The following is a 91,397-nucleotide window of genomic DNA, read 5'->3' as shown; positions in this document are numbered from 1 at the left end:
GCAAACGCTTCGACTTCAAATGCCCGATCGAGGTGATGGGCGAAGTGATGCAAGAAGCCGTGGTGATGCGGCATGATGCTCCCGCTTCAATTCAATAACCGTGTTGCACTCAGATCCTGCAACCGCCCGGATAAATAGGCGGGCGCCAGTATAAACGTGAAACACGGCGGTTCCCGCTCGGTGAAAACCAAGGCATGCGATAGTTACTGACAGAATTTTCTTTATTTACACGTCGCTATTCATCGCTTTCAAGTAAGCCTTGCAACTGTGCGGACAACTTCTCACACCGCAGCCTGAGCATTTCACGCAGCAAGTTCACTGGCTTACTTAACTGTGCGCGATGTGCGCACAACAAATTCAGCGGTGCACGCTCGCCCTGCAACTCGGGCAGCAGTACGCGCAAACGCCCGGCCTGCACGTCCGCGGCCACATCCAGCCAGGATTTGTACGCCACCCCGGCACCGGCCACCGCCCACCGGCGCACCACGTCGGCATCATCACTGAAGCGGTCGCCGCTGACTGTCAGACTCACCTCCCGTTTGCCATCGTGAAAATGCCAATGGTCGTGAACCCTGCTACCGAGCATGAACAACAGGCAATTGTGCTGCGCTAACTGTTCCAACTGACGAAGCTCGCCATGCCGCGCCAGGTAAGCGGGCGCGGCGCACAGCACGCGGCGGTTGTCGGCGGCGATGGGCAGGGCCACCAGGCTTGAGTCTTCCGGCGCGCCATAGCGCAAAGCCACATCCACCGGTTGGCGGAACAGGTCGGCAATGCGGTCGCCCAGCAGCAGGCGCACGGTGAGTAGTGGGTGTTCACGCTGGAACTCATCGAGCCAGGGCACCAGCAGGTTGCGGCCAAAATCCGACGGGGCGGACAACTGCAACACGCCGCTGACCTGATGCTGCCCACGCGCCAACAGGCGCCGTCCCTCCTCCAGGCTGCCCAGCGCCGCCCGGGCGTACGCCAAAAAGCCTTCGCCCTCGGCGGTCAGGCGCAGGCTGCGGGTGGAGCGGGCCAGTAGCCGCGCGCCCAGTTGCTGCTCGATGCGCTTGAGGGCGGCACTGGCCACCGCCGGCGACAGGTCCATGGCCCGCGCCGCCGCCGACAGGCTGCCAAGGTCGGCGGCACGTACAAACAACTGCAAATCATCAAATCGCAACATCGGCTCGCCCGCGCATTATCAACAAAACATTGAAAGAGACTGCTGTTGTAGCGGGTTTTATCTTCAATAGAAATAGCCAATCATTCGCCCCAGCCCTGCACTCACTTCCCCTTCTCTGGAGCCACCATGAAAGCCATCGCCTATTACCACTCGTTGCCCATCACTGACCCCAACGCCCTGCAAGACATCGAACTGCCCGCCCCCGTGGCCGGCCCGCGGGACCTGTTGGTGGAGGTCAAGGCCGTTTCCGTCAACCCGGTGGACACCAAGGTGCGCCAGAACGTCCAACCCGAGGGCGGCGCCGCCAAAGTGCTGGGCTGGGACGTCGCCGGGGTGGTCAGCGCCGTGGGCAGCGAAGTGACCCTGTTCAAGGCTGGCGACCGGGTGTATTACGCCGGCTCCATCGCCCGCGCCGGCGGCAACAGTGAATTGCACGTGGTGGACGAACGCATCGTCGGCCACATGCCTAAAAGCCTGGGTTTTGCCGAAGCCGCCGCCCTGCCCCTGACCGCCATCACCGCGTGGGAGCTGTTGTTCGAGCGCCTGCAAATTGCCGAGGGGCCCGCCGACCTGGGACAAAGCCTGCTGATCGTCGGCGCCGCCGGGGGCGTGGGTTCGATCCTGACCCAATTGGCCAGCCAACTGACCGGGCTAAAAGTCATCGGCACCGCCTCCCGCGTACAAACCCGCGAGTGGGTCACGGCCCTGGGCGCCGACCTGGTGATCGACCACAGCCTGCCGCTGAGCCAAGCCCTCAAAGACGCAGGCCAGGCCCAGGTGACCCACGTCGCCAGCCTGACCCAAACCGACCAGCACCTGGACCAATTGGTCGAGGCCCTCGCGCCCCAGGGCAAGCTGGCGCTGATCGACGACCCCAAGGCGCTGGACGTGACCAAGCTCAAGCGCAAAAGCCTGTCGCTGCATTGGGAGTTCATGTACACCCGCTCGCTGTTCGAGACCGCCGACATGCTCGAACAACACAAACTGCTCAACCGGGTGGCCCAACTGATCGACGCCGGCACCCTGAAAACCACGGTGGGCGAGCACTTCGGCACCATCAACGCGGGCAACCTGCGCCGCGCCCATGAGTTGCTGGAAAGCGGCACCGCCCGGGGCAAGATCGTGCTCGAAGGTTTCTAAAGCGCGAGGGTGGGAAACGTCCGCCGCTACCCTCGGAGGCGGACGACACCGTCAGTCAGAGACTTGACGTCGGTCATCTTCACGCCCGTATTCGGGTCTACACTCGAGGCCTTTGCAACGTTGTCTTTTAGTTGAGGAGGTCAGCCATGAAGATCCTGATAAAAGAACTGGCAAAAACCCGCACCCCGCAATGGCAAGTGCGCATCGACCAGCATGCGGTGACGTTTCGCAGCGAAGCCGAAGCCCGCGCCTTTGTCGCTACCCTGCAAGCGCGCCTGAGCGCCCCCCACCGCATCCCCGACCTTCAACAGCGCGCCGGCTAAGCGCAAACCGCTAGAGTGCTGCCTGGGCCAACGCCCGGGCGTTCTGCGCGCGGCGGGTCAGCAACGCGACACCGACCGCCAGCGCCCCGCACAGGCTGATGACCATGGCCATCGGCATGGCACTGCCGTCGTGCAACACACCCACCAGGTACGCCGCGCCGGCCGCCACACAAAACTGCAGGCAACCGAGCATCGCCGAAGCGCTGCCCGCCCGTGCGCCCTGCCCGGCCATGGCGCAGGCCGAGGCATTGGGAATGATGCAGCCCAGGCTGGCGATACAAATGAACAGCGGCACCAGCAACGGCCACAACGCCTGGGTATGCAGGCTGGCGATACCCATTAGGGTCAGGCCGGAGGCCAGGTACACCCACACCGCCCGCATGAGCAAAAACGCCGGCCCGCGCTGGGACAACAGCCGCGCATTGACCTGCGCCACCAGGATGAACCCCGCCGCATTGCTGCCGAACAGCCAGCCGTAATGCTCGGCGGGCACGCCGTAGAGCTTGATGAAGACGAACGGCGAACCGGCGATGTAGGCAAACATCCCGGCAATCGAGATACCGCCCGTCAGGGCGTGGCCGAGGAACACCCGGTCCGACAACAACCGCCCGTACTGGCGCAACGCCCCGGACAACGGTTGGCGCGGCATGCCCGCCGGCAGGCTTTCCGGCAGGCCCACGGCCACCGCCACGGCGCACAGGGCACTGAACAGGGTCAACACAAGGAAAATCGACTGCCAGCCATGCAGGTTCACCAGCAGCCCGCCAAGCATCGGCGCGAGGATCGGCGCCAACCCCATCACCAGCATCAACTGCGAGAAGACCTTGGCCGAGGCCACGGCGTCGCATTTATCGCTGACCACCGCCCGGGCAATCACCATCCCCGCGCAACCGCCCAGGGCCTGGACGAAACGCGCGGCAATCAGCCATTCCAGGCTCGGCGCAAAGGCGCACGCCAGGGAGGCCAGAGTAAACAGGCTCACGCCCACCAGCAGCGGCACCCGCCGCCCAAAGCGGTCGGCCACCGGCCCGTAGGCCAATTGGCCGATGGACAGGCCCAGAAAGTACACGGCCAACGTCAGTTGGATGTGTTTTTCGTCGGTGCCCAGCGCCAGGGCCATGGCCGGGAACGCGGGCAGATAGAAATCGATGGCCAAAGGGCCGAAAGCGCTCAGGGCGCCGAGGATCAGAATGGTGCGCAGATTCATCAGACATCCAGGTTGAGCAGAGTCGGCAGCCCGACAGTCTAGCCGCGCCCGGATGTCTTGAACATTCCGATAGGTCGCTAACTAATAAATAGCCTCAAGAAGCGAGTTTGGCCGGGTAGCCTTCGGCACTGATGAGGCTGATGACTTCATCGGCGGACAAGCGGCTCTCTACACCCACCTCCTTGGCCGCCAAATTGACATTGACGCTGGCCGCCGGGTCTTTAGCCTGGATCGCCTGGGTCACCGACTTGACGCAGTGACCGCACGACATACCTTGAACGTTGAATACTTGCATGACGCTTCTCCATTGCTTGAGGGTTGCCGGCAGTCTTGACCTTGCCACCATGGCAAGGTCAAGTTCTGCGATTCACTGCCGGGCTGGCAATCGTCGCGCCGCAGGGGCAAGCTGCCATCTGAATGACACCACGCAGGAGATTTCCCCATGGGCTGGCCCGCCGTAAGCCTACTCAGCATCCTTAGCCTGGTGGCCGCCGTCCCGGCCGCCACCGCCGCGCCACCGGACTACGGCGTGCTGATAATTTCCCGCGAGCGTCTGGAAGTGGCCACCTCGTGCGAGATCGGCATCTACCTCCAAGACCAACTCGCCGCCCGGCTCTTCCAGGAACAGAGCACCTCGTTCAACCTGCCGCCGGGCAACGTCTCCCTGCGCCTGAAACTGCTCCCTGGCCAAGCCCCGGGCTGCAATGCCGGGCTGCTCGCGCCGGGTTCGCAAGACATCCGCCTCAAGGCCGGCGACGTGGTGAAGTACCGCATCGCCATGAGCGAAAGCGGCATGTACCTCAAACCGGCAGAGCTGGGCTACTGAGTTTCATCGGGGGGGAGTGGGCTGGCCCGCGGTGGCGGTATGTCAGGCCACACGGCAGTTGAATGGGCCGGCCTCATCGCGAGTAGGCTCGCTCCCACCTTTTTATCTGCCACTTATAGATGCCAGATCCCTCCCACATTTATTGCCCCTTGACCTTCCCCGCATGGCAAGGTTGATCCTGTAGGCCATTTCTACAGGGAGTAGCACCCATGTCCGAATCTATTACCTTCGATCTGCCGATTGCCGGCATGACCTGCGCCAGTTGCGCGGGGCGTGTCGAGCGGGCGTTGAGCAAGGTGCCCGGCGCCAGTGCCGTGAGTGTCAACCTGGCCACCGAACAAGCCCGCGTCCAAGCGCCGGGCGACAGCCTGCCGGCCCTGCTCGAAGCCGTGCAGCAGGCCGGCTACAGCGTGCCCAGCCAAAGCGTGGAACTGAACATCGGCGGCATGACCTGCGCCTCCTGCGCCGGCCGTGTCGAGCGGGCGCTGGGCAAGGTCGCGGGGGTGAGCAGCGTCAGCGTCAACCTGGCCAACGAGCGTGCCCATGTGCAATTGCTCGGCCACGTCGAGCCTGGCGTGCTGATCGACGCCGTGACCCGCGCCGGTTACACCGCCAGCCTCTGGCAGGCCGACCAACCACCCGCCAACGACCAGGAACAACGCCTGCGCCGCGAGCGCTGGGCGGTGATTATCGCCGTGCTCCTGGCGCTGCCGCTGGTGCTGCCGATGGTGGTGCAACCCTTCGGCCTGCACTGGATGCTCCCGGCGTGGGCGCAATTCGCCCTGGCCACCCCGGTGCAATTCATCCTCGGCGCGCGTTTTTACGTCGCCGCGTTCAAAGCCGTGCGCGCCGGTGCCGGCAACATGGACCTGCTAGTGGCCCTGGGCACCAGCGCCGGGTATGGCCTGAGTATTTACGAATGGGCCGTGGCCCCCGCCGGGCACATGCCGCACCTGTACTTTGAAGCCTCCGCCGTGGTGATCGCCCTGATCCTGGTGGGCAAATACCTGGAAAGCCGCGCCAAACGCCAGACCGCCAGCGCCATCCGCGCCCTCGAAGCCTTGCGCCCGGAGCGGGCGATCCAGGTGATCGACGGCCGCGAGCAGGACGTGGCCATCAGCGCCCTGCGCCTGGATGACCTGGTGCTGGTCAAGCCCGGCGAGCGCTTCCCCGTGGACGGTGAAGTGGTCGAAGGCCAAAGCCACGCCGACGAAGCCCTTATCAGCGGCGAAAGCCTGCCCGTGCCCAAGCAACCGGGCGACAAAGTCACCGGCGGCGCCATCAATGGCGAAGGCCGCTTGCTGGTGCGCACCCAGGCCCTGGGCGCCGAAACCGTGCTGGCACGGATCATTCGCCTGGTCGAAGACGCCCAGGCCGGCAAGGCACCCATCCAGAAACTGGTGGATAAAGTCAGCCAGGTGTTCGTCCCCGTGGTGCTGCTGATCGCCCTCGCCACCCTGATTGGCTGGTGGTGGTACGGCGCGCCGCTGGAAGTGGCAGTGATTAACGCCGTCGCCGTGTTGGTGATCGCCTGCCCGTGTGCCCTGGGCCTGGCCACGCCCACCGCGATCATGGCCGGTACCGGCGTGGCCGCGCACCACGGCATCCTGATTAAAGACGCCGAAGCCCTGGAGCGGGCCCACGAAGTCAGCGCCGTGGTCTTCGACAAAACCGGCACCCTGACCTCCGGCAAACCGCAGATCGCCCACCTGCAAGCCCTGGACGGTGATGAAAACACCCTGCTGCAACTGGCCGGCGCCCTGCAACGCGGCAGCGAACACCCCTTGGCCAAAGCCGTGCTCGACGCCTGTGACGAACGTCAATTGCCGGTGGCCGATGTCAGCGCCAGCCAATCCCTGACCGGGCGCGGCATCGCCGGCACCCTCGATGGCCGCCAATTGGCCCTGGGCAACCGCCGCATGCTGGTGGAAAGCGGCCTGGACCAAGGCGCGCTCAACGCCCTGGCGCAAGACTGGGAAACCGAAGGCCGCACCCTGTCCTGGCTGATCGAACAGAGCCCGCAACCCCGTGTACTGGGCCTGTTCGCCTTTGGCGACACCCTCAAGCCCGGCGCCCTGCTGGCCGTGCGCGAACTGACCGCACAAGGCATCAGCAGTCATTTGCTTACCGGTGACAACAGTGGCAGCGCCAAAGTGGTGGCCGAGGCCCTGGGCATCCGCGACGTGCACGCTGAAGTGCTGCCCGCCGACAAAGCCGCCACCGTGGCGCACCTGAAGAAAACCGGCGTCGTGGCGATGGTCGGCGACGGTATCAACGACGCCCCGGCGCTGGCGGCGGCCGATATCGGCATCGCCATGGGCGGCGGCACGGACGTGGCCATGCAAGCGGCCGGCATCACCCTGATGCGCGGCGACCCACGCCTGGTGCCCGCGGCCCTGGAAATCAGCCGCAAGACCTACGCGAAAATCCGCCAGAACCTGTTCTGGGCCTTCATCTATAACCTGGTGGGCATTCCGCTGGCCGCGTTTGGCCTGCTCAACCCGGTACTGGCCGGCGCGGCGATGGCGCTGTCGAGCGTCAGCGTCGTGAGCAACGCCCTGCTGCTCAAAACCTGGAAACCCAAAGACCTGGAGAAAGCAGAATGAACATCGGCCAAGCAGCCCGCCAAAGCGGTCTGAGCGCCAAAATGATTCGCTACTACGAGTCCATCGGCCTGCTCAAACCCGCACAGCGCAGCGACAGCGGCTATCGCCTGTACAGCAGCGACGACCTGCACTCGTTGGCGTTTATCAAGCGCTCGCGGGATCTGGGGTTTTCCCTGGAAGAAGTCGGCAAGTTGCTGACCCTATGGCAGGACCGGCAACGGGCCAGCGCCGACGTGAAGGCGCTGGCGCGCCAGCATATTCTGGAGCTGGAGCTGAAAATCCGCGAACTGGGGCAATTGCGCGACACCTTGCAGGACCTGGTGGAGCACTGCCAGGGCGACGACCGCCCCGACTGCCCGATCCTCAAGGAACTGGCCAGCGGCCCCTGCTGCGCCTGACTGGCAGACCAAAATCACCCTGTAGAGGCCGGTCTGTGGGAGCGGGCTTGCCCGCGATAACGGTGCATCAGGCAGCCCGCCAGCGCGGGCAAGCCCCTTGCGGCAGGCTCGCCCAACGCCGCCATCAGAACTGCGGCGTGTACTTGACGCTGAACATCAGGTTGCGCGGGTCGCCGAAGTTGTTGTTGCCGTCCAGTTGGCTGTACCCGGAGATGATGTAGCGCTTGTCGAACAGGTTGTTGGCGTTGACCGCCAGGCCGATTTGCGGGGTGGCCTGGTAGGCCAGGCGCGCATTCCACACCGTGTAGCCGGGGATTTTGTAGGTGCGCTCATCGCCCAGGGTGTGGCTCTGGCTGGTAAAGCCCAGGCCCGCACTGACGCGGCTCAAGTCACCCGGCAACTGGTAGTCGCTCCACACCCGCAGCATATGCTTGGGCGTCCAGGGGCTGAATACCTGGCCTTTCTTGTCGGGATCTTCGAGGAACTTGGTGGTATTGAAGGTATAACCGGCAAACAGTTGCAGGCCGCTGAACACTTCGCCGCTGATTTCCGCGTCCACACCCTGGCTGCGCACTTTCCCGGACGCCGCCGAGCAATACCAACCGTCGCATTCACGCCCGCCGGCCATGTCGGTCACGGCGCGGTTCTTGTGGTCGTAGCGGAACACCGCCAGCGAGGTGTTGACCCGCCCGTCCAGCAACTCGCCCTTGAGGCCCAACTCATAGTTGCTGCCGATGATCGGCTTGAGCACCGCGCCATCGGTGGAGCGCACGCTCTGCGGCTCGAACACGTCGGTGTAGCTGGCGTACACCGCCCACTCGCGGCTCAGGTCATAAACCAGGCCCAGGTACGGCGTGACTTCGCCGGTTTCGGTCATGGCGCTGGCCTGCGCCGCACTGCCGGGGAAGGTGGCGCGGTACACGGTGTCTTTGTAGCTGTAGTCGTACTCGCTCACGCGGGCACCGACCACGGCGGTCAGCGGTTCGGCCAACTTGACCCGCCAACTGCCATACATGCCTTTCTGGCGGATGTCGTATTCGCTGAAGCTGCTGCGCCCGCCGTTCTTGCTCATGATCTCGTCGTAGCTGGGCTCGGGGCGGTTGTGGTCGATGTCGAAAATCGTGCCACGGTCCTCGAACTGGCGTGCCCACATGTCATCGGAGGTGAGCTTGGAGTAGTTGCCGCCCAAGGTGATTTCCTGGGCCAGGGAAAACGCCTCGAACCGGCCGTTGACGAACAGGTCCAGGCCCAACTTGGTGGAGTCGAAATCGGTGATCCAGTCGGCGTACTCCACGCCGCTGCCATCGGGCTCAAGGCCATTGCCGGCGCTCTGGATACGTTGCTGCTTGGACGAATTGGTTTCCTTCATGCCCACCGCCGCGACCTTGAGTTTCCAGTCGTCGTTGAAGCGGTGCTCCAGGTCGGCGTAGACCGTGCTCTGCTCGATATCGGCCTGGTTCCAGCGCGCGCCGGTGTAGGTCGAGCGCGGCACCTTGAGCGGCGAGCCGTTGGCGTAACGGGGCAAGCCGCGAATCATCGGCCGCGAGTCGTCGTCGGTGTAGCTCATGCCCACGCCCAGGGTGGTGTCGGGAGTAAGGTCGAAATCCAGGGCGCCATACAGCGAGTGGGTTTTGCTGTGTTCGTAGTCGATGAACGATTGGCTCTGGTCTTCGTCGGCGACAAACCGCCCGCGCACCGTGCCCTCGGCGTTGAGCGGCCCGCCCGCGTCCAGCTGCAGGCCGTAGTGGTCCCAACTGCCGGCCTTGGCGGTCAGCGCCACGGTGGGCGCAGCCTGGCCGCGCTTGCGCACCAGGTTCACCGCGCCACCCGGGCTGCCGGTGCCCTGGAGCAGGCCGGCGGCGCCGCGCAGGATTTCCATGCGGTCGAAGAAAATCAGGTCCTGGATACCCCAGTTGCCCAGGGCGTAGGTGTTGCGCGGGATGGCCACGCCATCGTATTGCCATAGATCGATCTGAAAACCCCGCGCCGACAGCACCATGCCTTTGCCCACGCCTTGCACACCGACTACGCCAGTGGTCTGGTTGGCCGCATCGCGCAGGTCCACCAGGCCTTGGTCGTCCATTTGTTTGCGGGTCATCACCGTGACCGACTGGGGGATCTCCTTGAGGGTCTGGGTGCCTTTGCCAATGGTCACGGCGCGGGCCGCGTAAGACTGGGTGCCCTCGCTGGTGGCGCTCAAGGCCTGGGCGTTGACGGTGGTGGCCCCCAGCTCCAGGGCGCTACCGCCTTGGGCCTGGGGCTGTACGCTGAAGTTGCCGCTGTCGGTGATGCGCAACTCCAGGCCCGTGCCGGCCAAGGCCTGTTGCAGGGCCTGCACGACAGTCATGTCGCCGCGCAGGGCGGCGGCCCGTTTGTCGGCCACCAGGGCCGAGGGCAGGGAAATCACCTGGCCGCTCTGGCTGGCGATGGCGTTGAGGGTGCGCGCCAGGCTCGCGGCCGGCAGGTCGAAATGCAGCACCTGCTGCGCCGCCTCAGGGGCGGCGATAGCCATCAGCGACGGGTTGGCGGCAGCCAGGGCAATAGCCACAGCGAGGGCACGGGGCCAGGGTGTGTACACGGCGTTCTCCTGAATTTAAGTGGGCGATATCAGGAGATAGGTGGGCCGAGAAATGAAAACCGGACACGAATGAGAAGAATTCACAAAAATAGTTTCAACGCCGCGGGCCGAGCAAGGTCAGCCACGGGCCGTAGTGCTCGACCGTAATCGGCAGGGTTTCGGCCAACGCGGTCAGCGCCCGGTCCGGCTCGTCGAGGGGGAACACACCCTGCACCCGCAACTGGCGGATCTGGGGGGCCACGCGAATGATGCCGCGCCGGTACGGGCGCAACGCATCGACCACCGCCAGCAGCGGCTCGTCGAGCACACTCAGGCGCCCTTGCAGCCAATCGCCGCGGTGGCTTTCGTCGCTACTCAACGCCTCGATCCGCGCGGCGTGGAGCAACGCAGCCTGGCCTTGCTGCACATCCCGCGAGGTGCCGTCCGCGAGGCTGGCGCGCACCGCGTGTTCCAGCACCACCACGCGGGTGGCCTCGGCCTCTTGGCGCACCAGGAAACGGGTGCCCAGGGCGCGGATTTCGCCTTGGGCAGTGCGCACGCGAAACGGGCGGTTGGGGTCCGGGGCCACTTGCACGATCAACTCGCCGGCGCGCAGGTACAGCAAGCGCTGGCCGGCCTCGAAACGCACATCCACGGCGCTGTTGGCGTTGAGGCTTAACTGGCTGCCATCGGCCAGGCTGAACTGGCGGCGCTCGCCGGTGCCGGTGCGTTTGTCCGCCAGTAACATCTGCCCGGGTGTGCTCTGCGCCCCCAGCCACAGGCCCCCCGCCAGCACGCCGAACCCGGCGAGGCCGCGCAGCACCTGGCGCCGCGATGTGCCCGGTTGCAGCAGCACTTCCCGCGCCTGGCCGGGGGCGCGTGGCTCCAGGCTGCGCAAGGTGTCGTAGGCGCCGCCCAGGCGCAGCTGCAAATGCTCCCAGGCCTGGGCATTGGCCGGGTCGCGGGCCAACCACGCGGCCAAACCGGCCTGCAATTGCGGGTCGGCCTGGCCGCTGCGCAGGCGCACCATCCAATCGATGGCCTGCTCGCCCGCCCGGTCCAGGGCGGCGCGGCTCACGGCGCCACCTCGGCCAGGTACACCTGGCGCAGGGCCTGCTTCATATAACGGCTGACCGTGCGCTCGGACACGCCCAAACGCCGGGCGATCGCCACGTAGCTCAAACCGTCGAGTTGGCTGTAGAGGAAGGCGCTTTTCACAATCGCGGGCAACCCCGCCAGAGCACGGTCAATGGCACTCAAGGCTTCGATCAGCAAGGCCTGTTCTTGCGGCGAGGGCGACAATTGCTCGGGCAACGCGGCGAGGCGTTCCAGGTAGGCGATTTCCAATTGGCGGCGCCGGTGGCGGTCGAAAATCAGGCGCCGGGCGATGGTCGACAGGTACGCCCGCGGCTGCAGGATCTGCTCCGGGTCGATGCGCGAGGCCAGCACCTGGCAGAAGGTTTCCGCCGCCGTGTCCTCGGCATCGGCGTGGTTGCGCAGGTGCCGTTGCACATGCTGCAAGAGCCAGCGGTGATGGTCACTGAAGAAGAAACCGAGCTTGTTGGAAGGGGCGGACACGGGCACAGATCCCACGGCATAAATATGAATAGTTCTCATTCTATAGAGATGGGCAGCGTTACAGCAATTCGCCATCAGCCTGGCGGCCGCCAATCCAATGAAAAAGGCCCCGGCAGAAACTGCCGGGGCCTTCAGTGGCCATATCCCTATGGCCTTGCGCGTGAACCACTCGGGAGCGATGACGTAATACTGGATCGCCGATCGCTCCCCTTCTCCCGGTCCAAGCGAGAAGCTTGCGTGTTACTCGGATTTCAGGCCGTCAGCCGATACCGCTTTAACGCCTTTGATTTTCTTGGTGATGGCTACTGCGATGTCCTTCTGAGCGTCGGTTACCGCCACTTCGGAAGACAGGGAAACCACGCCTTTGTTGGTTTCGACTTTGATATCGGTGCCTGGAATGCCTTTTTCGGTCAGCAGGTCAGCCTTGACCTTGGTGGTGATCCAAGTGTCGGTAGTGGTTTCTTTCGCCTTGGTCACTTCACCGGCCGCCAGGGTCATTGGTGCCTGGGAGGTTTGGGCGAAAGCCACGTTGGCCATGGTCAGGGTCAGTGCGGTAGCAGTTGCGGCAGCGATAGCGAACTTCTTCATACGAGTAACTCCTGTTTTTCTAGAAGGTCTGCGCCGTAGAGCTGTGTGGCGTCAGGGTTAACAGGGTTATTGCAGGGGCTGTGCCAACTTTTGCACAGCAAATAATCCCTTATTAATCAACACGTTATAAAAAACACAAAAAACCACGGTCATGCAATTTGCATGACCGCGAGGTTTCTTGCGTGCAAGTTGCGGCTTCTGCCATCAGGTACTGCTGGCGCCGCAACCTTTGGGCGCGTAATCGGCTGGCACACTGGTGGCGCAGCTCCAGCCTTCGGCCTGGGTACGGCTCAGGGTGACGGTTTCGCCCAGAGCCGGCGCCGGGGCATTGGCCAGGGTACAGGTGATGGCCCCCGCCCCGGTGGCTGCGGAGCCGGAAGCGTCCAGGGTGCAGTTGGCGGTGCTGGGGCGGCCGCCAATCAGCGCCAGCGTGGGGTCGGTGCCTTGGTTTATCAGGTCTTCAAAGGCCACTTTCAGCGCCGCGACCTCGGCCAGGGCAGCGGTAACCGTGGCCCTGGCCTGGTATTTGGAATACAGCGGCAAGGCCACGGTGGTCAGAATGCCGATGATCGCGACCACGATCAGCAGTTCGAGCAGGGAGAATCCTTTCTGGCGAGGCATGGGCCAACTCCTGGTTTTGCGTAAGGTCATGTGACCGGGAAGCCCACGGTGCATAGCTTGTGCCAAGGCTACAGCCCCACCGCTACGGGGCGTTCGGCCCAGGCTGGCGTTTTGCCCCCTGGCAAATCCGCGCCCAACCTGCCCTTTTCCGTCACCGCCCTGCCATGTGCCGGGCCCATGCTGGCGGCTAGGCTTAGGCACTTCGTCAGGGCGACCCAAGGACTCAAGGATGAGCACGAAAACCTCCGTATTCACCTGGGAAGGCATCGACCGCCAGGGCCTGCGTAAAACCGGCAAACTCAGCGCCGCCGACCTGCCGCTGGTCAAGGCCCGCTTGCGCCAGCAGGGCATTACGGCGCACCGGGTGCGCAAAAAAACCGCGCCGCTGTTCGCCCCGCGCCACCGGATCAACGCCATGGACATGGCCCGCTTCACCCGCCAACTGGCCACCCTGGCCAAGGCCGGCGTGCCGCTATTGCAGGCGCTGGAGCTGATGGCCCAGGGCGGTGCCGAGGCGCAGTTGGGCCCACTGGCGCGCCAGCTCAAACAGGACATCGCCGCCGGCAGCAGCCTGGCCACGGCGCTGCGCAACCAGCCGCGGTACTTCGACACGCTCTACTGCAACCTGATCGACGCCGGGGAGCAGGCCGGCGCCCTCGATACCCTGCTCGACCGCGTCGCCACCTATCAGGAAAAAAGCGAGCGGCTCAAGGCCAGGGTGAAAAAAGCCCTGGTCTATCCGCTGGCAGTGGTGGTGGTCGCGGTGATCGTCAGCGCGATTCTGCTTATCAAGGTGGTGCCGCAATTCCAGAGCCTGTTCAGCAGTTTTGGTGCGCAGCTGCCGGCATTCACCTTGCTGGTGATTGCTTTGGCCGAGTTTCTCCAGGCCTGGTGGGCAGTGTTGTTCACCGTAGCCGTGGCGGCCGCTGCCGCACTGCGCCAGGGCCTGCGGCGCTCGGCGTGGTGCCGCGATGCCCTGGACCGCTGCCTGCTGCGCCTGCCGCTGGTGGGCACTTTGCTCTATAAGTCCGCCCTGGCACGTTACGCCCGCACGCTGGCCACCACCTTCGCCGCCGGGGTGCCGCTGGTGCAGGCGCTGAACTCGGTGGCCGGGGCCATGGGCAGCCGCCGCTTCAGCGACGCCGTGCGCGAGGTGAGCGCAGCGGTGGCCAGCGGCACCCAATTGCATGTCGCCATGGGCCACTGCGGGTTATTCACGCCGATGGCGATCCAGATGACGGCCATTGGCGAAGAATCCGGCACCCTGGAGCTGATGCTGGAAAAAATCGCGACCTTCTACGAGGATGAAGTCGATCACTGGGTCGATAACCTGACCAGCCTGCTGGAACCGTTCATCATGGCGGTTCTGGGGGTGATCGTCGGCGGCCTGGTGGTTGCCATGTACCTTCCCGTTTTCCAACTCGGCACAGCGATCTGAACATGCCCTTGAGTGATTTCCTCGCCGCCCACCCCGTAGCGTTCGCCACCCTGGCCCTGGTGCTGGGGCTGGTGGTCGGCAGTTTCCTGAATGTGCTGGCCTGGCGCCTGCCCACGATGCTCGAGCGCGACTGGCGCGCCCAGGCCCTTGAAGCACTGGCACTGCCCGCCGAACCACCCGGCCCCACCTTCAACCTGCTGCTGCCCCACTCCCATTGCCCCCATTGCGCCCGACCGGTGCGGCCGTGGCACAACATTCCGCTGCTCGGCTACCTGCTGCTGCGCGGCCGCTGCGCCGACTGCCAACACCCCATCAGCCCCCGCTACCCGCTGGTGGAACTGGCCTGCGGCGTGCTCTCGGCTTTTGTCGCCTGGCACCTGGGCCCGGGCTGGGCCTGCGCCGCGTTGCTGGTGCTGTCCTGGGGCTTGCTGGCCTTGAGCCTGATCGACGCCGAGCACCAATTGCTGCCGGACGTGCTGGTGCTGCCGCTGCTGTGGCTGGGGTTGATCGTCAACAGCTTCGGCCTGTTCGTGCCCCTGGGCGACGCGCTGTGGGGTGCGGTGGCCGGTTACCTGAGCCTGTGGTCGGTGTATTGGCTGTTCAAATTACTGACCGGCAAGGACGGCATCGGCCAGGGTGATTTCAAACTGCTGGCCCTGCTCGGCGCCTGGGGCGGCTGGCAGGTGCTGCCTTTAACGATCCTGCTGTCGTCCCTGGTGGGCGCCGTGCTTGGGCTGATCTGGCTGCGCCTGCGGCGTGCGCAAAGCACCACGCCCATTCCGTTTGGCCCGTATCTGGCGATTGCCGGCTGGATTGCCTTGCTCTGGGGTGGTCAAATGGCCGACTTCTATTGGCAGTTTGTCGGTTACTGATGAATACCTCTGTAAACACACCCTGGGTCCTGGGCCTGACTGGCGGCATCGGCAGCGGTAAAAGCGCGGCGGCCCAGCGGTTTATCGAATTGGGCGTGCACGTGGTGGACGCCGATCACGCCTCGCGCTGGGTGGTGGAACCGGGGCGCCCGGCCCTGGCGCAGATCGCCGAGCATTTCGGCCCCGGCGTGCTCCAGGCCGACGGCCAACTCGACCGCGGCGCGTTGCGTGCGCTGATCTTTCAGGAGCCCCACGAGCGGCGTTGGCTGGAGGCATTGCTACACCCGCTGATCGCCCGGGAAATCGCCGACAACCTGGCCAGCGCCACATCGCCCTACGCCATTTTGGTGTCGCCGCTGTTGATCGAGGCCGGGCAGCGGGCGATAACCCAGCGGGTGTTGGTGGTGGATGCGCCGCAGCCCCTGCAAATTGCGCGTACCCTGCTGCGCGACCAAACCAGCGAAGAACAGGTGCAGGCGATTCTCAAGGCCCAGGCCAGCCGCGAAGAACGCCTGCGTCATGCCGATGACGTGCTGGTCAACGACCGCGACCTCGCCTGGCTGCACAGTGAAGTCGAGCGGTTGCATCACTTTTACCTAACCTTGCGTGGAGGCCAGTCATGAGCCAACCCCTGACCGTCGAATGCCCAACCTGCGGCGCACCCGTGGAATGGAACGCCAGCAATGCCAACCGGCCCTTTTGTTCAGACCGCTGCAAACTGATCGACCTCGGCGCCTGGGCGGCCGAAGAACACAAGATCCCGGTCGCCCCGGACGCCGAAGACGACCTGTTCAGCGACGACCTGCCGCCGCGCGCGCACTAAGGCTGCGGCCCCTGTGGGAGCGGGCCCGCCGGCTCCCACCGGCTCAGGGGTGCCAGCCCTAAGGCCGCATAAAACCGTAATCCTGGCCGTCGTCCAGGTTTTCGGCCAAGAACTGCAGTTCATCGGCCAAGTCTTCCAGGCTGCGCACGCCCTTGCTCTGTTGCACCACCGCACTGAGTAAGGCGCGTAGGCTCAGGCCCGGGTCAAAACCCACCTCTTGTGCGCAATCGAGACTTTGCCGCAGTTCCTGCCGTGCCCATTCGTAAACGCTCATGACGCTGCTCCTGAGAAATTTCCCAGAGCATGCGACGCGGCCCCCGGGCCGTCCTTGACGTGGATCAACCTCGCGGGCGCCGTTGGTCGTCGTCGTTCCAGGGCGCCGAGAGGTAGCGTGTGCGGTTGAAGGTTTCCAGCCATTCGGGGCAAAACACCACCAGGGCGCTGACCAACATGCCGTTGATAAAGGCCTCGGGGAAAATAATCAGCCACAGGTAGCCGACAAAATCCTCCAGCCACTCAGGCATGGCGAACACGCCGTCAACCCACAGCAGCCCCAGCGTGGCCAGCAGGCACAACAAGGCGGCCAGCGCCGCCGCGAAGAAACCTGAACAAAAAATGTACACGAAGGGGTTGCGCGGCTGCGCCCGTTCCACCAGCAAGGCGCAGCATTCGGTGACCAGCACCGGCAACAGGATCAACAGGCTGCCGTTGACCCCCAGTGCCACCCAGTCCTGGCGCCCCAGCAGGGCCAGGCCGATTTGCGCCACCAGGCCGCCGACTATGGCCAACGGCCAGTCCAGCAGCAGGGTGACCACAGTCATGCCGATAAAGTGGTAGGACACGCCGGTGTCGAAGTCGCGGCGCATCAGCCACAGCAAAAACAGTGCGAACACCGTGCCGAACAGCAGGTGCTGGCGGCGGGTGTCGCTGAACAACTCGACCCACGGCGAACGCAGCAGGGCCCAGGCCAGTACCGGCAGGTAAATCAGCCAACCGACCAGCAGGCTGGTGCCCGACAGCAGTTCGGCGCCGATCATGGCAGCGGCTTCTCCAGCGCCTCGCGCAGGCTGGCGGCGTTATCGAATTCGCGCACCTGCTGCACCTGGCCGTGGTCCAGTTGCAGCCACAGCACTTTGTCCGCCGCGCCCGGGTATGCCGCCACTACCTGGCCATCACGGTCGAGCATGACCCGATACGGGTAATCGCGCATGGCGGGGATGGCGAACATCCGCGCGATCAACTTGGGCATCGGTTCGATATTGGCGACGAACACCGCGTCGCGGGCTTCGAGGTAGCCCTTGGGCTGGTCCAGCAGCACGGCTTTGACCAGTTTGGCGCCGTCCATGGTGCGCGCCACCAGCAGGGTGCGGGTCTGGTCGTTGAGGCTGTAGCTCTGGTCGAACTGGTCGAGCAGGGTCCAGGGCGCCAGTTTCTCGCCCACTTCCAACGCCTGCGCCCACAGGGGCATGAGGCTCAAGATCACCACCGGGAAAAATTTCACTGCCGACTCCTTGCCTGGATAAACGAGCCGCCAGTCTACACCCGCCCCGCCGCGCGAGCGTCAAGCCCAGTGTCGCGGGTCGTTCATCACCGCTTCGTGCGCGGCGAAGACTTGGGGCAGCTCAGCCTGGAGAAAGTCCACCCAGGTGCGCACCTTGGCGTCGAGAAAGCGCCGCGACGGGTACAGCGCGTAGACGTTGCGCTCGCGCAGGCGATAGGCGGGCAGCAAGCGCAGCAAGCGGCCTTCACTGAGCGGGCGGGTGGCGGCGTAGAACGGCACCAGGCTCACGCCCATGCCCGCCTCCGAGGCGTTGACCATGGATTCAGCGACGTTGCTTTGGAAGGTCGGCCCCGGCAGGACGCCCTGCTCGCCCGCCGCATCGTGAAACTGCCATTGGTCGCTGTACATCGGGTCGAGCAGGCGCAAGCAGCAGTGCTCGTTCAGCGCCGCCGGGCTGGCCGGCACACCGTGGCGCTGCAGGTACGCGGGCGAGGCGAACGGCGCGCTGTAGATCTGCCCGATGACCTGGGCGACGAACTGGGAATCGGCCAGTTCCTGGGCGATGGAAATCACCACGTCGTGGCCTTCTTCCAACGGGTCGGGGTTGCGCTGGGACAGGCTCAGTTCGAACACCACGTCCGGGTACAGCTCGCAGTAGCGGGCGATCAGCGGGGTTATCAGCATGCCGAGGCCGTGCAGGGTATGCACGCGCAAGCGCCCGCTGGGCTTGAGGTGGGCGCCACGGGCTTCGGCGGTGGCCACTTGCATTTCTTCGAGGATCTGCCGCCCGCGCAGCAAAAAGCGCTCGCCGGCGTCAGTCAGGCCCAGGCGCCGGGTGGTGCGTTGCAGCAGGCGCGCCTGCACGTGCTGCTCCAGGTCCGCCACCAGGCGCGAGACCTGCGCGGTCGAAAGATCCAGGGCCTGTGCCGCAGCCGTAAAGCTGCCGCTATCGACCACCTGCACGAACACCCGCAGGCTATTGAGTACATCCATAAAGCCTCCGGGGCCTGTGACTGTTGCGTTTGATGTAAGGCTGCATCAGGCGAACGCGGCTTTTTCCTACAGCAGCGAGGGCTAAACTGTACACATCAGCTCACATATACAAGAGGCCACCATGAAAACCCTGCTCAGTTTGTTCCTCGCCCTTGTCGCCACCAGCGCCCTGGCCGGCGAACCCACCCTGGACGTCGCCAAAGTCGTGTCTATCAGCGATATCCCCAACGTCTGCGACGTGGTGCCGGCCACCATGGTCTATATCGACCACCAAGGGCAAACCCATAGCGTCACTTACATGGTGATGGGCGATTGCGGCGGCCCGGCCTAAGCCCGCCGCAACCGATTGGCGCCGCGCCAGGCCAACGCCAGGTTGGCCGCCCCGGCGCCGGTCACAGCAGGGTCCAGGTGTAGCTGAGGATCAGGCGGTTTTCGTCGATATCGCTGCGGTAGTTGGAACGCGCCATCACGTTGCGCACGCGCATGCCCAGGCCTTTGAGGGTGCCGCTCTGGATCACGTAGCCCAGGTCCAGGTCGCGCTCGCGGTCCTTGCCCTCGAACCCCTTGCCGGTGTCGACGTTGTTACCGGAAATGTAACGCACGGTGCTGGTCAGGCCGGGCACGCCCAGGGCGGCGAAATCGTAGTCGTGGCGCACCTGCCAGGAGCGTTCGTCGGTGTAGGCAAATTCATAGGTGGGCACTTCGTTGCCCAGGGGCGTGACGTTGGCGAACACCCGCGGGAACGCGCTGTCGCCGAACATCCCCTGGTAGCCGACGTAAAAGGTGTGACCGCCGCGCTTGGCCGACAGCAGGGAGAAAAACGCCTGGTTGTCGATGTTGCCCAGTAGTTTTTTGCCGTCTTCGCGCGAATCGTAAAAGCCTAGGTTGGCTCCCAGGGTCCAGTCGCCCAACGGTTCGCTGTGCTTGAGGCCCAAAAAGCGCTGGTGGTAGATGTCTTCCAACTGGCCGAACCAAGCGCTGGCCGAGGTGCGTTTGTCGTTGAACACATAGTCGGCCCCGGCAAAGTTGAAGCCGTCGCTGCTGACCTGGCGTTGCGGCACGTGGCCGAGCATGGCTTGCAGCTTGTCGTCGCCCGCCTCGTTGCGCAGGCTGGTGGATTTCAAATGGCCACCCTGCAAGGTCAAGCCGTTGATTTCGCCGGACGTGACGCTGGCCCCCTGATAACTCGGGGGAAGCAGGCGGATATCACTGAAGGCCAGCACCGGCAGGTTGGGCTGCAATTCGCCGATGCGCAGTTCGGTCTTGGAGACGCGCACTTTCAACGCCCCGGCGAGGCGGCTGTAGTCATCCGCCGCACGGCCGTCGTCCTGCACCGGCAACAACCCGGTGTTGACCCGGTCGGGGCTGCTGTCGAGCTTAAGCCCCAGCAAGCCGATCACGTCCAGGCCAAAACCGACGGTGCCCTGGGTGTAGCCCGATTTAACGTTGAGGATAAAACCCTGGGCCCACTCCTCTGCCTTGGACTGTTGATTGGCGCCGACGATGTCGGAAAAGTCGCGGCTGAAGTAGTAGTTACGCGCCTGCAAGGTCGCCGTGGTGTCCTCGATAAAGCCGCTGTCGGCGGCCAGCACGGAGGTGGAACAGCCCAGGCCGATAGCCAGGGACAGGACGCAAGGGGTGCTCTGGAAGGTCTGTTTCATCGTTTGGCTCTTATTGTTATTGATCGACAGGTGGCACACGAACGCGGCAGCGCCCGGGCGGCCGAGGGCATGGAAACGGGGTGGAAAATCAGGCGTGGATCAGGGGCGGCGCGCCACCTCGCCGGGGGCGGCCACGACCGGCGCGGGCCGCCGGGCGTTGAGCAGGACATGGGCGGCAATGCCGAAGATCAGGCCCCAGAATGCGGCGGACAAACCGAACAGCGACATACCCGAGGCCGTGGTGAGGAAGGTCACCAGCGCCGCTTCGCGGTCGTTGGGCACCGCCATGGCGCCGGCCAGGGCGCCGCCGATGGCGGCGAACAACGCCAGCCCCGCCAGCGCTGCGATCAGCTCCTTGGGAAAGGCCGAAAACAGCGAAACCAAGGTGGCGCCAAAAATCCCCAGCACCAGGTAGAACAGCCCGCCCACCACCCCGGCAACGTAGCGCTTGCTTGGGTCTTCGTGGGCCTCACGGCCAGTGCAGATGGCCGCGGTGATGGCGGCCAGGTTCAGCCCGTGGCAACCAAACGGCGCCAGCAACGCGGTGCCCAGGGCACTGCTGGCGATGATCGGGCTGGCCGGGGTGTTGTAGCCGCTGGCGCGCAGCACCGCCATGCCGGGCACAAACTGCCCGGTCAGCGCCACCATCACCAGGGGCAAGGCGATATTAAGGGTCGCGCTGAGGCTAAATTGCGGGGTGACCCACACCGGCGTCGCCAGGCCAATGACCAGGGCTTCACGGTGCAAATCGCCGGCGGCAAACGTGATAGCGCAACCCACCAACAACACCATCAGCACCGCATAGCGCGGCATCATGCGCTTGCACACCAGGTAGGTGACGAACATCGCCAGCACCAGCAACGGCTTGCCCTGCAAGGACACGAACAGGCCGGTGCCGAAGCTGAACAGAATCCCCGCCAGCATCGCCGCCGCAATGGCGCTGGGCAGTTTGCTGATGATCCGGTCAAAGGCCCCGCAAATGCCCACTGCGAAAATAATCAGGCTACTGACCAGGTAGGCGCCCACGGCCTCTTCCATGGAAATCCCCGGCAGCAACGCCACCAGCAGCGCCGAACCCGGCGCCGACCAGGCAATAATCACCGGCACCCGGTAGCGCAGGCTCAGGCCGATGCCCAACACGGCGCTGCCGATGGAAATCGCCCAAACCCAGGACGACAGCAGCTCCCGGGACATCTGCGCGCTTTCGGCAGCCTGGAAAATAATCACCAGGGGCCCGGCATAGGAAATCACCGTGGCAATAAACCCGGCCACTGCCGCAGACAGGGAAAAGTCATGGAAAAACGCTTTCATGGCACCTCACCGCAAGACTCATCTGGCAACCCGTGGCACAGGGCCTGGGTGCTCTTGTTCTATCGAACGTGGGCGACACGGCACGGCGCCGTGTCGCACCGGCTCAGGCGCGGGTGGGCGTCAGGGCCGCAGTGGCGCGGGTGGAACGTTGGCTGCTGATGGCAAACAAGGTCATCGCCACCGCCGCAATCGCGCCCGGTACGGCAAAGGCCATGAAATTCAGTTGCAGCGGCAGGCTGATGCCCAACAACGCCCCGCCCAGTAGTGGCCCGACGATAGCGCCGTTGCGGCCAATCCCGGAAGCCCAGCCAAGCCCCGTGGAACGAATGGCCATGGAGTAGAACTGCGCGGCGCAGGCGTACAGCAGAATCTGCGAACCGATGGTGGTGGCCCCGGCAATGGCGATCAGCAGGTACAGCACCGGCGTCGGGCTCTTGAAGCCCAGCAAGGTGATGGAGATGGCGGCCACGGCGAAGAACACCGCCAGCACCCGCGGCAGGTTGAGCTTGTCGCCCAGCACGCCACCGCCCACCGCGCCGAAGATCGCGCCGAAGTTGAGCACCAACAGGAACGACAGGCTCGAACCCAGGCTGTAGCCGGCGTTGGCCATCAGTTTCGGCAGCCAGGAACTCAAGGCGTAAACCATCAGCAGGCAGCAGAAAAACGCCACCCACAGCATCAGCGTGCGCACGGCGCGGCCTTCGCGGAACAACTGCAACACCGGGGTGCCGGTGCCTTTGACTTCGCTCATGTGCAGTTGGTCGCTGCTTTGCGCGACGTAGCCCGGGTCGACCCGCTCCAGCACCTTGCGCGCTTCTTCGTTGCGGCCCTGGCGCAGCATGAAACCCACCGATTCCGGCAGGAAATACATAATCAGCGGCAGCATCAGCAGCGGCAGCACCGCCACGTAGAACACCGACTGCCAGCCGAAACTGGGGATCAGCACAATGCCCAGGCCCGCCGACAACATGCCGCCCACTGAATAGCCACTGAACATGATGGCCACCAGGGTGCTGCGGATTTTCTTCGGCGCGTACTCGTTCATCAGCGCCACCACGTTGGGCATCACCCCGCCAATGCCGAGCCCGGCAATGAAGCGGCAGATGCCGAATTCCGTGGGGTTGCGGGCAAAACCGTTGAGCACGGTGAAGCCGCTAAAAAGGATGACGCAAATGGTGATGGCTTTCTTACGCCCGATCTTGTCGGACAACGGCCCAAAAAACAGCGCCCCGAACATCATGCCAAACAACGCATAACTGCCCAGCGCCCCAGCCTCCAGGGGGGTGAGGCCCCACTCTTTCATCAGTACCGGCAGGACCACGCCGTAAATCACCAGGTTGTAGCCGTCGAAAATGATAATCAGGGCACACCAGAACAGCACCATCCAGTGGAAGCGGTTGAACCGAGCTTTGTCGATAACCTCATGAACGTCGATTTTGCGCATGGCATCTGTCTCTTGTTGTTGTTTTTGTAAACGATGAGCGAGAACGCCCTCGTTTTTATAGGCAGGCCATCGCAGGGTAGGCAGGCCCTGCGCCCTGCAATATCCGCTTTGTGCAGATCGCTATCCGTTTTGTGCAGGGGTGTTTCGCCTGTTTGCGGCCGGCGCCAGGAAAATGGGGGGTCTTCAAAAGCCCATTTGGGCGCTAAGCTGGGGCGATGGATGACTCAGATTACCTACGCCTGCTGACCATCGCGGCCGAGCAGGCCAACGCCTTTTTGTCCAACGCCCGCAAATGGGAGCGTGAACGCTGGGTGTGCCAGCGGCTTTTGCAGGGGTTGAACATCCCCTATCGCCTCGAAGAATTCAGCCCCGCGGGCGAACCGCCGGACGTGCTGTTTCGCGATGCCAATTTCGAGGTGTTTTTCGTCCTCGACGAGGGCCGGCGCCTCAACGATGAATGGCGCGACGAGTTACAGCGCCGGCGCACGGCGTTCTCCCTGAGCCAATTGGTGCGCCGCGAAGCCAAGCCCCGACGCATCCCGGCCAACGACTTCCTGCTGCGGCTGGCGCCGACCCTGCGCAAAAAAGCCCACAACTATAAAGAGCGCGGCATGGACCTGGGCGAACTGGACATCATCGCCTTCGCCAGCCTCAAGCGCGAAGTGCTGGACCTCAACAGCCACTTCCCGCCGCCCACCGAATACCTGCGCCAGGGCTGGCGTTCGCTATCGCTGGTGGGCCCCACGTTCGCCCGCGTGCTGTTCGCCCACCCCGACGCGCCGGATTTTTTGCGCAACAACCTGGGGCGCAGCATCGTGTTCGATGTCGGGATCAGCCTGTGATGAGCCCCTTGCAAGAGCTGATTGCCCAAGTACCGCAGCAGGGCCGGGTGCGTTGGATTGGCGTGCGCCCCGAATCACGCGGGGCCATGGTCGAACTGGAGGCCGTCGAAGCCCGCCGCGAAGCGGGGCTGACGGGCGATCATGCCCGGCCAGGCCCGCGCAACGCACGGCAGGTGACGTTGATCCAGTGGGAGCATCTGGCCGTTATCAGCGCCTTGCTCGGCCGGGCACCGCAGCAGCCCGTCCAGGCCCAGGACCTGCGGCGCAACCTGGTCATCAGCGGTATCAACCTGTTCAGCCTCAAGGGCCGGCGCTTTCGCATCGGCCAGGCGATTTTCGAGACTACGGGCTGGTGCCAGCCCTGCGCACGCCTGGAGCAACGCCTGGGCCTGGGCACCTTTCAAGCAGTACGCGGCCATGGCGGAATCACTGCCCGGGTGATCCACAGCGGCATCATCCGCGTCGATGACCCACTGTGCGTCGAGCCGCTGTCCGAGACGGGCTATGCTCCCTTCAACCCCGGATAAACCGTTGTACCGCCCCTTCATTCAGCAACGTCTACCGACGAGGCCTTTATGACCAGCCGCCTGAACCCCGACGACCAAAAGCATGTCGAACAGTACCTGCAACTGTCCCAGAACCGCGTGGAGCGCCGCCCTTTTCGGCCGTGGCTGCTGCTGGCGGTGGTGCTGGTGACGGTGATCGCGCTCGGGTTGCTGAGCCGCCTCTTGAGTTACCTGACGCTATGAGCTGCCTGGCGCTCGCTCGGGTAACCGCACCGATTTTTTTAGCCTTGCGAGATATCCCCATGACTCATCGAATTGTCATTGTCGGCGGCGGCGCCGGCGGCCTGGAGTTGGCGACCCGCCTGGGTAAGACCCTGGGCAAACGTCGCACCGCCAGCGTGACACTGGTAGACGCCAACCTCACCCACATCTGGAAGCCGCTGCTGCATGAAGTGGCCGCCGGTTCGCTGAACTCCAGCGAAGACGAGCTCAACTATGTTGCCCAGGCGAAATGGAACCACTTCGAGTTCCAGCTTGGGCGCATGAGCGGGCTCGACCGCGAGCGGAAGAAAATCCAGTTGGCCGCCACTTACGACGAACAAGGCCTGGAGCTGGTGCCGGCCCGCGAACTGGGCTACGACTCCCTGGTGATCGCCGTCGGCAGCACCACCAACGACTTCGGCACCCAGGGCGCGGCGCAGCATTGCCTGTTCCTCGACACCCGCAAACAGGCCGAGAAATTCCACCAGCAACTGCTCAACCACTACCTGCGCGCCCACGCCGGGCAAACCGATGTGGTGCAGCAGATCAGCGTGGCCATCGTCGGCGCCGGCGCCACGGGGGTGGAACTGGCCGCCGAGCTGCATAACGCCGCCCATGAACTGGCGGCCTATGGCCTGGACCGGATTCTCCCGGAAAACATGCACATCACCCTGATCGAGGCCGGCCCACGGGTGCTGCCCGCCCTGCCGGAGCGGATCGGCGGACCGGTGCATAAAACCCTGGAGAAGCTGGGGGTCAACGTGATGACCAACGCCGCCGTCAGCGAAGTGACCGCCGACAGCCTGATAACGGCCGACGGCCAGGTGATTAACGCCAGCCTGAAAGTCTGGGCCGCCGGAATTCGCGCGCCAGGCTTCCTCAAGGACATCGATGGCCTGGAAACCAACCGCATCAACCAGTTGCAGGTGCTGCCCACCCTGCAAACCACCCGCGACGAAAACATCTTCGCCTTCGGCGACTGCGCGGCCTGCCCGCAACCGGGCACCGACCGCAACGTACCGCCCAGGGCCCAGGCCGCCCACCAACAGGCGTCCTTGCTGACCAAATCGCTGAAACTGCGGATCGAAGGCAAGCCACTGCCCAGCTACAAGTACACCGACTATGGCTCGCTGATTTCGCTGTCGCGGTTTTCCGCCGTGGGCAACCTGATGGGCAACCTGACCGGCAGCGTAATGCTCGAAGGCTGGTTGGCGCGCATGTTCTATATCTCGCTGTATCGCATGCACCAAATGGCGCTGTACGGCCCTTTCCGCACGGCAATGCTGATGCTGGGCAGCCGCATTGGCCGCGGCACCGAACCGCGCCTGAAGCTGCACTGATCCACACACTTTGTGGGGCTTGGTCCAGCCGACGATGGCGGTGTACCTCTCACACGTGCATGAGCTAGCAGATCACCATCGCGGGCAGGCCCGCTCCCACAGGGAGCGGGTCTGATCGGCACTCAACTTTTGCGCAGACAAAAAAAATCCCCGTATCTGTCGATACGGGGATTTTCAATATGGTCGGGGTAAGGGGATTCGAACTCCTGACATCCTGCTCCCAAAGCAGGCGCGCTACCGGACTGCGCTATACCCCGGAAAAAAAAGGCGACCTTTTCAAGTCGCCTTCTTCGATCATGGCTTTTGGCCGCTGATCTTAAGATTCGATCCCAGCAACGCTGGTTTCAAAAATGGTGGGTCGTGTGGGATTCGAACCTACGACCAATTGGTTAAAAGCCAACTGCTCTACCAACTGAGCTAACGACCCAAAAATGGTCGGGGTAAGGGGATTCGAACTCCTGACATCCTGCTCCCAAAGCAGGCGCGCTACCGGACTGCGCTATACCCCGGTTTGAAATTGGCTCCGTGACCAGGACTCGAACCTGGGACCCAATGATTAACAGTCATTTGCTCTACCGACTGAGCTATCACGGAACTACATATTTCAATTACATCTACTGCTTACTTCAGTCTCTTCTACCCGTTCACATCGCTGCGTTCGTGTGTCTGAGGCGCGCTATTCTACAATCTTAAAAACCCCTGTCAACCCTTTAAATTGCTTTTAAGACAATGATTTGCGACTTCTTTCAGTTTTCTTCTTGGGGAGAAGAAAGCCTTGGGCTGACATACTGCGGGGCGCACTTTACAAGCCTTTTCCTTTGAGTTCAACGCCCTACCGAAAAAAAAGGCCCCGCGATGCAGGGCCTCTACTTGGCGCGTCAGGACTGCACCTTAATGGAAAACAATCTCGTCGTTTTCCACCGTGGCCGTCACGCTCGCTCCCGGCAGGAAACTGCCAGAAAGGATCAACTGCGCCAGCGGGTTTTCGATCCAGCGCTGGATCGCTCGTTTGAGCGGCCGTGCGCCGTACACCGGGTCGTAACCCACCGCGATCAGCTTATCCAACGCTTCGCCGCTCAGTTCCAGTTGCAGCTCGCGCTCAGCCAGGCGACTGCGCAGGCGGCCCAACTGGATTTGCGTGATGCCAGCAATCTGATCCCGGGCCAGAGGCTCGAAGATCACCACTTCGTCGATCCGGTTGATGAACTCCGGACGGAAGTGCGTCGATACCGCATCCATCACCGCCGCACGCTGCGCCTCGCGATCACCCACCAGTTCCTGGATCTGCGCCGAGCCCAGGTTGGAGGTCATGACGATCACCGTGTTGCGGAAATCCACCGTACGCCCGTGGCTGTCCGTCAACCGGCCATCCTCCAGCACCTGCAGCAAGACGTTGAACACGTCCGGGTGGGCCTTCTCGACCTCATCGAGGAGGATCACCGAGTAAGGCTTGCGCCGCACGGCCTCGGTCAGGTAGCCGCCCTCTTCGTAACCCACATAGCCTGGTGGCGCACCTATCAAACGAGCCACGGAGTGTTTCTCCATGAACTCGGACATATCGATCCGCACCATCGCCTCTTCGGTATCAAAGAGGAATTCGGCCAAGGCCTTGCACAACTCGGTCTTACCCACACCGGTTGGGCCGAGGAACATGAACGAGCCGCTGGGGCGGTTAGGGTCCGACAACCCGGCACGGGAACGCCGCACCGCGTTGGCCACCGCCACCACCGCTTCGTTCTGGCCGATCACGCGTTGGTGCAACAGGCTTTCCATCTTCAACAGCTTGTCGCGCTCGCCTTCGAGCATTTTCGACACGGGAATGCCGGTCCACTTGGACACCACTTCGGCGATCTCTTCCTCGGTCACTTTGCTGCGCAGCAACTGGTTTTCGCTGTGGCCGTGCTGATCGACCATTTGCAGGCTGCGCTCCAGGTCCGGGATAACCCCGTACTGCAACTCCGCCATGCGGTTCAGGTCGCCTTTACGGCGTGCCGCTTCCAGTTCCTGGCGCGACTGCTCGATTTTCTGCTGGATCTGCGCAGAGCCTTGCACTTCGGCTTTCTCCGCGTTCCAGATCTCTTCCAGATCCGAGTATTCGCGCTCCAGGCGTTCGATTTCTTCTTGGAGTTTCTCCAGGCGTTTTTTCGCCGCCTCGTCGTCTTCTTTCTTCAAGGCCTGGGATTCGACCTTGAGCTGAATCAGGCGCCGCTCCAAGCGATCCAGCACTTCGGGTTTGGAGTCGATTTCCATACGGATACGGCTGGCCGCCTCATCGATCAGGTCGATGGCCTTGTCCGGCAACTGCCGGTCAGTGATGTAGCGATGGCTCAACTTGGCCGCCGCGATGATCGCGCCGTCGGTGATCGCCACTTTATGGTGAACCTCGTACCGCTCCTTGAGGCCACGCAGGATCGCGATGGTGTCTTCCTCGCTCGGCTCTTCCACCAGCACTTTCTGGAAGCGTCGCTCGAGCGCCGCGTCCTTCTCTATATATTGGCGGTACTCGTTGAGCGTGGTGGCGCCCACGCAGTGCAGTTCACCGCGCGCCAGGGCAGGCTTGAGCATGTTGCCCGCATCCATCGAGCCTTCGCCCTTACCGGCGCCGACCATGGTGTGCAGTTCATCGATGAACAGAATGATCTGCCCTTCCTGCTTGGACAGTTCGTTAAGCAAGCCTTTGAGGCGCTCCTCGAACTCGCCGCGGTACTTGGCACCGGCGATCAGCGCGCCCATATCCAGGGACAGCAGGCGCTTGCCTTTGAGGCCGTCCGGCACTTCGCCGTTGATGATGCGCTGGGCCAGGCCCTCGGCAATCGCGGTTTTACCCACGCCAGGCTCGCCGATCAGCACCGGGTTGTTCTTGGTGCGCCGTTGCAGCACCTGGATGGTGCGGCGGATTTCGTCGTCGCGACCAATCACCGGGTCGAGCTTGCCGTCTTCGGCGCGCTTGGTCAGGTCAACGGTGTACTTGTCCAGAGCCTGGCGCGATTCCTCGACGTTGGCATCGTTAACCGCTTCGCCGCCGCGCAGGTTGTTGATCGCGTTCTCCAGGGCTTTCTTGCTCACACCTTGGCCGAGCAGCAACTTACCCAGTTTGCTGTTTTCGTCCATCGCGGCGAGCAGCACCAGTTCACTGGAGATGAACTGGTCGCCCTTCTGCTGGGCCAGGCGATCGGCCTGGTTAAGCAGGCGCGCCAGGTCCTGGGACATGTTGACGTCCCCGGTGGGGTTCTGGATTTTCGGCAGTTGGTCGAGCTCTTTGCTCAGCTCTTTGCGCAAACTGTTGACGTCAAAGCCCACTTGCATCAGCAGAGGCTTGATCGAGCCGCCCTGCTGTTCAAGCAGCGCTTGCATCAAGTGCGCCGGCTCGATGGCCGGATGATCGAGGCCGACCGCCAGGGATTGGGAGTCGGACAACGCTAACTGTAATTTGCTGGTTAAACGGTCTATACGCATGAGTCACCTTCCTTTTGAGCAGGCCGGAGCTATGAACACATCCTGAATGAAGAAACCTGCCAGATACCGCTATAGATGCGGTCGATTCTGGGAGATTCAAGCGCTGTAAGGTTGACGCAGGTCAGCAGAGTCTAGTGCGCGAGCCAAATAAGGGAGGCAAATCGACCAGTGCGGGGGCTGCGGCGATAGGAAAAGAAGCGTGGGTCGCTGACCGTGCAGAAGCCGCCACCATACACCGCCGTGACACCACGGGCCGCCAGGCGCAGGCGCGCCAGCAGGTAGATGTCGGCCATAAACTTGCCCGCATTGGCACTGGGTACGAAGGCCTGCTGCGCTTCTGGCATCTGCCGCACGAAGGCCTCGCGCACTTCCGGGCCGACTTCAAAGGCCGTAGGCCCGATGGCGGGCCCCAGCCATACCAGCACCTGATCCGGCGCCACGGCGAGGCTGTCCAGAGTGGCTTCGAGCACGCCCGCCGCCAAGCCGCGCCAACCGGCGTGGGCCGCGGCCACGCGGGTGCCGGCGCGGTCACAGAACAACACGGGCAAGCAATCGGCGGTCATCGAGGTACAGGCAATGCCTGGGGTAGCGGTCCAGCTGGCGTCTGCCCGGGCGACCTGCGAAGGGTCGGCATGCACCACGTCTATGCCGTGGACTTGCTGCAACCAGGCAGGCGCGATGGAGAAATGGTCGGTGAGGCGCCGGCGGTTTTCGGCAACGGCCGCGGGGCTATCATCAACGTGATCGCCGAGGTTGAGGCTGTCGAACGGCGCCAGGCTGACGCCGCCCGTACGGGTGGTGACGCAGGCCTGTACCCCGGCCGGTGCAGGCCAGTCGGGGATCAGCCAGTCATTCATCCGATGAACGCCTCGCGGTCTTGCTTGAGCAGCGACAGCAACCAGACAAAGTCGTCCGGCAGCGGCGACTCCCAGCTCATGCGCTGACCGGTGGTCGGATGGTCCAGCTCCAGGAAACGCGCATGCAGCGCCTGACGCGGGAAGCTTTTAAGGGACTCGACCATGGTCACGCTGGCCGCCGGCGGGATGCGGAAGCGGCCGCCGTAGGCCGGATCGCCCACCAATGGGAAGTTGATGTGGGCCATGTGCACGCGGATCTGGTGGGTCCGGCCGGTTTCCAGCTTGACCCGCACGTGGGTGTGGGAGCGGAAACGCTCCAGCACGCGGTAGTGGCTGACGGCTTGCTTGCCCCCCTCCATTACCGCCATGCGCTGGCGCTGCTGGCCGTGGCGACCGATGGGCGCGTTGATCTTGCCGCCCGCCGTCACGACACCGATCACGATGCACTCGTAGATCCGGCTGACGCTGCGGCTCTGCAGCTGCGTCACCAACTGGGTCTGCGCCTGGATAGTCTTGGCCACCACCATCAGGCCGGTGGTGTCCTTGTCCAGGCGATGCACGATGCCGGCACGCGGCACGTTGATGATGTCCGGCACGTGGTGCAGCAGGGCATTGAGCAAGGTGCCATCGGCATGCCCGGCCGCCGGGTGAACCACCAGGCCTGCGGGTTTGTTGATGACCAGGATGTCATCGTCTTCGTAGACGATATCGAGCTCGATGTCCTGAGCGATCCATTCTCCCTGGGCTTCCTGCTCGGCAGTCAGCTCAAGAATCGCACCGCCATGAACTGTGTCTCGCGGGCGGATAACCGCTCCATCCACAGTCAGGCGGCCGTCTTTGATCCAGGCGGAAAGGCGCGAGCGCGAGTGCTCAGCGAATAATTGTGCGGCGACTTGATCGAGGCGTTGGCCGCCCAATTCGGACGGCACCTCTGCGCGAAGTTCAATTTTATCGGACATGCTCGGACTGGGCGTCGGCACAGCCTTTGGTTTCGGCTGCGCGCTTGTGGTTAAATACGGCGTCTTTTGCCCCGAGGCTTTTCAACGGGGCGCTCATCATAACAGGACGGCCCCGCCCAAGACAGCGGCCGTCATAGGGACGCAAGCCGCCATGCAAGTGAAACACCTGCTGCTGATCGCCATCCTCGCATTGACCGCTGCTTGCTCATCGAAGGAAGTCGTCGACGAAAACCTGAGCGAAGTCGAGCTGTACCAGCAGGCGCAGGCCGACCTGGACAACAACAGCTATACCAGCGCCACCGCCAAGCTCAAGGCCCTGGAATCGCGCTACCCGTTCGGTCGCTACGCCGATCAGGCTCAACTCGAGCTCATCTACGCCAACTACAAGAATGCCGAGCCCGAGGCTGCCAAGTCGGCCGCCGAGCGCTTCATTCGCCTGCACCCCCAGCACCCGAACGTGGACTACGCCTACTACCTCAAGGGCCTGACCTCTTTCGACCAGGACGTGGGCCTGCTGGCGCGCTTCCTGCCGCTGGACATGACCAAGCGTGACCCCGGTGCCGCGCGCGACTCCTACAACGAGTTCGCCCAGCTCACCAGCCGCTACCCCAACAGCCGCTACGCGCCGGACGCCAAGCAGCGCATGATCTACCTGCGCAACCTGCTGGCGGCCTACGAGATCCACGTTGCCGACTACTACCTGACCCGTCAGGCCTACGTCGCCGCGGCTAACCGTGGTCGCTACGTGGTGGAAAACTTCCAGGAAACCCCTTCGGTCGGCGACGGCCTGGCGGTAATGGTCGAGTCCTACCAGCGCCTGCACTTGGACGAATTGGCCAACACCAGCCTGGAAACCCTCAAGCTCAACTACCCGGACCACCGCACCCTGGTGGACGGTCAGTTCGTGCCAAGCGTTGCCGAAGCGGACAACCGTTCGTGGCTGAGCAAGGCCACCCTGGGCCTGATCGAATCCCGTCCACCGCTGCCGCCGGGCGAAACCCGCGCCAACCAGGACGTGATGCGCCAGTACCAGGACGCCAAAGACGCGATCCCGGCCGAGCTCAAACCTAAAGACGCCAATGGCGACGTGATGGAAGAAGAACAGCACGAAGCCGAAGGCAACAACAGCGACCGCTCGTGGTTCAGCTATATGACCTTTGGCGTGTTCGACTGACGCCAGGGCGATATCAAGAAGGAGGCTTTCGAGCCTCCTTTTTTGTGCCCGCGCTTTATTGCGCTGGGCGCTGCCCGGCACCTTGGCTAAACTGCCGGCTCTTTCGTCAAAAAGCTGACTGCCATGCTTCGTCTACTGTTCTGGATCGCCCTGATTGCCGCTGCGGTATGGTTCTGGCGCAAATTCAAGCGCTCGACATCCGCCACCACCCCGCCGCCCGAGCAAAGCGCCGCGCCCATGGTGCGTTGCGCCCATTGCGGCGTACACCTGCCCAGGGACCGCGCCCTGAGCCTGGAACAGCAATGGTATTGCAGCCAGCCCCACCTGGAGCAAGGCCCGCGCCAGCCCTAAGGCGCCACATAACTTGCGACAACCAGGGCCGGTAAAGTCGGCCCTGCATGCCTAGACTGCAAAGCACGCCAAGGAGGCGGCTGCTGTTTGCCCATGGACGGACATCGCGTTGAACCCACATTCCCGACACCCGCGCCTCGCCGCCGAAGACGCCCCGCGTCTACTCGGTGACTCTCCGGCCATCAAACGCCTGCGCCAACACATCGACAAACTCGCCAAGAGCCATGCGCCGATCTACATCAGCGGCGAATCCGGCAGCGGCAAGGAGGTGGTGGCCCGGGCCCTGCACCAACGCAGCCACCGGGCCGGGCACGGCTTTGTGCCGATCAACTGCGGCGCCATTCCCGCCGAGCTGATGGAAAGCGAGTTCTTCGGCCACCGCAAAGGCAGTTTCAGTGGCGCGGGCGATGACAAACCGGGGCTGTTCCAGGCCGCACACGGCGGCACACTGTTTCTCGACGAAGTGGCGGACTTACCGCTGGCAATGCAGGTCAAGCTCCTGCGGGCCCTGCAGGAAAAAGCCGTGCGCCCGGTGGGTGGGCAGCGCGAGGAACCGGTTGACGTGCGCATCCTCTGCGCCACCCACAAGGACTTGCGGGCCGAAGTCCACGCCCAGCGCTTTCGCCAGGACCTGTTCTATCGCTTGAATGTGATTGAACTGCGGGTCGCCCCATTGCGCGAACGGCGCGAGGATATCGAACTGCTGGCCAACCACATCCTCGGGCGAATGCCCCGCCGCCCAGGTTCCGCCCGCCCACGCTTGCATGCGCAAGCCATTGAAGTGCTGAAAAACTATCCGTTCCCCGGCAACGTACGGGAACTGGAGAACCTGCTGGAACGCGCCTATGCGCTGTGCGACGGCCCTTTGATCGAGGCCAGCGACCTCTATCTGCCAGCGTCGCCGGGCCCGGTTGAACTGCAGGGGATCAGCCTGGCGCACGTCAACAACCTGGAAGAACACCTGGAACACATCGAACGCAGCCTGCTCCTTCAGGCCCTGGAGGAAACGCGCTGGAACCGTACCGCGGCGGCCCGACGCCTGAGCCTGTCCTTTCGCTCGATGCGCTATCGCCTGAAAAAACTCGGCCTGGACTAAATCCGCCCGGCCGGGGCGTAAGGCGCCGGGTCGATCAGCGGCTCGCGGCCCAGTAGCAAATCCGCGAACAACTGGCATGAGGCCGGCGCTAGTACCAGGCCATTGCGGTAATGCCCGCAATTGAGCCACAAGCCTTCGATACCCGGCACCTGGCCGATGTAGGGAATGCCTTCGGGCGAACCGGGGCGCAATCCCGCCCAATGGCCGACCACCTCGGCGTGCGCCAACGCTGGAATCAGCTCCACCGCCGAGGCTTTCAGGCTTTCCAGGGCCGATAGGGTGGGCGTTTTGTCGAAACCTTCGTGCTCCAGGGTGCTGCCCACCAGAATATGGCCGTCGCGGCGGGGAATTGCGTAACGCCCCTTGGCCAGGACCATGCTCGGAAGAAAGTCCGCCTCACACTTGTAGAGGATCATCTGGCCCTTGACCGGTTCGACCGGCAGTTCCAGCCCCACGGTCTTGAGCAATTCGCCGCTCCAGGCCCCGGCCGTCAGCACCACTTGATAGGCCCGCACCTCGCCGATGGAGGTTTGCACCCCTACGATCCGCTGGCCTTCCAGGACAAAACCGCTGACCTCGCAGTGCTCCATGATGGCCACATTCGGCAGGGCTTCCAGCGCCGTGCGAAGGGCTTTAATCAGCCGCGGATTACGCACGTTGGCGACGTTTTCCATGTAAATGGCCCGGGCGAACCCCTCCCCCAGCACCGGCACGGCCTCTTGCACCGCCGACAGGTTCACGGCACGCAGCGGTCGATTTTCCCGCTCGGCCCAGGCCAAGGCCTCGGCTTCGTCTTCCAGGTCCAGCCAATACAGGCCGGTGGTATGCACTTGGGGATCGACCCCGGTGGTGGCAAACAGTTGCTCGGCCAACCGCGGATAGAAATCCTGCGACCAATGCGCCAGCGCCGTGACCGCCGGGCTGTAGCGCCACGGGTACAGGGGCGAGACGATGCCGCCGCCCGCCCAGGACGCCTCCTGGCCGAGACCGCTGCGGTCCAGCAACAGCACGCTGCGCCCCGCGCTCGCCAGGTTAAACGCGGTCAACAGCCCGATAACGCCGCCGCCAACAATCAGCACTTGTTCTTGATTGGCCATTTTCAGTTCCCACAATGAAAAAACAGCGAGCGCCCAGGGCGCCCGGCCAGCGGGCTCAACGCCCCCAGCAGTCTTTTTCGCTCACACCTTCGGCGGTATTGATGTTGCCGCGCTGGCCTGTATGGCTGAGGGTGAAATCGCCGCACTTGTCATCGACCATCAACGCCTCGTGCTTGCGCACCGCCGTCAGCAGAAAAGTCTGCTCGGCCAGTGTCGCGCTGAGGTTGTAGTAGTCGTTGCCCGGGCTCAGGTCGGTGGCACCGCTGTATTGATTGGTTTTGGAGTGCAGGCGCTCAAGGTTCTGCGCCTGTTCAGTCAACAACGCCGCGATTTCGGTGCGGTGGGTTTTCTTCACGTACTCGGTCGCGATGGGAAGACCGATGGTAATCACGATGCCGATGATCGCGACCACGATCATGAGTTCGATCAGGGTCAAACCTTGGTTGGATCTGCGCATGCCTCAAGCTCTCACTTACTGGATTTGTCGCCACATGATCCGGCGGCCGGTGCCGCTCGGTTCCGCGCTGGGCACGGTGTTGGCGGCGGGGTAGCGGGCCTGGCCATCGGGGATGAGTTCATCGCCCCAGCCGCCCGGTGCCCGCGGGTTGCGCATCTTAACGCCGAACGCCGGGGTGGCGGGCGTTTTAGCGCTGTATTTGCGCGCCTGCGAGCGTTCATCGGCCACTGCCAGCGGCGCCAAGCTTGCCACCGGCACGGGCTCACCGGCATAACCCAGATCAGTGAATGCAAGGGCCGAGGCGGCGAAAAAAGCCGCCAGCCGCCCGGCGTACCGCTCAATACAGGGCATAGACACTCTCCACCACACTGCGCGACTGGCCGGCAATGCCCACTGCCGTGACGCGGAACAGGTTCGCTTGCGTCTCGGCGGGCACGTTGACGGCCCCCAGCACCGGGCCCAGGTTCTGTAACCCGTAAAGGCCTTGGGCCGCTGCCACCCACATCACCCCGGAGGCAGCATTGAACCCGGGCTCGGTGACCAACGCCGATTCCGCCGGGGGTAGGCACTGCGTGGCCACGCAAAGGGGCACGCCTGCGCCTTCGACCCGCACCGCACTTTCACCCGTGCGCAGTGCCGATTCTGCGATCTGAAAGGACAGGTTGCGGGCCATCAGGTTGCCCGTCATTTTTTCCTGCAGGGTGGCGTTTTGCAGCGATGACAGGCCGATCAGCGTCAACAGCAGTAAAAACACCAGGCTGGCCAGCAACGCCATGCCGCGCTGCGCGGGGTTCCTCATGGCAACCCCCTACGGCAGCCGGTTGCGCAGTGCGGCCAGCCCATTGAATGCCTGGCTGCGCACCCGACCGGTCGGGTCCTTGAGAACCAGGCCCAAACGCACGCTACGAATGAGGGAGGGGTCGCCCGGCGTGTCGGTGTAGTAGGCCGCCGCCAGATCGGCCGGAGCGTTGGCCACGCCGAAACTCACGTCAAAACCTTCGACATTGCTCACCAGTACGGCTTGGTTAGGGCCGGTTCCGGTGCCGGTATACAACTGGCCATCCTGAACGGTGTAAGTCAGCCGTCGGATGGGCAAGGCCCACTGGCCGGGCGGGGGCCGGCGGCTACCGGTGTAGGCCCGGGCGGCGGTCATGCAATCGGTCAGCACGGTCCAGGTCGGCAACCCGCCACCCTGCCCCACATCCGCAGCGATCAGCGTCAGGCGCCGCGCGGCGGCGTCCCATTCGATGGGCCGGCGGATATGCCAGGAAAAGTCCCCCGCCGCACTCAGGTCTTCGATGCTGGCCAGGCAACCCGAAAGGCCCACCATGCGGATTTCCTGGAGCATTTTGCTCAGCACGTAACGGGCGTCTTCCTGCAGCGCAGCCGATGCGCTTTGGCTGAGGTAAGTGCTTTTGGCCGCGATAAACACCTGCACCACTCCCAGCACTACCACCAGGCTCAACGCCATGGCCAGCAAAAGCTCAATGAGGCCAAAGCCCCCATAAACGCGGCGCCTCACGGAGCCTCCGCGACGCGGCTGGTCAGCACGAAACTGCGTAGCGGCGCGGTGCCCGGATGGCTGGCCCGGGCGTCATCCCACTTGAGGTTGATGGTGACGTGGGGCCCGTTCATGGCGATGCTGCCGGTCGCGGTGGGGCCGCCGAAGTCGAGGATATTGCGCCTGAAGTCGTCCAAGTCCTGTTGAGCAATGCCGCTCATGGCGCCGACGCCAGACGGGGCGCTGTAGTCGGCCAAGGGATTGGCACGAATGCGGTCGAGCATGTCGTAGGCGACAAAACTGGCCTGGCTGCTGATGCGCGAACTGTCGGTGTACTTCAGCGCATTGAGCTGGATCGCCGCCGCCCCCAGCAGCCCTACGCCGAGAATCACCAGGGACACCAATACTTCAATCAGGGTCATCCCCTGCTGCGCCTTGAGTGGAACACCCGTTGTTTGAGTCATGAGTCGATCGTCCTTGAGGGGGCGCCAATTGCCACCATCGTCGGCTCCCTTCCTGGAACCAGCGAGATCAATAGCGGGCCAGGCACAAGGGTAGCGGCAAGATTTGCGGCACGCCCGGCAGCGGAACACGCGGCAACATAATCCCCGCGCCTCGGTCCCGGAGAGGCGCAAGACAGGGTCTATAACTAGTCCTACCGCAAGCCCCCGCCCAAGGAGGAAGAAGCATGAGTCAGAAAGGATTCAGCCTGATTGAGCTGCTGACCGGCATGGCCATCGCGGCCATTGCCGTGAACGTGGCCGTACCGCCAGTCACGGGGCTGATTGAGTCCGTTAGCCGAGAAAACACCGCCCGGCAACTGGCCGGCGCCATGGGCCACGCCCGCACCCAGGCCATCCTGCGCAACCAGACCGTGGTTATCCACGGTGTGGAGGGTGACTGGAGCCACGGCTGGAACGTGATTCTGGATATCAGCGGCGCAGGCCACGAGGACAAAAACAACCCGGTGCTGTCCGAGCGGTATCAGGATGGGCGGGTGTCGATTGTGGGTAATCGCCCGGTGCGCCAGTACGTACGCTTCAGTAGCCTGGGCGAGCCGCTACTACCGGGCGGGGCGTTCCAGGCCGGGACGCTGCACATCTGCGCCAGGGAGGGAGGCGTGAGCCACCATCAAGTGGTGCTCTCACGCAGCGGCCGGGTCAGCCTGCGCAGCGATAAGGCCGAACAGGCGTTGTGTTCACAGCAGGGAACGAACGCGTAGTTCTTTGGGCATGGAGAAGGTGACATTTTCTTCGCGGCCGGCCAGTTCATCAGCACCGGTGGCGCCCCAAGCGTGCAGTTGCTGGATCACGCCCCGCACCAGCACTTCCGGCGCCGACGCACCCGCAGTGATGCCAATGCGCTCGACGCCCTCGAACCAGCTCTGTTGCAGGTCTTCGGCGCCGTCGATCAGATAGGCCGGGGTCGCCATGCGCTCGGCCAGCTCACGCAGGCGGTTGGAGTTGGAACTGTTGGGGCTACCGACCACCAACACCACATCGCATTCGTCTGCCAGTTGCTTGACCGCGTCCTGGCGGTTTTGCGTGGCGTAGCAGATGTCGTCCTTACGCGGCCCGCCGATGGCCGGGAAACGGCTGCGCAGGGCATCGATGACACGGCTGGTGTCGTCCATCGACAGGGTGGTCTGGGTCACGAAGGAGATTTTCTCCGGGTTGCGCACCTGCAACGCGGCGACGTCTTTTTCATCTTCCACCAGATAAATCGAGCCGCCGTTGCTGGCGTCGTACTGGCCCATGGTGCCTTCGACTTCCGGGTGGCCGGCGTGGCCGATCAGGATGCATTCGCGGCCGTCGCGGCTATAGCGCGCCACTTCGATATGGACCTTGGTCACCAACGGGCAAGTGGCGTCGAACACCTTCAGGCCACGGCCCGCCGCCTCGGTACGCACGGCTTGGGAAACGCCGTGGGCGCTGAAGATCACGATGACGTCATCGGGCACCTGGTCCAGTTCCTCGACGAAAATCGCCCCGCGCGCGCGCAGGTCTTCGACCACGAACTTGTTGTGAACCACTTCGTGGCGCACGTAAATCGGCGGCCCGAAGACTTCCAGGGCGCGATTGACGATTTCGATCGCCCGGTCCACACCGGCGCAGAAGCCACGGGGGTTGGCGAGTTTGATTTGCATGCTGTGCCTCGTGTCTTGCGCGCAAGAAATAGCGAAAACCGTAGAAAACCATCTGTGGGAGCCAGCCTGCTCGCGATAGCGCCGTGTCAGTCAACATCGATGCTGAATGTCAGGCACTCATCACGGGCAAGCCCGCTCCCACACTTATTTACAGCGCTTTGACGCCGATGATCTCGACATCAAAGGTCAGGGTCTTGCCTGCCAGCGGGTGGTTGAAGTCGATGGTCACTTGGGTGTCGTCGAACGCCTTCACCACACCGGGCAATTCGGTGTTGGCCGCATCGTTGAAGATCACCAGCAGGCCGGGCGACAGGTCCATGTCCTGGAACTGCGAACGCGCAATAACCTGCACGTTCTGTGGGTTGGGCTGGCCGAAGGCGTTCTCCGGCTCGATTTTCAGGTTGCGCTTGTCGCCCGCCTTGAAGCCGAACAAAGCTGCCTCAAAGCCTGGCAGCAGGTTGCCATCCCCGACCTTGAAAGTCGCTGGGGCCTTGTCGAACGTGCTGTCGACGGTGTCGCCATTGTCCAGGCGCAGGGCAAAGTGCAGGGTGACTTCCGTGTTCTGGCCGATGCGTTGCGAGGCTTCAGTCATGAACGGCTTCTCCGGTTTTCTTACTTTTGAACATGTCCAGGGCCAGCATTACTGCGCCCACGCAGATGGCGCTGTCGGCAAAGTTGAACGCCGGGAAGTACCAGCGGTTCTGCCAATGCACCAGGATGAAATCGATCACATGGCCCAGGGCGATGCGGTCGTATAGGTTGCCCAGCGCGCCGCCCAACACCAGGGCCAAGGCAATCGCCAGCCAGGTGTCGTTGCGGCCCAGCCGCTTGAGCCAGACCACCAGCACCACGCTGACCACGATGGCGATCAGCGCAAACAGCCAGCGCTGCCAGCCAGAGCTGTCGGCGAGGAAGCTGAAAGCGGCGCCGGTGTTGTAGGCCAGGGTCCAGCTGAAGTAGTCGGGAATGACCACGATCTGCTGGTACATGGTCAGCGAACCTTCGAAGTAATGCTTGCTGGCCTGGTCGATGACCAGGACCAGCAGGCTCAACCACAGCCAGCCCGAGCGCCCGAAACGGCTAGTGGCCTCAGGCATAGTGACGTACCTCGCCGGCACCGCTGATGTTATCGACGCAACGACCGCAGATTTCCGGGTGCTCTGGGTTCACGCCAACGTCTTCGCGGCAGTGCCAGCAACGGGCGCACTTGGCGAAAGCAGACTTGACCACTTTGAGCTTGAGGCCGCTGACTTCGGTCTCTACCGCGTCAGCCGGGGCCTGCACGAACGGTGCGAGGGTGGCGGTGGAGGTGATGAGAACAAAGCGCAGTTCGTTGCTCAGCTTGGCCAGGTCGGCGCTCAGCGCCTCTTCGGCGAACAGCGTGACTTCGGCTTGCAGGTTGCCACCGACGGCCTTGGCCGCGCGTTGGTTTTCCAGCTCTTTGTTGACAGCCGCCTTGACCGCCATGATCCGCTCCCAGTAGGCGCGGTCCAGCTCGACGCCTTCGGGCAACTCAGTCAGGCCTTCGTACCAGGTGTTGAGCATCACCGATTCGTTGCGCTCGCCCGGCAGGTATTCCCACAACTCATCGGCGGTGAACGCCAGGATCGGCGCGATCCAGCGCACCAGCGCCTCGCTGATGTGGAAGAGTGCAGTCTGGCAGGAACGCCGGGCCTGGCTGTTGGCGCCGGTGGTGTACTGGCGGTCCTTGATGATGTCCAGGTAGAAACCGCCCAGCTCTTGCACGCAGAAGTTGTGCACCTTGGAGTAGACGTTCCAGAAGCGATACTCGCCGTAGTGCTCTTGCAACTCGCGTTGCAGCAGCAGGGCGCGGTCCACGGCCCAGCGGTCCAGGGCCAGCATGTCTTGCGCAGGCATCAGGTCGGTGGCCGGGTTGAAACCGGTCAGGTTCGAGAGCATGAAGCGCGCGGTGTTGCGGATACGCCGGTAGGCGTCCGCGCTGCGTTGCAGGATCTGGTCGGAAACCGCGATCTCGCCCGAATAATCGGTGGACGCGACCCACAGGCGCATGATGTCGGCGCCCAGGGTGTCGTTGACCTTTTGCGGTGCGATCACGTTGCCCAGGGACTTGGACATTTTGCGACCCGCTTCGTCAACGGTGAAACCGTGGGTCAGCAGTTCGCGGTACGGTGCGTGGTTGTCGATGGCGCAACCGGTCAGCAGCGAGGAATGGAACCAGCCGCGGTGCTGGTCGGAACCTTCCAGGTACAGGTCGGCGCGCGGGCCGCTGTCGTGGCCCATCAGGTGCGAGCCACGCAGCACGTGCCAGTGGGTGGTGCCGGAGTCGAACCACACGTCCAGGGTGTCGCTGATCTTGTCGTAGAGCGGTGCGTCTTCGCCGATCAGTTCGGCGGCGTCGAGCTTGAACCAGGCTTCGATGCCTTCGACTTCGACACGCTTGGCGACTTCTTCCATCAGTTCAACGGTGCGTGGGTGCAACTCGCCGCTTTCCTTGTTCAGGAAGAACGGGATCGGCACGCCCCAGTTGCGCTGGCGGGAGATGCACCAGTCCGGGCGGTTGGCGATCATCGAGTGCAGGCGCGCCTGGCCCCAGGCCGGGACGAACTGGGTGTCTTCGATGGCCTTGATGGCCCGTTGGCGCAGGGTATCGCCGGTGGCTGGCTGTTTGTCCATGCCGATGAACCACTGCGCGGTGGCGCGGTAGATCAGCGGGGTCTTGTGGCGCCAGCAGTGCATATAGCTGTGTTCGATGACGGCGGTGTGCAGCAACGCACCGACTTCGCTCAGTTTATCGACGATGGCCGGGTTGGCCTTCCAGATGAACTGGCCGCCGAAGAACTCCAGGGACGGCACGTACACGCCGTTGCTCTGCACGGGGTTGATGATGTCGTCGTTGACCATGCCGTAGGCTTTGCAGGTCACGAAGTCGTCCACGCCATAGGCTGGCGCAGAGTGCACCACGCCAGTGCCGGCGCCCAGTTCGACGTACTCGGCCAGGTACACCGGCGAGAGGCGATCGTAGAACGGGTGGCGGAAATTAATCAGCTCCAGCGCGCTGCCGGTCGCCGTGGCGATAACCGAGCCTTGCAGCTCGTAGCGGGCCAGGCAGGCTTCTACCAACTCTTCGGCCAACACCAACAGCCTGTCGCCGACATCCACCAGGGCGTAGGTGAACTCCGGGTGGACGTTCAGGGCCTGGTTGGCGGGGATGGTCCACGGGGTGGTGGTCCAGATCACGATGGACGCAGGCTTGCCCAGGCTGGGCAGGCCAAAGGCTGCGGCCAGTTTGGCTTCGTCGGCGATCGGGAAGGCGACGTCGATGGTGGAGGATTTCTTGTTCTCGTACTCGACTTCCGCTTCGGCCAGGGCCGAGCCGCAGTCAAAGCACCAGTTCACAGGCTTGAGGCCCTTGAACACGAAACCACCCTTGACGATTTCAGCCAAGGCACGGATTTCGCCAGCCTCGTTCTTGAAGTTCATGGTCTTGTAGGGGTTGGCCCAATCGCCCAGCACGCCGAGGCGGATGAACTCGGACTTTTGCCCTTCGATCTGCTCGGTGGCGTAGGCACGGCACAGTTCGCGGGTCTTGTCCGCGCCCAGGTTCTTGCCGTGGGTCACTTCGACCTTATGCTCGATCGGCAGGCCATGGCAGTCCCAGCCCGGAACATAAGGCGCATCAAAACCGGCCAGGGTCTTGGAGCGGATAATCATGTCCTTGAGAATCTTGTTCAGCGCATGACCGATGTGGATCGTGCCGTTGGCGTAGGGAGGACCGTCGTGAAGAACGAACTTCGGACGATCCTTGCCAATCTCGCGCAACTTCCCGTACAGGCCAATGCTGTCCCAGCGCTGCAGAATCTGTGGTTCGCGCTGTGGCAGGCCGGCCTTCATTGGGAAGGCGGTGTCCGGAAGGTTTAGCGTGGCTTTATAGTCGGTCATTTATGGCTCTTCAGTTAGCGATTGGCGCTAGGTGCGGCTAGGGCACGGGCGGCGGCGACATCCGCATTGATCGCCGTTTTCAGCGCCTCCAGAGAGGCGAAACGCTGCTCTTCACGCAGCTTTTGGTGGAAAACCACCGTCAAACGCCGGTCATACAGATCGCCGGCAAAATCTAAAAGATGAACTTCCAAGTGGGCCTTGCCATCGCCGGCCACCGTTGGCCGCACGCCGATATTGGCAACGCCGGGCCACGGCTGGCCATCGATATCGACACTCACCAAGTAAACCCCGGTCAGCGGCACGCGGCGGCGCTTGAGTTGCACGTTGGCGGTGGGCGTACCCAGTTGGCGCGCCAGTTTTTGCCCGTGCAGCACCCGCCCGGCGATGCGGAACGGGCGACCGAGCAAACGCTCGGCCAGGGGGAAATCCGCCGCGGCCAGGGCGTTACGGACCTGGGTGCTGCTCACGCGCAAACCATCGAGTTCGACGGTCTGTGCGGCTTCAACGGTAAAGCCCCGGGCACCACCGGCCTGCTGCAGGAAGTCGAAATCCCCCACCCGGTCGCAACCGAAGCGGAAGTCGTCGCCGACCTCCAGGTGCTGTACGCCCAGGCCATCGACCAGGATGGTATCGACAAACTCGGTGGCGCTGAGTTTGCTCAAGCGCTGGTTGAAGGCCAGGCACAGCACCCGGTCGACGCCTTCTTCGGCCAGCAATTGCAGTTTGTCGCGCAAACGCGCCAGGCGTGCCGGGGCGGTGTCCGGCGCAAAGAACTCCCGCGGTTGTGGCTCGAATATCACCACGCAGCTGGGTACGCCCAACTCAAGCGCACGTTCACGCAGCCGACCCAGGATCGCCTGGTGACCACGGTGAACACCGTCAAAGTTGCCAATAGTGGCGACGCAGCCCCGATGCTGGGGGCGCAAGTTGTGGAGGCCTCGAACCAGCTGCATAACGCGCTTCTTGCTCATAAAGTGGTCGATTATAACCACACCCGGCGGCTGACGACAGGCAAGCTCGCCGCCAAATGCCTCGAACTGATGCCTGACGCGCACTTAAGCGCAAAAACCCGTCAGTTCAGGGCCTTGCGATTGAAATCACGCAGGCGAAAGCCCATCGCTGCGAGCATGCCGAAATAGGTCACCACCCCCGCCAGCACCAACGCACCGAGGCGCAGGAACCGCTCCAGCATGTGACCCTCACTCCAGGCCGGCATAAAGTGCAACGCCACCAACAGCACCGCCGACATCATCGCCACCGCCACCAGCAACTTCAGGCCAAAGCGCCCCCAACCTGGCTGAGGCTGATACATCTGCTGCTTGCGCAACTGATAGAACAGCAGCCCCGCATTGAGGCAGGCGCCGGCACTGATGGCCAGCGCCAGGCCCGCATGGGCCAGCGGCCCGATCAGCAGCAGGTTGAACAGTTGCGTGACCACGAGGGTGAAGATGGCGATTTTCACCGGCGTGCGGATGTTTTGCTGGGCGTAGAAGCCCGGCGCCAGCACCTTGATGACGATAATCCCAAGCAACCCGACCGAATAGGCGACCAACGCCTGCTGAGTCATGGCGGCGTCATGGGCGCCGAATTCACCGTACTGGAACAGCGAAACCGTCAGAGGCTCAGCCAGGATGCCCAAGGCCAGAGCGCAGGGCAGCACCAGTACGAAGCACAGGCGCAGACCCCAATCGAGAATGCGCGAATACTCGTGGCGGTCCTTGCTCGCGTAAGTCTTGGCCAACGTGGGCAACAGGATCGTGCCCAACGCCACCCCGAGGACGCCGGAGGGCAACTCCATCAAACGGTCGGCGTAGTACATCCAGGACACCGAGCCCGCCACCAGGAACGAAGCGAAAATCGTGTTGATAATCAAGGAAATCTGGCTCACCGACACACCTAGGATCGCCGGCAGCATCTGCTTCATCACCCGCCATACGCCGGAGTCGCGCAGGTTCAGGCGCGGCAACACCAGCATGCCGATTTTTTTCAGGTGCGGCAGTTGATAGAGCAACTGCGCCAGGCCACCGGCCAGCACCGCCCACCCCAGCGCCATGATGGGCGGGTCGAAGTAAGGGGTCAGGAACAACGTGAACAGGATCATGCTGACATTGAGCAGCGTCGGCACGAAGGCCGGTACGGAGAACCGGTTCCAGGTGTTGAGGATCGCGCCTGCCAGGGACGACAGGGAGATCAGCAATATATAAGGAAAGGTCACTCGCAGCAGGTCGGCGGTCAGGGTGAATTTTTCCGGTTCATCGGTAAACCCCGGTGCCGTCGCCCAGATCACCCAGGGCGCCGCTACCATGCCCAACACCGTGACCAGCGCCAGTACGAGCGTCAGCAGGCCCGAGACGTAGGCAATGAAAGTGCGGGTCGCTTCGTCGCTCTGCTGGCTTTTGTATTCCGCCAGGATCGGCACGAACGCTTGGGAAAACGCCCCTTCGGCAAAGATGCGGCGTAACAGATTGGGCAACTTGAACGCGATAAAGAACGCATCCGTGGCCATACCGGCACCGAATATGCGCGCAATAAGGGTGTCACGGACAAACCCCAGGACCCGGGAAATCATCGTGATAGAGCTGACGGCGGCCAAGGATTTAAGCAGATTCATGGAAAGAGTTTTCGCCTGTCGATAAACAGCAGGCGAACAACGCGCCCACTTATGCGATACTCCGCGCCGCAGCAGCACAGAGCCAAAGCTCGCGAGTTTACAGGTCAGGCGCCGGAAAGAAATATCCGGGTGCCCCACACCTACCACTTAGCGGAACGCATCAACCGCCCTTGACAAGACTTCAACTCATCGGCATGATTCGCGGCCTATTTTGTTTGCTATTCCCTAAAAAGTCTTTCGAGGAGCTCGACGGTGGCCAACTCACCTTCCGCCAAAAAACGTGCAAAACAGGCTGAGAAGCGTCGCAGCCACAACGCCAGCCTGCGTTCCATGGTTCGCACCTACATCAAGAATGTAGTCAAAGCCATCGACGCAAAAGACGCTGAAAAAGCACAAGCCGCTTACGTTCTGGCCGTGCCAGTCATCGACCGCATGGCTGACAAAGGCATCATTCACAAAAACAAAGCTGCTCGCCATAAAGGCCGCCTGAATGGCCACATCAAGGCATTGAACCTTGCTGTAGCAGCCTAAGCGACACGCTTGTTAAAAAACCGACCCCAGGGTCGGTTTTTTATTGCCTAGGATTTATACCGGCATAAAAAATGGGAGCCGGCAACGCCACTCCCATCCCCATAAATCACACCCACTTACTGCGCGCTATTGGCCCACGGCAGGATCGGGATGGCCGTCACCGCATTCTGCGGGCTGCCTTCGATCAAGCGGTCGCTGTACACCAGGTACACCAGGGTATTGCGCTTCTTATCGAGGAAACGCACCACCTGCATGGTCTTGAACACCAGCGACGTGCGCTCCTTGAACACTTCATCACCATCCTTGAGCTCGCCCTTGAAGCTGATCGGCCCGACCTGGCGACAAGCAATCGACGCCTCAGCACGATCCTCGGCCAACCCCAGACCACCCTTTACACCGCCCGTCTTGGCGCGGGACAGGTAGCAGGTCACACCTTCGACCTTCGGATCATCGAACGCCTCGACCACAATCCGGTCGTTCGGCCCGACAAACTTGAACACCGTCGACACCCGACCAATCTCTTCGGCCGATGCCAGCAACGGCATCGCCAGCAACAGCCCCAACCACCCTTTAGCCATGCGCATACAGGTTTCCCTTAAACCAGAATCAGGTTATCGCGGTGAACCAGTTCCGGCTCCGCCATGTAACCCAAGAGACCGACAATCGCCTCAGACGACTGCCCGATGATTTTTTGCGCCTCAAGGGCGCTGTAATTGGCCAGCCCGCGCGCGATCTCACGACCATCCGGCGCGACGCACACCACCATTTCACCGCGACGGAAGCTACCCTGCACCAGTTTCACACCCACCGGCAGCAGGCTCTTGTTGCCCCGAGACAAGGCAGAAACCGCCCCTTCATCCAGCACCAAGGTACCGCGCGTCTGCAGATGCCCCGCCAGCCATTGCTTGCGCGCCGCCAGCATGCCGCGCTCCGGCGACAGCAACGTGCCGATGCGCTCGCCAGCCTTGAGCCGGTCCAGTACCCGCTCCAAGCGCCCACCAACGATGATGGTATGAGCGCCGGAGCGCGCCGCCAGGCGCGCCGCACGCAGCTTGGTCTGCATACCGCCGCGCCCCAGGGCGCCACCCGTGCCGCCCGCCACCGCATCCAGCGCCGGGTCGTCCGCGCGCGCCTCGTAAATCATCTGGGCATCGGGATTGTTGCGCGGGTCGGCATCGAACATCCCGTCGCGATCCGTGAGAATCACCAGCAGATCCGCCTCCACCAAGTTAGCCACCAGCGCCGCCAGGGTATCGTTGTCGCCAAAGCGGATTTCATCGGTGACCACCGTGTCGTTCTCGTTGATGACCGGAATCACCTTGAGTTCGACCAGGGCACGCAGCGTGCTGCGGGCATTGAGGTAACGCTTGCGATCAGACAGGTCATCATGGGTCAACAGGATTTGCGCAGTATGGCGACCATGCTCGGCAAAGCTCGACTCCCAGGCCTGCACCAAGCCCATCTGACCGATAGCAGCAGCAGCCTGGAGCTCGTGCATCGCGTTGGGTCGCGCCGTCCAGCCCAAGCGGCTCATGCCGGCAGCCACGGCCCCGGAGGACACCAGCACCAACTCCACACCCGCCTCATGCAGGGCCACCATCTGCTCGACCCAGACACCCATGGCCGCACGATCCAGCCCCTTGCCATCCGCCGTCAGCAACGCACTGCCGATCTTCACGACCCAACGCTGCGCACCTGTCACCTTGCTCCGCATCATCTTCAACCTTAGCTTGCGAGCGGCGCGACCCAGCACCACCCGCGCGATTATTAGTAGGAGTTTTTACAGATACTAAAACGCCGCTCAGTGAGCGGCGCTTGTAGTTTACTGCAACGAATCAGTCGCGGACGTAAATGATTTCCGGACCATCTTCGTCATCCACATCTTCCTCGTCCCAGTCGTCATCACCAATATCGTGAACCGACTTGACGCCGCTGCGGCGCAGTGCGCGCTGGTCATCCAGGGCTTGCAATTGGGCACGCGCCTCGTCTTCGATACGCTGATCGAGGTCCGCCAACTCTGCCTTGTAGACCGGGTCGTTAGCCAAGCGATCGGCACGATCTTCCAGGTAACGCATGATGTCGCGGGTCAGACGCTCAGTGCCTTCTTTGGCAATGGCCGAGATCACGTAGACCGGGCCAGTCCACTCCAGACGATCAACGATCTCCTTGACCCGCTCTTCGTGCTCTTCCTCAAGGATCTGGTCGCACTTGTTCAGCACCAACCAGCGATCGCGCTCGACCAGGGACGGGCTGAACTTGGTCAGCTCACTGACAATCACCTCAGCTGCGTCTGGCGCACTGCTTTCATCCAGCGGCGCCATGTCGACGAGGTGCAGCAACAGACGAGTGCGAGACAAGTGCTTGAGGAAGCGAATCCCCAGGCCCGCACCGTCGGAAGCCCCTTCGATCAGGCCCGGGATGTCCGCAACTACAAAGCTCTTCCAGCGATCGACACTGACCACACCCAGGTTCGGCACCAGGGTGGTGAACGGATAATCCGCCACCTTCGGCTTGGCGGCCGAAACCGAACGGATAAAGGTACTTTTTCCCGCATTCGGCAAACCCAACAGGCCCACGTCAGCCAGAACCTTCATTTCCAGCTTGAGGTCACGCTGCTCGCCCGGCTTGCCAGGGGTTGTCTGACGCGGCGCGCGGTTGGTGCTGGATTTGAAACGGGTATTGCCCAGACCGTGCCAACCACCGTGAGCCACCAGCAGACGCTGGCCGGCCTTGGTCAGGTCGCCAATCACTTCCTGGGTGGCGGAGTCGATCACCGTGGTGCCCACCGGTACGCGCAGCACCAACTCCTCACCTTTTTTGCCGGTGCAATCGGTACTGCCGCCGTTGGAACCGCGCTCGGCATCAAAATGCCGGGTGTAGCGGTAGTCCACCAGGGTATTGAGGTTTTCGTCGGCGACCATGAACACCGAACCGCCGTCACCGCCGTCACCGCCGTTGGGGCCACCGTTTTCGATGAACTTTTCCCGACGGAAACTCATGCAACCGTTACCGCCGTCGCCGGCCTTTACTCGAATCGAAACTTCATCAACAAACTTCATAACAAAACGCCTCTCGCCGCATGGACGAGCCAAAAATCACCAAGACATAAGACTCTTGCAAAAATGAGCGCAGCGACCTCAATCAACGACCGCACAATCCAGCGCTGGCAGCCCATACAAACAGTTTTGCAAGAGACTCACCCCACAAACGAAAAAGCCCCGTCGCAAGACAGGGCTTTTCCAGCAACTACGTAATTATGCCGCGACGACTTCAGTCTTCGGGACAACGCTTACGTAACGACGACCGAAGGCGCCTTTAACCTGGAACTTGATCACGCCTTCGATTTTAGCGAAGAGGGTGTGATCCTTACCCATGCCAACACCGTAACCGGCGTGGAATTGGGTGCCGCGCTGACGCACGATGATGTTGCCTGGAACGATGACCTGGCCGCCATACATCTTCACGCCAAGGCGTTTGGCTTCTGAGTCGCGACCGTTACGGGTACTACCACCAGCTTTTTTGTGTGCCATGAGTTCAATTCTCCTAGTGAGGAATTAGGCTGAAATTAAGCCTGAATACCGGTGATTTTGATCTCGGTGTACCACTGGCGGTGGCCCATACGCTTCATGTGGTGCTTACGACGACGGAACTTGATGATGCGGACTTTATCGTGACGACCTTGGGAGATCACTTCAGCCACAACGGTAGCGCCAGCAACAACTGGGGCACCGATATTTACGTCGTCGCCATTGGCAACCAACAGAACGCGATCAAAAGTGACGGATTCGCCGGTAGCGATTTCCAGCTTTTCGATCTTCAGGTATTCACCTGGAGCGACTTTATACTGCTTGCCGCCTGTAACGATTACTGCGTAAGACATGGTATTTCTCCGATAATCCTGCTCACCCAGCTCTTTATAAGAAGAGGTATTGGCTGGCATGGCTGCATGAGGCTGGAACGGCCCAGATGCAATTGCGTAAGGCAGGTGCTGCCCAGGAAGTTCAGGGTGCGCGATTGTACGCAAGGCACCCGCACCTTGCAAGGGGGCGTCCAACGCGCCTTGACACCCAGGGGCACGGGTCCTAGCATGCCGCGCAACCCTTCTGGAGCACCTGTCGCTGATGCAACCCCAAGCTTTCTACCGCGCGGTGGCGGACGATTTTAGCGCCGTCGACGGTATCATCAAGAAACAGCTGACTTCCCGAGTACCGCTGGTATCGAAAATCGGCGACTACATTACCTCGGCCGGGGGCAAGCGCCTGCGTCCTCTATTGGTGCTGCTGTGCGGCAAGGCGCTGGGCCGCGAGGGCGACGACATGCGCCTGCTCGCCGCAACCATCGAGTTCCTGCACACCGCCACCCTGCTGCATGACGATGTGGTCGATATGTCCGGCATGCGCCGTGGCCGCTCCACCGCCAACGCCATGTGGGGCAACGCCCCGAGCGTGCTGGTGGGCGACTTCCTGTACTCGCGCTCGTTCGAGATGATGGTCGAGCTGGGCTCCATGCCAGTGATGAAGATCCTCTCCCAGGCCACGCGCATCATCGCCGAAGGCGAGGTGCTGCAACTGTCCAAGGTGCGCGACGCCAGCACCAGCGAAGAAACCTACATGGAAGTCATTCGTGGCAAGACCGCCATGCTCTTCGAGGCTTCTACCCACAGTGCCGCCGTCCTGGCCGGCGCCACCGCCGAACAGGCAGAGGCGTTGCGCACCTTTGGCGATCACCTGGGCGTGGCGTTCCAACTGGTTGACGACCTGCTCGACTACCGTGGCGACGCCGACACCCTGGGCAAAAACGTCGGCGATGACCTGGCCGAAGGCAAGCCGACCCTGCCGCTGATCTACACCATGCGCGAAGGCACCGCCGAGCAAGCTGCGCTGGTGCGCCAGGCAATCCAAAAGGGCGGCATCGAAGACCTGGAAAGCATCCGCACCGCCGTGGAAGCGTCCGGCTCGCTGGAATACACCGCTCAACTGGCACGCGATTACGTGGCTCGCGCCATCCAGTGCCTGGAAGCCATCCCGGCCAGCGAGTACCGCGACGCCCTGATCGAATTGAGCGAGTTCGCGGTCGCCCGTACTCACTGACCGCCACACCCGGTGGGAGCACGCCTGCTCCCACTTGCTTTTGCGTTGCACCCCTGCCCCGGCTAAAACCCTATACAATGTGCGCTTTTTAGCGATCCTGAATCCAAGGAGCCTTAGTGAGCACGTTGCCACCCTGCCCAAAATGCAATTGCGAATACACCTATGAAGACGGCGCACAGCTGATCTGCCCGGAGTGCGCCCACGAGTGGTCCGCCTCTGACGAGGCCGAGACAGCCAGCGACGAAACCGTGAAGAAGGATTCGGTCGGTAATGTCCTGCAAGACGGCGACACCATCACCGTCATCAAAGACCTCAAGGTCAAGGGCACTTCCCTGGTGGTCAAGGTCGGCACCAAGGTCAAGAACATCCGCCTGTGTGACGGCGACCACGACATTGACTGCAAGATCGACGGCATCGGCCCGATGAAGCTCAAGTCCGAGTTCGTCAGAAAGGTCTGAACCATGCTGGCTGCCATCCCGTGCAATGCGGGACGGCACCGCGGCCAGCAATAGCAAAAAGCCATAGCTCTGTCAGCCCATGCAATGCCCACACAAAAAAATGCAGAAATCGCCAATAGGCGCTTGCTATTACTTGAATAAGAATTATTCTCATCGAACCCTTCAACGGAGATGAGAACCATGACTTATTTGATCGACGCCTGGCTGGACCGCCCACACCCCTACCTCAGGATCCTTCACAGGGAAACCGGGGAAGTCTGTGCCGTATTGGAAGAAGAAGCGCTCAATGAGCTGCAAGACCAGGGCGACCTGGATCTCCATGGCCTGAACTCCAGCGAGCCGGTGGTGCTTAAGGAGTTGGTGCGCAACCTGTTTCTGTTCTGCTATGCCCGAGCATTGCGCCCGGTGACGGAGCTCAACGGTAAGTTCCACCCATGAACCACCCCGCAGAACCTATAGAAGCAAACGGTGCGGCGACCCGACTTGCCCGCGGCTGTTTCACCGCGGCGCAAACCTGAAATCGAGTTGCCTGCATCGCAATGCAGGCCCACACCGCTTCAACCAACCTTACAGAACGTCGAGCAGTTCGACGTCGAACACCAGAACGCTGTGCGGCGGGATGCTACCCACGCCCTGAGCGCCGTAGGCCAGTTCGCTCGGCACGTACAAGCGCCATTTGCTGCCGGCATTCATCAGTTGCAGGGCTTCGGTCCAGCCAGCGATCACGCCACCCACCGGGAATTCCGCTGGCTGCCCACGATCGTAGGAGCTGTCGAATACCGTGCCGTCGATCAGCGTGCCGTGATAGTGCGTGCGCACGGTGTCTTCACGCGATGGCTTGGCGCCTTCACCCGCGGTCAGCACTTCGAATTGCAGGCCGGAGGCCAGAGTAGTGATGCCTTCGCGCTTGGCGTTGTCGGCCAGGAATGCCAGGCCAGCGCCGGCAGCGGCTTCAGCCTTGGCAGCGGCTTCGGCTTGCATGACTTCGCGGATAACCTTGAAGCTGGCGGACATTTCTTCCTGGCCAACACGGCTTTCCTTGCCGGCGAAGGCGTCGGTCAGGCCTGCCAGGATCGCGTCCAGGCTGACGCCCGGCGGCGGGTTGTCGCGCAGTTGGTCGCCCAACTGACGGCCAATGCCGTAGCTGACGCGGGTTTCGTCGGTGGACAGATTGACTTCGGACATAACACGGCTCCGCTGTGGGGCACCCTGGAAGCCGCTTGGTATAAGGGCGGCTCCCGGAAAACCCTTGATAAAAAGGGCGAGCAGACTAGCACACTGCCGCGATCGAGATCAGTAGGCGCAAAGTGCGCGCCTACTGGCGCCGGGGAATCAGTGTTTGGTCAGCTTGTCCAGGTAACCCATGGCGAATGCCGAGACCACGAACGTCATGTGGATGATGACGTACCACATCAAGTGCTCGGGATCGACGTTCTTGGCATCCATGAAGATGCGCAGCAGGTGGATCGACGAGATCGCGACGATCGAGGCGGCCACTTTCATCTTCAGGGAAGACGAATCCATGGTACCCAGCCAGTTGAGCTTCTCTTTGTGGTCGTCGATGTCGAGCTGGGAGACGAAGTTCTCGTAGCCGGAAATCATCACCATCACCAACAGGCCACCCACCAGCGCCATGTCGATCAGCGACAACAGCACCAGGATCAACTCGGACTCCGCCATCGCGAAAATGTTGGGGAAAACGTGCAGCACTTCCTGGAAGAACTTCAGCGCCAGCGCCAGCAAGCCCAGGGACAGGCCAAAGTAGATCGGCGCCAGCAGCCAACGCGAGGCGTACATAGCATTTTCGATAAAACGTTCCATTGAATCTCACACAAGGGCAGAAAATGGCGGCGAGTATAGCAGCCGCTCAAACACCCATAAACCGCGGTGCCGCGCCTAGAACGCCGTGGGGTGGCAACGCCCGCCATTGATCTCGCGCAGTTGCGCCTGCAAGTGCAGGCACCAGATCTGCGGGTCGTCGGCCAACTCATAGCCGTGGGACGTCAGGCTTTCAACGATGGTTTCCAGAATGGACTCGGCGACGAACGGCCCATGGAACGGGCCCTGCGCCTTGATCGCCGTGGGCTGCTCGCCGGCCATACCGGCGGCGAATAGCAACGTCCACATGCCGGTTTCCCCGGCGAGCGGGCGAATGCTGCATTCGATGCGGGTGACCAGGCCCAGGCACTGGCGGGTGAGGCAGAGGTTGCGCGGCATGGCGGCGACCCTCGGTAGATCCGGTGTTCAGCCCCCACGAGGGGGCCGGCTCGATCCAGTGATGACTGTCGATTCCCTGTCCTGAGCATAGAAGAAAAGCCAAGTCAGCAAGTTGGCGGGCCTAACCAGGCGCCGAATGGTCATTGTCGACTTTTTGACGCATCGAAATGGCAAGCGGGGCCGACCCGCTTGCCACAGGCCTCAGGCGGGCTTGGCTTCGACCAACGCCTGCTGCGCCAACTCCTTCTCGGCGTCCTTGAGATCGTCTTCGCTAATCATTTCCGCGATCACCCGCAAGCGCTCCACCACCCGCGCATTGACGCTGCCTTCGGGGAACTGCCCCTCCTCATCCGGCTCGCCGGCCGGCTCACCGACCAACAGGCTCAGGGCTTCGTCCGCCTGACGCACGGCATACACGTGGAACTGTCCGGCCCGCACCGCTGCCAGGACTTTCTCGTCGAGCATCAAGGTGGCGACGTTGGCCTGGGGAATGATCGCCCCCTGCTCGCCCGTCAGCCCACGGGCCTCGCAGAGGCGGAAGAAGCCTTCGATCTTCTCGTTGACCCCGCCCACCGCTTGCACTTCACCGAACTGGTTGATCGAGCCGGTAATGGCAAAACACTGCTTGAGCGGCGTTTTGGACAATGCCGAAATCAGCGTGCACGCCTCGCCCAGGGAGGCGCTGTCGCCATCGACGTAGCCGTAGGACTGCTCCAGGGCAATGCTTGCGGAAATCGCCAAGGGGAATTCCTGGGCATAGCGGCTGCCCAGGTAACCGGTGAGGATCATCACGCCCTTGGAGTGAATCGGTTGCCCGAGGTTGACCTCGCGCTCGATGTCCACGATACCGCTGCCGCCCGGGTACACCGTGGCCGAGATCCGCGCCGGCACACCGAAGGCCGAATCGCCCACTTCCAGCACCGTCAGGCCGTTGCACTTGCCGACTGCGGCGCCGTCGGTGTCGATCAGGATGATCCCCGCCAGCATGTCGTCGAGAATCCGTGCCGACACCCGGCCAGTGCGGGTGGCCTTGGCCTTGAGGGCGCGTTCGATATGCCCGGCATCGGTCATTTCATCGCCGGCCAGGTGGCGAATGAAATCCGCCTCGCTGACCAACTGGAATAGATCGCCGATACGCGCCGACAAGCGCCCCTGATGCTCGGCCAGGCGTGCGCTGTAGGTGGCCAGGCGCGCCACCGCGTCGGCGGTCAGCGGCGCCATGCCTTCTTCGCTGGTGCGGGTTTTGAGTAACTGGGCGAACTGTTCCAGGCTTTCGTCGACCATCGGGATGTCTTCGTCGAAGTCCACCAGCACCCGGAACATCTCCTGGAAGTCCGGGTCCAGGTCCTGCAGCGTGTAGTACAACTGGCGCGCGCCGATAATGATGACCTTGACCTGCAACGGAATGTGCTGCGGCGTCAGGGTCACCGTGGCCAGGCGCCCCAGTTCGCCCAACGGCGACTCCATTTTCAGCTTGCGCGATTGCAGGGCGCGCTTGAGCGCGTCCCACACGAACGGTTCGCTGAGCATTTTTTCCGCTTCCAGGATCAAGAAGCCGCCATTGGCGCGGTGCAGCGCACCGGGGCGCAACTGCCGATAGGTGGTGTAGAGCGCGCCCTGGTCGGTGCTGTACTCGATGCGGCCGAACAGGTTGTCGTAGGTCGGATGGGGCTCGAACACCACCGGCGCGCCGCCACTGGCGGGGTGGCCGACCACCAGGCTGGGGCAGTACTGCTCTTCGAGCAGTTTGCGCGCCACGGCGTCGGTCTTGCTGTCGTCCACCAGTTGCTCGACCACGGTCTTGAGCAAATACACCTGCATCGCTTGCAGATAGCCGCACACGGCGGCGTTTTCCGCGTACTTCTGCGACAACGGCGCCAACAGCGGCTGCAAGGCCAGGGTGATGGTCTCTTCGTTGAGCTGGCGCATCTGGTTGCTCGACTCACGCTTCCACTGCGGCAGGCTCGCCAGCTCTTCGTTCAGGCGCTCTTCCAGTTCGGAGATATCGACGTGGAAGCGCTCACGCTCAGCCTCCGGCAATTGGGCGAACTCCGCCTCGTCCAGCGCCTTGCCTTCGGCCATCGGGGTGAACGCGATATTGCTGCTGTCGCGGTACAGGGCGACGTCTTTTTCCAGGGCCAGGCGTTCGATCACATCCAGCGCGCGGTCGTAGCGCTGGTTGAAGGCGCGGTCGATGGCGCTTTTCTTCTGCTGGTAGGACGGGTGCTCGAACACCGCCGGAAAAGTCGCCAGCAGGTTGTCGATCAAGCCATTGATATCGGCGATGAAAGCGCCCGCTTCGCCAGAGGGAAGCTCCAGGGCCCGGGGTTCGCGGGGGTCATCGAAGTTGTTGACGTAGACCCAGTCCGCTGGGGTCTGCAGGCGCTTGCCCTCGGCCTTGAGGTAGCGTTTGACGAAAGAAAAACGGCCGGTGCCCGGCTCGCCCATGACAAATACGTTGTAGCCGGGGCGTGGCATCGCCACACCGAACTGCAAGGCCTCGACGGCACGTTCCTGGCCAAGCACACCGCGAAAGGGCTCCAAATCATTGGTGGTCGAGAAGCTGAACTGTTCAGCGGAAAACGGACGGGTCAGCGCTTCAGGCGCGAGACGCAAGCTGGCAGCAACAGGATCAGGCATCGGACTTCCTTACATCAGGCGGGGCGGATGGCGGCATTCTGGCGCCGGGTATGCCTGGCTGGCAAGGCACGCGGTAACTGTAGCCGTCACCCGGGCGCAATGAAGACACCTGTGGGAGCGGGCTTGCCCGCGATGGCGGCGTATCAGCCTGTATCAGCGTTGGATAGGCCGACGCCATCGCGGGTGAGCGGAGCGCCGCCCCGCTCCACACACGTGCAGCTCATGGCATGCAGTCGGCCCCCTCCAGCCAGGAACACCACCCAAAACCCCGGTCAAGCCCCGATAAACCGGAGCCTCGACGATTGTTTTACAAAAAATCACGGAACCCTGGGATCGTGCCTAAACTCCAAGCTGCGCGGCTGGGCAAATAACCGGCCCGACTGGCGCTGATACGGGCCAGACTCCTGTCCATTGGTATGCACATAAAGAGAACAAAGCTATGAAACGGATTCTTCTCGGTACTCTCTTCGCCGCTGTATCCATCAACGCTATGGCTCAGGCGCCAGGCGGCCCGGATTGCGGTTGGGGCAACATGCTGTTCGAAGGTCAGCGTGGCACCCCGGCTCACTTCCTGGCATCCACCACCAACGGCACTTCCGGCAACGCCACGTTCGGCATGACTTCCGGCACCAACGGCTGCGCCACCAACGCTTCGCTGACCTACGGCGGCAAATCCTGGTTCGCCATGAACGGCATGATGAACGAACTCTCCGAAGACATGGCCAAGGGTCAGGGCGAAGCGCTGACCACCTATGCCGTGGTACTCGGCGTGGCACCTGAAGACCGCGCGCACTTCGCCGCAGTCACCCACGAACACTTCCAACAGATCTTCACCAAGGCAGACGCCACCGCTGAAGACGTGCATACCAACACCCTGGCCATCCTCAAGGGCGACGCTCGCCTGGCTAAATACGCCACTCCGGCATAAGCTCGGCCCACCCGCCCCTTCATGGGGCGGGTTTTGTTTTTTGGACCTGGCCGCTCAAGCCTGCCCCAGGCTTACCGGTCGCCCCACCCCGACTCGGGTCTCTTTTTTATTAAGTTGCCACCATGCTCAAACGCCTTGCCTACCTGGCGCTCTGTGTCTGCGCCCCGTTGTCCGCCGCACCACAGATCGACAACCCGCGTTTGCAGCAACTGGCCAACGACCCCTTCTGGATTTCCCTGGGCCACTACGAAACCGCCAAGCTCGGCGGCTGGCGCAGCTATGTCAGCGACCCCAAGTTCTTCCTTGCCGCCAACGGCGCCGAACGCCCCGATGCCGAGCTGCAAGCCACCCTGCAAGCGCTCTACGCGCCTGCCAGCGCCGGCGAGCAACACGCCCAGTGCGTGTACCCGGCGCGCACCCGTTGGCTCAAGGCGCAACTGAACCTCACCGACCTGCCCACGGTGGCGTGCGCCGAATTCACCCAGTGGTTCAAGGACGTTTCGCCCCACAGCGCGGTGATGATTTTCCCGGCGGCTTACCTCAATAGCCCGTCGTCGATGTTCGGCCATACCCTGCTGCGCATCGACCAGGCCGATGTGCAAAGCGACCAGACCGCCCTGCTCAGCTACGCGATCAACTTCGGCGCCTACATCGAAGGCTCCGACAACAGCATCCTCTACGCCTGGAAAGGCTTGATGGGCGGCTACCCCGGCCTCTTTGCCCTGGTGCCCTACCAGGAAAAGCTCTCCGAGTACCGCAGCCTGGAAAACCGCGACCTGTGGGAATACCGGCTGAACCTGACGCAAGCCGAGACTGAGCGCATGGTCGAGCACGTCTGGGAACTCAAGCAGATCAAGTTCGACTACTTTTTCTTCGACGAAAACTGCTCCTATCGCCTACTCGAGCTGCTGCAAGTGGCCCGCCCGGGCCTGAAGCTGACCGAGCAATTCCCCCTTACCGCCATCCCCACCGACACGGTGAAAGCGGTCAAGGACGCGGGCCTGGTGGAGAAGATCGACTATCGCCCCTCCCGCGAGCGCGAATTGCTCAGCCGCGCCGAGCCGCTGGACGGTGACGAACAGCAATGGGTGCTCAAGGTCAGCGCCGACCAACAACAGCTCCAGGCCCCGGCCTTCAAGGCCCTGCCCCGCGCGCGCCAGGCGTTGATTATCGACGCCGCCTATCGCCTGGAGCGCTACCGCGCCAACGGCCAGGAACGCGACCCGCAACGGGCCCAACGCAGCTTCGAACTGTTGCGCGCGATCAACCAGAACCCTGCGCCGGAGCTGGACATCCCCCGCCCCGGCCTGCCCGAGGACGGCCACGAATCGCGCACCTGGCAGGCCGCCATCGGCACCCGGGGCGACGATGCCTTCGCCGAATACGGCCTGCGCATGGCCTATCACGACCTCAACGACAACGCCGAAGGCTTCCCCCTGGGCGCGCAGATCGAAATCCTGCAAATGAAAGTGCGCCAGTACGAAGGCAATCGCTGGCAGTTGCAGCAACTGGACCTGGCCACCATCCGCTCCCTGACCCCGCGCAACGAGCTGCTGCAACCACTGTCGTGGCAAGTCACTGGTGGCCTGGAGCGGGTGCCGGGCAAGCACGACGACGAAACCCTGGTCAGCCACGTCAATGGTGGCGCCGGCGGCACCTGGCAACTGGGTGACGACCTGCTCGGCTTTGCCCTGGGTACCGTACGCGTGGAGCACAACAACGACTTCGCCGAGTTCATCTCCCCGGCCGCCGGGTTCAATACCGGCCTGCTGTGGAAAAACCCCCTGGGCAACCTGAGCCTGGAGGCGCGCGGCGACTACTTCACCAACGGCGAAGTGCGCCGTAGCCTGAGCCTCAACCAGCAATGGGAGTTGTCGCGCAACCTGGGCCTGCGCCTGAGTGCCCAGCGCGAATTCAGCCACCTGGCCTCGGCCGAGAACGAAGTGATGCTGGAATTGAAGTGGTATCACTACTGAAGCGCAAAACAGCGCCCCACAGGTCGCTTTGCAACAACCGATGAAACCAAAAGGCTGCGACCATGGCCCAACCCTGCATGACAGGAGAAATGCCATGAGTCGCGCATTCGTCAACGAAGACCAGGCCGCTGCCCAGGCCGACACCCCGGTGGAGCGCCAGGTCAGCACCCAGCCCAACCACCTCACCGCCCGCGGGCTGGCGCAATTGCAGGCGAAAGTCGCCGAACTGCAGCAATTGCACAGCGAAGAAAGCGCCCGAGGCGAAATGGCCGACAAACAGCGCCAGGCCGAGATCGAGCGTGACCTGCGCTACTTCAACCAGCGCCTGCGCAGCGCCCAGGTCGTCGCGCCCGCCACCTCCACCGAGCAGGTGCAGATCGGCAGTTGGGTGACCTTTGCCAATGAAGACGATGCGCAACAGCGCGTACAACTGGTGGGGGAAGATCAGGCCGACGCCGCGCGCGGCCTTATCAACTGGGGCTCGCCCCTGGGCCGGGCCCTGCTGGGCGCCCGGCTCGGCGACGAAGTGCTATGCAAGCGCCCCGCCGGCGATCAGGTGCTGGAGATTATCCGCATCGAGCCCGAGGCTTAGACCACGCCCTGGGCCAGCATCGCGTCGGCGACCTTGACGAAACCGGCGATGTTCGCGCCTTTGACGTAGTTGATGCGGCCGTTTTCTTCGCCGTAATGCACACACGCGTGGTGGATCGACTGCATGATGTTGTGCAACTTGCTGTCCACCTCACCGGCCGTCCACAGCAGGCGCATGGCGTTCTGCGACATCTCCAGGCCACTCACCGCCACGCCGCCAGCGTTCGACGCCTTGCCCGGGGCGAACAAAATGCCCGCCTCGATAAAGATATCCACCGCCGCCAGGGTGGTCGGCATGTTCGCGCCTTCGGCCACGCAGGTGCAGCCGTTGCGCAGCAGAGTGCGCGCGGCGTTGTCGTCCAATTCGTTCTGCGTCGCGCAAGGCAGCGCGATATCGCACGCCAGGTCCCACGGGCACTGGCCGGCACGGAACTCCAGGGCAAAACGCGTCGCCAGTTCGCTGATGCGCCCGCGCTTGACGTTTTTCAGCTCCAACACCGCCAGCCATTGCTCCTCGGTCAGGCCCGACTCGCAGTACAGCGTGCCTTCGGAGTCAGACAGGGAAATCACCTTGCCGCCCAGGTCCATGACCTTACGTGCCGCGTACTGGGCCACGTTGCCGGAACCGGAGATCGCCACGCGCTTGCCTTCCACACGCTGGCCGCTGCGCTTGAGCATTTCTTCGGCGAAGTACACGCAGCCAAAACCGGTGGCTTCCGGGCGGATCAGGCTGCCGCCGTAGCTCATGCCCTTGCCAGTCAGGACGCTAGTGAACTGGTTGCTCAGGCGCTTGTACTGGCCGAACAGGAAGCCGATTTCGCGGGCACCGACGCCGATGTCGCCGGCCGGCACGTCCACGTCTGCGCCGATGTGGCGGTACAGCTCGCTCATGAACGCCTGGCAGAAACGCATCACCTCGGCGTCGCTCTTGCCCTTGGGGTCGAAGTCCGAACCGCCCTTGCCGCCGCCCATGGGCAGGGACGTCAGGGAGTTCTTGAAGGTTTGCTCGAAGGCGAGGAACTTCAGTACGCCCATGTTCACCGACGGGTGGAACCGTAGGCCGCCCTTGTACGGGCCGATGGCGCTGTTCATCTGGATGCGGAAACCGCGGTTGACCTGCACCTTGCCCTGATCGTCAACCCAGGAAACGCGGAACACCACCGCGCGTTCGGGTTCGCAAATCCGTTCGAGAATGCCCGAGGTCAGGTAATGCGGATTAGCCTCCAGAAATGGCCACAGGCTGCGTAGGACTTCTTCTACAGCCTGGTGGAATTCCGGTTGCTCAGGGTCGCGCTTTTTCAGGCGGGCAAGGAAGTCTTCGACGGATTCGATCATGGGAAGTCTCGGCAAATTTATTGTCGTTAAAGGAGATTTGCCCGGGACTTTATCAATTCATTTCGCACCGCGACAGCGCAAAATGTCGCAGTTATGAAATTAAATGGTGCATTGGATGTAAATCGGCAGGGTTTTCTCGGCTGTTTTGCACCTAAACGGGGATTATCAATTCTAGGGTTGCACCATCAGGTAAACCGCCATCGCGGGCTCGCCCGCGATGAAGCCCCTCTGCCCCCGAGAAAAAAACACGCAAATAAAAACGGAGCCCCCAAGGGCTCCGTTGTTCAAACCACCGGCGCGGATCAGGCCAGTTTCTTGTGCCGTACGCGGTGCGGCTGGGCCGCTGCGTCGCCGAGGCGTTTTTTGCGGTCGGCTTCGTACTCGGTGTAGTTGCCCTCGAAGAACACTGCTTGCGAATCGTCTTCGTACGCCAGGATGTGGGTCGCCACACGGTCGAGGAACCACCGATCGTGGGAGATCACAATGGCGGCGCCCGGGAAGTCCAGCAGGGCTTCTTCCAGGGAACGCAGGGTTTCAACGTCCAGGTCGTTGGACGGTTCGTCGAGCAGCAGGACGTTGCCGCCCTCTTTCAGGGTCAGGGCCAGGTGCAAGCGGCCGCGCTCACCACCAGAGAGGTCCTTAACGAACTTCTGCTGGTCGCCGCCCTTGAAGTTGAAACGCCCGACGTAAGTACGCGACGGGATTTCGTAGTTGCCGATGCGGATCTGGTCCGAGCCGTCGGAGATCTGCTGGAACACGGTCTTGCTGCCGTCCAGGTCGTCACGGCTTTGGTCCACGCAGGCCAGTTGCACGGTTTCGCCGATTTCGATGCTGCCCGAATCCGGTTGTTCCTTGCCCATCAGCATGCGGAACAGCGTGGATTTACCCGCGCCGTTACCGCCGATAACGCCGACGATCGCGCCTTTGGGCATAGAGAACGACAGGTTGTCGATCAACACGCGGTCGCCATAGCCCTTGGAGACGTTTTTGAATTCGATGACCTTGTCACCCAGGCGCGGACCAGCCGGGATATAGATCTCGTTGGTTTCGCTGCGCTTCTGGAATTCCTGCGACTGCATTTCCTCAAAGCGCGCCAAGCGCGCCTTGGACTTGGACTGGCGGGCCTTGGCGCCTTTGCGCACCCATTCCAGTTCGTCCTTCATGGCCTTTTCATGGGCCGATTGCTGCTTCGATTCCTGGGCCAGACGATCGGACTTGGCTTCCAACCAACCCGAATAGTTGCCCTCGTACGGAATGCCCGCGCCGCGGTCCAGTTCCAGGATCCAACCGGCGACGTTGTCGAGGAAGTACCGGTCGTGCGTGATCGCGACCACGGTGCCCGGGAAATCGTGCAGGAAGTGCTCCAGCCAAGCCACCGAGTCAGCGTCCAAGTGGTTGGTCGGTTCGTCGAGCAGCAGCATGTCGGGGGCCGACAGCAGCAGGCGGCACAGGGCTACACGGCGTTTTTCGCCACCGGACAGGTGCTCGATCTTGGCGTCCCAGGCTGGCAGGCGCAGCGCATCGGCGGCCACTTCCAGTTGACGATCCAGGTTGTGGCCGTCGCCGGCTTGCAGGATGGCTTCGAGCTTGGCCTGTTCGGCGGCCAGTTTGTCGAAGTCGGCATCCGGGTCGGCGTATTCGGCGTAGACCTGGTCCAGGCGCGCCTGGGCGTCCTTGATGACGCTGACTGCTTCCTCGACCACTTCACGCACGGTCTTGGTCGGGTCCAGTTGCGGCTCTTGCGGCAGGTAGCCGATGTTCAGTTCAGGCATCGGGCGCGCTTCGCCGTCGAACTCGGTGTCGACGCCAGCCATGATTTTCAACAGGGTGGATTTACCCGAACCGTTGAGGCCCAGCACGCCGATCTTGGCGCCGGGGAAGAAGGACAGCGAAATGTTTTTCAGGATTTCCCGCTTCGGCGGAACAACTTTGCTCAGCCGATGCATGGTGAAGACGTATTGAGCCATGGAGAACCTAGGGTCAGTGACGGGTGAATAAAGCGGGCGAAGCCCGGGCCAGGCTATGCGCGGCGCGGGCCGTTGATCGCGATCAATGCCTGCGTGCGGAAAATGCCTGATTGTCTGAGGCTGGAGCGCCTTCGCGTAACCGGCAAAGCTACCTCAACGGATCATATGAGTCCAGCCAGCAGGGGCTGGCACTTTGCCACAACTCAGGGCATGCTAGCCGCCCTTTGGGCGTCCGGCTTATAGTGCACGTCGCGCCAGTCCAGCCAAATCGCAGGGTCACAGCTTGCCCAATGTCACTTCGCCTTCGTCTGCGCGCGCGCCAAACTCTGCGCCCGGCTTGCCTCTGCGCGGCACCATCAAGGGCGCACTGGCAACCATGGTCTTGTTGCTGTTGGCCCTGCTGTTCTGGCAACTGCTCGACCAGCTCAAGCAAACCCAGCAACACGAACGCCAATACACCATCGACTACAGCGCAGATCAGGCCGACCACATCAGCCTGAACATGGCGCTGAACGCGCAGATCGCCCTGAATCTGCTACCGATCGTCGAACAACCCCGCTCATCCGATGAACTGCAGGCGCTGCTGGCCAAACTCCAGCGCTCGCTGCCCGACCTGCGCAGCCTGGCCCTGCTCGACAGCGAAGGCCAAGTGCGCAGCGACAGCGCCGCCGCCAGCGGCGACCACCCATGGCTGGCGCAGATGACCCAACGCAGCCGCGCCCAACGCTACTTCTACGGCAGCGCGGCGGATGGCTCGGTGGCGTACCTGCTGTTGCACCAACCCAGCGGCGACAGCAAAGGCTACTGGGCGCTACGTTTGGCCCCTCGCTTCGTGCAAGGCCTGGGCAAGAGCGGCGAACACCCGGCCTCGGCCCAATGGGCGCTGGAAAACCAACTGACCCAACAGATCATCGGGCAAAGCCCCAACCTGGCGGCGGCGCACAACCAGGTCCTGCCCCCCGAAGCCCTCGAAGACAGCGTGCTGGTGGTACCCCTGGGTAAAAGCGACTGGCAACTGCGCGGGTTGTTTGATGAGCAAGCGGTGGTCGAGCAACTACTGCCGGCGTTTATCGGCAAATGCCTGCTAGGGCTGGCGTTCTCTCTACTACCGCTTGTCGCCCTGCTCAACATGCGCCGCCGCCAGCGCCAGTTGCATGAGGGCCGGCGCCGCTACCAGGACATTTTTGAAGGCACGGGCGTGGCTTTGTGCGTGCTGGACCTGTCCGGGCTCAAGGCTTTCTTTAATAACAGCCACCTGCAAACCGGCGACGAACTGCGCCAATGGCTGCAAGGCCAACCGGGCCAGCGCCAGTATTTGCTGCAAGAGCTGCGCATCACCGAGGTCAACCAGGTCGCCCTGCAATTGCTCAACGTCAGTTCCTGCGAAGACGCCTGGAGCCTGTTGATTGCCGGCGACCCGCAGGTGGGCAATGCCATCGGCAATCAATTGCTTGAAGCGGTGCTGGAGCAACAGCAGCAACTGGAGCTGGAAATCAAGCTCAAGGACGCCCAGGGCAACGACCAGCATCTGTGGCTGGTGCTGCGCCTGCCCCGCGAGCGCAGCGACTACCAAGCGGTGATCCTGAGCATCAGCGACATCACCAGCCGCAAGCTGATCGAGTTGTCGCTGGTAGAACGCGAAGGCTTCTGGTCCGACGTGGTGCGCACCGTGCCCGATCACCTCTACGTGCAGGACGTCGTCAGCCAGCGGATGATTTTCAGCAACCATCACCTGGGCCAGACCCTGGGCTACAACAAGACCGAGTTGCAGCAGATGGGCGAGTACTTCTGGGAGATCCTGCTGCACCCCGAAGACGCCGACCTCTACCACCTCGCCCGCCAGGAACAGCGCCGCAGCGGCTACGCGCAATTGCTGCAATGCCAGTTGCGTTTTCGCCACCGCAACAACCAATGGCGGCGCTTCGAGGTCCGCGAGCAGGCCCTGGCCCGCGACCGTCACAACCAGGTCACGCGCATCATTGGCGTGGCCAAGGACATCACCGACCAGATCGAAGCCAGCGAGTCACTGCGCGACAGCGAGCAGCGCTATCGCATGCTCGCCGAGAGCATCAGCGACGTGATTTTCTCCACCGACAACAAACTCTCGCTTAACTACGTCAGCCCTTCGGTGCAAGCCGTACTGGGCTTTGCCGTGGACTGGATCTTCCAGAATGGCTGGCAATCGACCATCGCCAACCCCCAGCAACTGAGCGGCATCTACAGCCTGATGGATCGCGTCAGCAAAGCCCTGGACAAACCCGAGCAACTGGCCCAACTGCGCGACCAGGTGCAGACCCAGTTGTTCCTGTTCGACTGCCTGCGCGCCGACGGGCGCAAGATCCCCATCGAGTTGCGCCTGGTGCTGGTGTGGGACGAACACGGTGCGTTCGAGGGGGTGTTGGGGGTGGGCCGCGACATCAGCCAGCAGCGCCGCGCGGAAAAAGACCTGCGCATGGCGGCCACGGTGTTCGAGCATTCCACCTCGGCGATCCTCATCACCGACCCGGCCGGCTATATCGTGCAGGCCAACGAGGCCTTCAGCCGCGTCAGCGGTTATGCGGTGGCGCAAGTGCTCGACCAGTTGCCCAACATGCTCACCGTCGACGACCAACAGGAAGCCCACCTGCGCTATGTGCTCAAGCAACTGCACCAGCACAGCAGCTGGGAAGGCGAGGTCTGGCTCAAGCGCCGCAACGGCGAGCACTACCCGGCCTGGGTCGGCATCACCGCGGTACTGGACGACGAAGGCGACCTGGCCAGCTATGTGTGTTTTTTCAGCGACATCAGCGAGCGCAAGGCCAGCGAGCAGCGCATCCATCGCCTGGCCTACTACGACGCCCTGACCCACCTGCCCAACCGCACGCTGTTCCAGGATCGCCTGCACACCGCGCTGCAATCGGCCGAGCGGCAGAAGTCGTGGGTGGTGCTGATGTTCCTCGACCTGGACCGCTTCAAGCCAATCAACGATTCCCTCGGCCACGCGGCCGGCGACCGTATGCTCAAGGAAATGGCCACGCGCCTGCTCGGCTGCGTTGACGATGACGACACCGTGGCGCGCATGGGCGGCGACGAATTCACCCTGCTCCTGCAACCGCGTGCCAGCCGCGAAATGGCCCTCAACCGCGCCATCCACGTCGCCGAGCAAATCCTCGCCAGCCTGGTCAAACCCTTCGTCCTTGAAGGCCGCGAGTTCTTCGTCACCGCCAGTATCGGCATCGCCCTGAGCCCCCAGGACGGCAACGAGCTGAGCCAGTTGATGAAGAACGCCGACACCGCCATGTACCACGCCAAGGAACGCGGCAAGAACAACTTCCAGTTCTACCAGGCCGACATGAACGCCAGCGCCCTGGAACGCCTGGAGCTGGAAAGCGACCTGCGCCACGCCCTGGACCAGAACGAATTCGTCCTTTATTACCAACCCCAGTTCAGCGGCGACGGCAAACGCCTGACCGGCGCCGAAGCCCTGCTGCGCTGGCGCCATCCACGGCGCGGGCTGGTACCGCCGGGGGACTTCATCCCGGTGCTCGAAGAGCTGGGCCTAGTGGTGGATGTGGGCGACTGGGTCATCGCCGAAGCCTGCCGCCAGCTCAAAGCCTGGCACCTGGCGAAGGTGCGCGTGCCGAAAGTCTCGGTGAACATCTCGGCACGGCAGTTCTCCGACGGCCAACTGGGCACCCGCATCGCCAACATCCTCAGGGACACCGGCCTACCGCCGGCGTGCCTGGAGCTGGAACTGACCGAAAGCATCCTGATGCGCGAAGTCAGCGAAGCCCTGCAAATCCTCGCCAGCCTGAAGAACCTGGGCCTGAGCATCGCGGTGGACGACTTCGGCACGGGCTACTCCTCGCTCAACTACCTGAAGCAGTTCCCCATCGACGTGCTGAAAATCGACCGCACCTTCGTCGATGGCCTGCCCTGCGGCGAACAGGACGCCCAGATCGCCCGCGCCATTATCGCCATGGCCCACAGCCTGAACCTGGCGGTGATCGCCGAAGGCGTGGAGACCCACGAGCAACTGGACTTCCTGCGCGAACACGGCTGCGACGAAGTACAGGGTTACCTGTTCGGCCGCCCGATGCCGGCCAACCGTTTCGAAGCCCAATTCAGCAACGATGCGCTCTTCCTGTTCGACTGACAGCAAGAGCGCGGCAAGCTTAAAGCGACAAGCGGCAAGCAGTAGCGCGTTGGCTTTAACTTGCCGCTTGTAGCTCCCCACTTGAAGCTCGCTCTCCCACAACCTGATCGCGTTTCATATCCCTTCTAAAAGCGCATGGGTTAGAATGCCCCTCTTTTCTGCCCCCGATCCTTGAGGACCGCCATGTTCAGCCGTGATTTGACTATTGCCAAGTTCGACGCCGATCTTTTTGCCGCCATGGAGCAAGAAGCTCAGCGCCAGGAAGAACACATCGAGCTGATCGCTTCGGAAAACTATGCCAGCCCAGCGGTGATGGAAGCTCAAGGCTCGGCCCTGACCAACAAGTACGCCGAAGGTTATCCGGGCAAGCGCTACTACGGTGGTTGCGAGTACGTCGACGTGGTTGAGCAACTGGCCATCGACCGTGCCAAGGAGCTGTTCGGCGCCGATTACGCCAACGTCCAGCCACACGCCGGTTCCCAAGCCAACAGCGCCGTGTACCTGGCCCTGCTCTCGGCCGGCGACACCATTCTGGGCATGAGCCTGGCCCACGGCGGTCACCTGACCCACGGTGCCAGCGTTTCTTCCTCGGGCAAGCTGTACAACGCCATCCAGTACGGCATCAACGCCGATGGCCTGATCGACTACGACGAAGTCGAGCGCCTGGCCCTGGAACACAAGCCAAAAATGATCGTGGCTGGTTTCTCCGCCTACTCCCAGATCCTCGATTTCCCACGCTTCCGTGAAATCGCCGACAAGGTAGGCGCCTACCTGTTCGTCGACATGGCCCACGTGGCCGGCCTGGTCGCCGCTGGCGTGTACCCGAACCCGGTACCGTTCGCCGACGTGGTCACCACCACCACCCACAAGACCCTGCGCGGCCCACGTGGCGGCCTGATCCTGGCGCGCGCCAACGCCGACATCGAGAAAAAGCTCAACTCCGCGGTGTTCCCTGGTTCCCAGGGCGGCCCACTGGAGCACGTGATCGCCGCCAAGGCCATCTGCTTCAAGGAAGCACTGCAGCCTGAGTTCAAGGCCTACCAACAACAGGTCATCAAGAACGCCCAGGCCATGGCCAGCGTGTTCATCGAGCGCGGTTTCGACGTAGTTTCCGGCGGTACTGAAAACCACCTGTTCCTGCTGTCGCTCATCAAGCAGGACATCTCCGGCAAAGACGCCGATGCCGCACTGGGCAAGGCGTTCATCACCGTGAACAAAAACTCGGTGCCTAACGACCCACGCTCGCCGTTCGTCACCTCGGGCCTGCGCTTCGGCACACCCGCCGTGACCACTCGCGGCTTCAAGGAAACCGAGTGCAAGGAGCTGGCTGGCTGGATCTGCGACATCCTGGCCGACCTGAACAACGAAACCGTGATCGACGCGGTACGTGAGAAGGTCAAAGCCATCTGCGCCAAGCTGCCGGTATACGGCGCTTAATCACCCCGTTACTACGCGGCACTAAAAAGCCCGGTCTTATGACCGGGCTTTTTTTCGTCTGAACGTTGAGTGGCGAATGTAAGGGGAAACATCCAAAAACAGACTTGTGCAAACACCGTTTGCCCCTTCGACTAGCCTCAAAAGTGCACTTCTCCTAAACACTCTCAAAAGGATTTGAGAACCATGAGTACCAGCCGAAACAAATCATTCCTCGCAACGTTCACCGTCAACGGCTCCTGGCTGCACTTTCCAGGTCAGACCTTCAACGAAAAAGTCACCGTCCTGCACTACGATACGCCTTCCATCGCCACGGAAGTCCGCGATGTCTCCAATGTGCTGACCATGATCGCGGTCAACGTGAACCCGCCCCTGGTGTTCTACTGCCGCAATGAAGACGACTACTACACCTTCTACAACCGCACTCCAGGCCCTTACTACGGCAAGGTCATCAGCAAGAACCAGCATGACAAGTTCGCCGCCCTGCCTGCGGCGGGTAGAGACACCACAACGTTTAACTTTCTGGACTTGGACGGCAACATTATTACGTTGGACGACATTCAGTCCGACCAAGTGGACGTGCGTATCCAAACCCGTGCAGGCGCCCCCTTGGGGCTTAACAACAAGTTCTCGAAAATAAATAGAGTGCATCACTTCATTGGCGAATACGGCACCCAACTGACTTGGCGCATGAAGATACTTGAGCGCAATACCCCGTATATCAGCGACCCGGACGAAGTTTGATCGATATAAAAGCCGCCTGCTGTGGGCAGGCGAGTTTTTCAGAGTTGCTCGAAAGATTTCTTTATTTTTTCGTGGGGCAAATCGTCGCCGATGAACACAATGACACTTTCGCGCACTGCATCTTCGGCCCACTCGGTATCCCAATCGAAGCCGTAGAGTTTCAATACGCCTTGGAACACCAGGCGCCGCGCCTCACCGCCAATGTTCAGCACGCCTTTGTAACGCAACAGTTGTTTGCCGTGGTCTTCCAGCAGTTGGTTCATGAATTCGCTGAGCCGGTCGATATCCAGCGGTTTGTCGGTGCGCAGCACCAGGCTGCAGATCCGGTCGGTGGCCGCGGCCTTAGCCACTGGCCGCAGGTTCAGGCCACCGCCCAGGTCAGCGTTGAGGTTGAACCCGCGCACGTCCAGCAACTCGGCCAGGTCGATCCGGCCATGCTCGACCACCCGGATCGGCGCCCGGCGGTTGATCCGGGTCAGGCGCTCGCTCAGGGCGGTGAAGGCCTGCTCGTCCACCAGGTCGCGCTTGCTTACCAACAACCGGTCGGCAAAGCCGACCTGCGCCTGAGCGATGGTCTGGGTCAGGTGGAATTCGGCATGCGCGGCGTCCACCAGGGTGATGATGCCGTCGAGGATGTAGCGCTCGCGCAGTTCTTCATCGATGAAAAACGTCTGGGCCACGGGCGCCGGGTCGGCCAGCCCGGTGCATTCGATCACCAGGCGATCGAAGGCGATCTCGCCACTGTCCAGGCGCTCGAGCAGCAGGAACAGGGCTTTGGTCAGGTCGGTGTGGATGGTGCAGCACACGCAACCATTGGACAGGGTCATGACTTGTACCGGCTCATCACCCAACAACTGAGTATCAATGCCGGCGTCACTGAATTCGTTTTCGATCACGGCGATTTTCAAGCCGTGCTCGGCCTTGAGTAGGTGGCGCAACAACGTAGTTTTGCCGGCGCCGAGAAAGCCGCTGAGGACGGTAACGGGGATGGGAGAGGACAAAAGCAGTTCTCCTGAATAACGCAAGGAACAAAACAAATGTGGGAGCGGGCCTGCCCGCAATGGTGGTGCCAGATTCAACATCGCTGTTGGCTGACAGTCCGCCATCGCGGCAGGCACGCTCCCACAAGGGGTTACATCGACCCGGCTAGCGGGTCAGCAGCACTTGGGCCCACCCTTGCCCCCGTAACGGGCTTCCTGGCGTTCGCGAAAGAACGCCTCGTAGTCCATCATCGGTTTGTCCGGGTGTTTGGTCTGCATATGCTCGACGTAGTTGTCGTAGTCGGGCATGCCGACCATCAGGCGCGCAGCCTGGCCGAGGTACTTACCGAGGCGACTCAGGTCATTGAACATGGCGCATTCCTCGCTTACGCATCCGGCACGGCCTGGAACGGCGACTCTTTATCCGTGCGCTCCTTGTTGCCCCAGGCAGCAATGCCGACCTTGAGCGCATAGAACAGGATGCTGAAGACCACCGCCAAAAACAGCGCCGTGAGCGTGGCGTTGGTGTAGGCGTTGTAGATCACGTGCTGCATCTGGTCGATGCTCTTGGCCGGGGCCAGGATCTGGCCGTTGGCAAGGGCATCGCTGTACTTCTTGGCCAGCGACAGGAAGCCGATCGCCGGGTTGGCGTCGAACAGCTTGATGAAGCCTGCGGTGGTGGTGCAGATCAGCAGCCACACAGCCGGCAGCATGGTCACCCAGATGTAGCGTTGGCGTTTCATCTTAATCAGCACAACCGTGGCCAGCATCAGCGCGATACCCGCCAGCATCTGGTTGGAGATGCCGAACAGCGGCCACAAGGTATTGATCCCGCCCAGAGGGTCGATCACGCCTTGGTACAGCAGGTAGCCCCACATCGCCACACAACCGGCGGTGGCGATCAGGTTGGCGGTCCAGGATTCGGTGCGTTTGAGCGCTGGCACAAAGGAGCCGAGCAAGTCCTGGAGCATGAAACGCCCGGCACGGGTGCCTGCGTCCACGGCGGTCAGGATGAACAGTGCCTCGAACAGAATCGCAAAGTGGTACCAGAATGCCATGGTGTTTTCACCCGGCAGGACACTGTGCAGGATCTGCGCGATACCGACCGCCAGGGTTGGCGCGCCACCGGCACGGGCCAGGATGGTGGTTTCACCGATGTCATTGGCCACCGCTTGCAGCGCTTCGGGGGTAATGGCAAAGCCCCAACTGCTGACAGTTTGCGCCACGCTGACCACGTCCGAGCCGACAATCGCGGCCGGGCTGTTCATGGCGAAGTACACGCCCGGCTCGATCACCGACGCGGCAACCATGGCCATGATGGCCACGAAGGACTCCATCAACATGCCGCCATAGCCGATGTAGCGCGAGTGCGCTTCGTTGGCCAACAGCTTGGGCGTGGTGCCCGAAGAGATCAACGCGTGGAAGCCCGACACCGCGCCACAGGCGATGGTGATGAACAGGAACGGGAACAGCCCGCCCTTCCATACCGGCCCGGTGCCGTCGATGAACTGGGTCAATGCCGGCATTTTCAGGTCGGGCATGGTCACCAGGATGCCGATGGCCAGGGCGATGATGGTGCCGATCTTGAGGAAGGTGGAGAGGTAGTCACGCGGGGCCAGGATCAGCCACACCGGCAATACTGCGGCGACGAAACCGTAGCCGATCAGCATCCAGGTGATCTGGATGCCAGTGAAGGTGAAGGCCTTGGCCCACACCGGATCAGCGGCGATCTGCCCGCCCAGCCAGATAGAACCCAGCAGCAACAGCACGCCGATGATCGAGATTTCGCCGATGCGGCCCGGGCGGATGTAGCGCATGTAGATGCCCATGAACATCGCGATCGGGATGGTCGCCATCACCGTGAAGATGCCCCATGGGCTCTCGGCCAGGGCCTTGACCACGATCAGCGCCAGCACCGCGAGGATGATAATCATGATGAGGAAGCAGCCAAACAGGGCAATGGTGCCCGGGATGCGGCCCATTTCCTCACGCACCATATCCCCCAGGGAACGGCCGTTACGGCGGGTGGAGAGGAACAGGATCATGAAATCCTGCACTGCACCGGCCAGCACCACGCCGGCGATCAGCCACAGCGTGCCGGGCAGGTAGCCCATTTGCGCGGCCAGTACCGGGCCCACCAGCGGCCCCGCGCCAGCGATGGCAGCGAAGTGGTGCCCGAAAAGAATGTGTTTGTTGGTCGGCACATAGTCCAGACCGTCATTGTTGAGCACTGCGGGGGTAGCCCGCCGGGGGTCCAGTTGCATCACGTTGTTGGCGATGAACAGGCTGTAGTAACGATAGGCGACCAAGTAGATGGCCACTGCCGCGACCACGATCCACAAGGCGTTGATCGCCTCGCCTCGGCGCAAGGCCACGACGCCAAGGGCGCACGCTCCGACGATTGCCAGCAGCAGCCAGGGTATGTGGCGTAGCAGGCTATTATTGTTTTTCATTTTTTTATTCCAGCCAGGGTGGACAGAAAGACAGCCCTCGGAGTTTAGCGCGGCCGGCCTTAAAGGCCAGCCCCCTGCTTTGGTCTTGAGCCTTCATTTGTGGGAAAAAACCACAAATAAGCGGCTGGTCTATAGTCTTCCCACATCCAGAGGGTTGGGCCATGAGCGAAAATGCCGCAGATCGCCGCCGCTTCAAGCGTATCGCCTTTAATGCCAGGACCGAACTGCACCAGCAGGCTCGCACCTGGAGCGTGCAATTGCTCGACCTATCCCTCAAAGGCCTGTTGATCCAGCGCCCGCAACCCTGGCAGGGCGACCCTGGCGAAGCCTTCGACGTCGATATCCACCTCGCCCCCGACACCCCCGTGCACATGCGCGTGCGCCTGGCCCACGACGACCACGGGCAATTGGGTTTTGTGTGCGAGCACATCGACCTTGCGTCCATCAGCCACCTGCGCCGCCTCGTCGAGCTGAACCTGGGCGACCCGCAGGAGTTGGAGCGCGAGCTGGGTGCGTTGATCGATATCCCCTGAGCGCGCTGCGACACCACACCGCAGGCGGGCTTTTTACTTATCCGGGCCGATCAGGCTAAATAGCGCGCTTGAACGTCCACCTCACTGGATCCCACCCATGCCCCGACAACGGCTAGCACTTGCCTGGATCGCCTGCCTAGCAGTGCTGTTCAACCTGCTCGCCATGCCGATTTCCGGGGCCATGGCGCAAAGCGCCAGCGGCGCGGCCAGCGAGCAAGTGATGTGGGGCAGCTTCTGCTCCTCCAGTGGCACCAAAATGGTGGCGATGTCGTTGGGCAGCCTGGAGCAAAAGGCCCCACAGAACGACGACCACTCCAACATGCAGCACTGCTGGTGCTGCTCCGGGTCGCCGCCGCTGGTGGCTCTGCCCGGGCATGTGCCGCAATTGCACGTCACCCGTTTGGAGCCCACCCAGGGCCCGGCGCCCACCCTGCTTTCCAGCCCCACGCCGCGCCAGCAATGGCCCAGCCTCAATCCGCGCGCCTCTCCGCTGGCCTGATTCAACCTCGCAACCATCCTGCGTCCTGAATCGTCCCGGAGTACCGACATGTTGAAGAAAACCCTGTTGATGGCCGCCCTGTTGCTGCCTGCCTGCTTTGCCCATGCCCACGAGTACACCAGCGGCGAACTGCACATCGCCCACCCGTGGTCCCAGGAGCTGCCGCCCAACGCCCCCACCGTGGCGGCCTATTTCGTCATCCACAACAACGGCAAGAACGCCGACCGCCTCCTAAGCGTGACCTCGCCCATTTCCGCCAAGGCTGAACTGCACGAACACGTGAAGCAGGGCGACCTGATGAAAATGCAGCAGGTGCCCAACGTGGTGATCCCCGCCGGCGGCGAGGTGACCTTCGCACCCATGGCCTACCACGTGATGCTGCTGGAATTGAAAGACCGCAGCCTGCTGGCCGACGGCAAGCGTTTCCCGCTGACCCTGCGCTTCGAGAAGGCCGGCGAGGTCACGGTCGATGTCGCCGTGCAGAAGCAGGCGCCCGCCGGCAGCGGCGAACACGTCCACGCCCAGTAAGCCAACGCCGATAGCCGCATGAACACCGTGCGCACGCCTCGTGCCGGGCGATCCCCTGCGCGCCACGACTCCCTGAGGGTCCGGCGCGGCAGTTGGATCAGCCTGTTCGCCATGCTGATGATTTTCATCGGGCCGCTGATTTCCCAAGCGATGCCGATGAATCACGCCATGCCCATGCCCGCGCATCAGGGCATGGATATGGCCGCGCAAGACCCGGCCTGCCACGACGCCACCGCCGCGCACCACGCCCCCGCCAAATCCCCCGCCCAGCCGCAGATGTTGTGGGAGAAGTGCGGCTACTGTGGCCTGCTCTACAACTGCCCCGCGCTACCCGGCAGCATCGCCTTCAACCTTTTCGACAGCCCTCCCCCCCTGGCTGTCACCACCCCCGCACCGCGCCTGGGCCATGCCCGGCAGGCCGTGTTTCCCGGCGCCCGCAGCCGCGCCCCACCCATCGTCGCGTAAACCCAAAACCCACTTATCACCCGGCCGACTGTAGAAAAGACAGCCGCAGGCTGCTGGCCGTGTGTTGTTTACGACTGACTCGATGGAACCTCTATGTCCAGGTTTTCTGCTGACACACGCAACCGCTTCGCCCTCAATCACCCGCGCCTGCGCTTGACCCAGGCCATTGCGCTGTTCTGCGGCACCCTGCTGGCGCCCTGGGCCCTGGCCGGCGAACACGATGAGCACCTGCACCCGGCCACCGAACTGAGCCCCACGGTGATTACCGCCATCGCCCAAAGCTCGCCCCTGACCGTGGTCACCAACCCCAAAGACCCGCGCCAACCGGTGCCGGCCAGCGATGGCGGCGACTACCTCAAGACCATCCCCGGCTTTGCCCTGGTGCGCAACGGCGGCACCAACGGCGACCCGGTGCTGCGCGGCATGTTCGGCTCGCGCCTGAACATCCTCACCAACGGCAGCATGATGCTCGGTGCCTGCCCGGGGCGCATGGACGCGCCGACCTCGTACATTTCCCCGGAAACCTACGACCAATTGACCGTGATTAAAGGCCCGCAAACCGTGCTCTGGGGCCCCGGCGCCTCGGCCGGCACCGTGCTGTTCGACCGCCAGCCCGAAAGCTTCGGCGAACTGGGCACGCGGGTGAACGCCAGCATCCTGGCCGGCTCCAACGGGCGCTTCGACAAAGTGGTCGATGCCGCTGCCGGCGGGCCTTTGGGCTACGTGCGGGTGGTCGGCAACCAAGCCCACTCCGACGACTACAAGGACGGCAACAACGACACCGTCGAATCGCGCTACGACAAATGGAACGGCGACGTCGCCCTGGGCTGGACCCCCGACGCCGACACCCTGCTGGAGCTCACCGCCGGGCGCGGTGACGGCGAGGCACGCTACGCCGGGCGCGGCATGGACGGCTCGCAGTTCCTGCGCGAAAGCCTGGGCCTGCGTTTCGAGAAGTCCAACCTCGGTGAGGTGCTGGACAAGGTCGAAGCCCAGGTCTACTACAACTACGCTGACCACGTGATGGACAACTACAGCCTGCGCACCCCGTCCGGCACCGGCATGATGGCCGGGCCCATGGCCTCCAACGTCGACCGCCGCACCCTCGGCGCGCGCATCAAAGCCACCTGGCGCTGGGCCGACGTGCAGTTGATCGGCGGCCTCGACGCCCAGACCAACGAACACCGCAAGCGCGCCGCCAGCGGCATCGACACCTACAAGAACCTGCCCCGAGACAAAGACGCCGACTTCCACAACTACGGCGTGTTCGGCGAACTGACCTGGTACGCCGCCGACCGTGACCGCCTCATCAGCGGCGCACGCCTGGACCGCGCCAGCGCCAAGGATTTCCGCCAGAGCACCGGTTCCGGGATGATGGCCCGACCCAACCCCACCGCCGACGAAACCCGCGCCGACACGCTGCCCAGCGGCTTCGTGCGCTTTGAGCACGACCTGGAGGACAGCCCCACTACCCTCTACGCCGGCCTCGGCCACGCCCAGCGCTTCCCCGACTACTGGGAGCTGTTCTCGCCCAACAAAGGCCCGGCCGGTTCGGTGAACGCGTTCGATGCGGTCAAGCCGGAAAAAACCACCCAGCTCGACTTCGGCCTGCAATACAAAAGCGCCGACCTCGAAGCCTGGGCCTCGGGCTACATCGGCCAGGTGCGCGACTACATCCTGTTCGACTACACCCGCGGCATGATGGGCATGACCTCGCGGGCCGAGAACATCGACGCGCGGATCATGGGCGGTGAACTGGGCGCGGCCTACAAGCTGACGCCCAACTGGAAAGCCGACGCCACCCTGGCCTACGCCTGGGGCAAAAACAGCAGTGACGGCTCGGCCCTGCCACAGATGCCGCCGCTCGATGCCCGCTTCGGCCTGACCTACAGCCAGGACACCTGGAGCGCCGGGGCCTTGTGGCGCGTGGTCGCGGCGCAAAACCGCATCGACCAGAACAAAGGCAACGTGGTGGGCAAGGATTACGATAAAAGCTCAGGCTTTGGCGTGTTCTCCCTCAACGGCGCCTACCGCATCAACAAGCAGTTCAAGGTCAGCACCGGGGTGGACAACCTGTTCGGCCAGGCCTACGCCGAGCACCTGAACCTGGCAGGCAACGCCGGGTTCGGTTACCCGGCCAACGACCCACAGGCCCTCAACGAACCGGGCCGTACCTTCTGGACCAAGGTGGATATGAGTTTCTAGGCAAAAGCATCGCGGGCAAGCCCGCTCCCACAGGGGCAATGCACCCCAACGGTGGGAGCGGGCTCGCCCGCGACAGCCCCACCACCGATTAAAAAAAGATCCATGCCCTTGCGGAGCACCCTGATGAGTCAACCCAAGATTTCCTTCTATAACCTGGCCTGGCGCTGGCATTTCTACGCCGGGCTGTTTGTCGCCCCGTTCATGGTGATGCTGGCCCTGACCGGGATCATCTACCTGTTCAAGCCCCAGCTCGACCCGCTGCTGTACGCCGACCTGCTCAAGGTCCAGCCCGGGCAGCACCTGGCCAGCGCCGACGAACAACTGCGCGCCGTGCGCAGCGCCTACCCCCAGGGCCACGTCAGCCAGTACCTGCCGCCCATTAACGCCGAGCGCAGCGGGCAGTTCGTGGTGCACGACGCTGGCCGCGAATTGAACGTGTTCGTCGACCCCTATCGCGCCCAAGTGCTGGGCGAGCAGGACGCCAAGTACAACCTGCAAGCCGTGGCACGGGCGATCCATGGCGAGCTGATGATCGGCACCCTGGGCGATCGCCTGGTGGAACTGGCCGCCGGTTGGGGCATCGTGCTCGTGGTGTCGGGCCTGTACCTGTGGTGGCCGCGCGGCCAATCGTCGGCGGGGGTGTTGTGGCCACGCCTGAACAGCCGTGGCCGCCTACTATGGCGCGACCTGCACGCAGTCACCGGGTTCTGGGGCGCGTCCCTGCTGCTGGTGATGCTGCTCAGCGGCATGACCTGGACCGGGTTCTGGGGCAAGCAGTACGCCGAGCTGTGGAACCGCTTCCCGGTGGCGATGTGGACCGACGTGCCCACCTCCGACCAACAGGCCCGCGAGCTCAACACCGCCACCCGCCAAACCGTGCCCTGGGCCATGGAAAACACGCCGATGCCGATGTCCGGCGACCACGCCGAACACAGGGCCCACGGCGCCGGCGAAACCGCCCCGGCCGCCCCCACCGTGAGCCTGCAACAGGTGCAGGACATCGCCACCGCGCGCCGCGTGGAGCCGGGCTACAGCATCACCTTCCCCACCACCGCCAGCGGCGTGTTCACCCTTGCCGTGTTCGCCGATGACCCGCGCAACGACGCCACCTTGCATGTGGACCAATACACCGGCCGGGTCCTGGCCGATGTCCGCTGGCACGACTACGGCCCCGTCGCCCGCGCCACGGAGCTGGGGGTGATGCTGCATGAAGGCAAGATGTTCGGTGCGCTCAACCAGATCATCGTGCTGCTGATTTGCCTGATGATCCTGCTCAGCGCGGTGAGCGGCGTGGTGATCTGGTGGAAGCGCCGGCCCCAAGGGCGCCTGGGTGTGCCGCCACTGCGCCACGACTTGCCGAAATGGAAAAGCGCCATGGCCATCATGCTGGCCCTGGCGCTGATCTTCCCGCTGGTGGGCGCCTCGCTGATCGCCCTCTGGGTGCTGGACCGCCTCCTGCTCTCACGCTGGAACCGCGCCCAGTCCTGACGCCGCCGTCGTAGCAAGCGGGCAGCCCCGCTTGCTACAGGTTAGAGTTCATCGCGGTCGCGGATGGGCTCGTCCCAGGGCTGGGACAGTTTTAGCTTGAGGTCCTGGGATATCAGCCCGCGCCGACTCCAGAACGACCCGGCCCGGAGCACCCGCAGTTGCTGGCGGCCAGCCAGCAGCGACAGCACCTCTGAAATACGCGGGACTTTGGCCGGGTTGCTGCCTGGCGTCCACTGCCGATGTTCCATCAGCACCTGATCCTCGGCACGGGTGTAGTCGGGGGTGAACTTGATAAGCGCCCCATCAAGGGTGGACAAGTAATACATATCGAGCTGACCACCCTCCTCCCGATCACGGCCGTGGGTGTACAGGTCAACGTTGCGCCAAGACGCAAAGTTGCGGCGCAGCCCCTCTTCGCCCGGCGCTGGCGGGTACTCCTCGGCGGAGCGGAACAACTGATACGCCGCCACCATCTGGGTGCCCTGCGGGTAAATACGTTCCAGCCCGGACTGCTTGCGCAGGAAGAACCCGAGTATCGAGGAAGCACTGGCGCGAAACTCCACTTCCACCATCGGCGCGGTGTAGGAGTAAAACTCCTCGCCCACGCGGTAGCGCCGCAGGCGGATGGCACTCAGGTACTGGCCCTGGGGGCTGCCCTTGAAGATGCGCGAGCAATACAGCACCGCATCATCCGCGTCATTGAACACCGGCCCCATGACAAAGTCGGTCCTGGGCAGTGCCTTGACACTGCGCCGCTCGCCCGGCAGCCAATCGGCCGTCACCAGGCCATAGCCGTCCCAGACGGCGCTGGGCAGCAGGATCTGCAACTGGCCCTTAATCCCCAGCAGGTGGACCAGCTCCAACAGCTGCAGGCGGCTCTGCTGCAACCGCTCTTCCAGCGCACCGATTCCGGCCAATACCGTGGAGTCACCGTCGAAACGGTACTTGAGCAAGGCACCGTCGGCAAAGGACAGGTACAGCGGCAGGTATGGGCCAGCGGCCGCAGGCGCGCAAATGCGCAGGCCCTGGACGACCCTGACGGGCCGCACAAAGCTGTTGTGCAGCGGGTCATCGACGCCCGTGATGCTCTGGTCCGGCGCGGCGAAATAGAACCCCGCCAGTTCGCAGCCATGCGGCACCGCGCCCTGGGGGAACACCTGATGCAAGTGGGTGAAGTTCTGTCGCGCCAGGGGCAGCGTCACCATGTACTGGTCGCTGGCGGTGACCCGCAGGAGATAGCCGCCCTGCAACCACTCGCGTTCGCCCAGAGACTCCAGGGCATAGCGCACCGCATCATCGGCCTGCATGAACAGCGGGCTGAACACCGGCTCCTGGCTGGCCTGAACGATATCCAGCGGCAGGGGGATGCTCGCCCGAGGCACGAAGTTTTTGTCAACGATGCGCGGCGGGCCCCACACCGGGCTGGCTCGCAACACCTGGAGCTGGGCAGCGCCAGCCAATTCGCGGACCCAGTCGGCCGGTTTGAGCATGCCGCTGTCCAACTGCTGCGCGACCCGATTGCCCCAGGGGCCGTGCCCTGCCCCGGCGGTGGGTGATAGCCGCGCTTTGAGCAAGGCCTCCTCGGCCCGCCCGTCGAGCGTGAGGCTCAAGAGGCTGCCATCGGGGCAAAACAGGTACTCGCTACGCCGGTCACGGGCGTCCTGGTGAAACAGGCTCGCCACACGCTGCGCCGAGAACAGGTTGATGTACAGCTCACGCTCCACCTCGGGCAGGTTCACCGCTGGCACGGGCCGCAGCCGGGAGCAGTAGCGCGCGGCAATCTTGAAGTTTTCCGGGAAGGTCTCGCCCCCCTCTTTGATGGGAAACACCCAGGTCTCGTCAAAGAGCTCGCAATTGCTGGCCAGCGGTTCGGTGGCAAAGAACAGGCCGTCGCTCTGGCGCTGCAGGATGTAGCCGCCATAGATCCGCGAGCGTTCCCTCCCGATCATGCGCCCGGCATGCCGTGCCGCGTCGTCGACGTGCTTGAAACCCGGGCCGAGCCAGCGCCGCAGGTAGTCGGCATAGGGTGTCCAGTGCACGGTGACGTCGCCCTCGCGATCCCAGCACTGGCCCTTGACCAGCACCTTGAGGGCCAGCTTGCTCGCCACCTCGCGCACAAAACCGGCAGCGGTCAGCTCGCCGCTTTTGAGCTTCACCGTGACTTCGGCCAGGCTGATGACCTGCGTCGAGGCGGCCAAGTTCTGGTCAAAGCGCAACAATGCACCGTCCTGGGTCGCGACAAATACCGGCAAACCGCTGGGGGACTGCCCCGCCGCCCTACGCCGAGCTTCGTACAGCACATCCAGCAACACCGAAGGCCGCAGGAAAAAGTTCTGCAACCAGGTTTCAGGGTCCCTCAGCCCAGAGGCGGTACCGGGCTGGAAGTAGCACAACCCGTGGAGCTGATACTCACCCGGAAAACGGTAGTCCCCGCTGCGGTGGGTACCTGGGCCTTGCACATCGAACAGGCTTTGCAGCGAAAACATATGGTTGCGCCCGGTCACCGTGACCCACTCGGTGGCCACGTACCGCCCCTCTTCGCGGCGGTGCTTCAGAACAAAGGCAAAATACCGGCCGGCGCTCGGGCGCCAACCTTCAAGACGCACGAGGGCTTCGCTGGCGGCGGCCTCGGCACTCTCGCACACCCGCCCCAGGATAGCCGGGCGCAACAGCTCTCGGCCCGGGACCGGGCGACCTGCGCGCCAATCCTCCTCCACCCGGCCGCGTTCACCCCACACGGGGTTGCCGCGGATCACCCATAACTCGCCGACGCGCACCAATTGGCGCACCAACTCCTGGGGCTTGAAGCCGCGCACCGGGAGCTGAGCGTTGCCACCGTTGGCCTTGAGCAAACGGCGGTGCAACGCGTTAAGGGTGCTGGCGTCGGGGCTGCGCGTGAAGCGAATCAGGCTGTCGTGGGCCCCACTCAAGTACGCCGTTGCCTGGCCGCCGATGATCGACAGCACCTGGGCCTCGGAAAACAGCTGCGGGTCGAGCAGGGCATCCTCCTGCGACCATTGCCAGCGCGCTATCCGGTCCGGGTTGGCCGCTGCGGGGAGGGGGTGCACGCCCACGCGGGCATAAATGCCATAGCCCTGGGGAGGCACCAGCGGCCCTTTGCCCCCCACCGGGAAGAACAGGGGCGAGGCGAACGGGTCGCTGTCACTGGCCAACAATTGGGTGGCGAAATACTGGTTGTCGCCATTGCGCAGGATGTAGCCGCCATAAAAGCGGTCGCGGTACCTGCCCACCGATTCATGGGCATGCATCGCCGCATCGTCGGCCGATAGGAAGGGGCCTTGCAACACAGGCGCCAGGGTACCGGCCAGTATCGCTTGGCCGTCCGTCATCATTCCTTCCTCGCGCCACAACGCACCGCGTTGCTCCACCTGCAACTGGCCCACGCCCATCAAGCGGCGCACATAGTCGCGGGGCGTCAACTGGCCAGCCTGCATCGCAGCCTGGGCACCGTTGTCGGTGAAATGACCCTGTGCGTCCCGGTCAAACAAAGGCTGCGCGGCACCGGCCGGCGGCAGTTTGAAGCTCAGCAGCGAACCGTCCGAAGGCGCCACGTACAGCGTCAGCGCCTCGTCCGGCACTTGCAGTGCCTGGGTGGCGACCCTTTGAGTCATGGCCGCGGTCAGTTGGGCCGGGGCGAAAAAGCTGATGTACAACCATGCTTCGATGGGTGGGAAGTCCCGCGGTTCGGGCCGCGAGCGGTAGTAGATGCCGTGCAGGCGAAACTGCGACGCCAATCGAAGGCCGCCGTCGGCCCTGGCCGGAAACAGGTTGGCAGGGGCAAATGTCTCACTGCCCGCGGCAATGGGCTGGGTGGCGATGTACTGGTCACTTTTGAGGTACTTGAGCACATAACCCCATTGCAGGCCTTCGCCCGCATTCGCCAGCGCCGCCGTCACCGCGTCGCCGGGGCGCGGGCAGGTGTGGGTGAACAGAGGCAAATCGCTGGTAACCGGCGCCTCGGGCGTTTCAAATACCCGCCAATCCGCCGTCGCCTGGCCCACCCAACCGCCCCATACAGGGCAAGGAATAAGGAATTTCAAGGTGCCCAGGGAGGCCATTTTTTCAATCACTTTATCGGGCGGCTCGTAGATGCCCGCAGGGTCGTTGGGCGGGCGACCGGCGTCTATCCATTGCGCCAACTGATGCTCAGCCTGCGAGCCGCTGGGGGCGTAGCTGATGAGCGAATCATCGGGGCCGGACAGATACGCATGGGGGAACTGCAACCTGTTCTGGACAATGAACACAAAGTCATAACCCGAGAAGAAGTTGATATGCGGCTTGATGTACTGGCTGGGTAACCCGGGGTTGGTCTGTTGCACCAATTCATGGGACGCGGGATGGGAATGGTAAAAGGCCACCAAGGCATAGCCCGGTGGCGCCAGCAAGCGGTGCTGCGCGTCCACGTTAAGCACCGTTCTCAAACTGAAGGTGAGCTCTTTGCCGACAATCGGGGTGGTGGCGTAAAAGCGGTTGTCCGCACTGAGGATGACGCCGCCATATTCCTTTTCGCGCTTGGCGCCAATCTGGCGGTGCGCCCAGTAGGCGGCGTCTTCCTCTCGAATGAATGGCGGGCTCAAGGGCGGCAACGTGACAGGAGCCGCCACGGCGGCGCGTTTTTCTCGCGGTAGATGGTCTTGCATACATGACCTCGGGTCCAAGGGTGGAGGGCCGATGTGCCTGAACCGACTCAGGCCATCGGGAGCGTCCCGCCATTCTCAAAGACCCCAGGCGTGGCCCAGGGATACTTATCTATTTTTACCCGGGGCCACGCCGAGCCACTCAACGAGGCCTTTGCACCTGGTTACGCCAACCGGTGGTCAGCTTGCCCGGCCGCAGCCAGAAGGCATCGGCATCCAGCACCCACAACGGGCTGACGGCGACCAGCCGGGTGAGCATGCCCGCCGGCCGGGGCCCCCAGGGCTCCAAGAACAGGGCCTTTTCCTTGGCAGTGAAGCCGGGCATGAGCTTGAGCAGCCCACCACCACGGCAGGAGAAATACACACTGGCACCGGCGACCGCGCGCTTTTCCAGCACCTGAGCACTAAAGGGAATGTCGGCCAGCGGCAGGTTGTTCATCAATCGGCGGTCCAGCGCGTCCACGTCCTGTTCGAGGCTATTCATGGTTTTGTAGAAATGATGCACGGCGGCCAACAGGTAGCCCTCGGGAAACACCGGCAGCGGCAACGGGTCGGCACCCGGGACGTTAACCGGCGCGATTGCCCCTCCGGCCCCGGAGTAGAACAGCTCGGTGTAGCGTGCATCCCCCTCGCGCACCTCCAACGGGTCCACTGCCACATAGACGATCGATTGCCCCTGCCGACGCTCCAGGGCCGCGCCGGTGTATTCCTCGCCCTGGAACGGCCCGACCAGGCGCTGGGCATAGCGGGCGGCGTCGTCGAGGTGGGAGAACACCGGGCTGAGGGCGAAGCGATGGTCACTGGCAAACCACTCACCCGAGCCGATGTAGGGGTTCCAGTGCTGGGACACCACCGTGGTGTGAAACCAGAAATCACTGCCGCCCAGTACCTGCAACTTGCCGGCTGCGGCCACCTTGCGCACATAGTCGAGGGGGGTAAAGCCTCCCAGCGTCAGCAGTTGCTGGTACTGCAAGGCACCCTGGGGGCCGCTCCACAGCACCTGGGGCGCCACCGGCTCGTACTTCAACAGGGCGTTGTCGGCGCAGGATAAATACAAAGGCAAATGGCTGGGCTGGGCGGGGCTCTCGGCCTCGCCGTTACCGTTACCGTTGCCGTTGCCGTAAACCTTACTGGCCACCAGGCCGAGGTTGAGGGCCTGAGGGGAGAAGAAGTGTTCGGCCACTTCCTGCGCCGTGTCCTTCTGCACTTTGCCAGTGCACAGGTAAACACCCTTGACGCCATAGCCCTGGGGCAGCCGTCCTTCGATGAACACCCGTTCCAGGCTCAAGGCCGCGGCGTTGCCCGCCGCCAGCGGCAGGGACGCCAGGTACTGCTCGGCCTTGGCCGACTTAAGGACGAAGCCAAAGCTCAAGCCCGCCCGTGGCGCCACGCGATGGGCGTGGCGCACCGCGTCTTCCATTTGCGTGAACACCGGGCTCAAGGGTGAGTCGAGTGTCGCCGGGCCGTCGCTCGCGGGTGCAAAGGGCGCCCAGTCGGCCGGGATGCGCGGCACGCCCCATAGCGGGCTGCCTGCCAGTACCCGCAGGTGGCCCGCCCGCCCCAGGCGCCGCACAAACTCGCTGGGGGCAAGGGTGCCGGCACGCATCTGCGCTTCGGCCTGGTTGTTCTTGAGGTGCAGGGTAGGTTCGCCAGCCGCCGAGAGCAGATACAACAGGGCCGTTTCCCGGGTGTTGTCACTGGTGAAGAACGCCAGCAGGGCACCGTCGGCGCAAAAGCGATATTCGGTGCGCGGGATCGGCGCCAGGGGCAAGTCTTCGCGGGTCAACGCGCCGTGCAGGAACTCGGTAGGGAACATCCCCTGGTAAACCGCGCACTCGTGGTGTGACAGAGGGAAATCCGGCTCCAGCACTGCCGCCGAGTGATAGCGCGCGACGATCTGGCTCCCCCCCAGAAACTGCCCGCTGGCCACCAGTTTGTTCAGCCGTACCCAACCGGGGTCGAAATTTTCCACCGCCATCACCAACGGCTCGGTGGCCACGAACAAACCATCGTTGCGCCGCAGGATCAACCCGCCATACACCTTGTCGGTACGCTGGGCCCAACGGGCGTGTGCATAGCGCGCCGCATCGTCCTGCCAGACAAATGCCGGCCCCAGGTGGCGGCGTTGCAGGCTCAGGTACGGTTGCCAATCCACCCCTACCCGGCCCTCTTCGTCCCAGTAGTCGCTGGTGGTCAGCACCGTCAGTTGGCCGGCCGCAGCGAACTGGGCGATGTAGCCCTCGAACGACAGCGCGCCACCGTCCAAGCGAGCCTGGAGCCCCTTCGGGCCAGCGTCGCCGCTTTCCTCATTGAATAGCGCCAGGCGCGCCTGGGGCTGGTACATCAGCAGGGCGCCATCCAGGGGCGCCACATACAAGCGCAACCCTGAAATATCGCGGTTACGCTGCATACCGTTGGCGCTGAACAACCCGGCGAACATATCCGCCGCCGACGCAAAATGGCGGCCCATTAGCGTCTGCAACACCCCGCTGGCATTAGGCAGCCAGTGCGTTGCGCAATACAGGCCATGGATCAGGAAGTCATCGCGCAGTTGCCGCGAACTACTGTCGCAGGCCCGATAGAGCGCGTCAGCCTGCGCGGCGGGGAACATGGCCGTGGCCACGTACTCTTCTTTGTCGACGGCCCTGAGGATTACCCCCAACCCCGTCGCCGCGCCACCATAACGGGTGCGCTGGCGCGCACAAGCATGTTCGAGGGCCGCCTGGGCGCTGGCGAACACCGGGCCCATGGCCGGCGGCTCGGCCACGGTGGCCAGGTCAATGCCCAAAAAGGGTGTCCAGTCCGACTGCACCTTACCCGGTGCGCCCCACAGGCGGTTGCCCTGCACCACGGTCAACTCCCCACTGGTGGCCAACAGCGAGACCACGTCACTGGGCACCATCCGGCCGGCCACCAGGTCCTGGTACAGCAGGCTATCGCCCGGGGTCGGTTTGACCCGGGCGAACAACGCCCGTTGCGGGGCGGTGCCAAACCCCTGGTAAGCCAGCAGCACCTGCGGGTCGCCAGACAGGTACACCCGTGGCACCAGCTCTCGAATCAACGTCGCCTGGTAGATATCGCCGTCATTGAACATTTGCGCGGCCACCTGGTTCTGCTCGGGCGCCCAAAAAGCCCCCGAGATATCACCCGGCCAGCGCGAGGCGTACAAGGCGTGCAGGTGCGCGCCCTCGTTGAGCACGATGGGCACGCCCTGCTCGTCGAGAGGGTAAATGGCATCCAGGCTAAAGCGCGGCTTGGTGCTGGGGGTTGGCTCGGTGGCGGCATAGCGCTCGGCGCCAAGGTTGAGAATCGCGCCGGCAAACCCCTCGTCGCGGCGGGCGCCGATTTGCTGGTGGGCGTAGCGCGCGGCGTCGTCGGCGGTGATAAACACCGGCCCCAGCACCGGCCTTCGATACCGGGCAAAAGGCTGCCAGTCGAGGGTCACCCGGCCCTCCACATCCCACAGGGTGCTGCTGCGCATTACCTGCAAATGCCCCGCCGCCGCCACGCGCCGGACGAACTCGGTAGGGCTCAGGGTGCCAGCCTGCAACGCGTCGGCATCCCCGCCGTCACTGACCACGCCTTCGGGCGAAAGCACATGCATCTGGTCTTCCAGGGGCGTCGCGCCAAACACATAGCGCAACTGCGCGCCGTCGCGGGTACTGATGTAGTGGGCGAAGGTTTCGGGCAGGCCGGCCCTGGCCTGGGCGATGGCCTGGGCAAATTCCAGGGGCGAGACAAACTGGCGGTACAGCCACTTCTCCCGGGTGCAGGCCTCATCGTCAGGCAGCAGTAAATGACAGACCGCCTCCAACCCAAACCCGCGGGGTAATTCCGGCTGGCCGCGATCATCGGTGGCAAAGGCCCGGGCGGGGCTGAACAGGGGCAGCGTCGCGGGCGTGGCAGCGATCACCAACGGATCACTGACCACATACGCCTCGGCCTGCGCCTGCTTGAGCACAAACGCCACCTGCCTGGCGCCGGGATTTTCGAGCATCTGGTCATGGGCATAGCGGGCGGCGGTTTCTCGATCCTGGAACAGCCAGCTCAGTATCGGCTCGCGGGCGGCAGCGGAGACAAAAGGTGCATAAGCCGCCCATGTGGTAGGCAGCCTGCCCACCGAATCCTTCCACGCCACACTGGACAGCACCACCGTCAGCGCGCCCAACCCCGCCATTTTCGCGACGAACGACTCGACCGACAGATCGATCGCCCCCAAGGCCAGATGGGCCGTGGCATCACCGGCCAAGGTGCGAGCCAACCAGCGGCCGAACACCTGCTCCGGCTCGCTGCCCGTGCGCAGGTATTTGACCAGCGAGCCATCCGGGGCCGAATGATAGACCCCAGTGATACCGGCCCTGGCCTCGATCACCGCTTGGGCATCGCCGAACCTGAGCATGCTCATGTTCAGGTGGATGCGCTCATTCGACCAGGTGGGGTATTTGGCCTGGATCTCTTTGTAATGGTCGCGCGAGCCGTAGAAGTAAGCGGCATAGCGATAGCCCAACTGCTCCATGATGGCTTGCGAAATACCCTCCCTGAATGGCGCGCCCCAGAAGTCGTTGTCCTGGGTCAGCGGTACGGGCCGCGTGACGCAAAAAGTGCCATCGGTGTGTTGCAGCACATAGCTGAAATGGTTCTGGCCGCGCTTGCCCGCCAACTGATAGTGGGCGTGGCGCGCTGCATCGTCGGCACTCAAGAACGCGGGGCTGAGGGCTTCATGCAGGCGCTCGAAGGGCTGCCAGTCCTGGCTCACCGCACCGGGACGTTCCCAGACGTCCCCCGTTTCCACCACGACCAGTTCACCGGCAGCGGCAACCTGGCGGACAAAATCCACCGGGCTCAGGCTGCCGTCCTCCAAGGCTTGCTGCAAGGGCTGGCCCTCACCGGCCATGAGCGCGGTTTCCGCCGGCGAGCCGCAAAACCGGTAGTGCAGCAACGCATGCCCCGGTGCCTGCACATACAGGCTCAACCCACGGGCCTGGTCTTGCAGGTAAGTGTCGGTGCGCGACTGGGTGATGGCAGCCGCCAACTCCTGGGGCGTAAAGAAGTTGTCCAGTAGCCACGCCCAGGTGGCCGGTTTGGGCGCCGCGGCCGCATCGGGACGATAGTAGATAGCCTCCAGGCGATAACCTGAGGGCAGCCTGGGCCTGCCGTCGGGGCGGCTGGGAAACAGCCCTTGCAGGGAAAACTGCGCCGAGGGCAGCACAAAGGGCACGGTCGCGATATACGCCTCCTGGTCCACGGCCCTGAGCACGAACACCACTTGCCGGCCACCGGGCCCGCGGGCCATGCCGGCCTGGGCGTGGTCGCGCACCCGAGCGAGCGTGTCGAACACGGGGCCAAATGCCGGTTGCAACACTGGCGCTTCAAACGGCTTCATCGGCTCCCAATCGCTGGGCACCTCACCCACGCTGCCGCCCCAGGCCTGGCTGGAGGCCAGGAACGTCAAGGTGCCCACCGAAGCGACTTTCCTCGCAAAGCCGTAATAGCCCTCGAAGGAGCCATCGTGCCCATGCTGCGCCAAGAGCCGATTGCCGGTTTTGAGCCACTCGACGAGCAGGCGTTCTTTGCCCGAACCACTGGGCACGTACTTGAGCAGAGCCCCATCCGGCCCGCTGAGATAGGCGGCCAAAAACAGCGCGCGCTCCTCATAGTTGACCACCACATCTGCCTCAGAAAAAAAGCTGACAAAAGCCGCTTTACGCTGCGCCGGCCACGTCGGCTCCAGGCCCGGTACGTGTTCGATATTGGGGTGGGAGTGGAAACTGCCAACGATGCGATAACCCGCCGGGTGCGCATAAAAACCATTGGGCTCTTGTTCCAGGATCGAGAGAAAGTGAAACCCCGTGTCGCTCCCGGCAAAGGGTTCACTGGCAAAAAAAAACTTGTCCGAAAGCCGTTGCAAGATGACGCTGCCATATTCGACATCGCGCCTGTCACCCACCTGTTCATGGGCGTAACGCGCCGCATCGTCGGCGTTGGCAAACGCCGGGCTGAGCGGGGGCAATACGGCTCGATAGGCGGCAGTGGCCTGTTGCTGGGGTGAAAAATCCTTATCCATAAGTGCACCTGAAAAATATGAGGGATGACGCCAGCCCCCATCTTCAGGCGTTTGCCGCCGGCCATGACTTTACATAGTTAGTGCGCCGGCACCATCGCGGCGCGCCGCCACGCACCCCGCCTCGCCAAAGGCCCCCAATTGGTGCATGCCCGCGCCACACCACGGGCCAAACCCCGTCAAACACCGCCCCCGGCCATTCAGGCACAGCCCTTGCAAAAGGCCTTGCAGCGTTGCTGTCCGCCCCTTTAAAAAATTCGAGATCACGGAGATCGCACAATGAAGCGTCGTAGCTTGCTCAAGGCTTTCACCCTGTCGGCATCGATTGCCGCCATGGGCATGACCTGGACCGTCCAGGCCGCCGAGACCATCAAGGTCGGGATCCTGCATTCGTTGTCCGGCACCATGGCGATCTCCGAAACCTCCCTCAAAGACATGGCCCTGATGACCATCGACGAGATCAACGCCAAGGGCGGAGTGAACGGCAAGATGCTCGAAGCGGTGGTGGTGGACCCGGCCTCCAATTGGCCGCTATTCGCGGAAAAGGGCCGCCAATTGCTGACCCAGGACAAGGTCGCCGTGGTGTTCGGCTGCTGGACCTCGGTGTCGCGCAAATCCGTGTTGCCGGTGTTCGAGGAACTCAATGGCCTGCTGTTCTACCCGGTGCAGTACGAGGGCGAAGAGATGTCACCCAACGTCTTCTACACCGGTGCCGCGCCCAATCAGCAAGCGATCCCGGCGGTGGAATACCTGATGAGCGAAGAAGGCGGCGGCGCCAAGCGCTACTTCCTGCTGGGCACCGACTACGTCTACCCACGCACCACCAACAAGATCCTGCGCGCCTTCCTGCAGGCCAAAGGCGTGGCCGCCAAGGACATCGAAGAGGTCTACACGCCATTCGGCCACAGCGACTACCAAACCATCGTCGCCAACATTAAAAAGTTCTCTGCCGGCGGCAAGACCGCCGTGATCTCCACCGTCAATGGCGACTCCAACGTGCCGTTCTACAAGGAACTGGCCAACCAGGGCCTCAAGGCCACAGAGGTGCCGGTGGTGGCTTTCTCGGTGGGCGAAGAAGAACTGCGCGGCATTGACACCCAGCCGCTGGTGGGCAACCTCGCGGCGTGGAACTACTTCCAGTCGGTAGAAAACCCGGCCAACGAAAAATTCGTCGCCGCGTGGAAAGCCTACGCCAAGGCCAAGAACCTGCCGGGCGCCGACAAAGCCGTGACCAACGACCCGATGGAAGCCACCTATGTGGGCATCCACATGTGGGCCCAGGCCGCGGAAAAAGCCAAGTCCACCGACGTCGACAAAGTCCGCGAAGCCCTCGGCGGGCAAACCTTCGCCGCCCCGTCGGGCTACACCCTGACCATGGACAAGAGCAACCATCACCTGCACAAACCCGTGATGATCGGCGAGATCCAGAACGACGGGCAGTTCTCCGTGGTGTGGCAAACCGAAGGCCCGATCCGCGCCCAACCGTGGAGCCCGTACATCCCGGGCAACGACAAGAAGCCGGACTATGCGGTCAAGAGCAACTGAGTGCAGCCGCTGATTGGCGAGGCAAAGGTTGTGTGGGAAGGGCTTATGTGGGAGCGGGCCTGCCCGCTCCCACACAGTCCCGCTGGCCCTTGCTCTCAGGCTTATTCCCACCCGGTTCCCTGCAAGGTTGTTGACTATGCCCACTGCCCTTTACCGCGTTCTGCTCGCCCTCGCCCTGCTGCTGCCCCTGGCCGCGCACGCCGGCGAGGCCGAGGACTTTGCCGGCGCCAACCCGGCGCAACAGGCCCGCTTGCTGCAAGCCTGGGCGGCGCAGCCTGAGCCTGCACGCGGGCCCCTGCTCGACAGCCT

Annotated in this window: 80 protein-coding genes, 4 tRNA genes and 2 pseudogenes (1 of these 86 cut by a window edge); 36 read left to right on the top strand and 50 right to left on the bottom strand. The window is 63.0% G+C overall.

Annotated features, from left to right (window positions below; translation table 11 throughout):
* Positions 1–235: 235 nt before the first annotated feature.
* Entirely contained in the window at positions 236–1,165 is a 930-nt protein-coding gene (gene vimR, locus AC19YR_RS07345; RefSeq protein ID WP_500597764.1) for a transcription regulator VimR, read from the bottom strand.
* A 126-nt stretch (positions 1,166–1,291) separates the two neighbouring features.
* Here vimR and AC19YR_RS07340 point away from each other — a divergent pair, with 126 nt between their 5' ends.
* Positions 1,292–2,305, top strand: a complete 1,014-nt coding sequence (locus AC19YR_RS07340) for a zinc-binding alcohol dehydrogenase family protein (RefSeq protein WP_095109499.1) — start codon at positions 1,292–1,294, stop codon at positions 2,303–2,305.
* Positions 2,306–2,451: 146 nt separating this feature from the next.
* A complete protein-coding gene (locus AC19YR_RS07335; RefSeq protein ID WP_176465112.1) occupies positions 2,452–2,628 on the top strand; it encodes a hypothetical protein in 177 nt (58 codons plus the stop codon).
* 10 nt (positions 2,629–2,638) lie between these two features.
* Here AC19YR_RS07335 and AC19YR_RS07330 read toward each other — a convergent pair whose 3' ends face one another.
* Together AC19YR_RS07330 and AC19YR_RS07325 are read right to left on the bottom strand one after the other, a co-directional pair.
* Complete coding sequence (locus AC19YR_RS07330; protein ID WP_500597762.1) at positions 2,639–3,835, bottom strand: multidrug effflux MFS transporter; 1,197 nt, start codon at positions 3,833–3,835, stop codon at positions 2,639–2,641.
* 94 nt (positions 3,836–3,929) lie between these two features.
* Positions 3,930–4,130, bottom strand: a complete 201-nt coding sequence (locus AC19YR_RS07325; protein WP_095109497.1) for a heavy-metal-associated domain-containing protein — start codon at positions 4,128–4,130, stop codon at positions 3,930–3,932.
* 147 nt (positions 4,131–4,277) lie between these two features.
* Between AC19YR_RS07325 and AC19YR_RS07320 the strand changes: the two genes are divergently transcribed.
* The 3 genes from AC19YR_RS07320 to cueR all read left to right on the top strand — a co-directional run bounded on the left by AC19YR_RS07320 (position 4,278) and on the right by cueR (position 7,665).
* On the top strand, positions 4,278–4,661 hold the full coding sequence (locus AC19YR_RS07320; protein WP_095109496.1) for a hypothetical protein: 384 nt from the start codon (positions 4,278–4,280) through the stop codon (positions 4,659–4,661).
* Positions 4,662–4,870: 209 nt separating this feature from the next.
* Entirely contained in the window at positions 4,871–7,267 is a 2,397-nt protein-coding gene (locus tag AC19YR_RS07315) for a heavy metal translocating P-type ATPase (RefSeq protein ID WP_500597761.1), read from the top strand.
* Positions 7,264–7,665, top strand: a complete 402-nt coding sequence (cueR, locus tag AC19YR_RS07310) for a Cu(I)-responsive transcriptional regulator (RefSeq protein ID WP_095109494.1) — start codon at positions 7,264–7,266, stop codon at positions 7,663–7,665. Before AC19YR_RS07315 ends, cueR begins: the two co-directional genes overlap by 4 nt.
* A gap of 124 nt (positions 7,666–7,789) precedes the next feature.
* Here the strand turns inward: cueR and AC19YR_RS07305 are convergent, their stop codons facing one another.
* The 5 genes from AC19YR_RS07305 to AC19YR_RS07285 all read right to left on the bottom strand — a co-directional run bounded on the left by AC19YR_RS07305 (position 7,790) and on the right by AC19YR_RS07285 (position 13,009).
* Complete coding sequence (locus AC19YR_RS07305; RefSeq protein ID WP_500597759.1) at positions 7,790–10,243, bottom strand: TonB-dependent siderophore receptor; 2,454 nt, start codon at positions 10,241–10,243, stop codon at positions 7,790–7,792.
* Positions 10,244–10,337: 94 nt separating this feature from the next.
* Positions 10,338–11,300: a FecR domain-containing protein gene (locus AC19YR_RS07300; protein ID WP_500597757.1), complete on the bottom strand. Its 963-nt coding sequence runs from the start codon at positions 11,298–11,300 to the stop codon at positions 10,338–10,340.
* Positions 11,297–11,800, bottom strand: a complete 504-nt coding sequence (locus tag AC19YR_RS07295) for a sigma-70 family RNA polymerase sigma factor (RefSeq protein ID WP_371856235.1) — start codon at positions 11,798–11,800, stop codon at positions 11,297–11,299. Before AC19YR_RS07295 ends, AC19YR_RS07300 begins: the two co-directional genes overlap by 4 nt.
* A 240-nt stretch (positions 11,801–12,040) precedes the next feature.
* Positions 12,041–12,388, bottom strand: a complete 348-nt coding sequence (locus tag AC19YR_RS07290; RefSeq protein WP_095109490.1) for a BON domain-containing protein — start codon at positions 12,386–12,388, stop codon at positions 12,041–12,043.
* Between the two features lie 204 nt (positions 12,389–12,592).
* A complete protein-coding gene (locus AC19YR_RS07285) occupies positions 12,593–13,009 on the bottom strand; it encodes a pilin (RefSeq protein ID WP_500597754.1) in 417 nt (138 codons plus the stop codon).
* Between the two features lie 229 nt (positions 13,010–13,238).
* On the opposite strand from AC19YR_RS07285, the gene AC19YR_RS07280 reads away from it, so the two are divergent.
* Genes AC19YR_RS07280 through yacG form a run of 4 tightly spaced genes read left to right on the top strand, consistent with a single transcriptional unit; the run spans position 13,239 to position 16,142 of the window.
* Complete coding sequence (locus AC19YR_RS07280) at positions 13,239–14,447, top strand: type II secretion system F family protein (protein WP_500597752.1); 1,209 nt, start codon at positions 13,239–13,241, stop codon at positions 14,445–14,447.
* Between the two features lie 2 nt (positions 14,448–14,449).
* Complete coding sequence (locus AC19YR_RS07275) at positions 14,450–15,319, top strand: prepilin peptidase (protein ID WP_095109487.1); 870 nt, start codon at positions 14,450–14,452, stop codon at positions 15,317–15,319.
* Positions 15,319–15,942: a dephospho-CoA kinase gene (coaE, locus tag AC19YR_RS07270; protein ID WP_500597750.1), complete on the top strand. Its 624-nt coding sequence runs from the start codon at positions 15,319–15,321 to the stop codon at positions 15,940–15,942. Before AC19YR_RS07275 ends, coaE begins: the two co-directional genes overlap by 1 nt.
* On the top strand, positions 15,939–16,142 hold the full coding sequence (gene yacG, locus AC19YR_RS07265; RefSeq protein WP_095109485.1) for a DNA gyrase inhibitor YacG: 204 nt from the start codon (positions 15,939–15,941) through the stop codon (positions 16,140–16,142). Before coaE ends, yacG begins: the two co-directional genes overlap by 4 nt.
* 58 nt (positions 16,143–16,200) lie before the next feature.
* Here yacG and AC19YR_RS07260 read toward each other — a convergent pair whose 3' ends face one another.
* The 4 genes from AC19YR_RS07260 to AC19YR_RS07245 form a co-directional block, all read right to left on the bottom strand.
* Positions 16,201–16,416: a hypothetical protein gene (locus AC19YR_RS07260; RefSeq protein ID WP_095109484.1), complete on the bottom strand. Its 216-nt coding sequence runs from the start codon at positions 16,414–16,416 to the stop codon at positions 16,201–16,203.
* A gap of 64 nt (positions 16,417–16,480) precedes the next feature.
* Complete coding sequence (locus AC19YR_RS07255) at positions 16,481–17,179, bottom strand: energy-coupling factor ABC transporter permease (protein WP_095109483.1); 699 nt, start codon at positions 17,177–17,179, stop codon at positions 16,481–16,483.
* On the bottom strand, positions 17,176–17,643 hold the full coding sequence (locus tag AC19YR_RS07250) for an FAD/FMN-containing dehydrogenase (RefSeq protein ID WP_095109482.1): 468 nt from the start codon (positions 17,641–17,643) through the stop codon (positions 17,176–17,178). The genes AC19YR_RS07255 and AC19YR_RS07250 overlap by 4 nt, the downstream gene beginning before the upstream one ends.
* A gap of 60 nt (positions 17,644–17,703) precedes the next feature.
* Positions 17,704–18,636 carry a LysR family transcriptional regulator gene (locus AC19YR_RS07245; RefSeq protein WP_500597748.1) on the bottom strand — a complete coding sequence of 311 codons (933 nt, stop codon included), beginning with the start codon at positions 18,634–18,636 and terminating at the stop codon, positions 17,704–17,706.
* A 121-nt stretch (positions 18,637–18,757) separates the two neighbouring features.
* On the opposite strand from AC19YR_RS07245, the gene AC19YR_RS07240 reads away from it, so the two are divergent.
* Positions 18,758–18,967, top strand: a complete 210-nt coding sequence (locus tag AC19YR_RS07240) for a DUF2790 domain-containing protein (protein WP_500597746.1) — start codon at positions 18,758–18,760, stop codon at positions 18,965–18,967.
* A gap of 61 nt (positions 18,968–19,028) precedes the next feature.
* Here AC19YR_RS07240 and AC19YR_RS07235 read toward each other — a convergent pair whose 3' ends face one another.
* The 3 genes from AC19YR_RS07235 to AC19YR_RS07225 all read right to left on the bottom strand — a co-directional run bounded on the left by AC19YR_RS07235 (position 19,029) and on the right by AC19YR_RS07225 (position 23,052).
* Complete coding sequence (locus AC19YR_RS07235; RefSeq protein WP_500597745.1) at positions 19,029–20,297, bottom strand: OprD family porin; 1,269 nt, start codon at positions 20,295–20,297, stop codon at positions 19,029–19,031.
* 99 nt (positions 20,298–20,396) lie between these two features.
* Complete coding sequence (locus AC19YR_RS07230; protein WP_500597744.1) at positions 20,397–21,608, bottom strand: benzoate/H(+) symporter BenE family transporter; 1,212 nt, start codon at positions 21,606–21,608, stop codon at positions 20,397–20,399.
* A 103-nt stretch (positions 21,609–21,711) separates the two neighbouring features.
* Complete coding sequence (locus AC19YR_RS07225; RefSeq protein WP_500597742.1) at positions 21,712–23,052, bottom strand: aromatic acid/H+ symport family MFS transporter; 1,341 nt, start codon at positions 23,050–23,052, stop codon at positions 21,712–21,714.
* A gap of 215 nt (positions 23,053–23,267) precedes the next feature.
* Here AC19YR_RS07225 and AC19YR_RS07220 point away from each other — a divergent pair, with 215 nt between their 5' ends.
* Genes AC19YR_RS07220 through AC19YR_RS07205 form a run of 4 tightly spaced genes read left to right on the top strand, consistent with a single transcriptional unit; the run spans position 23,268 to position 26,001 of the window.
* Positions 23,268–23,894: a DUF1780 domain-containing protein gene (locus AC19YR_RS07220; RefSeq protein WP_095109476.1), complete on the top strand. Its 627-nt coding sequence runs from the start codon at positions 23,268–23,270 to the stop codon at positions 23,892–23,894.
* Positions 23,894–24,421 (top strand): MOSC domain-containing protein, encoded by a 528-nt coding sequence (locus AC19YR_RS07215; protein WP_500597741.1) that lies wholly within the window; start codon positions 23,894–23,896, stop codon positions 24,419–24,421. Before AC19YR_RS07220 ends, AC19YR_RS07215 begins: the two co-directional genes overlap by 1 nt.
* 48 nt (positions 24,422–24,469) lie before the next feature.
* A complete protein-coding gene (locus AC19YR_RS07210) occupies positions 24,470–24,643 on the top strand; it encodes a DUF3094 family protein (protein ID WP_095109474.1) in 174 nt (57 codons plus the stop codon).
* Positions 24,644–24,702: 59 nt separating this feature from the next.
* The gene (locus AC19YR_RS07205; protein WP_095109473.1) at positions 24,703–26,001 is read left to right on the top strand and encodes an NAD(P)/FAD-dependent oxidoreductase; all 1,299 of its coding nucleotides are present in this window, start codon (positions 24,703–24,705) and stop codon (positions 25,999–26,001) included.
* A 180-nt stretch (positions 26,002–26,181) separates the two neighbouring features.
* On the opposite strand, the gene AC19YR_RS07200 is transcribed toward AC19YR_RS07205, so the two are convergent.
* The 7 genes from AC19YR_RS07200 to rluD all read right to left on the bottom strand — a co-directional run bounded on the left by AC19YR_RS07200 (position 26,182) and on the right by rluD (position 31,273).
* Positions 26,182–26,258, bottom strand: a tRNA-Pro gene (locus tag AC19YR_RS07200).
* A gap of 94 nt (positions 26,259–26,352) precedes the next feature.
* Positions 26,353–26,428: transfer RNA gene (locus AC19YR_RS07195), tRNA-Lys, on the bottom strand.
* Positions 26,429–26,433: 5 nt separating this feature from the next.
* Positions 26,434–26,510, bottom strand: a tRNA-Pro gene (locus AC19YR_RS07190).
* Between the two features lie 9 nt (positions 26,511–26,519).
* Positions 26,520–26,595, bottom strand: a tRNA-Asn gene (locus AC19YR_RS07185).
* Between the two features lie 297 nt (positions 26,596–26,892).
* Entirely contained in the window at positions 26,893–29,457 is a 2,565-nt protein-coding gene (gene clpB / locus AC19YR_RS07180; RefSeq protein WP_095109472.1) for an ATP-dependent chaperone ClpB, read from the bottom strand.
* Positions 29,458–29,588: 131 nt separating this feature from the next.
* On the bottom strand, positions 29,589–30,314 hold the full coding sequence (pgeF, locus tag AC19YR_RS07175; RefSeq protein WP_500597739.1) for a peptidoglycan editing factor PgeF: 726 nt from the start codon (positions 30,312–30,314) through the stop codon (positions 29,589–29,591).
* Complete coding sequence (gene rluD, locus AC19YR_RS07170; protein ID WP_095109470.1) at positions 30,311–31,273, bottom strand: 23S rRNA pseudouridine(1911/1915/1917) synthase RluD; 963 nt, start codon at positions 31,271–31,273, stop codon at positions 30,311–30,313. The genes pgeF and rluD overlap by 4 nt, the downstream gene beginning before the upstream one ends.
* Positions 31,274–31,424: 151 nt before the next feature.
* Between rluD and AC19YR_RS07165 the strand changes: the two genes are divergently transcribed.
* From AC19YR_RS07165 to AC19YR_RS07155, 3 genes and pseudogenes are all read left to right on the top strand, one after another.
* On the top strand, positions 31,425–32,447 hold the full coding sequence (locus tag AC19YR_RS07165; protein ID WP_095109469.1) for an outer membrane protein assembly factor BamD: 1,023 nt from the start codon (positions 31,425–31,427) through the stop codon (positions 32,445–32,447).
* Positions 32,448–32,570: 123 nt separating this feature from the next.
* Complete coding sequence (locus tag AC19YR_RS07160; protein ID WP_500597737.1) at positions 32,571–32,798, top strand: PP0621 family protein; 228 nt, start codon at positions 32,571–32,573, stop codon at positions 32,796–32,798.
* Positions 32,799–32,955: 157 nt separating this feature from the next.
* Positions 32,956–33,894, top strand: a pseudogene (locus AC19YR_RS07155) (sigma-54 interaction domain-containing protein); the annotation flags it as partial.
* On the opposite strand, the gene thiO reads toward AC19YR_RS07155, so the two are convergent.
* Genes thiO through pilV form a run of 6 tightly spaced genes read right to left on the bottom strand, consistent with a single transcriptional unit; the run spans position 33,891 to position 37,413 of the window.
* Positions 33,891–34,991: a glycine oxidase ThiO gene (gene thiO, locus AC19YR_RS07150; protein ID WP_095109466.1), complete on the bottom strand. Its 1,101-nt coding sequence runs from the start codon at positions 34,989–34,991 to the stop codon at positions 33,891–33,893. The pseudogene AC19YR_RS07155 and the gene thiO sit on opposite strands and share 4 nt — an antisense overlap.
* A gap of 55 nt (positions 34,992–35,046) precedes the next feature.
* On the bottom strand, positions 35,047–35,448 hold the full coding sequence (locus AC19YR_RS07145) for a type IV pilin protein (RefSeq protein WP_095109465.1): 402 nt from the start codon (positions 35,446–35,448) through the stop codon (positions 35,047–35,049).
* A gap of 15 nt (positions 35,449–35,463) precedes the next feature.
* A complete protein-coding gene (locus AC19YR_RS07140) occupies positions 35,464–35,799 on the bottom strand; it encodes a hypothetical protein (protein WP_500597735.1) in 336 nt (111 codons plus the stop codon).
* A complete protein-coding gene (locus AC19YR_RS07135; RefSeq protein ID WP_095109463.1) occupies positions 35,786–36,247 on the bottom strand; it encodes a pilus assembly PilX family protein in 462 nt (153 codons plus the stop codon). The genes AC19YR_RS07140 and AC19YR_RS07135 overlap by 14 nt, the downstream gene beginning before the upstream one ends.
* A gap of 9 nt (positions 36,248–36,256) precedes the next feature.
* Positions 36,257–36,970, bottom strand: coding sequence for a PilW family protein (locus AC19YR_RS07130; RefSeq protein ID WP_500597734.1), 714 nt, complete (start codon positions 36,968–36,970; stop codon positions 36,257–36,259).
* On the bottom strand, positions 36,967–37,413 hold the full coding sequence (gene pilV / locus AC19YR_RS07125) for a type IV pilus modification protein PilV (RefSeq protein ID WP_095109461.1): 447 nt from the start codon (positions 37,411–37,413) through the stop codon (positions 36,967–36,969). The genes AC19YR_RS07130 and pilV overlap by 4 nt, the downstream gene beginning before the upstream one ends.
* 224 nt (positions 37,414–37,637) lie before the next feature.
* Between pilV and AC19YR_RS07120 the strand changes: the two genes are divergently transcribed.
* Positions 37,638–38,171, top strand: coding sequence for a GspH/FimT family pseudopilin (locus AC19YR_RS07120; protein WP_095109460.1), 534 nt, complete (start codon positions 37,638–37,640; stop codon positions 38,169–38,171).
* Here the strand turns inward: AC19YR_RS07120 and ispH are convergent.
* From ispH to murJ, 6 genes are all read right to left on the bottom strand, one after another.
* Positions 38,148–39,095 (bottom strand): 4-hydroxy-3-methylbut-2-enyl diphosphate reductase, encoded by a 948-nt coding sequence (ispH, locus tag AC19YR_RS07115; protein ID WP_095109459.1) that lies wholly within the window; start codon positions 39,093–39,095, stop codon positions 38,148–38,150. The genes AC19YR_RS07120 and ispH overlap by 24 nt on opposite strands.
* A 148-nt stretch (positions 39,096–39,243) precedes the next feature.
* Positions 39,244–39,687, bottom strand: a complete 444-nt coding sequence (fkpB, locus tag AC19YR_RS07110; protein ID WP_095109458.1) for an FKBP-type peptidyl-prolyl cis-trans isomerase — start codon at positions 39,685–39,687, stop codon at positions 39,244–39,246.
* Positions 39,680–40,192, bottom strand: a complete 513-nt coding sequence (gene lspA, locus AC19YR_RS07105) for a signal peptidase II (RefSeq protein ID WP_500597732.1) — start codon at positions 40,190–40,192, stop codon at positions 39,680–39,682. The genes fkpB and lspA overlap by 8 nt, the downstream gene beginning before the upstream one ends.
* Positions 40,185–43,016 carry an isoleucine--tRNA ligase gene (ileS, locus tag AC19YR_RS07100; RefSeq protein WP_095109456.1) on the bottom strand — a complete coding sequence of 944 codons (2,832 nt, stop codon included), beginning with the start codon at positions 43,014–43,016 and terminating at the stop codon, positions 40,185–40,187. The genes lspA and ileS overlap by 8 nt, the downstream gene beginning before the upstream one ends.
* A 14-nt stretch (positions 43,017–43,030) precedes the next feature.
* On the bottom strand, positions 43,031–43,969 hold the full coding sequence (ribF, locus tag AC19YR_RS07095; protein ID WP_176465111.1) for a bifunctional riboflavin kinase/FAD synthetase: 939 nt from the start codon (positions 43,967–43,969) through the stop codon (positions 43,031–43,033).
* Positions 43,970–44,088: 119 nt separating this feature from the next.
* Positions 44,089–45,627 carry a murein biosynthesis integral membrane protein MurJ gene (gene murJ / locus AC19YR_RS07090; RefSeq protein ID WP_500597730.1) on the bottom strand — a complete coding sequence of 513 codons (1,539 nt, stop codon included), beginning with the start codon at positions 45,625–45,627 and terminating at the stop codon, positions 44,089–44,091.
* 252 nt (positions 45,628–45,879) lie between these two features.
* Between murJ and rpsT the strand changes: the two genes are divergently transcribed.
* Positions 45,880–46,158, top strand: coding sequence for a 30S ribosomal protein S20 (gene rpsT / locus AC19YR_RS07085; protein ID WP_095109453.1), 279 nt, complete (start codon positions 45,880–45,882; stop codon positions 46,156–46,158).
* Positions 46,159–46,274: 116 nt separating this feature from the next.
* Here rpsT and AC19YR_RS07080 read toward each other — a convergent pair whose 3' ends face one another.
* The 5 genes from AC19YR_RS07080 to rplU form a co-directional block, all read right to left on the bottom strand.
* A complete protein-coding gene (locus tag AC19YR_RS07080) occupies positions 46,275–46,742 on the bottom strand; it encodes a CreA family protein (RefSeq protein WP_500597728.1) in 468 nt (155 codons plus the stop codon).
* An 11-nt stretch (positions 46,743–46,753) separates the two neighbouring features.
* Complete coding sequence (proB, locus tag AC19YR_RS07075; RefSeq protein WP_500597768.1) at positions 46,754–47,872, bottom strand: glutamate 5-kinase; 1,119 nt, start codon at positions 47,870–47,872, stop codon at positions 46,754–46,756.
* 121 nt (positions 47,873–47,993) lie between these two features.
* The gene (gene cgtA / locus AC19YR_RS07070) at positions 47,994–49,217 is read right to left on the bottom strand and encodes an Obg family GTPase CgtA (RefSeq protein WP_500597726.1); all 1,224 of its coding nucleotides are present in this window, start codon (positions 49,215–49,217) and stop codon (positions 47,994–47,996) included.
* A gap of 195 nt (positions 49,218–49,412) precedes the next feature.
* On the bottom strand, positions 49,413–49,688 hold the full coding sequence (gene rpmA / locus AC19YR_RS07065; protein ID WP_095109449.1) for a 50S ribosomal protein L27: 276 nt from the start codon (positions 49,686–49,688) through the stop codon (positions 49,413–49,415).
* 35 nt (positions 49,689–49,723) lie between these two features.
* Entirely contained in the window at positions 49,724–50,038 is a 315-nt protein-coding gene (gene rplU / locus AC19YR_RS07060; protein ID WP_003176051.1) for a 50S ribosomal protein L21, read from the bottom strand.
* A gap of 241 nt (positions 50,039–50,279) precedes the next feature.
* On the opposite strand from rplU, the gene AC19YR_RS07055 reads away from it, so the two are divergent.
* The 3 genes from AC19YR_RS07055 (at position 50,280) to AC19YR_RS07045 (ending at position 52,144) form a co-directional block, all read left to right on the top strand.
* Positions 50,280–51,248, top strand: coding sequence for a polyprenyl synthetase family protein (locus AC19YR_RS07055; RefSeq protein ID WP_095109448.1), 969 nt, complete (start codon positions 50,280–50,282; stop codon positions 51,246–51,248).
* A gap of 116 nt (positions 51,249–51,364) precedes the next feature.
* A complete protein-coding gene (locus AC19YR_RS07050) occupies positions 51,365–51,706 on the top strand; it encodes a zinc ribbon domain-containing protein YjdM (RefSeq protein ID WP_500597723.1) in 342 nt (113 codons plus the stop codon).
* 180 nt (positions 51,707–51,886) lie between these two features.
* Positions 51,887–52,144 (top strand): PA4570 family protein, encoded by a 258-nt coding sequence (locus AC19YR_RS07045; RefSeq protein ID WP_095109446.1) that lies wholly within the window; start codon positions 51,887–51,889, stop codon positions 52,142–52,144.
* Between the two features lie 129 nt (positions 52,145–52,273).
* Here the strand turns inward: AC19YR_RS07045 and bamJ are convergent, their stop codons facing one another.
* From bamJ to AC19YR_RS07025, 4 genes are all read right to left on the bottom strand, one after another.
* Positions 52,274–52,891, bottom strand: a complete 618-nt coding sequence (gene bamJ, locus AC19YR_RS07040) for a BamJ family beta-barrel-assembly machinery protein (RefSeq protein ID WP_095109445.1) — start codon at positions 52,889–52,891, stop codon at positions 52,274–52,276.
* 147 nt (positions 52,892–53,038) lie between these two features.
* Positions 53,039–53,527 (bottom strand): TIGR00645 family protein, encoded by a 489-nt coding sequence (locus AC19YR_RS07035; protein WP_095109444.1) that lies wholly within the window; start codon positions 53,525–53,527, stop codon positions 53,039–53,041.
* Between the two features lie 75 nt (positions 53,528–53,602).
* The gene (locus AC19YR_RS07030; RefSeq protein ID WP_500597721.1) at positions 53,603–53,923 is read right to left on the bottom strand and encodes a PA4575 family protein; all 321 of its coding nucleotides are present in this window, start codon (positions 53,921–53,923) and stop codon (positions 53,603–53,605) included.
* Between the two features lie 201 nt (positions 53,924–54,124).
* Positions 54,125–56,563, bottom strand: coding sequence for a Lon protease family protein (locus AC19YR_RS07025; protein WP_095109442.1), 2,439 nt, complete (start codon positions 56,561–56,563; stop codon positions 54,125–54,127).
* 439 nt (positions 56,564–57,002) lie between these two features.
* On the opposite strand from AC19YR_RS07025, the gene AC19YR_RS07020 reads away from it, so the two are divergent.
* The 3 genes from AC19YR_RS07020 (at position 57,003) to AC19YR_RS07010 (ending at position 60,059) form a co-directional block, all read left to right on the top strand.
* Entirely contained in the window at positions 57,003–57,491 is a 489-nt protein-coding gene (locus tag AC19YR_RS07020; protein WP_095109441.1) for a DUF3015 domain-containing protein, read from the top strand.
* Positions 57,492–57,613: 122 nt separating this feature from the next.
* Positions 57,614–59,467, top strand: a complete 1,854-nt coding sequence (locus tag AC19YR_RS07015; protein WP_500597719.1) for a DUF7840 domain-containing protein — start codon at positions 57,614–57,616, stop codon at positions 59,465–59,467.
* A 94-nt stretch (positions 59,468–59,561) separates the two neighbouring features.
* Entirely contained in the window at positions 59,562–60,059 is a 498-nt protein-coding gene (locus tag AC19YR_RS07010) for a GreA/GreB family elongation factor (protein WP_500597717.1), read from the top strand.
* Here the strand turns inward: AC19YR_RS07010 and gdhA are convergent.
* Complete coding sequence (gene gdhA / locus AC19YR_RS07005; RefSeq protein WP_500597716.1) at positions 60,056–61,393, bottom strand: NADP-specific glutamate dehydrogenase; 1,338 nt, start codon at positions 61,391–61,393, stop codon at positions 60,056–60,058. The genes AC19YR_RS07010 and gdhA overlap by 4 nt on opposite strands.
* 302 nt (positions 61,394–61,695) lie before the next feature.
* Complete coding sequence (ettA, locus tag AC19YR_RS07000) at positions 61,696–63,360, bottom strand: energy-dependent translational throttle protein EttA (RefSeq protein WP_095109437.1); 1,665 nt, start codon at positions 63,358–63,360, stop codon at positions 61,696–61,698.
* Between the two features lie 967 nt (positions 63,361–64,327).
* On the opposite strand from ettA, the pseudogene AC19YR_RS06995 reads away from it, so the two are divergent.
* The 3 genes and pseudogenes from AC19YR_RS06995 to AC19YR_RS06985 all read left to right on the top strand — a co-directional run.
* Positions 64,328–67,495, top strand: a pseudogene (locus AC19YR_RS06995) (sensor domain-containing protein); the annotation flags it as partial.
* A gap of 183 nt (positions 67,496–67,678) precedes the next feature.
* The gene (gene glyA, locus AC19YR_RS06990) at positions 67,679–68,932 is read left to right on the top strand and encodes a serine hydroxymethyltransferase (protein WP_095109435.1); all 1,254 of its coding nucleotides are present in this window, start codon (positions 67,679–67,681) and stop codon (positions 68,930–68,932) included.
* Between the two features lie 183 nt (positions 68,933–69,115).
* Positions 69,116–69,673 carry a hypothetical protein gene (locus AC19YR_RS06985; protein WP_095109434.1) on the top strand — a complete coding sequence of 186 codons (558 nt, stop codon included), beginning with the start codon at positions 69,116–69,118 and terminating at the stop codon, positions 69,671–69,673.
* A gap of 38 nt (positions 69,674–69,711) precedes the next feature.
* Here AC19YR_RS06985 and yjiA read toward each other — a convergent pair whose 3' ends face one another.
* From yjiA to AC19YR_RS06970, 3 genes are all read right to left on the bottom strand, one after another.
* Positions 69,712–70,674 (bottom strand): GTPase, encoded by a 963-nt coding sequence (yjiA, locus tag AC19YR_RS06980; protein ID WP_500597714.1) that lies wholly within the window; start codon positions 70,672–70,674, stop codon positions 69,712–69,714.
* Positions 70,675–70,827: 153 nt separating this feature from the next.
* Positions 70,828–71,025, bottom strand: coding sequence for a YbdD/YjiX family protein (locus AC19YR_RS06975; protein ID WP_003182142.1), 198 nt, complete (start codon positions 71,023–71,025; stop codon positions 70,828–70,830).
* 14 nt (positions 71,026–71,039) lie between these two features.
* Positions 71,040–73,106 (bottom strand): carbon starvation CstA family protein, encoded by a 2,067-nt coding sequence (locus AC19YR_RS06970; protein WP_095109432.1) that lies wholly within the window; start codon positions 73,104–73,106, stop codon positions 71,040–71,042.
* A gap of 161 nt (positions 73,107–73,267) precedes the next feature.
* Here AC19YR_RS06970 and AC19YR_RS06965 point away from each other — a divergent pair, with 161 nt between their 5' ends.
* From AC19YR_RS06965 to AC19YR_RS06940, 6 genes are all read left to right on the top strand, one after another.
* Positions 73,268–73,639 carry a PilZ domain-containing protein gene (locus AC19YR_RS06965; RefSeq protein WP_500597712.1) on the top strand — a complete coding sequence of 124 codons (372 nt, stop codon included), beginning with the start codon at positions 73,268–73,270 and terminating at the stop codon, positions 73,637–73,639.
* Positions 73,640–73,736: 97 nt separating this feature from the next.
* Positions 73,737–74,138 (top strand): DUF2946 domain-containing protein, encoded by a 402-nt coding sequence (locus AC19YR_RS06960; RefSeq protein WP_500597710.1) that lies wholly within the window; start codon positions 73,737–73,739, stop codon positions 74,136–74,138.
* A 48-nt stretch (positions 74,139–74,186) separates the two neighbouring features.
* The gene (locus AC19YR_RS06955) at positions 74,187–74,666 is read left to right on the top strand and encodes a copper chaperone PCu(A)C (RefSeq protein ID WP_095109429.1); all 480 of its coding nucleotides are present in this window, start codon (positions 74,187–74,189) and stop codon (positions 74,664–74,666) included.
* An 18-nt stretch (positions 74,667–74,684) separates the two neighbouring features.
* Positions 74,685–75,131 (top strand): DUF2946 domain-containing protein, encoded by a 447-nt coding sequence (locus tag AC19YR_RS06950; RefSeq protein WP_095109428.1) that lies wholly within the window; start codon positions 74,685–74,687, stop codon positions 75,129–75,131.
* Between the two features lie 93 nt (positions 75,132–75,224).
* On the top strand, positions 75,225–77,336 hold the full coding sequence (locus AC19YR_RS06945) for a TonB-dependent copper receptor (protein ID WP_095109427.1): 2,112 nt from the start codon (positions 75,225–75,227) through the stop codon (positions 77,334–77,336).
* A 123-nt stretch (positions 77,337–77,459) separates the two neighbouring features.
* On the top strand, positions 77,460–78,824 hold the full coding sequence (locus tag AC19YR_RS06940; protein WP_500597708.1) for a PepSY-associated TM helix domain-containing protein: 1,365 nt from the start codon (positions 77,460–77,462) through the stop codon (positions 78,822–78,824).
* A gap of 41 nt (positions 78,825–78,865) precedes the next feature.
* On the opposite strand, the gene AC19YR_RS06935 is transcribed toward AC19YR_RS06940, so the two are convergent.
* Entirely contained in the window at positions 78,866–83,485 is a 4,620-nt protein-coding gene (locus tag AC19YR_RS06935; protein ID WP_500597707.1) for a DUF4329 domain-containing protein, read from the bottom strand.
* A gap of 139 nt (positions 83,486–83,624) precedes the next feature.
* A complete protein-coding gene (locus tag AC19YR_RS06930) occupies positions 83,625–89,546 on the bottom strand; it encodes a DUF4329 domain-containing protein (RefSeq protein ID WP_500597706.1) in 5,922 nt (1,973 codons plus the stop codon).
* Positions 89,547–89,822: 276 nt separating this feature from the next.
* Here AC19YR_RS06930 and urtA point away from each other — a divergent pair, with 276 nt between their 5' ends.
* The gene (urtA, locus tag AC19YR_RS06925) at positions 89,823–91,088 is read left to right on the top strand and encodes an urea ABC transporter substrate-binding protein (RefSeq protein ID WP_095109424.1); all 1,266 of its coding nucleotides are present in this window, start codon (positions 89,823–89,825) and stop codon (positions 91,086–91,088) included.
* Between the two features lie 136 nt (positions 91,089–91,224).
* A protein-coding gene (gene urtB / locus AC19YR_RS06920; RefSeq protein WP_500597704.1) for an urea ABC transporter permease subunit UrtB crosses the window boundary here: on the top strand, positions 91,225–91,397 show its 5' end (the start). It continues 1,330 nt past the right edge of the window; the window shows 173 of its 1,503 coding nt (coding positions 1–173); it begins with the start codon at positions 91,225–91,227; its stop codon lies off the right edge, out of view.

Source organism: Pseudomonas sp. MF08817, from assembly GCF_059862705.1.
Note: the sequence above shows the minus strand (reverse complement) of the source record. Positions and strands in the feature narration are given on the sequence as shown.

Excerpts from the sequence above, each read along its gene's own strand:
- vimR (WP_500597764.1), bottom strand. The coding sequence starts at position 1,165 with ATGTTGCGATTTGATGATTTGCAGTTGTTTGTACGTGCCGCCGACCTT.
- AC19YR_RS07340 (WP_095109499.1), top strand. The coding sequence starts at position 1,292 with ATGAAAGCCATCGCCTATTACCACTCGTTGCCCATCACTGACCCCAAC.
- AC19YR_RS07335 (WP_176465112.1), top strand. The coding sequence starts at position 2,452 with ATGAAGATCCTGATAAAAGAACTGGCAAAAACCCGCACCCCGCAATGG.
- AC19YR_RS07330 (WP_500597762.1), bottom strand. The coding sequence starts at position 3,835 with ATGAATCTGCGCACCATTCTGATCCTCGGCGCCCTGAGCGCTTTCGGC.
- AC19YR_RS07325 (WP_095109497.1), bottom strand. The coding sequence starts at position 4,130 with ATGCAAGTATTCAACGTTCAAGGTATGTCGTGCGGTCACTGCGTCAAG.
- AC19YR_RS07320 (WP_095109496.1), top strand. The coding sequence starts at position 4,278 with ATGGGCTGGCCCGCCGTAAGCCTACTCAGCATCCTTAGCCTGGTGGCC.
- AC19YR_RS07315 (WP_500597761.1), top strand. The coding sequence starts at position 4,871 with ATGTCCGAATCTATTACCTTCGATCTGCCGATTGCCGGCATGACCTGC.
- cueR (WP_095109494.1), top strand. The coding sequence starts at position 7,264 with ATGAACATCGGCCAAGCAGCCCGCCAAAGCGGTCTGAGCGCCAAAATG.
- AC19YR_RS07290 (WP_095109490.1), bottom strand. The coding sequence starts at position 12,388 with ATGAAGAAGTTCGCTATCGCTGCCGCAACTGCTACCGCACTGACCCTG.
- AC19YR_RS07285 (WP_500597754.1), bottom strand. The coding sequence starts at position 13,009 with ATGCCTCGCCAGAAAGGATTCTCCCTGCTCGAACTGCTGATCGTGGTC.
- AC19YR_RS07280 (WP_500597752.1), top strand. The coding sequence starts at position 13,239 with ATGAGCACGAAAACCTCCGTATTCACCTGGGAAGGCATCGACCGCCAG.
- AC19YR_RS07275 (WP_095109487.1), top strand. The coding sequence starts at position 14,450 with ATGCCCTTGAGTGATTTCCTCGCCGCCCACCCCGTAGCGTTCGCCACC.
- coaE (WP_500597750.1), top strand. The coding sequence starts at position 15,319 with ATGAATACCTCTGTAAACACACCCTGGGTCCTGGGCCTGACTGGCGGC.
- yacG (WP_095109485.1), top strand. The coding sequence starts at position 15,939 with ATGAGCCAACCCCTGACCGTCGAATGCCCAACCTGCGGCGCACCCGTG.
- AC19YR_RS07260 (WP_095109484.1), bottom strand. The coding sequence starts at position 16,416 with ATGAGCGTTTACGAATGGGCACGGCAGGAACTGCGGCAAAGTCTCGAT.
- AC19YR_RS07255 (WP_095109483.1), bottom strand. The coding sequence starts at position 17,179 with ATGATCGGCGCCGAACTGCTGTCGGGCACCAGCCTGCTGGTCGGTTGG.
- AC19YR_RS07245 (WP_500597748.1), bottom strand. The coding sequence starts at position 18,636 with ATGGATGTACTCAATAGCCTGCGGGTGTTCGTGCAGGTGGTCGATAGC.
- AC19YR_RS07240 (WP_500597746.1), top strand. The coding sequence starts at position 18,758 with ATGAAAACCCTGCTCAGTTTGTTCCTCGCCCTTGTCGCCACCAGCGCC.
- AC19YR_RS07235 (WP_500597745.1), bottom strand. The coding sequence starts at position 20,297 with ATGAAACAGACCTTCCAGAGCACCCCTTGCGTCCTGTCCCTGGCTATC.
- AC19YR_RS07230 (WP_500597744.1), bottom strand. The coding sequence starts at position 21,608 with ATGAAAGCGTTTTTCCATGACTTTTCCCTGTCTGCGGCAGTGGCCGGG.
- AC19YR_RS07225 (WP_500597742.1), bottom strand. The coding sequence starts at position 23,052 with ATGCGCAAAATCGACGTTCATGAGGTTATCGACAAAGCTCGGTTCAAC.
- AC19YR_RS07220 (WP_095109476.1), top strand. The coding sequence starts at position 23,268 with ATGGATGACTCAGATTACCTACGCCTGCTGACCATCGCGGCCGAGCAG.
- AC19YR_RS07215 (WP_500597741.1), top strand. The coding sequence starts at position 23,894 with ATGAGCCCCTTGCAAGAGCTGATTGCCCAAGTACCGCAGCAGGGCCGG.
- AC19YR_RS07210 (WP_095109474.1), top strand. The coding sequence starts at position 24,470 with ATGACCAGCCGCCTGAACCCCGACGACCAAAAGCATGTCGAACAGTAC.
- AC19YR_RS07205 (WP_095109473.1), top strand. The coding sequence starts at position 24,703 with ATGACTCATCGAATTGTCATTGTCGGCGGCGGCGCCGGCGGCCTGGAG.
- clpB (WP_095109472.1), bottom strand. The coding sequence starts at position 29,457 with ATGCGTATAGACCGTTTAACCAGCAAATTACAGTTAGCGTTGTCCGAC.
- pgeF (WP_500597739.1), bottom strand. The coding sequence starts at position 30,314 with ATGAATGACTGGCTGATCCCCGACTGGCCTGCACCGGCCGGGGTACAG.
- rluD (WP_095109470.1), bottom strand. The coding sequence starts at position 31,273 with ATGTCCGATAAAATTGAACTTCGCGCAGAGGTGCCGTCCGAATTGGGC.
- AC19YR_RS07165 (WP_095109469.1), top strand. The coding sequence starts at position 31,425 with ATGCAAGTGAAACACCTGCTGCTGATCGCCATCCTCGCATTGACCGCT.
- AC19YR_RS07160 (WP_500597737.1), top strand. The coding sequence starts at position 32,571 with ATGCTTCGTCTACTGTTCTGGATCGCCCTGATTGCCGCTGCGGTATGG.
- thiO (WP_095109466.1), bottom strand. The coding sequence starts at position 34,991 with ATGGCCAATCAAGAACAAGTGCTGATTGTTGGCGGCGGCGTTATCGGG.
- AC19YR_RS07145 (WP_095109465.1), bottom strand. The coding sequence starts at position 35,448 with ATGCGCAGATCCAACCAAGGTTTGACCCTGATCGAACTCATGATCGTG.
- AC19YR_RS07140 (WP_500597735.1), bottom strand. The coding sequence starts at position 35,799 with ATGCCCTGTATTGAGCGGTACGCCGGGCGGCTGGCGGCTTTTTTCGCC.
- AC19YR_RS07135 (WP_095109463.1), bottom strand. The coding sequence starts at position 36,247 with ATGAGGAACCCCGCGCAGCGCGGCATGGCGTTGCTGGCCAGCCTGGTG.
- pilV (WP_095109461.1), bottom strand. The coding sequence starts at position 37,413 with ATGACTCAAACAACGGGTGTTCCACTCAAGGCGCAGCAGGGGATGACC.
- AC19YR_RS07120 (WP_095109460.1), top strand. The coding sequence starts at position 37,638 with ATGAGTCAGAAAGGATTCAGCCTGATTGAGCTGCTGACCGGCATGGCC.
- ispH (WP_095109459.1), bottom strand. The coding sequence starts at position 39,095 with ATGCAAATCAAACTCGCCAACCCCCGTGGCTTCTGCGCCGGTGTGGAC.
- fkpB (WP_095109458.1), bottom strand. The coding sequence starts at position 39,687 with ATGACTGAAGCCTCGCAACGCATCGGCCAGAACACGGAAGTCACCCTG.
- lspA (WP_500597732.1), bottom strand. The coding sequence starts at position 40,192 with ATGCCTGAGGCCACTAGCCGTTTCGGGCGCTCGGGCTGGCTGTGGTTG.
- ileS (WP_095109456.1), bottom strand. The coding sequence starts at position 43,016 with ATGACCGACTATAAAGCCACGCTAAACCTTCCGGACACCGCCTTCCCA.
- ribF (WP_176465111.1), bottom strand. The coding sequence starts at position 43,969 with ATGCAGCTGGTTCGAGGCCTCCACAACTTGCGCCCCCAGCATCGGGGC.
- murJ (WP_500597730.1), bottom strand. The coding sequence starts at position 45,627 with ATGAATCTGCTTAAATCCTTGGCCGCCGTCAGCTCTATCACGATGATT.
- AC19YR_RS07080 (WP_500597728.1), bottom strand. The coding sequence starts at position 46,742 with ATGCGCATGGCTAAAGGGTGGTTGGGGCTGTTGCTGGCGATGCCGTTG.
- proB (WP_500597768.1), bottom strand. The coding sequence starts at position 47,872 with ATGCGGAGCAAGGTGACAGGTGCGCAGCGTTGGGTCGTGAAGATCGGC.
- cgtA (WP_500597726.1), bottom strand. The coding sequence starts at position 49,217 with ATGAAGTTTGTTGATGAAGTTTCGATTCGAGTAAAGGCCGGCGACGGC.
- rpmA (WP_095109449.1), bottom strand. The coding sequence starts at position 49,688 with ATGGCACACAAAAAAGCTGGTGGTAGTACCCGTAACGGTCGCGACTCA.
- rplU (WP_003176051.1), bottom strand. The coding sequence starts at position 50,038 with ATGTCTTACGCAGTAATCGTTACAGGCGGCAAGCAGTATAAAGTCGCT.
- AC19YR_RS07055 (WP_095109448.1), top strand. The coding sequence starts at position 50,280 with ATGCAACCCCAAGCTTTCTACCGCGCGGTGGCGGACGATTTTAGCGCC.
- AC19YR_RS07045 (WP_095109446.1), top strand. The coding sequence starts at position 51,887 with ATGACTTATTTGATCGACGCCTGGCTGGACCGCCCACACCCCTACCTC.
- bamJ (WP_095109445.1), bottom strand. The coding sequence starts at position 52,891 with ATGTCCGAAGTCAATCTGTCCACCGACGAAACCCGCGTCAGCTACGGC.
- AC19YR_RS07035 (WP_095109444.1), bottom strand. The coding sequence starts at position 53,527 with ATGGAACGTTTTATCGAAAATGCTATGTACGCCTCGCGTTGGCTGCTG.
- AC19YR_RS07030 (WP_500597721.1), bottom strand. The coding sequence starts at position 53,923 with ATGCCGCGCAACCTCTGCCTCACCCGCCAGTGCCTGGGCCTGGTCACC.
- AC19YR_RS07025 (WP_095109442.1), bottom strand. The coding sequence starts at position 56,563 with ATGCCTGATCCTGTTGCTGCCAGCTTGCGTCTCGCGCCTGAAGCGCTG.
- AC19YR_RS07020 (WP_095109441.1), top strand. The coding sequence starts at position 57,003 with ATGAAACGGATTCTTCTCGGTACTCTCTTCGCCGCTGTATCCATCAAC.
- AC19YR_RS07015 (WP_500597719.1), top strand. The coding sequence starts at position 57,614 with ATGCTCAAACGCCTTGCCTACCTGGCGCTCTGTGTCTGCGCCCCGTTG.
- AC19YR_RS07010 (WP_500597717.1), top strand. The coding sequence starts at position 59,562 with ATGAGTCGCGCATTCGTCAACGAAGACCAGGCCGCTGCCCAGGCCGAC.
- gdhA (WP_500597716.1), bottom strand. The coding sequence starts at position 61,393 with ATGATCGAATCCGTCGAAGACTTCCTTGCCCGCCTGAAAAAGCGCGAC.
- ettA (WP_095109437.1), bottom strand. The coding sequence starts at position 63,360 with ATGGCTCAATACGTCTTCACCATGCATCGGCTGAGCAAAGTTGTTCCG.
- glyA (WP_095109435.1), top strand. The coding sequence starts at position 67,679 with ATGTTCAGCCGTGATTTGACTATTGCCAAGTTCGACGCCGATCTTTTT.
- AC19YR_RS06985 (WP_095109434.1), top strand. The coding sequence starts at position 69,116 with ATGAGTACCAGCCGAAACAAATCATTCCTCGCAACGTTCACCGTCAAC.
- AC19YR_RS06975 (WP_003182142.1), bottom strand. The coding sequence starts at position 71,025 with ATGTTCAATGACCTGAGTCGCCTCGGTAAGTACCTCGGCCAGGCTGCG.
- AC19YR_RS06970 (WP_095109432.1), bottom strand. The coding sequence starts at position 73,106 with ATGAAAAACAATAATAGCCTGCTACGCCACATACCCTGGCTGCTGCTG.
- AC19YR_RS06965 (WP_500597712.1), top strand. The coding sequence starts at position 73,268 with ATGAGCGAAAATGCCGCAGATCGCCGCCGCTTCAAGCGTATCGCCTTT.
- AC19YR_RS06960 (WP_500597710.1), top strand. The coding sequence starts at position 73,737 with ATGCCCCGACAACGGCTAGCACTTGCCTGGATCGCCTGCCTAGCAGTG.
- AC19YR_RS06955 (WP_095109429.1), top strand. The coding sequence starts at position 74,187 with ATGTTGAAGAAAACCCTGTTGATGGCCGCCCTGTTGCTGCCTGCCTGC.
- AC19YR_RS06950 (WP_095109428.1), top strand. The coding sequence starts at position 74,685 with ATGAACACCGTGCGCACGCCTCGTGCCGGGCGATCCCCTGCGCGCCAC.
- AC19YR_RS06945 (WP_095109427.1), top strand. The coding sequence starts at position 75,225 with ATGTCCAGGTTTTCTGCTGACACACGCAACCGCTTCGCCCTCAATCAC.
- AC19YR_RS06940 (WP_500597708.1), top strand. The coding sequence starts at position 77,460 with ATGAGTCAACCCAAGATTTCCTTCTATAACCTGGCCTGGCGCTGGCAT.
- AC19YR_RS06935 (WP_500597707.1), bottom strand. The coding sequence starts at position 83,485 with ATGCAAGACCATCTACCGCGAGAAAAACGCGCCGCCGTGGCGGCTCCT.
- AC19YR_RS06930 (WP_500597706.1), bottom strand. The coding sequence starts at position 89,546 with ATGGATAAGGATTTTTCACCCCAGCAACAGGCCACTGCCGCCTATCGA.
- urtA (WP_095109424.1), top strand. The coding sequence starts at position 89,823 with ATGAAGCGTCGTAGCTTGCTCAAGGCTTTCACCCTGTCGGCATCGATT.